This window comes from Corynebacterium massiliense DSM 45435 (assembly GCF_028609805.1).
In the GTDB taxonomy this organism is placed as follows: Bacteria; Actinomycetota; Actinomycetes; order Mycobacteriales; family Mycobacteriaceae; genus Corynebacterium; species Corynebacterium massiliense.
The window spans coordinates 1,260,583-1,375,925 of sequence record NZ_CP063189.1 but is presented as its reverse complement, the minus strand read 5'-3'; the positions used below and the strand labels follow the sequence as shown (position 1 = coordinate 1,375,925).

The window sequence follows — 115,343 nt, the reverse complement described above, 5'->3', positions numbered from 1 at the left end:
TGGAACCCTGAAAGAGCAGGGTGAGTTCGTCAAGACGGCGTCCTCCACCATCGAACCGCCGGTGGTGAAGAAGATGCGCGCCGTCTACGAGGAGAAGAACGGCGGCGCCGACGCCAACGCCGATGCAGCTGCATCCGGCAAGTCGAAGCCAGCCGCCGGCAAGAAGGACGCCAAGGCCGCCGCCCCCAAGCCGGGTGCAGCCAAGCCTGGCGCCGCGAAGTCCGGAGCAGCCAAGCCTGGCGCCCCGAAGCCTGGCGCGAAGAAGCCTGCCGCTCCGAAGCCGGGAGCTTCCAAGCCAGGCGCCCCGAAGCCGGGTGCAGAAAAGTCCGCTGCGCCGAAGCCGGGGGCTGCCAAGCCGGGCGCTCCTAAGCCGGATGCCGCAAAGCCGGGGGCGCCGAAGCCAGGTGCGCCGAAGCCGGGCGCTGCCAAGCCGGGTGCTGGCAAGCCGGGTGCAGGCGATGGCAAGGGCGGCCAGCGCCCGACCCCGGGCAACGCGATGCCGCGCCCGATGCCGAAGCCGGGCGGCACTCGCCGCGTAGCCAACAACCCGTTCTCCACCGGTGGTGGGGACCGGCCGGCGCCGCGTCCGGGCGGTACCCGCGGCAACCGCGGCCAGGGCAAGCCTGGTCCGAAGCCGGGCGCCAAGCCGGGTGCTAAGCCGGGCGCAGCTAAGCCGGGTCAGGGGAAGGACAAGGCGGCACCGAAGACCAGCGGTGGCCGTCGTCCGTCGCCGGCTATGATGCCGTCGCACCCGAACCCGGCCTCGATGCCGGCGAAGTCCGCCAACGAGGGCCGCGGACGCGGCCGTGGCCGTGGCGGCCACGGCGGCGGCCCACGTCGTGGTGGCCCGCCGGGTGGTTTCCGGGGTCGCGGCGGCCGTCGCGGCGGTACCGCCGGCGCATTCGGTCGGCCGGGCGGCCCGCCGCGCAAGTCGAAGAAGTCGAAGCGGCAGAAGCGGCACGAGTACGAGGCAATGAAGGCGCCGAACGTCGTTGGTGGCGTTCGGCTGCCGGACGGCGGCGGCAAAACTGTCCGCCTCCGTCGTGGTGCCTCCCTGTCCGACTTCGCCGAGAAGATCGGTGCGGATCCGGCAGCGCTGGTCCAGGCTCTGTTCAACCTGGGCGAGATGGTGACGGCCACCGCAACGGTCTCGGAGGAGACGCTGCAGCTCCTCGGTGCGGAGATTAACTACACCGTGGAAGTCGTCTCCCCAGAAGACGAGGACCGCGAGCTGCTCGAGCACTTCGATCTGCAGTTCGGCGAAGACGAAGGCACCGAGGAAGACCTCGCCCAGCGCCCGCCGGTCGTCACCGTCATGGGTCACGTCGACCACGGCAAGACCCGCCTTTTGGACACGATCCGCAACACCGACGATCGTGGCAAGGAGGCCGGTGGCATTACCCAGGGCATCGGCGCTTACCAGGTCGATGTCGAGGTCGAGGGTGGCCAGCGCGCCATCACCTTCCTCGATACCCCGGGCCACGAGGCGTTCACCGCCATGCGTGCCCGCGGTGCGAAGTCGACGGACTTGGCCATCCTCGTGGTGGCCGCAGACGACGGCGTTATGCCGCAGACCATTGAGGCGATTAACCACGCCAAGGCTGCGGACATTCCGATCGTCGTGGCGGTCAACAAGATCGATAAGCCGGACGCACAGCCGGACAAGATCCGTGGCCAGCTGACCGAGTACGGCCTCGTGCCGGAGGAGTACGGCGGCGACACCATGTTCGTCGATATCTCCGCCAAGCAGGGGACCAACCTCGACGACCTGCTGGAGGCTGTCATCCTGACGGCCGACGCGGCCCTCGAGCTGACCGCTAACCCGGACATGGACGCCCAGGGTGCCGCCATCGAGGCGCACCTCGACCGCGGCCGCGGTCCGGTGGCCACCGTCATCGTCCAGCGCGGTACGCTCCACGTCGGCGATTCCATCGTCGTCGGTGCGGCCCACGGCCGCGTGCGCCGCATGGTCAACGAGTACGGCGAGGATGTCCAGGATGCTGGCCCGTCCCGTCCGGTCCAGGTGCAGGGTCTCAACAGCGTCCCGGGCGCCGGCGACAACCTGCTCGTGGTGGAAGACGATCGCGTCGCCCGCCAGATTGCGGAGCAGCGTGACGCGCGCAAGCGTGCTGCCCTGCAAGCTAAGGCGAAGAAGCGCGTCTCCCTGGAGGATCTGGACAAGGTGCTGAAGGAGACTTCCACTCTCAACCTCATCCTCAAGGGCGACAACGCTGGCTCCGTCGAGGCGCTGGAAGATGCCCTGTTGGACATCAAGATCGACGACGAGGTCGAGCTCAACATCATCGACCGTGGCGTCGGTGCGGTCACGCAGACCAACGTCTCGCTGGCTGCCGCGTCGGATGCCGTCATCATCGCGTTCAACGTGCGCGCTGAGGGCAAGGCAACTGAGATGGCCAACAACGAGGGCGTTGATGTCCGTTACTACACGGTCATCTACCGCGCCATCGAAGAGGTCGAGCAGGCGCTCAAGGGCATGCTCAAGCCGATCTACGAGGAGCGCGACACCGGCGCGGCCGAGATCCGTCAGCTCTTCAAGTCCTCGGCTGCCGGCATCATCGCCGGCTGTATGGTCACCGAGGGCGCCATCAGCCGCAACTCCAAGATCCGCCTGGTCCGAGACAACAAGGTCATCGCGGACAGCGCGTCCGTCGAGTCCCTGCGTCACGAAAAGGACGACGTCAACGAGATCAAGGCCGGTTACGAGTGCGGCATGGTGCTGTCCTACCCGGACATCCAGGTCGGCGACGTCATCCAGGCCTACGAAGAGGTCGAGGTGCCGCGCGACTAGTCGCCCGGTTTGCTTCGGCTAGCTCATCCCCGCCCTTATTTCTCCCGTCGCTTCGGCGGCGTGGGGAAGGGGCGGGGATGTGTCGTATCTAGCGGGGGTTCGCCCGCGCTGTGGGTACTGGACTAGACTTGCCACGATCTTGCATCCCGACAACGTAAGGAAAGAGGCGGTTGAAGCATGGCTGGTAACCCACGCGCGGGCCGGTTGGCCAAGCGGATCCAAGAGATCGTGGCTAACGCCCTGGAATACGAAGTTAAAGACCGCCGCCTAGAGCTCGTCACCATCACCGACACTCGCCTGACCGGCGATCTGCATGATGCGACCGTGTACTACACCGTGCGTGGGCGCACCATCGACGAGGAGCCGGACATCGACCAGGCTGCTGAGGCCCTCAAGCGGGCCAAGGGGCAGCTGCGCAAGACCGTGGGCGACAAGCTCTCCGTGCGTTTTACCCCGACGCTCACCTTCGAACACGACACCATGCCGGAATCCTCGTCCCACATGGAGGATCTGCTGGCCAAGGCCCGTGCCCGCGATGCGGAGCTGGCCAAGATGAAAGAAGGCGCGCAGCCGGCGGGAGAGGCCAACCCCTACAAGGAGTCCGGAGAGGGTGAAAAGTAGGAGTGCTCACCCAGGATTACGAGCGCGTTGCTGAGTGCCTGGGCCAAGCGCGCCGCGTGTGCGTGATCACGCACCTGCGCCCGGATGCGGACGCCATCGGTTCCGCGACCTCACTGGCCGCTGCCTTACGCCAGCTGGGCGCGCACGTGGACATGGTCATCGGCCAGCGCCGCGAGATCTCCGGGAACTTGCTATCCATCCCGCTCGCGGACGAGGTCCAGCTTGTCGGTGCCCTGCCAGCCGGCTACGACGTGTACGTCACCGTGGACTGCGGCTCCCTCGACCGCACCGGGACGCTCGCATCCGACCTGGGCGCGCTGGTGGACCGTGAGCGGGGAGACGATTCTCCGACGGTGGTGTGCATCGACCACCACTCGTCCAACGAGGGTTTCGGCCACGTCAATCTGGTAGACGTCGCGGCGGAATCCACCACGGTGGCGATCTACACCCTGCTTAAACAGTTGGAGGTACAGGTAGGCAGCGATATCGCTTACAGCCTCTACGCGGGCCTGGTCACCGACACGGGTAGTTTCCGGTGGGGCCGGCCGTCGATGCACGACTTGGCAGCCGAGCTCATGCGCCACGGGCTGGATACCAAGCAGATCGCGCTGGAGCTCATGGATTCCACGACCCCGGAGGATCTGAAGATGCTCGGCCGCGTGCTGGCGGACATCCGCCTTTTGACCATGGGGGAGTACACCGTGGCGGTATTGCTGGGGCGCTACGACCACATTTACGGCCACCCGGATAGTGCGGTGGAAAACCTGGTGGATCACGTGCGAGCCATCAAGGGCACCGACATTGCCGCGGTGTTCAAGGAGGAAGCGCCGCGCCGGTGGTCGGTGTCGCTGCGCTCTTCGGTCATCGACTGCTCCGCCGTGGCCATGCGCCTGGGCGGCGGCGGCCACGTACCCGCCGCTGGTTACAGCACCGACGGCACCGACGAGGAGATCATCGCGCAACTTCGCGCTGTATTGGAGGACTAAGTGCCACAGACCAGTGACGTCAGCGCCCGCTCAATTTTCCGGCTCGCGTTCCCGGCACTGGGCGTGCTGTCCGCGACCCCGCTGTACCTCCTGCTCGATACCGCGGTTGTGGGCCAGCTGGGCGCCGCACAGCAGGCGGCACTGGGTGCCGCCGCGTCCATCCAGTCCGTGGTCACCACCCAGTTGACGTTCCTGTCCTACGGCACGACGGCACGGGCAGCACGCCACTACGGCGCGGGCCGCCGGGACGCCGCGGTGGCAGAAGGCGTGCAGGCAACCTGGGTCGCCGTGGGTGTGGGGGCGGTGCTCGCCGCGCTTATCTGGCTATTCGGCGGGCCTATCGCTCGCGCGCTGTCGGGTGACGCGGCCACCGGCGATCTGGCTGCCTCGTGGCTGCATATCTCCGCCCTGGCCATCCCGATGACGCTCATCGTCATGGCGGGCAACGGCTGGATGCGCGGGCTGCAAGACACGACGCGCCCGTTCTACTTCACCCTTGCCGGAATGATCCCCGGCGCCATCTGCGTGCCCATCTTCGTTCACCTATGGGGCCTGCGGGGCTCGGCCATCGCGAACGTGGTGGGCATGACCATCGTCGCGCTGTGCTTCCTTATGAAGTTGCGTCGCGAACACACGGGTAGCTGGGCGGTGAAACCCCGGGTCATCGTCAAGCAGCTCGTGCTCGGCCGGGATCTCATCCTGCGCTCGTTGAGCTTCCAGGTCGCCTTCCTGTCTGCGCTGGCCGTGGCTGCGCGCTTTGGCACCCTGGCGCTGGCTGCCCACCAGATCCTGCTGCAGCTGTGGAACTTCCTCACCCTCATTCTTGACTCGCTCGCCATCGCCGCGCAGTCGCTCATCGGCGCCGCGCTGGGTGCCGGTTCGAAGAAGCACGCGCGGGTGGCAGGGCAGAAGATCATGGTGTACTCCACCGTCTTTTCCGTCGTCCTCGCCGCGGTACTCGGTTTGGGCAGCGGACTCATCCCGCGCCTGTTCACCCCGGACAGCGGAGTGCTCGAGGTAATTTCCGGCCCGTGGTGGCTCATGGTCGCCATGGTCGTGCTCGGCAGCGTGCTCTTCGCTTTCGATGGCGTCCTCCTGGGCGCGGGCGATGCGGCGTACCTGCGCACCATCACCATCGGTTCCGTCCTCTTCGGCTTTTTGCCGGGAGTGTGGATCGCCTACGCCGTCGACGGCGGCCTGTTTGGCGTGTGGTGCGGCCTCTTCGCCTTCATCGCGTTGCGTACTATCGCGGTCGTGGTCCGATTCCGCTCCATGAAGTGGGCGAAAACCGAGGCCGAGTAAACCGATTCCGACTCGGGTCAGGCAATTGAGGGCGTAGGTAGAAGGCGTGGAAGACAACCAGCGGGCAACCCTGTGGGCCGTTTCAGACTTGCACGTTAGCGCGCCGGCGAACCGCCCGCGGCTCGCAGACATCGTGCCCGCCCACCCCGGGGACTGGCTGATCGTCGCCGGCGACGTGGCCGAGCGCACCGAGGTCGTCATCGACACGCTTCGTCAGTTACGCGAGCGATTCGCCGAGGTCATCTGGGTGCCGGGAAATCACGAATTGTTTTCCACCGCGCACGAGACCCATCACGGCCGGGCGAAATATCAGCACCTCGTGGCGCACTGCCGCGCCATCGGCGTGCATACTCCGGAAGACGAATTTCCCGTCTTCGACGGTGTGACCGTCGCGCCGCTGTTCACGCTCTACGACTACAGCTTCCGCCCACCCGGACTGACGGTGCGCGAGGCACTCGACCGCGCCGCGGCCAACGGGATTGTCATGACCGATGAGATTGCGATTGCGCCCTACGCGGACATTCCCGCGTGGTGCTGGGATCGCCTGACGTATTCGGTCCGGCGCCTTTCCCGAGTGATGGGGCCTACCATCCTGGTCAACCACTGGCCGCTGGTGCAGGAGCCGACCCATTTCATGCAGTGGGCCGACGTGGCCTTGTGGACCGGCACGCGGCACACCCGGTCCTGGCCGCAGCGTTTTCACGCCATCGCCGCGGTCTACGGTCACCTGCACATGCCGGGGACCATCAATGTCGAGGGCGTGCCGCACATCGAGGTATCGCTCGGTTACCCGCGGCAGTGGCAGGCCCGACGCGGCGACGGCGGCCAGCCCGGCGCCCATGCCGCAGCGGCGCAACCGTGGCCGTACCCGGTGCTCCGGGAAGGCGAGTGCAACCGTGACTGGGGGAGGGGAGAACATGCGTGACGATGCCCTCTTTCCAGCCCGGTCCCAGGCCCGTTTGTGCTACGTGCGCACGGCTGTGTATGGAGCAGAACCGGACCTATTCAACTACCACAACCTGCACCCGTTGGAGAAAAGCCTGGCTAGCCAGGCGGTTAACGCCCGCAAAGCCGAGCTTGGCGATGCCCGCTGGTGTGCCCACCAAGCGCTGGGGGAGGTAGGTGCACCGGCCGGCGAGCCGATCTTGCGCGGCGAGCGCGGCATGCCGCTGTGGCCGGAAGGTTTCACTGGCTCGATGACGCATACGGAGGGCCTGCGCGCGGCGGTGGCCGCGCCGCTGACCACGGTGCGTTCTCTGGGGCTGGACGCTGAGCCGAACGAGGAGCTTCCCGCGGAAGTGTTGCCGATGATTGCGCGTTCCGGCGAACTCCTTCAGCTCGCGGAGCTGCGCCCGCAGGTGTCCGCGCCGGACCGCCTGCTTTTCTGCGCCAAGGAGGCGACGTACAAAGCGTGGTTCCCGCTTACGCATCGCTGGCTGGGTTTCGAGGACGCGGAGATAAGCCTGCGTTCCGATGGCACGCTCATCGCGTACCTGCTCGTGCGCCCTACCCCCGTCCCGTTTATCGCTGGGCGCTGGGTCGAGCGCGACGGCTATTTCATCGTCGCAATGACGGTTCCGCGTTAAGGGTGGTGGGCTGTTTGTACTGCGGATCAGCGTTCTTGGTGGCCGCGAACGAAGAGCTGAGCAAGGAAAAGAACCCCGCCGAGCAGTATCACACCGGGGACCCATAGGTTTAGGCCGTCAGGTCCGGAAAACGCAGAAGTAACACCCCCGACGACAACCAAAATTCCGCCGACAAAGGCGAGGATCCCATTCTTTCCTTCCTTAGCCAAAGCAACGATGGATGTGGCAAGGGATACAGCAAAAGTTAACCAGATGAGAACTGGCCCCAGATTATCTGGAATCCGGTCCCAAACGGCGGTAACAGCGGTCAGAACAATGAGAATTACACTCACTACACTGCCAAGTTTCGCGAGATTCATCTAATTGACCTCCACAAACAAACGTGTTTAAAAATTAATCTTGTTGTCGCTATTGCAATGTGCTCGGGCGCGCGACAAACACGGTGTGAAGGCGGTGTTTCGACTCCTTCACCAACGCGACGGCGCGCCCGTCGTCTGCGACCGCGGCGTGTACACCTTTCAGCCCGCAGGGTTCCAGCCACTTTCCCATGGCCAGCATGTCGGCCTCCTCGTTGCGGATACGTACAACGGGGTAGCAGCGGGCAAGCGCCTCGTCCAGACTGAGCGAGAGATCTGGGCCGTGCGCGGAATCCTGGGCGTTGGCGAGATCATCAAGCTGCTGGGCATCGGCAAGCGTGAACGGACCGACGGCTGTGCGCCGCAGCGCGGTGAGGTGGCCGCCGACTCCCAGGGCCTCGCCCAGATCGCGTGCGAGAGCGCGGATGTAGGTGCCGGAGGAACAATCCACCTCGACGTTGAGGTCCACGAAACCGTCGGCGCGGTGGCTGCCACCGCGCCGACGGTCGACGACGTCGAAACGGGAGACCGTGACCGGGCGCGCAGGGATATCGATGTCCTCGCCAGCGCGGACGCGTTCGTGGGCGCGCTTGCCATTGATCTTGATGGCAGATACCGCGGTGGGGCGCTGCATGATGTCCCCGGTGAGATCAGCTACGGCGCGGTCGATGGAGGCATCGTCAAGCGCGGTGATGACCTCGGGATCGGCGGTGAAGGTCACCTCGCCTTCGCGGTCGTCGGTTGTGGTGGCGGCCCCCAGGCGAATGGTCGCCTTATAGGACTTCGTGCTGGCGGTTATGTGCGCCAGAAACTTGGTGCCGCGCTCGATACCGGCGACCAGGACGCCCGTGGCCATTGGGTCGAGAGTGCCCGCGTGCCCCACCTTGCGGGTGCCGTAGATGCGCCGCAGCTTCGCCACCACGTCGTGGGAAGTCATGCCCGCAGGCTTGTCCACGATGGCAAGGCCGGAGTCGGCGAGGGGATCGCGGGGAGAATCGCGGTGGGTGTCGCGGTGTCGATCGCTGTGGTGAGCACTCATGGACAGTCAGTTTAAGTCCGCGCGGGATGCTCTAGCATTGTGGCCGTGGAAATCTTTTACGGAACGAAAGAGATACCCGCCGACTTCGGCCCGAGCGTGGTGACCATCGGCGTCTTCGATGGCGTGCATCGCGGGCACCGCTTGCTTATCGATACCGCGGTGAAGACCGCCCGGGACACTGACACCAAGGCGGTGCTGGTGACCTTCGATCCGCACCCGGTCACCGTCTTTTTGCCGGAACGTGCCCCGCTCGCGGTGACCACGCTGGACAACCGGTTGAAACTCGCCGAGGAGGCGGGGATAGACGCCGTGGTGGTCATCGACTTCACCCGTGAGCTGCAGGGCCTGGGGCCGAAGGACTACATCCAGGAGCTGTTGCTCGACGGCCTGCGTACGGTCCGCGTCGTTGTGGGGGAGAACTTCACCTTTGGCGCCGGGGCCGCGGGCACCGCGCAGACGATGGAGGAGCTCAGCGGTGAGATGGGCTTTTCCACCACCATCGTGCCGTTGCTTAACGAGGACGGGGTGCGCATGTCGTCCACCACGGTCAGGGATTTCTTGAGCGACGGCGACGTGGAGCGCGCGAACTGGGTATTAGGCCGCCACTTCTCCGTCAGCGGTCCTGTCGTGCGCGGCAATGGCCGCGGTGGCAAAGAGCTGGGATATCCGACCGCGAACCAGTACTTTCCGGAATCCATCGCCATTCCCGCTGATGGGGTTTACGCCGGCTGGTTCACCTTGGATAGCGCGCAGGCGCCGGTGACCGGCAATATCGAGCCAGGCAAGCGCTACGCCGCGGCCATTTCGGTGGGCACCAACCCGACCTTCGGCGACAGCGAGCGCTCCGTGGAATCTTTTGTGCTGGACCGAGACGCGGATCTCTACGGTCACGACGCAACCGTCGAGTTCGTCTCCCGGCTGCGCGGCATGGTGAAGTTCGATTCAATCGATGAGCTGTTGGACGCCATGCGCAACGACGTGCGCGGCGCCCGCGCTGTGCTGGCCGATGACGCTGCCCGCCACGCGTGGGCCAGCGCATACTTTTTCCTACGCACCGACGCGCCAAGCGACGCTTCCTAGGGAGCCCCTAAAAGGAGTGAATTTCCGCCATGACCCGCAAGCTGATTTTGGACCTCGATACCGGCATTGACGATGCCCTGGCGCTCGCGTACGCGCTTGCCTCCCCGGAATTGGAGCTCATTGGTGTCACCGCTACCTACGGAAACGTCACGGTCGAGCAGGGCGCGCGTAACTCGTTGAGTCTGTTGGAGCTGTTCGGGCGCAGTGACATCCCGGTGTACCTGGGGCCGGGGCACGCCGGGGATAAAAACGTGTTCGCGGTGCAGGAGATCTCCGCGTTCATCCACGGCAAGAACGGGATCGGCGAGGTAGAGCTGCCGGAGCCGGCCGCGTCCGCGCACCCCGGTGCTGTGGACTTCCTCATCGAGTCTGTGGCGCGCTACGGCGACGACCTCGTCATCGTGCCTACCGGCCCGCACACCACCATCGCGGCGGCGATGGACAAGGACCCGGAATTCGCGCAGCGCGCGCACCTGGTGTTCATGGGCGGGGCGCTCACGCTGCCCGGTAATGTCACCCGCTTTGCGGAGGCGAATATCTCCCAGGACCCGCAGGCAGCAGACACCGTCCTGCGCCGCAGTCAGGACGCCACCATGGTGGGCTTGGACGTCACGCTGCGCACCCTGCTCACCCGCGCTGAAACCGCGAAGTGGCGCGCAGTGGGTACGCCGGCGGCCGAGGCGTACGCGGACATGGTCGACTACTACATCGGCGCCTACGCCACCACGTCGCCGCACCTGGGCGGCTGCGGGCTGCACGATCCGCTGGCGGTCGCCGTGGCGGAAGATCCCAGCTTGGTCAACGTCGTGGATCTCGCCATGAAGGTGGAAACCGACGGCGCCTCGCGCGGGCGGACCATCGGTGACGAAACCCGGCTGGGTGAAAAACCGAACACCCGCGTCGCGGTCGGGGTGGATACCGAGCGCTTCGTGTCGTCGTTAGTGGAGCGCCTTCACGATCTTTTTGGGCGTGCGCAGGCTGAGAGTGTAAGGTAATCGAGACGGTCCGGCTACTGCGGTCTGCAGCAGTTTCCGGGCTTCGCGGAGAAACAGTGCACCGCCGCGGTTTCCCGCACTACTTTTCTGTGGACTGAAATAAAATAAGGAGATTACTCATGGCTTTGAGCACTGAGAAGAAGGCTGAGATCCTCAAGGACTTCGGCCTGCACGAGACCGACACCGGCTCCCCGGAGGCACAGGTTGCCCTGCTGACCTCCCGCATCGAGACCCTGACCGAGCACCTGAAGTTCCATAAGCACGACCACCACTCCCGTCGTGGTCTGCTGCTGATGGTTGGTCGCCGTCGCGGTCTGCTGAAGTACCTCGCGGAAAAGGACATCAACCGCTACCGCGAGCTGATCTCCCGCCTGGGCCTGCGCCGCTAAGTTTCTGCGTCGCCTGCCTCACGGCATAAGCAGCCTCCGTCGCATCCGTTGCGCGGAGGCTGCTCTTTTTATGTCTATAACTCCTGCTAGACTCGCACCTGCTAGAAATCATCCAACTTGGGCGACAGCGACGATCGCCGCACTACTTATAAGGAGTAGCTAGTTCATGAGTGCGCAGCACAGCGTTAATTTCTTCACCGACGACGATTATGGCACCACCGAGGCCACGGTTGAGCTCGACAACGGTGACTTCGGTTCCCGCACTATCCGTTTCGAAACCGGCCAGCTGGCGCGGCAGGCGGACGGCTCCGTGACCACCTACCTGGACGACGACACGATGCTGTTGTCTACCACCACCGCTTCCAACCAGCCGCGGGAGAACTTCGACTTCTTCCCGCTGACGGTGGACGTGGAAGAGCGCATGTACGCCGCGGGCCGCATCCCGGGTTCGTTCTTCCGCCGCGAGGGCCGCCCGTCGTCTGAGGCCATTCTGGCTTGCCGTCTCATTGACCGCCCGCTGCGCCCGACCTTTGTGAAGGGCCTGCGCAACGAGGTCCAGGTCGTCATCACCGTCTTGTCGCAGGCGCCGCAGGAGTACTACGACGTCGTGGCCATCAACGGCGCGTCTGCGTCCACCCAGCTGTCCGGCCTGCCGGTATCCGGCGCGGTGGGTGGCGTGCGCATCGCATTGCTGGCCGATGACCGCCATCCGCAGGGGCAGTGGGTTGCCTTCCCGAACGCGGAGCAGCACGAGCGTGCGCTGTTCGAGATGGTCGTGGCCGGCCGCAAGGTCACCCGGAAGAATGGCCGCAAGAAGCGTGACGATGTCGCCATCATGATGGTCGAGGCCGGCGCCGGCGTGAACGTGGCCGAGCGCATCGCCGAGGGCGCTCCGGCCCCGACCGAAGAGACCGTGGCCGAGGGCTTGGAGGCCGCCAAGCCGTTCATCAAGGCGCTGTGTGACGCCCAAGAGGGTCTTGCGGAGCGTGCCGCTAAGGACGCGCAGGACTTCCCGCTGTTCCCGGCCTACGACGAGGACGTCTTCCAGGCCGTCGAGCGTAAGGCATCCAAGAAGCTGGCCAAGCTTCTGACCATCCCGGGCAAGCAGGACCGCGATGCCGCTACCAACGAGCACATGGCGCAGGTCGAAGAAGAGCTGGCTCCGCGGTTTGCGGATGCTGAGTCGGACGCGGATGCCGGCAAGCAGATCCGCGCGGCCTACAACGACCTGATGAAGCAGATCGTGCGCGAGAAGATCCTCACCGAGGGCTACCGCATCGACGGGCGCGCCACCGACGCCATCCGTGATCTCGCCGTTGAGGTCGAGCTCGTCCCGCGCGCACACGGCTCCTCGCTCTTCGAGCGCGGTGAGACGCAGATTCTCGGCGTGACCACGCTGGACATGCTCAAGATGGAGCAGCAGATTGATTCGCTGACGCCCATCGAGTCCAAGCGCTACATGCACCACTACAACTTCCCGCCGTTCAGCACCGGTGAAACCGGCCGCGTCGGTTCGCCGAAGCGCCGCGAGATCGGCCACGGCGCCCTCGCGGAGCGCGCCCTGCTGCCGGTCATCCCGTCGCGCGAAGACTTCCCATACGCCATCCGTCAGGTCTCCGAGGCCTTGGGCTCCAACGGCTCCACCTCGATGGGTTCTGTCTGCGCGTCGACTCTGTCGCTGTACAACGCCGGTGTGCCGCTGAAGGCGCCGGTGGCCGGCATCGCCATGGGCCTGGTCTCCGGTGAGGTCGATGGCGAGGAGCAGTACGTCGCGCTGACCGACATCCTGGGCGCGGAAGACGCTTTCGGCGACATGGACTTCAAGGTCGCCGGCACTGCTGACTACATCACCGCGCTGCAGCTGGACACGAAGCTGGACGGCATCCCGTCGGACGTGCTGGCGGAGGCTTTGACGCAGGCGCGTGAAGCCCGCCAGACCATCCTGTCGACCATGGCGGAAATCATCGACGAGCCGGACGAGATGTCTCAGCTCGCACCGAAGATCACCTCCGTGAGCATCCCGGTCAACAAGATCGGTGAGCTGATCGGCCCGAAAGGCAAGACGATTAACACCATCACCGAGGAGACCGGCGCGGAAATCACCATCGAGGACGACGGCAAGGTCTACGTCTCGGCGACCAGCGGTGAGGCAGCCGATGCCGCGCTGGAGAAGATCAACGCGATTGCGAACCCGCAGCTGCCCAAGGTGGGCGAGCGTTACCTGGGCACCGTGGTCAAGACCGTTGCCTTCGGCGCGTTCGTCTCCCTCACGCCGAACCGCGACGGCCTCATCCACATCTCGAATCTTGGTGGCGACGAGCGCATCGAGAAGGTCGAAGACGTGGTCAACGTTGGCGACAAGATCGAGGTGGAGATCGCGGACATCGACAACCGCGGCAAGATTTCGTTGGTCCCGGTCGACGAAGACTAACCACCTCACCTCCGGCTGAGTCGCTGGGGCGAGGTCACTATCATGGCGGGGAGTAGAAATTCTCCCCGCCATTTTCTTTTGTCACGTGAAAGGTGTGTGATCGGCGCTTATGGCTATCAATGTCGGTGTTTTGGGAGCGCAGGGACGAGTCGGCCAGGCCATCGTGGAAGGCGTTAAGGCCGCGGACGACCTCGAGTTGGTCGCGGCTTTGGGCCGTGAGGACGACCTGCAGACGTTGGTGAACAACCACGCGGAGGTCATCGTCGATTTCACCCAGCCAGACTCGGTGATGGCGAACCTCGAGTTCTGCATTGGCAACGGCATCCACTGCGTGGTGGGCACCAGTGGCTTTGACGAAGAGCGCCTCAACCAGGTGGAGAAATGGTGCGAAAAGGACGGCGCGGGCAACGTGCTCATCGCGCCGAACTTCGCTATCTCCGCCGTGGTCATGATGGCGCTGGCCAACCAGGCGGCGCGTCACTTTGAGACCGCCGAGGTCGTCGAGTTCCACCACCCGACCAAGCTCGATGCGCCGTCCGGCACTGCCATCCACACAGCGCAGGGCATCGCCAAGGCACGCCGGGACGCCGAGCTGGGGGAGATGCCGGACGCGACCGAAAAGGCCATGGACGGCGCGCGCGGCGCCGACGTTGATGGCATCCCGGTGCACGCTGTACGTACCCGCGGCATGGTGGCGCACCAGGAGGTCATCTTCGGCGCGCAGGGGCAGTCGCTGACCATCCGCCAGGATTCCTACGACCGCGACTCGTTCACCCCGGGTGTGCTGCTCGGTGTGCGCGAGATCGCCGGCCACCCGGGGCTCGTGGTGGGCCTGGACAAGTACATGGACCTGTAGCCAATGGGCGAGGCAACCACCCCGGCTCCCAGCGTCCACCTGCTGGCCACTCCCTCTTTCCACACGCCGCCGGGCGTGCCGTGGGAAACCACTGAGGGCGCGACCGATGCGGAGCTTGTCACCGAGTTTGCCGGCCGCGCGAGTTTCCGCACCTTTGACAGGCCCAATCCGCTCACCGCGGACAACGCCTCGTTCATGCGGCACATCCTGGAAATTGGCTCGGCAGATTTCCTCGCCCACGCCACCGTGACGGTCTACATCGCCGGTATTAGCTGCACGGCCTGTAACGACGTCACCAGCTGCGGGCGCCTGACGGTCACTGCGACCACCGCCCACCGGGCTCAGAACCGCCCGGCGGAGGGCGTGGTGCCTGCGGCCATCGCCGACGATGAGCAACTTTCGCGCCTCGTCCGCGAGTCCTTTCGGGACATGCAATTCGTCTACGACGAGCTGGTCGCGGCGGTAGAGGAGTCACTGAGCGAGGAGCCGAACCCGCTCATCCGCGCCCAGCGGGCCCGGCAGGTAGCACGCGTGGTGTTGCCGGACGGCACAACCTCGTCGGTCGTGGTCACTGGCAGCGTGCGGGATTGGCGGGACTTCATCGCCCAGCGCGGGCGTGCCCACTCCGATCCGGAAATCCGGACCATCGCCGTGGAGTGCCTGCGGGAAATCGCGCCGGTGGCGCCGGTGCTTTTCGATGACTTGCACATCGTCGCCGCGCCGGACGGCGGTGAGATGGTCGAGGCGCCCCCGAGCTAGGCCGCCAAGCACGCCGGAGACTCGCCGGTGAACCTCCCTGATGCCCACGTGCGGTACGTCAGCGGGTAGTCTGTACACCCATGAGCACAGGTATGACAGCACAGACAGGGATCGATTCTTTCGGCCGCATCGGTGTCGCTATGGTCACTCCGTTCACGGAGGACGGCGCCATCGACATTGAGGCCGGTCGTCGTCTTGCTACCCACCTCGTGGACGAGGGGGTCGATGCTCTCATCCTCGCCGGCACGACGGGGGAGTCCCCCACGACGTCGGTGGAGGAAAAGCTTGAGTTCATGAAGGAAATTAAGGACGAGGTCGGCGACCGGGCGGCCATCGTCGCGGGCGCTGGTACCAACAACACCGCGACCACGGTCGACTTGGTTCAAAAGACCGCCGATGCTGGCGCGGATTCGCTGCTGGTGGTCACGCCGTACTACTCCAAGCCGAGCCAGGAGGGTGTGCGCGCTCACTTCACTGCGGTAGCGGAGGCGACCGACCTGCCGATTTGCCTGTATGACATTCCTGGACGCTCGGGCATTCCGATTGAAACTGACACCATTCGTCGGCTCGCGGAACTGCCGAACATCACCGCCGTCAAGGACGCAAAGGGCGACCTCCCGACGGCCTCATACCTCATGCGGGAGACCGGTCTTGCGTGGTACTCCGGTGACGATCCGCTGAACCTGCCGTGGCTGTCCGTCGGCGCGTCCGGCTTCATTTCGGTCATCGGCCACGCAGCGCCGCGCGCTCTCGCTGAGCTCTACACTTCCTTCGACGAAGGTGACCTTGCTCGCGCAAGGGACATCAACGCGAATGTTCTTTTGCCGCTTACCCATGCGCAGGGGCGCCTGGGCGGCACTACTTTTGCAAAGGCAGCTCTGCGCCTGCAGGGCTTTGAGGTAGGAGAGCCCCGCCTGCCGGTGGTCGGTGCGACCGACGCCCAGGTGGAGGAGCTCCGCCGCGATATGGAGAAAGCTGGAGTCCTCTAAATATGAACGAACCCCGTAATCGCGCCCGGAAGGTCACCCGCAAGGCGGGTCCACCGACCGAGGCGGATACGCAAAGCACCGCCTCGAACGAGGCGGCTTCGCCCGTTTTTCAGGCCCCGGCCAAGGCCGACCAGAATGGCGCCAACCAGGGCAGCCATGACGGCGGCGAGGGCAATGGCCGCGGCAACGGCAAAAACAACGGCAACGGCGGAAACGACCACGGCAAGGGCGGCAACGGTAACGGCGGCAACGGCAATGGCAATGGCCGCCGAGGCGGCCGCTCCCGTGGCTCCCGCGGGGGCCGTGGACGCGGCCGCGGAAACGGTAACGGCAACGGCGGCAATGGTGGCAATGGCCACGGCGGCAAGAACCGCGGCGGCCGCGGCGGCCGGGGCCACCGCAACGTGCCTAAGTCGATGCAAGGCGCGGATCTGACCAAGCGCCTGCCGGAGCCGCCGAAGCAGCCGAAGAACGCCCTGCGCATTTACGCGCTGGGCGGCATCTCGGAGATCGGCCGCAACATGACCGTCTTCGAGTACGACGGCCGCCTGCTCATCATCGACTGTGGCGTGCTGTTCCCGACCTCCGACGAACCGGGCGTGGACCTCATCTTGCCGGACTTCGGCCCCATCGAGGACAAGCTCGATCGGGTGGAGGCCCTCATCGTCACGCACGCGCACGAGGACCACATCGGCGCGATCCCGTGGCTGCTCAAGCTGCGCTCCGATATCCCGATTGTCGCGTCGCGCTTTACCATCGCGCTTATCGCGGCGAAGTGTAAGGAGCACCGTCAGCGCCCGAAGTTCATCGAGGTCAACGAACAGTCCGATGTGACCTACGGCCCGTTCCGCGCCCGCTTCTGGGCAGTGAACCACTCGATTCCGGACGCGCTCGGCATCATGCTGGGCACCCCGGCCGGCAACATCATCCACACCGGCGACATCAAGCTGGATCAGACCCCGCTGGATGGCCGCCCGACGGATCTGCCGGCGCTGTCGCGCTACGGCGACGAGGGCGTCGACCTCATGCTTTGTGACTCGACCAACGCGACCGTGCCGGGCGTGTCCAACTCCGAGGCCGGGATCCCGTCCACCTTCAAGCGCCTGGTGGCCAACGCGAAGCAGCGCGTTATCATCGCCTCCTTCGCGTCGAACGTCTACCGCGTGCAGGCGGCTATCGATGCCGCGGTTGCCTCCGGCCGCAAGGTGGCCTTCAACGGCCGTTCCATGATGCGCAACATGGAGATCGCCGAGAAGATGGGCTTCCTCAAGGTTCCGCGCGGCACCGTCGTGCCGATCGACGAGGCGGCGAAGATGGCACCGCACAAGACGCTGCTCATCACCACGGGCACCCAGGGCGAACCGATGGCGGCGCTGTCGCGCATGGCCCGCCGTGAGCACCGTCAGATCACCGTGCGCGATGGCGACCTCATCGTCTTTTCCTCCTCGCTCATTCCGGGCAACGAGGAGGCTGTCTTCGGCGTCATCAACATGTTGTCGCAGATCGGCGCCGAGGTTGTCACCAGCAAGGAAGCCAACGTCCACGCCTCCGGCCACGGCTACTCCGGCGAGCTGCTCTTCCTGTACAACGCAGCCCGCCCGCGCAACGCCATGCCGGTCCACGGCGAGTGGCGTCACCTGCGTGCGAACAAGGAGCTGGCCATCTCCACCGGCGTGGCTCGGGACCGCGTGGTCCTCGCGCAAAACGGCGTGGTTGTTGATCTGCACAATGGCCGCGCCAAGGTCGTCGGCCAGAAGCAGGTCGGCCACCTGTACGTCGACGGCATCACGATGGGCGATGTGGACGCCGACATCCTGGCTGACCGCACCAATCTGGGTAGCGGCGGTGTCGTGTCCATTACCTGTGTGACCGACAACCGCACCTCCCGGTTGCTCGAGCACCCAGCGGTCTCCACTACCGGTGTCTCGGAGGACGATCGCAAGATCATCCCGCAGGTCGCCGAACTGGTAGAAAACACCATGAACGACCTGGCTGCCGAGGGCGAAAACGACACCTACCGCATGGTGCAGAAGCTGCGCCGGAAGGTGTCTAAGCACTTGGAGACCAAGTGGAAGCGCGAGCCGGTCATTCTGCCGACCATCGTCCCGACCTCCGGGGACACCCTGGACATCGAGGACGACGAGGTGGATAACTCCCGCGAGTCGTTGTAAACACACCGCGGCCCGCTCCGCCTCCCAAGCCTGAACTTGGGAGGCGTCTGGCCCTCACCTTTTCCCGTGAACAGGGATAGGGTGGGGGCCATGTCTTTTTCTTCTCGGGAACGCGAACGCCTCGCTGAACTGCTTCATTCCGTAGGCCCCGACGCGCCGACGCTGTGCGAAGGGTGGACCACCCGCGACATGGCCGCGCACCTGTGGCTGCGCGAGAACCGACCCGATGCCGCGGCGGGAATGTTCATTTCTCCGCTAAGCGGCCACCTCGATGAGGTCACCGCGCAGGTCAAAGAGCGCGATTACGACGAGCTTGTCGATGCGTGGGCAAGCGGCCCCGGGAAGCTGAATCCCTGGCGCCTTCTAGATAGCGGTGCCAACTTTGCTGAGCATTTCGTCCACCACGAAGACGTGCGACGCGGCGACGGCACGGCCCGCCCGCGCGAGTTCTCAGCCGCGGTGAACGACCAGTTTGTGAAATCCCTTTCCGCGGCCGGCAAGGTCTTCCTCCGCGGCTCCACCAAGCCGGTGGTCCTGCAGCCGACCGACCACAAGCCGATTGTGGCGGCGGACAAGCGCGGGGTAGCCGAGCGTGGCGATGACATCGTGCGCGTTGCCGGCGAACCCGGCGAGCTCTTGCTGTGGGCCTTCGGACGCGACGCCGTCGAGGTTACCATCGACGGCGACGAGAGTGCGGTGCGTCGCTCCGCTCTCTAGGTGCATAGGCCTGGGTGGCTTCGTGGCCGCGCGGGCCTGGCAGTCTCCCGGCCACACGGTCGTAGTTCCGCCATAACGAAAAAGTTACTGAGGCATGTGTGGTGAATGTGAATGTAAGGGCATTGAGGGGATAGAGTTACACGCATGTCTGTCCGCAATGCCCCGTCCAGCCGGCGCCGGGAGACCTCGTCTGCACACGCAGCGAGCCGTTCCCGCCCGGCCGGACGCGCTCCCAGTGAACTGACCGTCACGTCGTCGCACCGCGCTGCCGCGTACTCTAACGAGCGAACCGGCAGCGCTTTTCGTGCTGTGGGGCGCGGCATCGGCGGGGCTTTTTCTGGCCTCGGCCGCGGGGTGGGCAATGCGCTACAGAGCCTCAAACCCAGTGACGAATCGGTGTACGACGAGTCTCCAGACTTGACTCGTGATCAGACTGACGCAGCAGAGGAGACGCAGAAGATTTCGGAGACCGCCCCGCACACCCCGCGCCGCAAGCGCGCCTCGAAGATCACCAAGGCAAGCGCCGTGAAAGCGAGCGCGAATGAGGACGCGAACGCGGCAGCACTGGACGCCGAGGCGGACACCGATTACCCGGCCGCTGGTGAGGATTCGGCGGGCGCGCCTGCTAACCCGTTTGGGGAAGGCGACGGCGACGACCCGAGCGACTCCGCTGCCGGTACTCGCCAGTCCATTAGCCCGGACGCCCTGGGACTTATCCTGCTCGCGCTCGCCGCGATTATCGGCGCGTCGGTGTGGTTCGGCGTTGCCGGGCCTATCGGCGGCGCGATCGCCCGCGCGGTCCACGTGGTGATCGGCGCCGGTGCGCTCATTCTGCCCGTCGGGCTGGTTCTCGTCGCACTGGCGTTCATGCTCGACTGGGGTGGCAATGGCGGCCGGGTGACTCCGCGCGTGGCTATCGGCACGACGGTCATCGTCGTGGCGATGCTCGGGTTGATTCACGTCTTTGCCGGAAACCCCGCGGACTGGGCGGGCCGTGAATCCGCCGGCGGCGCCGTGGGAGCTTGGACCGGCGGGCTTCTAGCGGCTGGGTTCTCCAGTTTTGTCGCAGTTCCGCTTCTCATCCTCGTCATCGTCTACGGAGCTCTCCAGGTCACCGGGGTGACCACCCGTGAGGCGATCGACTACCTGCGCGACGAGATCGCGGGCCGACGCGGAACGTGCGATGCCGACGCCGGCGACGCAGATGCGGCGGGTGCGGTTGACCCGAACGACCAGTACGGACACGTCGCGGACGACATCGACTCGATCGCCGCTGGCCGCCGCAGGGAAGACCGCTCCTCCCACCGTGGTGTCGCGCAACGTCAGCCCGGCACCGGTCGGGAAACGTCCACCGGCCGGGAGACGTCCGCCCGCCGCAGCTCCGGCCTTGCCGGTCTGGGAAAGAACCTCTTCTCGCGCGGCGCGGGCGCCGGCACGGGGGCGAGCGCAGCGGGCGCAGCAGGCGCTGCCGGTGCAGCGGGTGCAGCAGGCGCTGGCGAGCCGGCGCAAGGCGGCCTGTTCGGCGGTCACCGTTCCTCGGACCACGACGACAGTGCGGACACGCGCGTGATCGATGCGCCAGCTACACCCGCGTCGCGATCGACTGCGGAACAGCCTGCGGCAGGAACGCAGCCCGCGGAGGGGACGCAGTCCACGGCGGCTGCCCGCCCGTCCGCGGCCGATACGGAACAGTTCCCGGCCGTGCACAATTCTGGCCAAAATGCCGGTGCCGGTGCCGGTGCCGGCGCCGCCGCAACACCGGCCCGTTCGTCGGCGCAGCACAAGCCAGCGCAACAGAAGCCGGCGCAGCGACAGGCGGCAGCGCCGTCGACTGAATCAACCCAGGTCCTACCGGCTGCGGGCACCCAAGCGGCGTCGAATAGTGCGGAGGCACCCGACGCGGTGGCCAACTCCCGCGAGGCGATGCGGCAGGCCATCATTGCCCGTTCCGGGATGGACCCGGCCACCGGCACCGCCGCCGACGCGCAGGCGAAAGCGGACGCTGAGGACGGGACATCGGCAAGCGCGGCAGGTACGGCCTCTGCGTCTGGTGCGGGTGCGCTCGAGACGCTGGACTACACGGCACCGAGCGCCGACCTGCTGGTGGCGGGCACGCCGGCGAAGCAGCGCACCGAGGTCAACGACCGCATCATCGATGCACTCACGGCTGTCTTCGACGAGTTCAAGGTCAACGCCAGCGTGACCGGCTTCAGCCGTGGCCCGACGGTTACCCGCTACGAGGTGGAGCTGGGGCCGGGCGTCAAGGTCTCGAAGATCACCAACCTGCAGTCCAACATCGCTTATGCGGTGGCGAACGAAAACGTCCGCCTGCTCACTCCGATCCCGGGCAAGTCCGCCGTGGGCATCGAGGTGCCGAACCCGGACCGCGAGATGGTGCGACTGCGCGAGGTGCTCGAGTCGCCGTCGAATACCGGCGATCCGGACCCGATGCTCATCGGACTGGGCAAGGACATCGAGGGCGAGCTGGTCTCCGCTTCGGTGCAGAAGATGCCGCACCTGCTGGTTGCCGGTGCCACCGGTTCCGGTAAGTCCGCCTTCGTGAACTCGCTGTTGGTGTCGCTGTTGACGCGGGCAACGCCTGACGATGTCCGCCTCATCCTCGTTGACCCGAAGATGGTGGAGCTCACCCCGTACGAGGGCATCCCGCACCTCATCACGCCGATCATCACGCAGCCGAAGAAGGCCGCGGCGGCGCTGCAGTGGCTCGTGGAGGAAATGGAGCAGCGCTACCTGGACATGAAGTCCGCGCGCGTGCGCCACATCAAGGATTTCAACCGCAAGGTGCGCTCCGGCGAGATCCAAGCGCCCCCGGGCTCCGAGCGGGAGATGCGCCCGTACCCGTTCATCGTGTGCGTGGTGGACGAGCTCGCCGACTTGATGATGACCGCCCCGAAGGAGATCGAGGACTCCATCGTGCGCATCACCCAGAAGGCGCGTGCCGCCGGCATCCACTTGGTGCTGGCGACGCAGCGTCCGTCCGTGGACGTGGTCACCGGCCTGATCAAGACCAACGTTCCGTCACGGCTGGCATTCGCCACCTCCTCGCTGACGGACTCGCGCGTCATCCTGGACCAGGCGGGCGCGGAAAAGCTCATCGGCATGGGCGATGCGCTCTTCATCCCGCAGGGCGGCAAACCCATCCGTGTGCAAGGCGCATTCGTTTCCGATGACGAGATCATGGCCGTGGTGGGCGCCTCCAAGGCGCAGGCGGAGCCGAACTACACCGAGGGCGTGACCGAGGAAAAGAAGTCGGATGCGAAAAAGGACATCGACGACGACATCGGCAAGGACATGGACGATCTGCTCGAGGCAGTTGACCTCGTGGTCACCTCGCAGCTCGGCTCCACATCGATGCTCCAGCGCAAGCTCCGCATTGGCTTTGCCAAGGCGGGCCGCCTGATGGACCTGATGGAAACCCGCGGCGTGGTGGGCCCGTCCGAGGGGTCCAAGGCGCGCGAGGTCTTGGTCAAGCCCGAGGAGCTCGACACGATCATCTGGATGATCAAGGGCGGCGACCCAGCGGATGCGCCGAAGGAAGACGACGATGGTGCTGCGGCGCCCGAGGCGTCTGCCGGAGAGGCAGGAAACGCCGGGGCCGACGGGGCATCGCCCAGAGCTGGCTCAGACGGGCATAACTCCACCCGCGTCGTTCAAGCCACCCGAAACCGCTCGGCGGGTGCGTTCTAGCCAGCACCCCGCAGTTGGGTACTATGAGTTGTTCTAGAGGGGAGTACCCCACAAAGCGGCGCGGATCGTCAGCACGGTGCCCAGGCTCACCGTTCAAGTGAGTCGTGCGCACCCGGTCCCGCCGACCCGAACTGGCCTATGCAGGCCGGTTTGGGTGGGGGAGACCTCTGGTCGCCATCGTCACAGACCAGACCGGAGGTATATCACCCCATGAGTGTCCCTGTATGGATCTGGGCCGTCACCGGCGCAGTGATCTTGGGCCTTTTCATCTTCGATTTCTACTCCCATGTGCGCACCCCACACGAGCCGACGCTGAAAGAGGCGGCCACGTGGACCGCCGTGTACGTCAGCCTCGCGGTGGTTTTCGGCCTCGTCATCTGGGGCCTGTGGAACCACGAGCACGCGATGCAGTTCTACACCGGCTACGTCACGGAGCTGGCCCTTTCGGTAGACAACCTCTTCGTCTTCGCGCTGATCATGGGTGCGTTCAAGATACCGCGCCAGTACCAGCAGAAGGTGCTGCTCATCGGCATCATCGTCGCGCTGCTGTGCCGACTCGTGTTCATCCTTTTGGGCGCGGCGGTGATCCAGGCGTGGTCGGACGTTTTCTACCTCTTCGCGCTCTTCTTGCTATACACCGCAGTCAAGCTGATTATCGATGAAGTCCGCGACGCCCCGGAGACCAGCCCGGACGACATGACCATCATCAAGGTGTTGCGCCGCGTCATTCCCGTCACGCACCGCTACTACGGCGAGCGGCTCACGCACCGCGACGACAAGCGCGGCAAATTCATGCTCACCCCGCTGGCGGTCGCCTTGGTGTCCATCGGCCTTATCGATGTCATGTTCGCGTTCGACTCCATCCCGGCCATTTACGGCGTGACCAACGAGGCTTTCCTCGTCTTCACCACGAACGCGTTCGCGCTGATGGGCTTGCGCCAGATGTATTTCCTTTTAGACGGCCTGCTCGACCGGCTGGTGTACCTGCCGTACGGGCTCGCCATCATCCTGGGCTTTATCGGCGTCAAGCTCATGCTGCACGCGCTGCACGAAAACAACCTGCCGTTCATCAACGGCGGTGAGTCCGTCGCCGTGCCAGAGGTGTCCACCTTTGTCTCGCTCGCGGTCATCGTCGGCGTCCTCGCAATCACCGTCATCGCGTCCGTCATCCGCGACAAACGCGACGAATCCCAGGGCGGCGTCAACGTCTCGAATACCGGCACGCACTACGACTGGGACGATTTCGGCAACAAGATTGTGCGCACCAAGGCCGGCGACTACGTCGGGCGTGCCGACGAGCTGACGGCGGCTGACCTGCCGGACGCTTAAGCGTGCGGGTGAGATCTGGGATTACAGCCGCGCCGGCTCCCAGCGGCGAACACAGCGCTGCGTCACAACTCCGGCCTTGATCAGTGGGTCATCGGCTAGCAGCTCCAGCACGCCGGCGGGCGTGTCTGCGGCGGAGGTATCGGCCGGCAGCTTGACGATGATGAGTGTGCCGCCCGCCGAATCAGTCAGCGGGCCCGCGGCCACGATGCGCCCAGCGGACGCTAGCTCGCGCACGTAGGCGTCGTGCTGGGAAAGAAGGGCATCGAGGCGAGGATTGTCGGCTCGGTAGGAATAGGAAACCACGAAGTACGTCACGGTGAACGAGCCTACTGGGGGTGGAAGGTAGAGTGTTCGGTGTGACTAATTCGGGACGAGACAGGGAAGACGTGACAGCCGCGGCACCGACGAGTGCTGCCCGCCGCCCCTCCGCCGGGGAAGAGGTCTCGAACTGGAACGTGCCCAACGTGCTGACCAGTCTGCGCATCCTTTTCATCCCGGTCTTCGCGTGGTTGGTGCTCACCGGGCACGACTGGTGGGGTTTCGCCGTCTTTGTCCTGCTTATGGCCACCGACAAGCTTGACGGCGATATCGCGCGTGCGAAGAATCTGGTGACCAACTTTGGCAAGATCGCCGATCCCATCGCCGACAAGGCGCTGATGGCCACCGCGCTCATCTGTCTCAACATCGTCTCCGCGCTCCCGGTGTGGGTGACCGTGGTGATCCTGCTGCGCGAATTCGGCATCACGGTGTGGCGGATGGTGCTGTTGCGCCACGGGAAGGTGGTCCCGGCATCCCGCGGCGGCAAGTTGAAGACGACCCTGCAGGCACTCGCCGTCGCGCTGTATCTGTGCCCGCTGCCGGCGTGGATGGACGTCCCGTCGTTCATCGTCATGCTGTTGGCCGTCTTGGTCACGGTGGTGACCGGTGTGCAGTACTTGGTCGATTCGAAAAAGGAGAACTAACCCTCAATGGCTGCTGACGTATCCGATCCCGAGGAGCTAGCCCGAGACGTTGTCAGTGCGCTCCGGGAGCGCGGCGAGACCGTGGCGTTGTGCGAATCGCTAACCGCCGGCTTGGCCTCTGCCACTCTGGCCACCGTGCCGGGGGCGTCACAGGTACTGCGCGGCGGGCTTATCACCTACGCGACCGATCTGAAGCATTCTCTGGCCGGGGTGGATGAAAAGCAGTTGGAGAACGACGGTCCGGTGGCCGCGTCCACCGCGCGTGCCATGGCCACCGGTGCGCAGGACTCGTGCGGCGCGACGTGGGGCGTATCCCTGACCGGGGTTGCCGGGCCCGACTCGCAGGACGGGCACCCAGTCGGCGAGGTATTTATCGGGATCGCCGCACCGGACGGAGTCACGGCCCACCGCGCGGAGGCGAGCGGCAACTTGGGCAAATTCGCCCTGTCCGATGCGACCGCGACACCGGTTCGCGTCCTCGCCGGGGATCGTGCCACCATCCGCCGCGCCGCTGTGCGATGCGCATTCGAGGCTCTCCTCGCCGCAGTGGAGGGGGAGCCGGGACCTGCCGCGGTACGCTAGAAACCAGGCACACAGCCAGTCGCACCGTGCGAACCTCACACGCTGTGAGAACCACACTCTGGGAACAAATTCTGACAAGGATTCGTTACTAAAACTGATGAGCAATTCGACTGTAGTTCTAGATCGTCCAAGCATCGACCACGCGTCCGTTGCCGGCTCGCACGCGTCAGCTGACGCAGTTGCGGAGCCGTTGCTGCGCGAGGCGCTCGGGCTTACGCTGCGCGCCTTCCGCGCGGATCGGGGCGTCACGCTGCGCGAACTTGCAGGCGAAGCCAGCGTGTCCCCGGGTTATCTCTCTGAGTTGGAGCGCGGCCGCAAGGAGGTCTCTTCCGAGCTTCTCGCTGCAGTCTGCCACGGCCTGAACGTCGCGGTGTCCGACGTGCTCATTGAAGCTGCCGGCTACATGGCCCTTCCCTCCGTCGACGAGGAACTGGCGCACACCACCCCGGCCGCGGCGGAGTTTTAGTCTCCGTTCATTCGGCGGCACTTTGTTGCCCGCGTGCGGCACGCGGTGTAGTGCAGTCCGCTAGCATGAATATGCATTTTTAAACTTTCTGTTCAACTGACCTAGGAAGGCGCACCGACCACTATGGCTAACCCCTTTTCGAAACTGTGGAACTACCTCATGGCGGCCTTCGATAACAAGATCGAAGAAAACGCTGACCCGAAGGTACAGATTGAGCAGGCTATCGACGAGGCGCAGCGGCAGCACCAGGAGCTGTCCCAGCAGGCAGCGGCCGTCATCGGCAATCAGCGCCAGCTAGAGATGCAGCTCAACCGCCGCCTGGGCGAGGTGGAAAAGCTGCAGGGGAATACCCGGCAGGCGTTGCAGCTTGCGGACAAGGCACGCGCCGAGGGCGACGAGGCGAAGGCCACCGAATACGAAAACGCGGCGGAGGCATTCGCAGCACAGCTGGTCACCGCAGAGGAATCTGTGGAAGACACCAAGAAGATGCACGACCAGGCGCTGCAGCAGGCCGAGCAGGCCAAGCAGGCCGTGGAGCGCAACGCAGCGGCCCTGCGCGAGAAGGTCAACGAGCGCTCCAAGCTGCTCAGCCAGCTCGAGCAGGCAAAGATGCAGGAGAAGGTCTCTGACTCGCTGTCGAGCATGAACGAGCTGACCAACGGCTCGACGCCGTCGCTGGACAACGTGCGCGAGAAGATCGAGCGCCGCTACTCCCGCGCCCTGGGGCAGGCAGAGCTGGCAGAGGATTCCGTCGAGGGTCGCATGTACGAGGTCCAGCAGGCCGGCATCCAGATGGCCGGCCACTCCCGCCTGGAGCAGATCCGTGCGGAAATGAACCAGGGCAACAGCGCGTCCGCGCGTCAGGTCGGCGCCGGCCAGGCCGGCAACTCGAACAACGCTATCGAGGCTGGCCAGTCCGGTTCCGCGCACCAGGCTGCCCAGCCGGGTAACGCGGCCGCTAACGATGCGGTGCAGGCCCGCCTGCGGGAGCTGCGCGGCGAGTAACGCGCACAGTTAGTCGCCCACGCCGCGTGCCTGCAGGGCTTCCGCCATCGCCCGCGCGCGGCGAATAGAGCGCACGATAATCGGCGTGCCAAAAGCGCGCAGAGAAAAGCCCGCCCCGCGGGCTTTTCGTGCATCCAGGACCTCATTGACCGTGCCGAGCATGAGGGGAATGAGGCGGATGGTCATGGACATGGTCAAGCTGATCAGGTCGGTGCGCACCCCGATGCGGCTCAGGGGCGACAGCGCGCGCTCGAGTGCCTCCATCATTGCGGCGACCTGAGTGGTGAGCGTGACCAGGGTGGCGGCAATGAGCCCCGCGTAAATGGTCAGGAACATTACGAGGGCGCGCTCGCCGCTCAGCTGCCACCACTGGAACGCGGTGAGCGGGACGAGGAAGATGAGCGGCGGCCAGAGCTGTTGCCACGCGATGCGCCACGGAATACGCGCTATGAGATAGCCCAGGCACGGTGCAGCGAACGTGGTTACCGCCCATGGCACGGTGTGCACGGCAATGGTTGCACCGAGGACAAAGACGAAGAGGGCGAGCATTTTCATACCCGCCGGCGCCCGGTGAATGGGGGTGTCGTTGTCCACGTAGACGCCGAGCGGGACCGAGTGAACGCGCACGATCTTCTCCTTCCTACTGGGGTGGCTGTCCCTTCCGGGGCTAGTTCCCGCCCGTTCGCATGAGGTCGACGTAGAAATCGATGACGTCACTGGGCGTACCGTCGGCGGCGATCCGGTGATTGTCGATGCAGATGACGCGATCGAAATCGCGGAGGAATTCTAAGTCGTGGGTGACCACGATGAGCTGCTGGTCGAGGCGGGCAAACTCTTTGTGGATCCGGTCGCGGTTGCGCAGGTCAAGCAGCGTGGTGGGCTCGTCCGCAATGAGGATGTCCGGTTCCATCACTAAAACAGCGGCGAGAGCGAGGAGCTGCTTTTGCCCGCCGGACAAAGTGTGCGGAGATTGGGTGGCGTGGTCGGCTAAGCCGAAGCGCTCCAGGGCGGCATCGACACGCGCGGCGCGTTCCTGCTTGCTTAAGTCTTTTCGCTGCCGCAGCGAGAAGGCGACATCGTCACGCACGTTCGGCATGACAATCTGGTTTTCCGCATCCGAAAACACGAAGCCGACGCGCTGGCGGACCTTCTTGCCGTGGGTACTGACTTCGAGCCCGTCGACGGTAACCGATCCGGAGGTCGGCTCACCCAGGCCGTTGATGAGCCGGGTGAGGGTCGATTTTCCGCCGCCGTTCGCGCCGATGATGCCGATGCGGTGCTCGGAAAGGGTGAGGGTGATGTCGCGCAGAATCTCAGCGTCGTCGAAGTGGACATCGACGTGGGAAAACTTGATGGTCGGCACGGCTACTTCGTGACCCGGAGCGCCGCGTCTTTGTGCGCGCGTTGGTTGGGGCGCGGGCGCAGGTCGGGGAAAGCGGTGTGGACGGCAGCGGCGATCAAGGAGATGGCCACCATCTTTACGGAGTCGGGGATAAGGAACGGCACTTGCGCGGCCGCGGCTGCGCCCAAGGACAGATCCGAGCGAACCATCAACCCGGCGGCGCCCAGGACATACTGGATTGCCAGACCGGCGAAAGCGGCGAGCAATAAGACGGCCGTCATGCCGCCCTTGTTGCGGCGGGGTGCGCGGTACGCGATGAGGCCGGCGATGGCGGGGGAGACGATGTAGCCGACGAGGTAGCCGATGGTCGGCCCAGGCCACTTCGCCAACACGGAGCTTCCGCCGGCAAGAACGGGTAGGCCGATGAGACCGAGGGCGATAAAGAGAAGGCCGACGTACAGGCCACGCTTGCCGCCGAGTACCAGGCCGGCGAGGATGACGGCGGCATTCTGCAACACGATGGGCACGCCGGCAGAACCGACGGGAATGGTAAAGAACGCGAGGACAATGACAAGCGCGGTGAAGACGGCGACGTAGGCGATGTCTGCCGCGACGGAACGATTTCGCATGGTGGGAAACAGTAGCACAAAGTACAAGAAACCCCAGCTTCGACGTCATTTTGAACGTCGTTCAACGATGGGTCGATTGGACGGGCCTAGTAGGATGCGGGCCATGCGTTTAGCGGAGTATCGCCAGTTGGTTGCAGATGAATTCGGCGACCGTCAAGGGTCGTGGATCTCGCACTCGCACGTTCTGGCTGATCTGGGAGGAACCCCGGACGAACTGATCGAGCGGGGAGTGGACCCGCGCCAGATCTGGTGGGGTTTGTGCGAGGATTTCGACGTGCCGCCGGAGCGGCGCCTAGGGGTCGACTACCCGGGAAAATAGGCGTGCGGCGGGTGTCGCACGGTTATCGAACAGGTGTACGTGTATAGTTGTCGCGGTGATGTCCGACGGTGGCTTTATGGTTCTCGGTGGAACCAAGCGCCGGGCTCGGGAGTCTAAGTAGGCAACGGGTTTATTCACCGGCAGAACCTGCACAATTAACGGGAGAATGTATGGCAACGAAGAAAAAGTCGCAGTCCAAGAACGCGGGCGACGATAAGAAGAAGGCGCTCGATGCCGCGATGGCCATGATCGAAAAGGATTATGGCAAAGGCGCGGTCATGCGCTTAGGCGATGACAACCGCCCGCCGATTAAGGCTATTTCCTCCGGTAATACCGCCATCGACGTCGCGCTGGGCATCGGCGGTTTTCCGCGCGGACGCGTGGTGGAGATTTACGGACCGGAGTCGTCCGGTAAGACCACCGTGGCCCTGCACGCCATCGCGGAGGCCCAGAAGGAGGGTGGCATCGCCGCGTTTGTCGATGCCGAGCACGCCCTCGATCCCGAGTATGCCCGGCTGCTGGGCGTGGACACCGACAACCTCCTGGTGTCCCAGCCGGACACTGGTGAGCAGGCGCTGGAAATCGCCGACATGCTCGTGCGCTCCGGCGCCATCGACATCATCGTTGTGGACTCGGTAGCGGCACTGACCCCGAAGGCGGAAATCGAAGGCGAGATGGGTGACAGCCACGTCGGCCTCCAGGCCCGCCTGATGTCGCAGGCCTTGCGCAAGATGACCGGTGCTCTGTACCAGGCCGGTACTACCGCGATCTTTATTAACCAGCTGCGCGAGAAGATCGGCGTCATGTTCGGCTCCCCGGAGACCACCACCGGCGGTAAGGCGCTGAAGTTCTACGCCTCCGTGCGGTGCGATATCCGTCGTATCCAGACCCTGAAGGACGGGCAGGATGCGATCGGTAACCGCACCAAGATGAAGATCGTGAAGAACAAGGTCTCCCCGCCGTTCAAGATCGCCGAGTTCGACATCATGTACGGCGAAGGTATCTCGCGCGAGTCGTCCATCATTGACTTGGGCGTGGAAAACGGGTTTGTGAAGAAGTCAGGCTCGTGGTTTACCTACGACGGTGATCAGCTCGGCCAGGGCAAGGAGAAGGCCCGTCAGTTCCTCAAGGACAACCCGGATGTGGCCAACGAGATCGAGCAGAAGATCTTCGAAAAGCTGGGCATCGGGGTGCAGAAGAACTCCGAAAGCGGCGACGGCAACGGTGCCGACGTGCCGGGCGTGTCCGATAAGGCCGGCAACGACGAGCTGTCCGACGAGTCCGTCGACCTGGTGCCCAACGTCGACTTCGACGACGAGGACTAACTCGACCTAGATGGCACAACCCGATCCGGAAAAGATTGAGCGCCTGCGTCAGGCGTTGGCGGATTATGCGGCCGGGGAGGCCGGTGAGCCGCTGGTGGACCGCGAGGAAGAGAAGGCGAAATCCAAGGTCCGCGAACGGGCCCTGCGCCTTCTCGACCAGCGGGATCGTTCCCGCCACGAGCTCCACCAACGTCTTGTGGATGCAGAGTTCCCCGAGGCGACCGTGGTCGCCGTCTTGGATGATCTGGTCAACGCGGGGCTTATCGATGACGCTCGTTTTGCCACCGAATGGGTCCGCCAACGCCACGCCCGGCGCGGCAAGTCTGCGAGAGTTTTGGATATGGAGCTGCAGCGCAAAGGCGTTGCCGACGTGGACCGCCAGGAGGCCCTAGAGCAGATCGATGAGTCCGACGAGGAAACCATTGCGCGCCAACTTGCCGCGAAAAAGGCTCGGAGCGTCAAGTCCGTGCCGGAGCGCGGCCCGGAGAGGGATAAGGCGCTTCGGCGCATCGTCGGGGTGCTCGCGCGCCGTGGGTTCCCAGAGGGGATGGCGCTGCGCATCGCGATCGATGCTCTGGATTCGCGCTGCGCAGAACTGGCCGGAGACGCAGCGGAATAGGGTGGGCGGGCCCGCCTGTTGCGTACCGGCCGAGTTTTAGGAGTTGGCGGGAGGCATCGTTAAAATGCACCCCGTGACAACTCAGACGACCCAGCCGCGCACCTACGAAGTTCGTACCTTCGGGTGCCAGATGAACGTGCACGATTCCGAGCGCATCTCGGGGCTTTTGGAAAGCGCCGGATATACCGCGGCCGGCGATCAAGAGCCCGACCTTATCGTCTTCAACACCTGCGCCGTGAGGGAAAACGCCGACAAGCGCCTGTATGGCACCCTCGGCCAGCTGAAGAAGACCAAGGCGCGCCACCCCGGCATGCAGATCGCCGTGGGCGGATGCCTCGCCCAGAAGGACAAAGACACGGTGCTCGACAATGCCCCGTGGGTCGACGCGGTCTTTGGCACCCACAACATGTCGGCGCTGCCGGTACTTTTGGAACGCGCCCGCCACAATGACGAGGCGCAAGTAGAGATCGTCGACGCGCTCGAGGATTTCCCTTCGGTGCTTCCCGCCAAGCGCGAGTCGGCGTACTCCGGTTGGGTGTCCATCTCGGTCGGCTGTAACAACACCTGCACGTTCTGCATCGTGCCGTCGCTGCGCGGCAAAGAGCAGGATCGGCGCCCCGGCGACATCCTCGCGGAGGTGCAGGCCTTGGTCGACCAGGGTGTTTCCGAAGTGACCTTGCTGGGGCAGAACGTGAACTCCTACGGCGTTCACTTCGCCGATCCGGAGCTTCCGCGCGACCGGTTCGCTTTCTCTAAACTCCTGCGCGCCTGCGGCAACATCGAGGGACTGGAGCGCCTGCGCTTCACCTCGCCGCACCCGGCGGAATTTACCTCCGACGTGATTGACGCGATGGCCGAGGTGCCCGCGGTGTGCCCGCAGCTGCACATGCCGTTGCAGTCGGGATCGGACAAGGTGCTCAAAGATATGCGGCGGTCCTACCGCACGAAGAAGTTCCTGCGCATCCTCGACGAGGTGCGGGAGAAGATCCCCAACGCGTCGATTACCACCGACATCATCGTTGGCTTCCCCGGCGAAACCGAGGAGGACTTCCAGGCCACCCTTGATGTGGTGGAAAAGGCCCGGTTTACCTCCGCGTTTACCTTCCAGTACTCACCGCGGCCCGGTACGCCGGCGGCGGCAATGGAAGGCCAGATTCCGAAAGACGTGGTCCAGGATCGCTTCGAGCGGCTCGTGGCACTCCAGGACCGCATCTCGGGCGAGCTCAATGCCGAGCTCATCGGTACCGACGTCGAGCTCATCGTCCAGGCGACCGGCGGCCGCAAGAATGACGAGACCAATCGTCGCAGCGGCCGGGCCCGCGACGGGCGTCTCGTCCACTTCGCTCCGGTCGACGGCTCCGGGCGCGACATCAGCGCCGAGCTGCGGCCGGGTGACGTCGTCCACACGAAGGTGACCGACGCGGGTTCCTTCTTTCTCATCGCGGACGGCGGGATCACCGAGCACCGCCGGACCAAGGCGGGAGACATGTCCGAGAGCGGACAGACGCCGACCACCGCGCCCATCGGCGTCGGGTTGGGCATGCCGTCTATTGGCGCGCCGGCGCAGGCGAGCGCGGAAACCGCAAATACCGGGTGCTGCAGCGCCGCCGGAGGGGAGTAGTCATGGTGGACTCAGCTGCACGCAGAGAGCGCGACGTTGCCCGCACGATGGAACTCGGCGGGCAAAAGGCCACCCTGTGGGTGTCCGTCGTCGCTTTCCTGGGGTTCCTCGTCTTCCCGTACGCGGGCGGGCAGCCCGGCTTCCAGGTCGTCTTCCACACCGGCGACATCGGGATCGAGCGCACCCCGTTCGACATGATCTTTTCCATCTTGCTCACCGTCGGTGTGGGCGTGCTGACCACACTTACCGTGCTCACCCGCCGCGCCACCCCGGGTCTTATCGCCTGGATGATGGTGACGGTTGCCGCCGCTAACTGCCTGTTCATTCTGTGGCTGCGCGGTTCGAGCGAGTTTAACGTCCAGATCGGGTTCGTGTGCGGCCTGGTCTCGGCGTTCCTGGCCACTTTCGCCTACAGCTTCGTTGCCTTGCGCCGCAGCCCCGCGCAGCGCGAGGCGGAGCAGCATGCGCGCGCTCAGGCCGGCCAGCTGGATGCCGTGGGCCAGCTGCAGAATTCGGCGAGTGCCGCCAAGCAGCAGGAAGATAACCCACTGCTCGTCGATGACCGGCGCGCCAAGGCCCGCGAGGCGGAGCGCCGCTCGACCGAGCGGTAGCGCAACGAAACCTAGCGGGCGCAGCCTAGCGGGGGAAGCCTAGCGGGAAAGCTGGGCGGCGCGACCGGAGACGTCTTTTTCCCACGTGCGCGCCATGCTTAAGTCCCGCGCGCCCAAGTGCCGGTCGAGGGCCCGCATCGCCGGGTCGCCGGCAGAGTGCGAGGCATACGTCCGCCGCACCCGCGGCCAATACTCTGCCATCCGCGCAAGTGCGGCAGTTTTAGCCGTGCGTGCCAGCCCTGCGTGACGATGCCCCCGTGCCGTCACCGTCAGCGTCCATTCCGCCACAGCCGGGTCTGCCGCCTCGTGGCGCGCCAACTCGGTCATGCTCACAATTTCTCCGTCGCGGATGAGGGCTGTCAGCAGGGTGTGGGCCCGCCGATCCTGTAACCGGGCGCGCGCCGCCGCGAGCCGCTCCCGCGTCCAGTTGATGGGTTCTACGGTCAAGCCGCCGAAGTCCGCATCGGTAGACACCACGGTGAGAAGCTCCAAGACTCCGGGGACGTACTCGTCTGGAATGGCGTAGTCCTGCCACGTCACACACTCCATGCCGCGGGGCAGAAGAGGTACCGGTGGGTTATCCGGCACGTTAATTTCCACCTGCACGTCGCTCAGCCGCGCCGTGTAGCCGCGCCGCTCGACGATCTGGCCCACCGGATCGGGACAGAACTCCGGGGAATCGCTGTTCGTTTCCTCCCCGGCGGCGCGCCGCTGCGTGCCGATGTGGAACAGGTGCCTACCACAGGCCAGTGCTAATTGCTCTGCGGTTATGAGGGCCGCCTCGGCGACATCTCGGCCGGCGGCATCGAAGTCTTCGCCTGGCACGGGGAGGTAACCGGCGTCGAAGACGAGGTCAATTTCGGCGGTGTCGCGTTCCTCTAAAAGCGGCAGCGCAAGGTGGATAAACGCCGCGTATTCGGGTTCAGCATAGGCCGAGCCTTCCGCGTTGTGTGGGGATCCTGCCGCAAGCTCCACCGACGGCAACAGCGGGGCACCGAATTCACCCACTTCGCCCACGGGGAGCGGGCCCGGGCAATCCGCGTCACGCACGAGCCCAAACAGCAAGACGCGCGACTCGTTTGAGCCTTTCAGCCGCGTGAGTACGCGCGACGCCGTCACGGAGGCGGCCTCATCCCCGGTCGCCTCCTGCGCCGCAAGGTTCGACATGAAAACGAACGTCCGGATGGCATCGCTTGGCTCACAGTCGGACGCGGCCCCACCCGCCCGCGCGGCCGGCGGGGACTGGGGTGGCGGGGCGAATTGCACCAAGCGGAACCCCGCAGGCGCGGGGGAGGGGCTACTGGTCATCAACTGCTGCGGCGGCGGTTTGTGCCCACTGCTCCCACTGGGCGGCCTGGTCGCGCAGTGCGGCCGCCTTCTTCTCGTTGCCCTTGGCAGCGGCCGCATCAGCTTGGGCCTGGAGGTCATTGACCTTATCGGCAAACTGCTGGACGCGGGCGTGCGCCTCCGGATCGGTGCGGCGCCACTCGGACTCTTCGGCGTTGGCGACCCGCTTTTCCACAGCGGCGATCTTTTCTTCGTATTCGCGGATCTGGCCGCGCGGGACGAAGCCGATGTCATCCCACTTTTCCTGCAGTTCGCGCAGCTTTTGCTTGGCGGTCGGCAGCGACTTCGCCGGGTCGATCTGCGAGTCGTATTCCGCAATGAGCGCGTCCTTGGCGCGCGCGTTGTTGGCGAATTCCTTATCGCGCTCGGCGTTTTCTGCGTCGCGGGCGGCGAAGAAGTGATCCTGGGCGGCGCGGAAACGCTCCCAGAGCTTCTGATCCACCTCGCGCGGGGCGCGGCCGGCCTTCTTCCACTCCTGCATCAAATCGCGGTAGGCGCGGGCGGTGGCACCCCAGTCGGTGCTGTCCTGGATCGCCTCGGCGCGCGTGATGAGCTCTTCCTTCTTCTCGCGCGCTGCCGCGCGGTTGCGGTCAAGCTCCGCGAAGTGCGCGCCGCGCCGGCGCTTGAACGAATCCCGGGCGCGGGAGTAGCGCTTCCACAAGGCGTTGTCGGTGGTGCGGTCGATGCCCTTGATCTGCTTCCATTCGTCCAGGATGGCGCGGATCCGGTCGCCGGCCGCCTTCCACTCGGTGGAGTTTTCCGCGATGTCCTCGGCCTCAGCAGCGAGCTTTTCCTTCTGGGCGATAGCCTGCTCGCGGCGCTCCGCGCGGTCGGCCTGGACCTGTTCGCGGGTTTCTTCCGAATGGTCGATGATGGTCTGCAGGCGGCGGTCCAAGGCTGCGATGTCACCGATGACCGCGGCGGTGGGAAGTTCGTCGCGCAGCTGCGCGGCCGCGGACTTGATCCGCTCCGAGTCCTGGGGGTTGGCGCGCAGGCGCGCTTCCAGCAGCTCGATTTCCGTCGAGAGGTTGTCGTACTTCGCACCGAAGTGGCGCAGGCCCTCCTCCGGGGTACCCGCCTGCCAGTTGCCGATGGAACGCTCGCCCTCCGCGGTCTTGACGTAGACAGTGCCATCGTCTGCGATTCGGCCCCACTTGCCCGGGTCGTTAGCGGGGATGTCGCCCACCGTCACCGGTGTACGCGCCGGCGCGGCTTTGGGAGCCACTGCGCTGGGTTTAGGCACTCCTGGCTTAGGAACCCCTGGCTTAGGACCCCCGGGCTTGGGAGCCCCAGGCTTCGGCGCCTTGTGGGCCTGGTCGTTGGAGTTGGGAGACGAGGTCATGGCGAAAACCACCCTTCCACGTTGTGCCGCGCGACACGGCTGCCGAGAACGCAGTGCTCCTGCGCTTTTTGTCTGCCCACATACTGTACCGCGCACCGCCCGCTACCGTGCGCGAAACCGTGGCGATGAGCTGCGTGCCTAGGGGAGCGTATGTCGGCACCGCCTGGGCGGCGGTTACGATAAGTCGCAGTGAGTACGCAGATAGTTATCGTCCCGGCGAGCCCGGCCTTGGTCCGTGAGCTCGCACCCGCGCATGCACCGTCGCACGAGCTAGCCGCTGCCGCGGTGGGGGAAGTGCGGCGGGCGTGCGCTCATGCGTCGGGTATCTACCTCGTCGGTTCCCGCGTCGCCCGCTGGCGTACCGCGCACACAGGGTCTTTTCGGGCGTGGGGAGCGCCAGACGTGACGGTCGGTAGCGGCAACTTTCTGCCCGAGCTCGTCCAGCGCTATCTGCTGCAGCGCGCGGGCGTGACCTGCCCGGTGCGGGAAACCTGCGCCACCCTGAGCGAGGTGTGCGGGGATGGTCAGCTACCCAAGGATGCCGTCGTGGTGGTGGCGGCCGACGGAAGCGCGGGCATCGGCAAGAAAGCCCCTCTCGCCGCGGTCCCCGGGGCCGAGGAGGCCGACAAGTGGTGCCAGGCGCTTCTGGCAGGTGCCTCGTCCCTCCCGCCCAGCGACGGGGCAGGCCCCGGCGGGGATGCGTGCCCCACCGGGGAAGGGTGTCCCGGCGAGGCGTCCCAGACCGCGGACTGGCTCCGCGCCCGCGGCGTGGACGAGGCCGGTGTGTGGGAAGAGCTGCGCCAGGTGATGGCAGATACCTCGCCACGCGCGGAGCTGGTGCGGGCGGATAGCTCTCTCGGCGTGGCGCGCTACGTGGCGCGCTGGGAAATTCTCGGTTTGGAGGTGAATTAATGCACGAGGCACCTACCCCGATTGCGGTGGTCGGGCCCACTGCGTCCGGCAAGTCCGCGCTCGGCTTGGAGCTGGCGCACCGTTTCGACGGAGAAGTGGTCAACGTCGATTCCATGCAGCTCTACCGCGGTATGGACATCGGCACGGCCAAACTCACCCCCGACGAGAGGGAGGGGATCCCGCACCACCAGCTCGACGTGTGGGACGTGACCGACACCGCCTCGGTCGCGCGTTACCAGCGCGATGCGGTCGCCGACGTGGACGACATCCGCCGCCGCGGCAAGACCCCGATCCTGGTCGGCGGGTCCATGATGTACGTGCAGGCGCTTGTCGATGACTGGCAGTTCCCACCCACCGACCCCGCGGTGCGCGCCAAGTACGCGCGCCTGCAAGACGAGATAGGCCCGCAGGCCCTGCACGCGCAGCTCGCCGAGGTGGACCCGCGGGCCGCGGCGGTTATCGAGGACAACGACCCGCGCCGGACCGTGCGCGCCCTCGAGGTCATCGAGCTCACCGGGAAGCCGTTTCAGGCCAGTCAACCGCCCAAAAATGCCGCCCCGCGGTGGGGGACTGTGCTCCTCGGCCTCCAGACGGAGCCGGGCTGGATCCACCCGCGCATCGAGAAGCGCACGCACTTGATGTTCAACGCCGGACTGGTGGAGGAGACCGCGCGCCTTCAGCGTGCGGGCCTGCGCGCAGATTCCACGGCCGGACGTGCCATCGGCTACGCCCAAACGCTGCAGCTTCTGGCGGGTGAGCTCAGCGAGGCCGAGGCTGTGGAACAGACCATCATCGGCACTCGGCGCTACGTGCGCCGCCAGCGTTCCTGGTTCCGCAGGGACAAGCGCATCCACTGGCTGGACGCGGCGAGCGAGCACGGGCCGCTGCCGGAGGCGCTCGAGGTGCTCCGGCGTGTCGGGTGGAACACCTAAGATAGCGACCATGGATTTTGCGAAAGGGCACGGAACCCACAACGACTTCGTCATCATCCCCGATGAGAACGCGCAGCTGGATCTGACCGCCGAGGTCGTCTCCACTCTGTGCGACCGGCGCGGCGGCATCGGCGGCGACGGTGTGCTGCGCGTTGCGCGCACCGGCGCGCTGGTTGATGCCGGTGAGTTAGACGCCGCTGGCCTCGGCGCGGGCATCGAGCGCGACACGTGGTTTATGGATTACCGCAACGCGGACGGTTCGCTTGCGGAGATGTGCGGCAATGGCGCGCGCGTCTTCGCCCACTGGGTGCGCTCCCGCGGGCTGGAAGAAGCCGACACGTTCGTCATCGGCACGCGCGCCGGTGCCCGTAAGGTCACTGTTAGCGAGTTCGACGACGCCCGCGCACAGGTCACCGTGGAAATGGGGGAGCCAAAAATGCTCGGCATCTCCCAGGCACGTATGGCCGGCCGGGCATTCGCGGGTCTCGGCGTGGACGTGGGAAACCCGCACCTCGCGGCGGTCATCCCGGGCCTTACGCCGGATGAGCTCGACAGCTGGGAGTTGGTCCAGCCCGAATTCGACGCGGACTTTTTCCCCACCGGCGTGAACGTGGAGATTGTCACCCCGCTGCGCGACGGCGCGGTGTCGATGCGCGTGTACGAGCGCGGGTCGGGCGAGACCATGTCGTGCGGCACCGGGACCATCGCGGCGGCCGCGGCCGCGCTTGCCGATGCAGAACAGGGCACCGGTGAAGTCCGCGTCACCGTCCCCGGCGGCGAGGTTGCCGTGGAGATTCTCGAGGACGGCTCGCGGTTGACGGGACCTTCCGCAATCGTGGCGACTGGGAAGACGCTAGGAGTAGTCGCTTCCTAGCTGGTAGGCCGCGCGGCGCGCCAGGATCCACGCGTCCGTTAGCTTGCTGGCGCGCTGGTCGGTCACCGCCAGCAGATTTTCCAGCTCCGCGGTCTCAAGATCTTTGGCCAGGCGCGCGTCGAGCCGGTTCAAAAAGCGCTGCGCGGCCGAACACTGGTAGAAAAACCCGCTGATGTCGGGGTGGGTGCAATCCTTGTCCGCAAGAGCCGGGCGGTTCAGGGTGCGATCCGCCAGCGCCTCGGCATCGGACGAGGTGAGGAAGTGCTTGTACTCGTTGAGCACGTCCGAAATGTCTTCGGCCGACAGTTGGATCGAGGAGCGCAGCGCGGTGTGCTCGGAGGCGTTCGGGCGGGAGCGGACCATCGACAAGATGGCGACGGTCAGCGCGGTGGCGAGCAGGAAGCCGGGCAGCTTGAGCAGCCAGATCAATACGACGGCAGCCACGCACACGAAAGCGATGCCGAGCGTGAGACGGCCGCGGGCCGAATCGGGCCATGGGCGGGGCATTGCTAACCTCCTCGTGCGCCGGTCTGATGGTCTGTGTGGTGTGGGTGTGGGGCCGTGTCAGGATTCGAGCGGTGGGATAGCTAGTGCCCGCCGCAGCCACAGCTTCCGCAGCCGCAACCACCGCCGCCGCTTCCGCAACCGCCGCCAGGGGCGACGATGGAGGCGGTCAGCAGGGCGCGCCCAGTCAATACGGTGCCCTGTGCCGGCAGGGCACCGAAAGACTCCGGCAGGCACAGGTCGAAAGGAACCTTGCCGTCCACCATAACGTGCATGAAACGCTGGCCAGTCAGGGCATTGTCCTGCCACTCGGCCTCCATGACGCGGCCGGAAAATTCCACGGCCGGCGTTGGCGTCTGCGCGCCGGATCCTGCCGCGACGATCTCCGCGCCGGCGGAACGGAAGAGGTCAGGCTCGCTCTCTGCGGTGTTGGGGTCGGCCTCCGCAACCTCGAGTCCAAGCGCGGTAAGCCCCACCTGCTGCCACTGCTGCGTGTCTTCATCGACAAGGAGCGGGCCCTGCGCCAGGTTGGCGGTGGCGGAGGTGACCGTCTCGCCGTAGGGGTCGACGATGTCGATGAGCGCGAGGACATCGTTGAGCATCGTGACGTGGCCGAAGGCGGATGTTTGGGCGGCAAAGCCGACAAACGTCGCGTAGGGCTCGACGGCCAGGATGTTCAGCTGCGCGCCGGACGGGTCGCTGTACTGAATCAGTTGGCCGCCGCGTACCTCGCCGGTGACTGCCAAGCGTTGCGTGCCGATGGCGGCTTCCACCGCGTCTTGCCAGCGTGGGAAGGCCATACCCAGGGCGGCAAGTTCCTGATTTTCGCGAACGTTGGATTCGCTGCCCGTCGAAGAGGTGGTCATGGCCCACAATCCTATAACCTGCTGCCGGGTGTGCCGAATTGTTACCAAAGGCCATACCTGAAAAACAATTGGGATCCGCCGTGGCGGCGTGGAAGAATAAGGCGCAATATGGCCAAAGATTTTGATACCGACGCCGCAGCGCGCGACAAGCTTTTGGCGGAGGCGTTTCGCCACAACGAACCGCAGCCGGAACCGACTGACGCGGATCTGACGTCCGCGCCCACGCGCGGTGAGCTCGACCTGGAAGAGCGCGACTCCTTCCGGCGCGTCAACACCACGATGCGCGCCCAAGACACCACGGACGTGTACGAGGTGGAGTACCGCAAGCTGCGCCTCGAGCAGATCGTCTTGGTCGGCGTGTGGACCGAAGGCACCGCCGCGGAAATCGAAGCGGCGATGGCGGAGCTCGCCGCGCTGGCGGAGACCGCTGGTGCCGATGTGGTGGAGATGATTTACCAAAAGCGCGATCGGCCAGACCCAGGCACGTACATCGGCTCCGGCAAGGTCGACGAGCTGCGCACGATCGTCGCCGCCACCGGTGCGGATACGGTCGTCTGCGACGGCGAGCTCAACCCCGGCCAGCTCACCGCGCTGGAGCGGGCGCTGAACATCAAGGTCATCGACCGCACAATGCTCATTTTGGATATCTTCGCCCAGCACGCGAAGTCCAAGGAGGGCAAGGCGCAGGTGAGCCTCGCGCAGCTGGAATACCTCTATACCCACACGCGCGGTTGGGGTGACACGCTGTCGCGTCAGGCCGGCGGCCGTGCCGGCTCGAACGGCGGCGTGGGCCTGCGTGGCCCGGGTGAGACGAAGATCGAGTCCGACCGCCGCCACATCCGCTCCGAAATGGCACGCCTGCGCGCGCAGCTGCGCGGGATGAAAACGGCCCGTGAGGTCAAGCGTTCCCGCCGCCAGAACTCTGTCACGCCCCAGATCGCTATCGCGGGCTACACGAATGCGGGCAAATCCTCGCTGCTCAACGCGATCACTGACGCCGGCGTGCTCGTTGAGGACGCGCTGTTTGCCACCCTGGACCCGACGACGCGACGCGCGGCGTTGTCCGACGGCCGCGAGGTCGTCTTCACGGACACGGTCGGGTTCGTACGACATCTTCCCACCCAGCTGGTCGAGGCTTTTAAGTCGACGCTCGAAGAGGTCCTCGGCGCCGATCTCGTCCTGCATGTGGTGGATGGCTCCGACCCGTTCCCGCTCAAGCAGATCAAGGCGGTAAACAAGGTCATCTCGGACATCGCTGAAGAAAACGGCGCAAACGTCCCGCCGGAGATTTTGGTGATCAATAAGCTCGACCAGGCGGACGATCTCGTCATCGCCGAACTGCGCCATGCTTTGGGCAGCGACAACGCGGTGTTCGTCTCGGCGAAAACGGGGGAGGCCATTGATGAGCTGTCGAGCCGGATCGAGTACTTCCTCAATTCCTTAGACGAGCACGTTCACCTCCTCATCCCATACACCCGGGGTGACGCGGTCTCCCGCGTCCATACTCACGGGACGGTGCTGGCGGAGGAGTACCGCACCGACGGCACGTACCTAGATGCCCGGGTGCCGTCGCTGGTAGCGCGCGAATTGGCGGAATTTTCCGTCGCCGACTAAAAGCCGCTCCCTAAGGCGCTCTGCCAGCGTGACGGCCGCTTACTGCCCGCCCGTCCCGTCACGATCGAATCGGGAGTCCGGGGCCGTGGGCGTTATAGTAAAGGTTCGTGAGTAACACGAAATCGCGAACTCTTGGTTGGTCCCTCCACGGCAACGGACGAGATATTTCCCCGGGCGCGGTCGTTGCGCCGGAGGAGCGTTTGTCGTGGCCACGCACAATCGGTATCGGCATGCAGCACGTGGTCGCCATGTTCGGCGCGACGCTGCTCGTCCCCACGCTGACCGGTTTTCCCGTCAACACCACGCTGTTGTTTTCCGGCGTGGGCACGATGCTCTTCCTGCTCATTACGCGCAACAAGCTGCCGTCTTACCTGGGGTCTTCCTTCGCGTTCATCGCGCCGTTGACCGCCAGCCAGCAGTACGGCATCGGCGCCCAGGCGGGATCCGTGCTGGTGACCGGCGTGGCGCTCGCGCTGTTGGGCTTGGTGGTAAAGGCCGCGGGCCGGCGCGTTATCGACGCCGTGATGCCGCCGGCGGTGACCGGCGCAATCGTCGCCCTCATCGGGCTGAACCTAGCGCCCAGCGCCACTGAGAACTTCAAGTCGCAGCCACTTGTCGCGACCGTCACCTTGGCCGGGATTTTGCTGGCTACCATCGGCGGGCGCGGGATGGTCTCCCGATTGGGCATCCTCATCGGGGTGGTGATCGGCTGGATTTTCGCCGCGCTGACCGGGAACCTCGCGCCGGACGCGGGGGAGACCATCCGGGAGGCGGCGTGGATCGGCCTTCCGCAGTTCCATGCGCCGGAGTTCCACGCCTCCGCTATCGCCGTGGCCCTGCCGGTCCTCGTCGTCCTCGTGGCCGAAAATATCGGGCACGTCAAGGCTGTCTCCGAGATGACCGGCCGCAACCTCGACGATGAGGCGGGCAACGCCCTGCTTGCCGATGGCCTGTCTACCACCCTTGCCGGCGGCTTCGGTGGCTCCGCGACGACCACCTATGCCGAAAACATCGGCGTGATGGCGGCGACCCGCGTGTACTCGACCGCGGCGTATTGGGTGGCTGCGCTGACCGCTATTGTGCTCGCCTTCATTCCGAAGTTTGGCGCGCTTATCTTCACCATTCCCACCGGCGTGCTGGGTGGTGCGACCATCGTGCTCTACGGCCTTATCGGCATGCTCGGCGTGCGCATCTGGATGGACGGGAAGGTCAACTTCAACCACCCGGTCAATCTGACGTGCGCCGCGGTCGCGCTCATCGCGGGCATCGGCAACCTCACCCTCACCGTCTTCGGCATTGAGCTCGAAGGAATTGCGTGGGGTTCGGTCGGCATCATTGTGCTCTACCCGCTGATGACGTGGCTCTACAACACAATGGGAGAGGGCCAAGCAGCAAAGTAGATCGCTGCCCGGCCCTTCGTACAGGACAACCGCCCCGCGCAGGCAAACCTCGCGGGGCGGTTGGCGGATTTTACGCGTCGAGATCCTGCTCGATAAGCCCGGCGATCTTCTCCACGGCCTCGGCGTTGTCGGAGGTGACGGTCACCTCGTCGCCCTGCTCGGCGCCCAGAGCCATGATCATCAGCGAGGAGGCCGCATCGGTTTCGTCGTCGTCTTCTTCGCCGACCAGGTTAAGGAAAATGTCATCATCGTACTCGGCGGCGGCGTCGGCGATGATGGAAGCCGGGCGAGCGTGCAGGCCCACAGAGGAACCAACCTTGACGGTCTTCGAAGCCATAACCACATTCCTTTCGTACAAAGGGTCTGTTCGGATTTAACTGCCTCCCTAGTGTACGGCCTTCTGTTTCCCAGCTGTGCCCGGGAGAGGCAGGCGTGGTTTTACAGCTCGCGCACCTGCGTGCCGGCGATATCGACATCGCCGGGCGCGGGGAGCTCCGAACCGGGGAGAGTGACCGCAGCGCTTCCGTATGCAACGGCCTGACGGAGCGCCTCGGCGGGCGAAGCCCCGGCGCTTTCGGCCAGGATGAACCCGGCCAGCGTGACATCGCCAGCCCCCACGGTGGAGGCCACCTTATCGATGGGCGGCGGGGTAGCGGACCACGCGGCATCGTCAGTCACCAGTACCGCGCCGGCACTGCCCAAGGTGACCAGGAGGCGACCGACCCCACGGGCGGTCAGGACGCGGGCTGCGCTGATAATTCCGGAGCAATCGCCCTGCGCGGCCTGAGCCTCGAGCTCGTCGCCCGTGGCATTCGCGGAGCTACCGGTGCGGAATTCGGACGGAATCTGCGCGAGTTCGTGCGCGTTCGGCTTCACCAAATCGGGAGCACTCGCCGGCAGATCGCGCACGATTTCACACAGCGGATCTTCCGAGGTGTCCACCGCGATCTGGGCGGTGGGATTGGCGGCGCGTGCGACCTGCACCAGACGGCAATACCAGTCGACCGGCACGCCGCCGGGCAGGGAGCCGCCGAGCACGATCCAGTCGGCCGCGGGGGCACGCTGTGCAAGTTCGTCTTCGATAGCCTGCTTTTCTTCCGCGCTCAACGCGGGCCCGGGGCCGTTGAGCTTCGTCGTCTTCCCACCTGGTTCGTTGACGGTGGTGTTCACGCGGCACAGCGGGGTGATGGGGACCCGGTGGCAGGCGATGCCGGTGCGGGAGGCGAGGCGGATAAACGGGTCATCGTCACGCGCGGGCACGATGGCCGCCGTCGGATGCTCCGCGAGCTGCGCTGCGAGGCTCACGTTCAATCCCTTGCCACCGGCCACCTGCGTCACGTGCGCGGCGCGATTGACGGCACCGTGAAGTAGGCGCTCGTTGAGCGCGATGGTCGCGTCGATACTGGGATTCGGCGTGAGGGTAAGAATTAAACCAGGCATTTGCCCCGATTGTTTCCCGGTTGTGCCTAATTGTCAAAGGCCTTTAATCTAGATGCATTCTTTGTGGTTATCCATGCGCTCAACAACCTACTTTTCGCGCCGTTCCTAGGCACAGGAAGGCGGCTAGAGGTGGCGATTGAGCGCCCAGCGAAGGGATAGTGCTGAGTATGAGCGAAGAAAAGGACGCGGCAGAACTAATCAAAGGAACGGGCGTTGTCGCCGGTGTTGCGTACGCCGACGCGGTGTGGGTGCGCCCCCGGCCCGAGCTGCCGCAGGCGGGCGAGACGATTGCCGATGATGCAAAAGACGTAGAATTCGAACGCTTCGTTGCCGCCGCCGAAGTGGTGGCTCAGCGCTTAAGCGAGCGCGCGGATTCCGTTGACGGAAACACCGCGGAAGTGCTGACTGCCACGGCGAAGATGGTCAAAGATCGCGGCTGGCACAAGGCAGTGCGCCGCAACATTAAATCCGGCCACCCAGCCGAATACGCCGTTGTGGCCGCCACGGAGAAGTTCGTAACCATGTTTAACGCCGCGGGCGGGGTCATGGCCGAGCGCACCACGGACTTAAAAGACGTGCGCGATAGAACCATCGCGGAGTTGCGTGGGGAGGAAGAACCCGGCCTTCCGTACGTCGCCGGTGAAGCGGTTTTGTGCGCCGACGATCTCGCGCCGGCGGATACCGCAACGCTCGATACCGCGCACATCAAGGCTTTGGTCACCGAGCTGGGTGGCCCGACAAGCCACACGGCCATCATCGCCCGCCAGCTGGGTATCCCGTGCGTGGTAGCCACCGGCGCGGTGCTGCGCGAGATCCCGACCGGCGAGCGCCTCTTCGTTGACGGCTCTACCGGGGCGGTCGACCGTGCAGCGGAGCCGGACCAGGCCGCGGCCGCCGTTGCGGAGTACCAGGAACGCGCCGAGCGTATCGCGCGATGGGAAGGCCCTGCACACACCGCGGACGGGCACCGCGTGCAGCTCCTGGCGAATGTTGCGGACGGCAACGCCGCCCGGATTGCTGCGCAGTCCCAGGCGGAAGGCATCGGTCTGTACCGCACCGAGCTGTCGTTCCTGTCTGCGAGCGAAGAACCGTCCGTCGAGGAACAGGCGGCGGTCTACGCCAAGGTCTTCGAGGCGCTCGGCGATCAGAAGGTAGTCGTGCGCACCTTGGACGCGGGCTCGGACAAGCCGATCAGCTACGCCACCCTCGACGCGGAGGAAAACCCTGCCCTTGGCGTGCGCGGCCTGCGCGTGGCCCGCAATAATGAGTCGCTGCTCACCCGTCAGCTGGATGCCATTGCGGTGGCCGCGGCGGAGCGTGGGGAAGACGCGCCCACCTGGGTCATGGCGCCGATGGTCGCAACGGCGGGCGAGGCGAAGTGGTTCGCGGGCCTGTGCCGCGAGCGGGGGCTCATCCCGGGCGCGATGATCGAGGTCCCCGCCGCCGCGCTCATGGCGGATACCATCATGCCGCACTTGGACTTCGTCTCCATCGGCACGAACGATCTCACGCAGTACACGATGGCCGCGGATCGCCTGTCGCCGCAGCTGGCGTATCTCACTGATCCGTGGCAGCCGGCCGTTCTTCGCCTCATTGAGCACACCTGCACGATGGGGCAGAAAAACTCCATCGCGGTGGGCGTGTGCGGTGAGGCGGCAGCCGATCCGCTGCTTGCCTGCGTTCTGACGGGGCTTGGCGTGAACTCGCTGTCCGCGGCATCGTCGGCGGTGGCCAGCGTCGGAGCCCAGCTTGCCGATGTCACCCTGGAGCAATGCCGCGACATGGCCGCCGCGGCCATTCACGCCGATGATCCGCAGGCAGCCCGCGCGGCTGTGCGGACGATCCTCGGCGAAGCCTAAGCTCCCGACGTCTCAGCTCCCGGTGCCTCGCCGTCCGGTTGCGCGACAACGACGGTGACGTCCCGCTCGCGCAATTGGTTGAGGTAGTGGGCGGGAGCGTCTGCATCGGTGACGACGACGTCGATGTCCGAGATGGAGCCGAAACTAACCAGATAGTCGTTGCCCAGCTTCGACGAGTCGCACAAGACGACGACCTTGTTCGAGTTGGTGATAAACGTCGACTTGATAGCGGCCTCTTTGGCGTCCGCCGTCGATAGGCCGTGATCGATGGTCAGGGCATTAGTACCGACGAAGGCGACATCGGCTCGCATCAGGGCGAGGGTGCGCAGGGCTGTGCTTCCCACAACGGCTTGGGTGATAGCACGCACCCGGCCGCCCAGCAGCTGCACGTTTTTTACGTCGTGCCGCGCGAGCGCCAGACAGATGGGCAAGCTGTTGGAGACGATGGATAGATCGTCGGGCTCCCGCCGCTGGGCGATGAGGTCGGCGAGCGCGTTGGTGGTCGTACCCGCGTCAAGAAAGACGCTGCCGCCGCGACTGGGGAGAAAATCCGCGGCGGCACGCGCGATGGCGGACTTAGCTCCCGGCGCCGAGCGCAAACGCGCGTCGAGGGAAAGCTCCGTGGTCTGAAATGTTTGAGCCGCCACGGCGCCGCCGTGAACGCGGTTGACCAAGCCCTCGCGGTCCAATACCGCCAGGTCTCGCCGGATCGTCTCCGCGGTGACCGCGAAGTGGTAGGCGAGCTCGGTGACGTTGACGCGCTCTTCGACGGCGGTCATCGAGGCAATCTGTCTGCGTCGCTCTTCGGCGTACATGCGCTACAGCTTGCGGAAGACAGAGACGACCTTGCCCATAATCTGGGCATCGTCGCCCTGAATGGGCGCGTACGCGTCGTTGTGGGGGAGCAACCACACCCCGCTGGAATCCCGGTGGAATTCCTTGACCGTAGCCTCGTCGTCCAACAGCGCGGCGACGAATTCGCCCTCTTCGGCCACCGACTGCGAGCGGACGATGACCCAGTCGCCGTTAAGAATGCCGGCGTCCCGCATGGAGTCGCCGACGACCTGGAGCATGTATAGATCGCCGTTGCCCACCAACTCGTCCGGCATCGGGTAGTAGGAATCGATATTTTCTTCCGCCGTAATCGGTGTGCCGGCCGCAATGCGCCCGACGACGGGGATGTAGTTGACCTTGCCGGCGTCTTCAGGGATTACCGACTCCGCGGCGTCGGTGGTGGAGGCATCCTTCGCCTTGGACTTCTTCCCGCCACCCCGCGTTGAGGATTCAGATTCGAAGTGACGCACATCGACCGCGCGTGGCTTGTTCGGGTCGCGGCGCAAAAAGCCTTTCTCCTGCAGCTGGTTGAGCTGGTAGGCGACGGAAGAAGTGGACTGCAGTCCCGCAGCATCACCGATCTCGCGAATGCTTGGCGGGTAACCGCGCAGCAACACGGCGTCATTGATGACTTCCAAAATCCGTCGCTGGCGGGCGGACAGAGAAGAGATATCGGGTTTGCCCCCGGCTGGTTTACGGCCCATGAGTCGTGAGTCCTTTGCTGTCGGTGCGTTCTGTGCTTCTAGTTGTAGCACGGACTAGACACATGTTCGACAAATGTGGGCGTGTTTCTAGACAGTGTGTGACCGGCGTGCTATAAATCGAACACGTCAGCTAAATCGAACACTTCATCGACGCTCCCGGTGCTGTGTCCACTGCGCTTTCTACGGTGAGGCTGTCGAACGAAAGGAATGAACATGGTCTTCGCAGTAAAAAATCCCGCTACCTCTCGCTACTCCTCGTCCTTCCAGGCCACTACAGTGCCTGCGGCCGCGGTGTGGGATCCCGGGGCCGAAGTAGGAAGGCGCAACGGGCACCCCGAAAACTTTTACGCGGGGCATAACATGCGCACTTTAGGCCCTTCTCGCTTAGGCACCGAAGCGCGCCCCGCGGTGTCCCAATCGAACGCATCGCCGGAAAATGCTGCCCGGGAAGAGGGCGGGCGCGGCCGCAACGTAGCGCTCGGTGCTGTGTTCGGTACCGCAGTGTTTATCGGCACTCTTATCGCCGGCTTTACCGGCACTGACACGGTCTCGGATGCCGCGGTCGGTGGGTCTTACGGGGCTGCGGCTAGTGCTACCACCGCGTCCGTTCAGCCGGCGTCGGTGCAGGTCGCTAGGTAGTAGACCGCAGTGTTGAACAAATAGAACGAAGCCACGTTCGGGCAGTACACTACGCGGTAGTCCTGTCGTCTCAATCGGAAGGAACGACCCCGCGGTGTACTGTCCCTTTTGCCACAATGCGCAGTCGCGCGTCATCGATTCGCGAGTTGTCGAACAGGGAACTTCTATCCGCCGTCGCCGCGAATGCTCGGCCTGTAGCGGCCGTTTTACCACCGTCGAAAAGGCAGTCCTCTTGGTAGTCAAGCGCAATGGCCTGGCGGAGCCGTTCAGCCGCGACAAGCTCATCCGCGGCGTACGGCGCGCTTGCCAGGGTCGAGATGTCAGCGATGACGCTCTCAAGCGACTGGCCCAAGAAGTAGAAGAAACGGTACGCGGCCACGGCAGCTCCCAGGTGGCGGCCAACGAAATCGGTCTAGCGGTCCTCGAACCACTCCGCCACCTCGACGAGGTGGCCTACCTGCGCTTCGCCTCCGTCTACAAGTCCTTTGAAAGTGCCGACGACTTCGAGTCGGAGATCCGCCTCATGCGGCGCCGCGACCGCGACGACTACTAGCCGCTACCACCGCTTTACTGGCGGTTCGACCGTCCCAACTTGGCCGCGGCTTTTTGGATGCGGCGCAGCGAAGCCGGGCGGGCTGTGCCCAAGCGCTGGGCGAAGAGGGATACCCGCATCTCCTGGATCATCCAGTACAGGTCCTTAACCGCCTTGGAGTTGCGGGCACCGCTCGGCAGCGAGCGCAGCTTGTGGTTGATAACGGCTTTGGCCTCATCAATTTCTGCCTGCCGGTCCGCGTCCTTGTCCGGATCAATATCCATCTCCTCGAGGCGGACGCGCATGGCCTGCACATACCGCGGCAGGTGCTTCAGATTTCCGATGCCGTGCACCGTCACCGCGTTCGCGGGCAAGAGGAACGCCAACTGACGCTGCATATCCTCGATGGCCGGACCGTCCCAGGACTTTAGCTCTTCGGCGACCTTGCCGTATTCGACCAGACCCGGTGCCAGCGCGACCACGTATTGCCGCACCCGGCCGGCAACCTTTGGCGTGATCTTGTCACGCAGGGCAGCGAACTCCTTCGGCGAACGCACCGGCCCGCCTTCTTCCACCAACAGATCCCGGGTGGCCGCCACCTGACAGTCGTTGACCAGTCCCTGGGCGCCGCCGTGCGGATAGTTATCTACTGCCACCCGTTGTTGGAGCGGAAGCCCCTTGACCATCTGTTGAGGTTTCACGTTTGTCGCCTTGAGCAGCAACTTTAAGGTGGCGCCGAACATGCCGGTATCGGCAGCTGCCTTTGTGGGGTGGTACTTCACTCGCACCCCATGCGGCGTCGCCTCGAGCGCCGGGTACGCGGTCATGTCTTGGCCGTCCACGGTGGTCTGGACTTCGGCGGGGATATCGCCGATAGTCTCCGCGGTCCATTCCGTCGCCTCGTGACCTGTGCCCGCGGCACCATCACCAGCGTCACCCTTGTTACCGGCGCCGGTCTTCCCGCGGCCGGCGGGCGCGCTGCCCCGGCCGTGCGCCGCAGCCGACTTTTCTGCAGCCTTGCGCACCGAGGTGGAAATCTGGCCGGCCTGCCGCTGGCGAAGCGCGTCGAGATCGCGGTCGGAATCGACGATCTTCCCGCGCTTGTTCACGGCCGCGTAGTTAATACGCAGGTGCGCCGGCAGCTTCTCTGGATGGAAGTCGGACGCGTTGATTCCGTGGCCACCGAGTTCGCGCAGGACATCGGCAAGCTGCTGCGTCAAAGGCCCCTCATACGGCAGCAACTTGGGAAGGGCGCGCTCCGCGAAGGTGGGCGCGGGCACAACCGTGCGGCGCAGGCCCTTCGGCAGCGAACGGATAAGTTCGGTCACCAGCTCGAGGCGCAATCCGGGCACCAGCCAGTCGAAACCTTCGGTATCCGCGCCTGCCAACAGCGGGATGGGGATAAGAACGCTGACGCCATCGTGGGGATCGCCGGGCTCAAAACGGTAGCTCAACTCGTATTCGACGGAGCCCTTCCGCCACGTTGCCGGGAATTGCTCCTCCGTTCCCTCATCCGACGTAGTCAGCAGCTTGGCGGGGTCGAAATCGAGCAACTCAGGGTTTTGTCGCCGCTCCTTCTTCCACCACGAGTCGAAGTGCTTGCCCGTGGTCACAGTCGCCGGAATGCGCTCGTCGTAAAAGTCGAAGAGCATGTCCTCGTCGGCGACAAGCCCGCGCTGGCGGAGTTTTTCCTCCAGCTGGGTGGCATCTTCGATCTTCTGCTTGTTTGCGTGGAAGAACTCATGGTGCGTCGACCAATCACCGGCAATGAGCGCCTCGCGGATAAACATGTCGCGCGCGGCGGCGGGATCGACGCGGTGGTAGGGGACCATGCGGTCCGCCACGATGGTGACGCCGTACAGGGTGGACTTTTGGTGTGCCACGGCGGCAGCGCGCTTGCGCGACCACGTCGGCTCCGAATAGCTGTGCTTGACTAGGTCGCCGGCGAGTTTCTCCACCCATGCGGGGTCGATCTTGGCCACGTCGCGGGCGAATAGGCGGGAAGTTTCCACCAGCTCGGCTGCCATGAGAAACTCCGGCGGCTTCTTCGCCAGCGACGAGCCGGGGAAAATGACGAACTTCGTGTTGCGGGCGCCGTAGTATTCCTTGCTGTTTCCATCGCGGGCACCGATGTTGGACAACAGGCCGGACAATAGCGACTGGTGGATGGCGTTGACGTCGCGCTTATTCGCGGTGTGCGTGCGGTCCGACCAGCCCAATTCACGGGCGACGTCGCGCAGCTGGCGCACGAGGTCGAACCACTCGCGGATGCGCATGTAGTGCAGGAACTCCGCCTTCATGCGCTTGCGGAACTGGTTGCCGGACAACTCGTCGCGGGACTCTTGGGTGTAGTCCCACAGCTTGAGCAGCGACAGAAAGTCGGAAGACTTGTCCTTGAACCGCGCGTGCGCTTGGTCGGCCTGGGCTTGGTATTCGAGTGGGCGTTCGCGCACGTCCTGAATGGTCATGGCGGCGACGATGACTAGGACATCGTCAAGGCTGCCCAGGCGGTGGCCCTCCACCAGCATGCGCGCCATCCGGGGGTCGACCGGAATGCGGGCCAGATACTTTCCGGTCTGGGTGAGGACGGGGAGCCCGTCCTTTTCCTTGTTGGTCACCGCGCCAAGTTCGCGCAGCAGCTGCAGGCCGTCGCGGACGGCTTTATCGGCCGGGGGCTCCACGAAGGGGAACCGCGCAATGTCGCCGAGACGCAGCGAAATCATCTGCAGGATGACGCTCGCCAGGTTGGTGCGCAGGATTTCCGGATCGGTGAACTCCGGGCGCGATTCGAAGTCCTCCTCGGAGTAAAGCCGGATGGCGATGCCGTCGGCGACACGTCCACAGCGGCCCGCGCGCTGGTTCGCGCTGGCTTGGGAGACGGGCTCGATGGGCAGCCGCTGCACCTTCGTGCGCGTCGAGTAGCGCGAGATGCGCGCCGTGCCCGTGTCCACCACGTAGTGGATGCCTGGCACAGTCAGGGAGGTTTCGGCGATGTTGGTGGCCAAAACGATCCGGCGGCCCGAGTGCGGGCTGAACACGCGGTGTTGTTCCTGGTTGGAGAGGCGGCCGAACAGTGGGGCGACCTCGACGCCTTTCCACTTCTTCGCCTCGATGGCCTCCATGGCGTCGCGGATGTCGCGTTCACCGGGGAAGAAACACAAAATGTCCCCGCTGCCCTCAGCCATGAGCTCCTCTAGAGCATCGCACAGCCCATCCAGCGGATCCTGAGCAACGAGTTTCCCATCCACTTCTTCCTCGAGTGGGCGGTAGCGCACCTCGACCGGGTAGGTGCGGCCGGAGACCTCGATGATGGGGGCGGGCTCGCCGTCCTCGTCGGCGAAGTGCGCGGCGAAGCGCTCCGGGTCAATCGTCGCGGAGGTGATGATGACCTTGAGATCGGGGCGCTTCGGCAGCAGCCGCTTAAGATATCCCAAGAGAAAGTCGATGTTGAGGCTGCGCTCGTGGGCCTCGTCGATGATGATCGTGTCGTACGCGTTAAGGAAGCGGTCGCGCTGCATTTCTGCCAGCAGAATGCCGTCGGTCATGAGCTTGACCGCGGTGGTGGGCGTGACGCGATCGTCGAAGCGGATGGCGTAGCCGACCGACTCGCCAATCTTTTGGCCCAGCTCCGTGGCTATACGCTCCGCCACCGTGCGCGCCGCGATTCGGCGCGGCTGGGTGTGGCCGATAAGCCCGCGCCGCCCGCGGCCGAGCTCCAGACAAATTTTCGGAATCTGGGTGGTCTTACCGGAACCGGTCTCGCCAGCGATGATGACGACCTGATTGTTGTCGATGGCCTCCGCAATATCGTCGCGGCGACCCGAAACAGGCAGCGTATCCGGGTAGGAGATCTCCGGTACCGCGTCTGCGACCTTCTGCACCCGTTGTTGCGCCTTGGCGATGTCCGCGGCAATCGCCGCTCGCGCGTGCGGCGCCCTCGCCTTGCGCAGCCGACGCCGAAACGAGCGCGCCTCCGCAAGGGAGACACTGTCGAGTGCCGCGTAGAGCTCCTCGCGCGACGGTGCCGAGGTCTGGTTGGGGTTCGAAGCGTTGGTATCAGTCATGGTCAACGCGCAAGTTTACCTGTTTTCGCTGCTGATTTAAGAACGGGGCCGGTGCGCCCACCGGGGCAATTTCCTCCCTAGGGATGAGGGGACGGCTTGCTGCTCGTACTTAGGCTCGACACTGTGTTGCGGGGCAACCAGAAGACACCTAGGCACCCCGCGAGTAGAACGCCGACAGAGAGGACTCATGCAATGACGCGAACGGATTCGCCCTACGGTTCCGAGGGCCACGTGAACCAGGGCCGTGCGAAGTTTGGCAAGGCCCGCATCTTTCCAGCGATGGGGTGGGCTCTGAAGCGGCCGTTTACCAACCAGGGCACGTGGATTGGCGGCGAGCTTCTGACATTTCTCCTCTACCTGGCCCTCAGCCTCATTGGCGCTGTAGTTCTGGGGATGGCTATCGACAATCCACTTACCTCCGGGGCCCCGAATGACGCGATGGCGTGGAAGGACAGCTTGAACGAGGGCTTGAGCTTCATCGATGACCATCCTGTGCCCGCGTTAATCGGCTACCTCATCCAGCTGTTCTTCTTCGTTGCGCTCGTCCACCTGGCCCTGAGGGACCGCGACACCGAGGCGGCCAGGTTGCGCGACTTTGGTCGCGGGGTCCATTGGGGAACAACGGCAGTGGCTGTCGTTGTCAGCCAAGCGGTGCTTTTCGGCTTTGCTTACGCCGCGGGTGCCCTAGAGGACTGGCTGCCGTCCGTGATGGACGACGGGCTAGCAAGCCTCGTCGCTCTAGCCGTGCAGATTCTGGGCTGGGTGCTCATTCCGTTCTTCTGGTTCGTCGAGTGGTTCGCCGCCGATGGCGCCTCCCTGACCGACTCGTTCCGTCTCAGCCTCCAGGCGGGCAAGGAAAATTGGCTGCGGCTGTTCTTCCTGCCGCTGCTTATCTCCCTGTTCGGAGCCCTGTTCATAATGGTGACACTCGGGTTCGGCATCCTTCTCGTCTTCCCCGCGTATTTCCTGTTCAACGCGTACCTCTACCGTGACGTGACCGGCCCCGCGGCCGGTAGTGCGGCGGCAGCACGCCACGACTCGGTTGCGCCCAAGCTTGAGGCTTAAGACCACATGAGCGCACTGGAATTAACGACGGGGTCCGCTGAGAGCACGCAACCGGGTGCTCCGTTGGGAGTGGCACCTGGGGACTTTGGTCCCGCGGAACCGGTGCGGTCGCCGCTGGTAACGCACAGGCCGCGGATGAAATTCTGGCCCGCTTTCGGGTTTAGTTTCAGCCGGGCGGTCAGCAACGCCGGGACGTGGATCGGCGGGTTCCTTCTCACCGTGGTGGTGCTGGGCACCGTTGGGTCCTTCGTGGCCTTCGTGGCTGGGGCCTTGACCCACAACCCGTTTCGAGATGGCGGGGATTACTGGGAGAGTATGACCGCCGCGTTGGGTGCGGGAATGGACTGGCTGGGCGACCAGGGGTGGTTCAGTCTCCTCGTCATCGCCGTGGACCTTGCGCTTCCCGTCGCGCTCATGCATCTGGCGCTGCGGGAGGTCGATAGCGGCCGGGCACGATTGCGCGACTTCGGAACCGGAGTGCCCTGGATTCGCGGGATCATTGCGTACGTTGCAGTGATCTTTATCTGCTATACGATGCTGCCGAGCGTTGCGAGCGCGTTCTACGACATCATGTGGGATTCGTGGGGGCATTTGCCGGCGAAGATGTTCGCCACCGTGTGCTTTCTGGTCGGCGGCGCTCTGTTTCCGTTCACAGTTTTTATCCCTTGGTATGCCGTGGCGGGCGAGACACTGAAAGACTCGGTGCGCCTAGGAATTCAAGCGGGCAAACGCCACTGGCTCAAACTATTCTTCCTGCCGCTACTGGTCATCCCACTTTTTGCCGTGCTTGCTTTTGGCACGTTGTTTCTCGCGCTCATCGTGGAGCTGCCGGCCATCTTCCTTCTCGGGGCCTTTCTCTTCCGCGGCGTGACCGAAGAGGAATAAATTCTTGCCCGCGGCGCACCGTTACCGTCACCTTGCTACGGTCTAAGTGATTCCTATCCACCATAAGAAGGGAAACACGCATGACTGAGCCACGGGATGGCCAATTCAACGGCGGGACCGGTGACGGCCTACCGCGTTACCAGCCGACCAACCACCCGGAAGATCGGCCCAACTTCGGCCACGCGCAGGAAGGTAACGCGGGTTACAGCAACGCCGGCTACGGTAACGCTGGTTACGGAAACGGCGGCTACGGCGACCCCGCCGGGGTTGGCTACCAGGGCGCCAACGAGGGCGCTTACGGGGCCGGCAAAGGCAACGCCTTGACCCGCCCGAGCGACGGCCGAATCAACATCGGCGACGCTATCGGCTGGGGTTTTAAGGCAGCGTTTTCCAATTGGAAGCTGTGGATCCTGGGCGCGCTGGCCTTCGGAGTTGTCATTGGGCTGATCAGCGTCATTGCTGGCGCGATCGCTGGCAGCACCGGCAACTACGACCCGCAAAACCCCTTCGGTGCAGGCCAAATCATCCCGCAAATCCTCTCGGGCATTCTGGGATTTGTCATTTCGCTTATCATCTACCGATTGGCGTTGCGGCAAATTGATGAGGCCAACGCGGGCTGGGGCGACATCGGCAAGGACGTGCGCTGGGGGCCAACCCTCGCGGTCATGCTGATTATCGGCGTGGTGAGCTCGATCATCTGCGTGATTGTCGCCTCCGTACTGGGCGTGTGGGCTGCAAACACTAACCCGGTGACCGATGCCCAGCTTGCTGCCGCTGTGGGCAAGATGCTTGGCGGCCTCGCTCTGTTAATGCTGGCTAGCCTCCTGCTGAGCCCGCTGTACTACCTGATGGCCTGGTACGCCGCGGACGGGCGCGCCGGGGTCGGCGGTTCGATCCGGGAAGGTTTCCGAGCCGGTAAGCGCAACTACTCGCCGCTTCTGGGCCTTTCGCTTCTCACCGGTCTCATTTCGTTTATCACCTTGCCGGTCGGCTTCTTGACGTACCCGGCGATTCTGCTGGCCATGGCCCACGGTTACCGCCAGGCGGCTGGCGGCCCAGTCCCGGTCGAAGGCCGCAAGGGTTAACCAGGGCTAGTCGTCAGCATCTGAGGTCTGCGGCGATTGGACCGCAGGCATCGCCGACCGGGAGCGCTGCAGGGCGCTTTCGTAAGCGTCCGTGACTAGGTTGCCGAAGGCGCGGAAGTCATCCGCCCGGGCGGTCGAGTTGCGGTACACAATGCCGATCTGACGGTCGGCACTGACATCGGGGGAGAAGGTGGCGACGGACAAACCGGGGCGGTTCGCCTCGGTTTCGATCGCCGATTCGGGGATGAGGGTAGCGCCCAGCTTGCCGATGATGAGCTGCATCACCGTGGTCAGCGACGACGCGCGCGTCACGGAGTTCGTCGCGTTCGTCGGGCTCACCTGCGCGCGCCGGCACAGATCGATGATCTGATCGCGCAAGCAGTGGCCATCGTCAAGCAACAGCAAATCCAGGTCCTCCAAGTCTCCGAGCGCCAAATCGGTGCGTCCGGCGAACGGGTGATCGTCGGGCACCACGACATCGAAACGCTCGCGGTAGAGCGGCTCTTCCGTAAGCCCCGGTGTATCGGTGGGGAGGGCGAGAATTGCCATGTCCAGCTGGCCGTCGCGCAGCTTCTGGACCAGGTGATTGGTTTGCTCCTCGACAATGCGGGGCTCGAGTTCGGGGTAGTTTTCCCGAATAGACACCAAAAGCTCCGGCAGGATATACGGAGCGATGGTCGGGATAATGCCGATGGCGAGCGGACCGGTCAGCGTCCCAGTAGCGCCGCGCGAATTGGCTAAGAACGCCTCGGCAGCGTCCAACGTGGCCTTGGCGTAGGGGAGGAGACGCTCACCGGCGGCGGTGACGATGACCTTCCGGGTAGAGCGCTCGATGAGCTGCAGCCCCAGGCCTTGCTCCAGTGCGACGAGTGCCTGGGAGAGGGACGGTTGGGAGATTTGCAGTTTCTGCGCGGCTGCGCCGAAGTGCTTGTTTTCGGCGACGGTGACGAATGTGCGCAGCTGAGCCAGTGTGGGACGGTACTCTTTGGTATGCATGGGTCAGACTATATCACCGATAAATAAGAAGATCTATTGACATCCGGGATTTTGATAGGCATGATTGTGGACGTGCCGGCGAGACAGCTGGCACGGACTGTGTGACCAGTTATTTTCCTCGACGCATCTGATAAGGAGATGTAAGACAGTGTCTATCTTGACCGTTGGTGAAAAGTTCCCCGAGTTCAAGCTCACCGCTCTCAAGGGCGGCGACCTCCACGACGTCAACGCTAACCAGCCGGAGGATTACTTCGAAGAGGTTTCGCTGGACAAGTACGAGGGTAAGTGGAAGGTCGTCTTCTTCTACCCGAAGGACTTTACTTTCGTGTGCCCGACCGAGATCGCTGCCTTCGGCAAGTTGGACGAGGAGTTCCAGGACCGCGACACCCAGATCCTTGGCGGCTCCATCGACAACGAGTTCGCTCACTTCAACTGGCGTGCCACCCACGAGGATCTCAAGGAGATCCCGTTCCCGATGTTCTCCGACGTCCGCCACGACCTGGTGCGCGCTCTCGGTGTAGAAAACGCTGACGGCGTTGCTGACCGCGCCACCTTCATCGTCGACCCGGATAACGTCATCCAGTTCGTGTCCGTCACTCCGGACGCTGTCGGCCGTAACGTCGATGAGGTCCTGCGCGTCCTCGACGCCCTGCAGTCCGAAGAGGTCTGCGCCTGCAACTGGGAGAAGAACGACCCGACCAAGAACATCGATCGCCTCGGTGTTGTTCAGGATTCCCTGCAGTAAATCCTTCCCGCACAGGAGGTAAAGACATGTCGATTGAGAACCTGAAGAAGTCGCTGCCGGAGTACGCCAAGGATCAGAAGCTGAACCTCGGCACCCTCACCCGCACGACCGAGCTCAACGAGCAGCAGCTGTGGGGTTCCATGCTGGCCGCGGCGGCTGCAACCCGCAACGAGAAGGTCATCGCTGAGATCGCCGAAGAGGCTAAGGAGCACCTGAGCGATGAGGCGGTGGAGGCCGCCTACGGCGCCGCCACCGTTATGGCAATGAACAACGTTGCCTACCGCGCCAAGGGCTGGCTGGGTGATGACTACGCACAGGTCAAGTTTGGCCTGCGTATGAACATCATCTCCAAGCCGGGCGTGGAGAAGGCCGACTTCGAGTTGTGGAACACCGTCGTTTCCGCCATCAACGGCTGCGAGCACTGCCTGGGTGCCCACGCCAAGACGCTGACTGAAGAGGGTCTGACCAAGGAGCAGATCTGGGAGGCCATCAAGGTCGGCGCCGTCGTCCAGGCGGTCGCCCAGACCGTTCATATTGAGGCGGCACGCTAAACGCGGCTCGCACTTTCATTCATAACCCCTGGTCACTGTGACCAGGGGTTTTCTCGTTTTCCACTTCTTTCTGCGGATTTTGACCATCACCGTTAAAGAAAACCTGCCGAAAACCCTCGCGCGCAATGTGAAGCAGGTAATATTCCTGCAAAGCTTCGGAGTGAGTTAGGTCATAAATTATGGGTCTGGCGCTGTGGCTCACCCGAAGCTGATGTCTATACCCGCACTCCAAGCGGAACAGAACAGGAATGAGCGATGGTCAAATACGTCATCAAGAAGACCGCCAGCTGGCTGCTGGTCATCTTCCTTGCCACGAACATCGCGTATCTGTTGGCGGCAGTCTTCTTAGATCCGCGATCCAACTACCGGGGCAGACGGCCGGCGCTGTCTGAAGAACAGATCTCGCAGATACTGGAACCCCACAACCTCAACCCCGACACACCGCTGCTCAGTCGCTGGTGGACCTGGTTTCAGGGCGTCTTCTTGCACGGCGACTGGGGGCGTTCGCCGCTCGGCGAGTCCGTCGCCCAAGAGGTCACCCACCGCGCCTTGGTGTCCGCGCAGCTGTTGCTTTTGGTAACGATCCTGTCGGTAATCATCGGTGTCGGCCTTGGTGTCTACACCGCCGCGCGACAGTACAAGTTTGCGGATCGCTTCTGGCAGGGCGTGTCCATCATCACGATGAACACCCACGTCGTCGTCGCATCCATCGTGGTGGTCTCGGCCGGGTTGTTCCTCAACAAGGTGTCAGGAAAGCGGCTGTTTTACGTCACCGGGGCAGCGAACCTGGACGTCCACGGATTTTTCCCGAAGCTCGTTGATTTCGGCCAGCACCTCATATTGCCCACCATCTCGCTGGTCATCATCAGCTACGCGGGCTACCACATGATGCAGCGCACCTTGCTGCTGGACAACCTGTCCGCGGACTACGTGCGCACCGCCCGGGCAAAGGGCCTGACGCGTTCGCAGGCGATTCGCAAACACGCGCTGCGTACCTCCATTATTCCGGTCGCCACGTCGGTGGCTTTCTCCGTTCCCGGCATTTTCACCGGCGCGATCATGACCGAGAAGATCTTTGCCTGGAACGGAATGGGGCAGTACTTCGTGGAAACCATTAGCCGCAACGACGTGCACGGGGCCACCGCGGTGGCCGCGTTCGGCGCCGTGATGATTGCCATTTCCGCCGTGCTTGCCGATGTCGTCGTTGTCGCTCTTGACCCAAGGGTTCGGGTGAGTTAGATGCCAGATAAGAAACGAGCAACCACTCCGCGGTCGACCGCCCGGAAATTCGAGCGGCACCGGCGCGACGATCTCGCCATCGACACCGCGGCCGATAACCTGGGTATCCGCCCGCACACCTCCACCGCCGACTTCAGCATGGCCACCGAGCCCAGTGCCATCACCGCCCTGGGCTCAGGCGTGGACGCCGACGACGCGCAGCGCAAGTCGTATACACCGGCCATTGACTCCGGTGAGGGAGATGCCGGGGATAGCGGTCGCGCGCCGGGGGAGACCCGGCGGACCGCGTTTACCGGATCCAGCAAGTTCACGCTGTACCGGCGGCGCTTTTTCCGCAACAAGATGGCCGTGGTCGGCACCGCCATCTTCGTCGTCCTCGTGTTGGCGTCCCTGTTCGGTAAATACCTCACCCAGTGGGGATTCGACGACCCGGACTTTCTCAACCTCTCGGCGCCGCCGTCGGCCGAACACTGGTTTGGCACCAACGATGCCGGCAACGACCTCTTCGCCCAGACCGTGCACGGCCTGGGGCGCTCGCTCATCATCGCATTGACCGTGGCGATTGGCACCTCGGTGCTGTCTGCCCTCATCGGTGCCGCGGCAGCGATGTTTTCCGGGGCGGTGGAAAAGGTCATCCTGGCAGTCATCCACTTTTTGCTGGCCATCCCGACCTTCCTGCTGATCGCGCTCGTCGTTGCCGATTCCGGCGGCGACTGGAAACTGCTCATCGTGGTCCTCATCGCGTTCGGATGGATGTACCCGGCGCGTGTCATTTGGTCGATGGCGCTGAGTGTGCGGGAAAACGACTACGTTCGCGCCGCGGAGTACATGGGCGTGTCCAAGTCCCGGACGATCGTCCGTCACATCATCCCCAATATCGGCTCGCTGCTCATCATCCAGCTGGTGCTGGGCGTGGTGTCCACCGTCGTGTCCGAGACGGCCCTGTCCTTCCTGGGCCTGGGTGTGAAACTGCCGGACGTGTCCTTGGGCACGCTGCTGGCAGTGGGCACCAACGCGGTGGAGTCGTCCCCGTGGCAGTTCTACTTCCCAGCGCTTACCTTGACGCTGCTCACCGTGTCCATGGCGTTTATTGCCGATGGCCTGCGTGACGCTATCGACCCCAACTCAAATTCCGGAGGCCGAGCATGAACCGACAGTTGACAAACACCTCTACCGCGCCCCTGTTGTCGGTGCGCGATCTGACCGTGACCTTCCCGTCGGAGGCTGGCAATGTGCGCGCGGTCCGCGGGGTGGACTTCGATGCGCACCCCGGAAAGACGTTGTGCATCGTCGGCGAGTCCGGTTCGGGCAAGTCGGTGACCTCCATGGCCGTGATGGGCCTGTTGCCGGACTACGCCAAGGTCACCGGATCGGTGACGCTGAACGGCGAGGAGCTGCTGGGCAAAAGCGACCGCGAAATGTCTTCGCTGCGCGGCAAGGAATTGTCCATGATCTTCCAGGACCCGCTCACCGCTCTCACCCCGGTCTTTTCCATCGGCGATCAGCTGGTGGAGGCCATCCAGGCACACCGCTCGCTGTCCCGGAAGAAGGCAGAAGACGAGGCCGCGCACCTGTTGGACTTGGTGGGCATCCCAGAGCCGAAGAAGCGGCTGCGTTCCTTCCCGCACGAATTTTCCGGCGGCATGCGCCAGCGCGTGGTCATCGCCATCGCCATCGCGAACAACCCGCGGGTCATCATCGCCGACGAGCCGACCACCGCCTTGGACGTGACCATCCAGGCACAAATCTTGGATGTGCTGCGAGTGGCCCAGCGCGAGACTGGTGCGGCCACCATCCTCATCACCCACGACATGGGCGTGGTCGCGGAAACGGCCGACGACGTGATGGTGATGTACGCCGGCCGCCCGGTGGAATACGGCGATGTGCGTACCGTCTTCCGCCAGCCCCGGATGCCGTACACCGTGGGCCTGCTCGGGGCGACCCCGCGGGTGGATCAGCCCACGGATAAACCGCTCGTGCCCATCCCCGGAACTCCGCCGCGGCTCATCGAGGCCTCCGCCGAATGCCCGTTTGTGAGCAGGTGCCCGGTGGCCATCGATAAGTGCCGCAGCCTCGAGCCGCCCCTGGAAGAGCTGCCTGACGATGCCGGACACTTCGCCAGCTGCGTGCGCGCGGGCGAGATCCGTGACCGCCGTATCGCAGGCCGTGACCTGTATCCGCTGCCCGAGATAGCGGACGACGTGCTGGCCGGAACTCCCATGGACCAACGCGACATCTCGCTCAAGGTGGACAACCTGGTCAAAGATTTCCCGCTGGTGAAAGGGGCCATCCTCAAGCGCCGCGTGGGCACCGTCCATGCGGTGAAAGGCGTGAGCTTCGCGGTCCGCCAGGGCGAGTGTTTCGCCATTGTTGGCGAATCGGGCTCCGGCAAGACGACGACCCTGCTGGAGGTCATGAACCTCGACCCGCCGGAGGGCAGCACCGTCGTTGTTACCGGCACCGATACCTCCTCGCTGACAAACGCGGAACGCCGCGCGCTGCGTCGCAACATCCAGATGGTCTTCCAGGACCCGATGAGCTCGCTCGATCCGCGCATGACCATCCGCGAAATCATCGCGGAACCGTTGAATGCGCTCGGGCACGAAGGCGACATCGACAAGCGCATCGCCGAACTCATGCAGCTGGTGGGCCTGGAATCCCATCACATCGACCGGTTCCCGGGACACTTCTCGGGAGGGCAGCGGCAGCGCATCGGCCTCGCCCGCGCGCTGGCGACCAACCCGTCGGTGATCATCCTCGACGAGCCGGTTTCGGCCCTGGACGTATCCATCCAGGCCGGCATCATCAATCTGCTCCACGACCTCAAACGCCGCCTAGGCATCAGCTTCGTGTTCGTGGCGCACGACCTGTCGGTGGTTCGCCATCTCTCGGACCGCGTCGCAGTGATGTACAAGGGCGAGTTCGTGGAAGCAGGCGACGTCGACAGCATCTTCGACAACCCACAGCACCCGTACACCCGTGAGCTACTTTCCGCCATCCCCGTCCCTGACCCCCAGAAAGGACACTAACAATATGAATATCCAGCGCAAGACCATCTACAAGGCCGCCACCGCGTTCGCGGCCGCCGCCTCCCTCGCCCTGTCCGGCTGCAGCTCGGGCCAAGACGCCGCCGAAGAACAGGTGGAGGTCTCGCTCAACGGCGCCTACAACCCGCAGGACCGGGAGAACCTGCAACAGGGCGGCGAGCTGCGCCTCGCCCTGGGCGAATTGTCCGAACAGCAGAACCCGTTCCAGGCTGACGGCACTGCGTACACCAACACCATCTGGCGCTACTACAACCCGCAGATTGGGCTTTTCGACGGCGAGGGCAACTTCTCCGCCAACGACGCCTACATCTCTGACATCAAGGATGAGGAGCAGGGCGGCAAGCGCAAAGTCACCTACACGATCCGCGACGAGGCACAGTACAACGACGGCACCCCCATTGACTGGACGTCGTTCGAGCACACCTGGAAGTTCAACAACGGCGAAAACAAGGAGCTCAATGTCAGCTCCACCGATGGTTACGAGCTCATCGAGTCGGTCACCCGGGGTGAGAACGAAAAGCAGGCCGTGGTGACGTTCGAGAACGAATACCCCTGGTGGCAGGGCCTGTTTAACTTCCTGCTGCCGCCCCAGGTGGACTCGGCGGAGAAGTTCAACGAGGCGTACGTGAATAAGCTCCACCCCGAGTGGGGCGCGGGCCCGTACAAGGTCGACAACGCTGACTTCCAGTCGGGCACCGTCACCTTCGTGCCCAACGAGAAGTGGTGGGGCGACAAGCCCGTGCTGGACAAGGTCACCTACCGCTACATGGATTCCCAGGCGTCCATCAACGCCTTCAAGGCCGGAGAAATTGACGCCACCGGCGTCGCGTCGAAGGATCGGTTGGCGTCCGTCAAGGACATGCCGGGCATCGAGGTGCGTACGGCTATCCGCCCGTCCAACGCGCTTATCACGCTGAATTCCGAATCGCCTAACCTGGAGGACAAGGCGGTGCGTGAGGCGATCATGCGCGGCATCGATCGCTCCCAGCTGGCCGAGATCCGTTTTAACGGCATCGGTTACTCGGAGGATCTGCCTGGCTCGCTGAACCTGGTGCAGACCCAGGACGGCTACGAGGACAACTTCGGTGCCGTCGTGCAGTTCGAACCGGACAAGGCGAAGCAGTTGCTTGACGATGCCGGGTGGACAGCCGGCGACGACGGCATCCGGGAAAAGGACGGCGAAAAACTCTCCCTGCGCTACGTCCTGCTGGGCGATGATCCCACCAGCAAGGCCGAAGCTGGGGCCACCCAGAAGATGCTGCGCGATATCGGCGTGGACTTGCGGATCGAGGAACGGCCGGCCTCGGACTTCTCCAAGATCGCCTCGGAGCGAGACTTCGACGTCTTCCCGATGGGCTTTTCCATGGGCGACCCGTACGGCGTGGCGTACTTCGGCCAGATCTACCGGTCTAACTCGGAGCTCAACAAGTCGGGCACCGGAACCGCCGAGCTGGACAAGAAGATCGATGAACTTCAGCAGATCGGCGACAAGGACGAGCAGATCAAGCGCTCCAACGAGCTGGAGAAGGAGGCCTTCAAGGAATACGGCCTCATGCCGTTTGCCAATGGCCCCGACATGTCCGCGGTGAAGGAAGGCCTGGCCAACCTGGGCGGCTACTCGTTTGCGGTCGTGCCCGTCGAGGACATCGGCTGGGAGAAAGGCTCCGAGCAGAAGTAACTGCGAAGCCTAGCGGCGCGGTGTCCTGAGCGTGAAAACTAGCGGCGCGGTGTCCTGAGTGTGAAACCTAGCGGCGCGGTGTTAACCGCGCCGCTAGTAGCGCACCTCGAGATCGCGTAGCCGGACCTCGCCCGCCGCATCGGAGGCGTCCAGGTCCACGTGCGCGACGAGTTGATAGCCGCGCTCATCTTCCGGATCTTTTAACACCTGCCGGACGGTCCAGAGCCGGCCAGAAGAGTCATCCACGAGGAAGTATTCGGGACCGCGGGCGTCGGGGCCGGTATCGATGTCGTCGAACTCGTCGAAGTAATCGTCCAGCGCCGCACCGAAGTCGGGCACATCTTCCAGGTAGTCGAGCATCTCGGCCAGCTCGTCTTCGCGTTCGTCGCCGAAAAGTTGGGCGATGCGGAACATGTAGTTGCGCACCATGATGCGGAACGCGCGCTGGTTGGCGGTCAGCGCCGTGGGATCCTCCACGCCGAAGGCGCGTTCGCGGTCCACCGTCTCCTGGCTGACCGGCTGATCCTCGCCCGCCATGTGCGCCCACTCGTCCACCAGGGAGGAGTCCACCTGACGGATGAGCTCGCCGAGCCAGACCACGACATCGTCAAGCTCCGGCGTCATGTACTCCCGTGGGATCGAGTGCTGGAGGGTGCGCCACGCGTCGGTGAGGTAGCGCAAGACCACACCCTCGGAGCGGGCGAGGGAATAGGTGGAGATGAGATCGCTGAACGTCATCGACTTTTCCAGCATGTCCCGGACCACCGATTTCGGCGAGATGTCGAACTCGCGCGCCCACGGCGCCCCCTGCCGGAACGTCTCGAAGGCGTCCTCCAGCAGATCGTTGAGCGGCTTGGGATAGGTGATGTCCTCCACGATGGACATCCGCTCGGTGTAGTCCACACCTTCGGCCTTGAGCGCCGCGATTTCCTCGCCGCGCACCGCGCTTTCCTGAGCTTTGAGGATCTGGCGCGGGTCGTCGAGGATCGCCTCGAAGACGCTGATGACATCCAGGGTGTAGGTGTCCGACTCCTTGTCCAGCAGGGTGAGCGCCGCGAGCGCGAAGGGGGAGAGGGGGTGGTTTAAGGCGAAGTCGCGCTGTAGCTCCCGCACCAAGTGGTACGGGCGGCCGTAGATGTCGCGGCCCTTCGTCGATTTTTGCACGATATCCGCGTTGAGCAGGCCCTGGAACAGGTCGAGGGCCTGCAGGATGTGCCCGTTTTGTTTCGCGCGGGTCTCGTGGTTGTCGCGCAGCAGATGCCGAAAGTGCTCGTAGGTGTCACCGTGGCGCGCAAGGACGTTGATGAGCATCGAATTGGACACACGGAACTGCGAAACTAGTTGTTCGGGTTCGGCCTCGGTCAGGCGGTTGAACGTCTTTTCCGACCAGGACACTTCGCCATCGCGCGGCGACTTCTTCCGGATCTTCTTCAACTGCTTCGGGTCGTCGCCGGCCTTGCGCCGCAGCTTGGCGTTTTCGATTTCGTGCTCCGGCGCCTCCACCACGACGGTGCCCTCGGTGTCGTAGCCGGCGCGGCCTGCGCGGCCCGCGATTTGGTGGAACTCACGGGATTTCAGCACGCGCTGGCGCGTGCCATCGAACTTGGCCAGGCCCGTCATGAGCACCGTGCGGATGGGCACGTTGATGCCCACGCCCAGAGTGTCGGTGCCACAAATGACCTTGAGCAGCCCGGTCTGCGAGAGGCGCTCGACCAGCCGGCGGTACTTCGGCAGCATGCCGGCGTGGTGGATGCCGATGCCGCGGCGCACCAGCTTGGACAGTGTCTTACCAAAGGCAGTGGTGAAGCGGAAAGAGCCGATCTCTTCAGCGATCTGCTCTTTTTCTTCCTTGGTGATGATGGAACCGAGGGAGGTGAGCGCCTGGGCACGTTCGGCCGCCTCGCGTTGGCTGAAGTGCACCACGTAGGTCGGCGCTTTGCCGTCGGCGAGAAGCTCTTCGATGGTTTCGTGCACTGCGGAAAAGGTGTAGGTGAAATCGAGGGGGACCGGTCGCTGCGAGCCACCGACGTAGTTCGTCGCGCGCCCAGTGCGGCGGGAAAGGTCCTCTTCGAGCCAGTCGGTGTCGCCCAAGGTGGCCGACATGAGCAGGAACTGCGCCTTGGGCAGTTCCAACAGCGGGACCTGCCAGGCCCAGCCGCGATCCGGCTCGGAGTAGTAGTGGAACTCGTCCATCACCACTTGGTCGATGTTCGCGTCCGCTCCGTCGCGCAGGGCGATGTTGGCCACGATCTCGGCGGTCGCCGCGATGATGGGCGCGTTGCCGTTGACCGTCGCATCGCCGGTCATCATCCCGACGTGTTCGGGGCCAAAGATCTCGCAGAGCGCGAAGAATTTCTCGCTGACCAAGGCCTTGATGGGGGCGGTGTAGAAGCTGCGCTGCCCGCGCGCGAGGGCGATGAAATGCGCCGCGTTCGCCACCATGGACTTGCCGGAGCCGGTGGGCGTGGCCAGGATGACGTTGTCGCCCGCGAGGATGCCCAGCGACGCTTCTTCCTGAGCGGGGTAGAGGGAAATTCCCCGCTCAGTTGTCCACGAGGTAAACGAGTCCCAGATCGCTTCATCGATGAGGGACTCGGGAACTTCGGCGAGGTCGGGGAGCATCTGCGATAAAGTCACGCTCCCTACTGTAGGCGACGCTGCTTCCGGCGCCGGTGGCAGTTAGCCCTCGTCGCGGACGTGGCCCTGACCGTTGTCGTCGTCCCAGTGGTCGTCGTCTCGGTGAGAGTCACCCCCGCGTTCCTGACCGTCGCTGCCGCCGAGGAAGTTGATTCCGCTATCCCCGGTGTTCCCGACGTCCCCGGCTTTTCCGGCGTCCAGCGCGGCGAGGAAGCGCTGGAACTCTTCGCCGATTTCCTCACCGGACGGCATGTTTTCCTCGCCCGGCATGACAGCCTGGGGGTGGCGCTGCCGGTACTGCTCCATGAACGCGTCGTACTGCTCTTCCAACTGGCCTACGACCTGGTACACCTCGTCGGACTCGGTGACCTGCTCCGCGAGCTGTTCGTTGACCCGCTCCATGTCGCGTTCCAAGCTGCCCAAGGGAAACTCGAGTCCGGCGGCGGCCTTCACGGATTCCAGCAGATGGAACGTGGCGTGCGGGTAGGGCGACGACGCGAGGTAGTGCGGGACGTGCGCGGTAAAGCCGGCCACGTTGCGGCCGCGGTCCGCCAATTCCCGCTCGATGTACAGTGAGGCAGAACCAGGAACGATCATGGTGCTGTCCATAGTCACCATGCGCTTGGTCAGCTCGCTGGAGCCGTGGCCGGTCACGACCATCGGGCGGGTATGCGGGGTCGGCATCGGAGCGGCGTACAAGCAGATGGTGTTGCGCACCCCGAATTTCTCGGCCAAGTCCGCCACGGCATCGGTAAACGCATCCCACCGCATGTCTGGCTCCGGCCCGGACAACAGCAGAAAGGACTGGCCGGCATTGTCCCGCAGCACCTGGATACCCAGGCGCGGGTCATCGATACTGACCGGCTGATCCGTGTTGATCGTCGCGGCAGGGCGGCGCGAGCGGTAGTCGATGAGCTCGTCCGCGTTGAAAGACACCAGTTGACGGGCGTCGAGCGCCGCCTGCAGGTGGTCAGCGCTGGTTTCTACCGCCATGCCGGCGTCTGCGTAGCCATGCATAGCGATGACGAGGGTGGGACCACTGGCATCGTCAGCGTTCGAACGCACCGCAGGCGCAGGGTACGCGACCTCGTACATGTGCTGCTCGTCATCGTGCATTGTCTAGCAACCTCCTTGCTTCCACACACTGCACACAACACTAACTGCGGCAGCGGTATTCCAGACCAGTCTGGCGTAGTGGGGCAACAATACTACTGCCTGCGCGCCGATTGTGCCCGCGCAACTAGCCAAGTTGTGGATAACTCCGGGTTTTGGGCCCATTTTCGTATTTCGAGATCGAGCTTTCCGTCTACTTGTGGATAACTTCGCCGCGCCGGGTGCGCGGCAGCCCAACGGCCGCGACAGTAAGAGCCATGACAACTTCTACTGAGAACTTCATCGTTCAATCGCCCGGACAACTCATCGCCAATATCCCCGGAGCCCTCGGCTTCTATCCCACCGAATCCCTCGTCCTGATGGGATTCAACAAGACCCTTGGCCGCTACACCCTCGGACCGACGGTTCGTATGGACATCGACAAGATCCCCGAGACCATGAACGAGGTCACCGACACCCTCCACCAGATGGGCTGCGAGATGCTCATGGGCTTTCTCATCACCACCCGGCCGGAGGAACTCATCGACGCGGTCGTTACCGACCTCTACTACCTCCGCTGCCTGCGCTCCGACCTGGAAATCGTGGCGTGCTGGCACGTCCCGCAGGTGCGCACCGGCGAGGAATACGCGATTTGGTTTGGGCCCGAGGCCTACAGCACCACGGACAACCCGCACTGGCGGGATTGGGAGACCGGACGGGTCTCGTCCATCACCGATTCCGCAACCATGACCGACTTCGTGCGCGAAGGCCGGCTTCCGGACATCAATCGCGAGGAGTCGCTCGCCCCGCTGCGCGACATCAACCCGCACTTCACCGTCAATGAATTGATGGCCCTCGAACGCACCGCGATGGATGCTGCCAGCGACTTGCACAGCGGGCGGGGAATCCAGTCCGGGCGCGGTGGGGACGAGCGGGCCTACGCGCTTGCCGATGTGCCTGTCGATGTCGACTTGTTGCTAAAGGAATGCGCCGCGAAAAGCTTCGCGGACATCTCCGCTGACTGGGAGATACTCACGACCGTCGCGATGTGGATGTCTACCACGTGTACGCGGGACATCGTAATGGGTGCGTGCATTGTCCACGCGGAGGCGGCGGAGAAGGTACTGCTCGCCGTAGCGCAGAGCATGCACCACACTGCGCGGCACAACGCACTGTGCATCTACGGCGCCGTTCTTATCGCGCGCAAATTCTCCATGCGCACCGGCGCGGTACTCGCCACCGTGCTCGAGGAGGACCCGGACCACAGCCTCGCCGGCCTCATGGTGCAGGCCTACCGCTCCGGGCTGCACGAATGGCTCGTGGACTCGCTGGTGGAGGGCAGCAACATCGCCTGTGAAAAGCTGACCTGTCGAGCCAGTAACCCCGTTCCGCTAGAGCTTTAGCCTTTGCGCTTGGCGGAGTGGGCCTTGTCGCCCAAAGCGCGGGTGAAATCCCACGCGTCTTCCACGATGGTTCGCAGATCGGTGCGCGTGGGATTCCAGCCGAGCTCTTCACGGATCTTCGCCGAAGACGCAATGAGCGTCGCCGGATCACCCGCGCGGCGGGGAGCGTCTTCCGCCGGAATGGGGTGGCCGGTGACTGCGCGGCAAGTGTCGATGACCTGGCGTACGGAGTAGCCATCCCCAGAACCCAAGTTGAAGATGCGGTGCTCGCCCGGAGTGTTGGATTCCAACGCGAGGACGTGCGCGTCGGCCAAGTCACGAACGTGGATGTAGTCGCGGACGGCGGTCCCGTCCGGGGTTTCCCAATCGTCGCCAAAGATGAAGATCTTGTCGCGGTGGCCGAGTGCGACCTGCAAGACGATCGGGATGAGGTGGGTTTCTACTTCCCGGTTTTCGCCGACAGCGCCGTACGCACCGGCCACGTTGAAGTAACGCAGGGAGGTCGCGGCGAGACCGTAGGCCTGCGCAAAGGAGGTGATCATGTAGTCGATCGCCAGCTTCGTCGCGCCGTACGGGTTGGTGGGCTGGGTCGGCATGTCCTCAGTAATGGGGACCGTTTCCGGCTCACCATAGGTGGCCGCGGTGGACGAGAAGACTAGGTTGTTCACGCCGTTGTCGCGCATGGCGTTCAACAGCTTCAGCGTCGTTGCCACGTTGTGCTGCCAGTACTCGGCGGGCTTCTCGACGGATTCGCCCACGAGCGAGCGCGCCGCGAAGTGCAATACCCCGTCGAACTCGTCTTCCGCCAAGACCTTGTCGGCTACGTCGGCGACATCGCCCTCGACGAGGCGGGCGCCTTCCGGCACCGCCGAGCGGTTACCGGTGGAGAAGTTATCGATGATGGTGACGTCGTGGCCCTGTTCGAGCAGAACGGTCGCGCACACGCTACCTACGTATCCCGCGCCCCCGGTGACGAGTAGATTCATCGCGGCTTCACGTCTCCTTCGCCGGTTAGTTCTTCGGCACGACGCGGATTGCGTGCGCCAGCTCTTCGGGGAGCTCTACCGTCTCGTCCGAGGCGGTGGTGACCTTCACTGCGTCCCGGGTGACGAGGACGGTGACGTCCTGATTGACACCAATCCCGGCGTCCTCCAGCTCGCGGAACTGCCCGCCGTCTGCCTGGAGGATCTCGTTGATCTGGGTGATCTTTGCCGGAATCTCCGTATCGCGCGGCAGATCGGTGATGCGCGTCGCGAACTCCGCGGCGGGTTCCTTCACGCCGAGCTGGTCTAGACCCGGAATGGGATTGCCAAAGGGGGAGCGGGACGGGTCGTCCAAAACGGAGACCATGCAGCGTTCGACCTCTTCGCTCATCACGTGTTCCCACCGGCAGGCTTCATCGTGCACGCGGTGGATATCGAGGCCGAGCACGTCGGTAAGCAGGCGCTCTGCCAAGCGGTGCTTGCGCATCACGGCGGTGGCCAGCTTGCGGCCCTCAGCGGTCAGCTCGAGGCTGCGATCCGGGCGGACGTGCAATAGACCGTCGCGCTCCATGCGAGCGACGGTTTGCGAGACGGTTGGTCCAGATTGGTCGAGGCGCTCGGCGATGCGAGCGCGCAGCGGCACGATTCCTTCCTCTTCGAGTTCGAAAATCGTGCGGAGGTACATCTCCGTGGTGTCGACCAAATCCTTCACGTGGCGAACCCTTTCTCAGAGCTTCGTGTTACTCAAATTCCGCAACTTAGGCGTGCCTACCTACGTTAGCTTATTTTCCGCGTCCGAGGCCATGGCGGGCGGCGGTGAAATTAAAACTACTGCGCGTACTCGCGCAGCCGGTCAGCACGGTTGCCGTCGCGCAGCTTGGCCATGACCTCGCGCTCTATCTGGCGCACGCGCTCGCGCGACAAGCCGAACTTGCGGCCAATCTGGTCGAGGGTGCGCGGCACGCCATCGTCAAGCCCGTACCGCAGCCGGATGACATCCTGTTCGCGCTGCTCGAGCGAGCCGATGACGTCCTTGATATCCGAGTGGCGCATTGAGGCGACGACGGCGGTTTCCGCATCCGTGGCCTCGGCGTCCTCGATGAAGTCACCCAACGGTGCCTCCTCGTCCGCGCCGACCGGCATGTCGAGCGAGACCGGGTCGCGGGACTGGCGTAACAGCATTTCGATCTTCGACTCTTCGATGCCCGACTCGTCAGACAGTTCCTCGTTCGTCGCCTCGCGGCCGAGGGACTGGTACATCTCCCGCTTGATGCGAGAGAGCTTGTTGACCTGCTCCACCAAATGGACGGGGAGGCGGATGGTGCGCGACTGGTCAGCCATACCGCGCGTGATTGCCTGCCGGATCCACCAGGTGGCGTAGGTGGAGAACTTAAAGCCCTTGGCGTAGTCGAATTTCTCCATGGCGCGAATAAGACCCAGGTTGCCTTCCTGGATGAGATCCAGAAGCGGCATTCCGCGGCCGGTGTAGCGCTTGGCCAGCGAGACCACCAAGCGCAGGTTCGCCTCGAGGAGGTGCGAGCGGGCCTTCTTGCCTTCCTTCGCCAGAATCTTCAGGTCGCGCTTTTCGGCGCGGGTGACCTTCTCGGCGTGGTTGAGCTTGTACTGCGCGTACAAGCCCACCTCGATGCGCTGTGCGAGTTCGACCTCTTCGTCCGCGGACAGTAAGGCGGTGCGGCCAATACCGTTGAGGTAGACGCGTACCAGGTCAGCGGACGGGTTATCGTTCGTCTGGTTGCGCCGGGAACCGCGATCGACTTCCTGGCCGTCTTCCGGTGAGATGTTGTCGGCGTGCTGGGACGATGAATCCTTTTCGGGTGAAGTACTCATCCTAGCCTCCTAAAAAGTCGCCATTTACACTCATACAACGGCATCGCGGGCGGTTTAGTTCCCGTTTGTCGCGGCACCGTCTCCTATTTCCCCAACTCACCCTAGAGTGTGGGGGAATAGTGCTCCATCTCACGGCCAAGGGGGCGGCAAGGCCGGAAAGACTTCGTTTGTCCACTATACGCGAATTTTTTCACAGATGGCGAAATATTTATTCGCGCACTTGTACGAGGTACCGGTAAATGGTCGGTTCCGAGACCCCAAGTCGTTCCGCGGCCGCGTTGATACCTCCCTTCAACAGGAAGAACCCCGCTTCTTCGAGCAGGCGAACGACCTCCACGCGGTCATCGCGACGCATGTGGTCGATGTCGACGTCGTGCTTGGATAAAGCCGTATCGAGCATGGAACCAAGAAGGTTCTGCACGTTCGACCGGAGACTTTCAGTCACGACCTCAGAGTCGCCGTGCGGGTGGTCGGCCGGGGCGTCCGCTGCCGTGCGCGTATCCGGCGCCGTTGCCGTCGCCGCTGCCGGTGCCGTGCTTGACGATGTGTGGGTGGCGAAGTGGGCGAGCGACTTGTCGGGGGCGCGGTCCGTGCCATCGATAAGAAGGCTCGCGGCATCGCGGATGGATACCAGGTCGGTGATGTCGACGTTGATGCACAACATCCCGCGCATATCGCGGTCCTCGTCGCGGATGAAATAGCTCGAGGAACGGCAGATACGTCCTTCCGCGTTGACCGCGCGGTACCCGGTCATCATGGGCACCTTCGAGGCGTCGCCTTGTTTCATAAACCAGAGCGCGAAATCGGTGACGGGGCCGCCGACCTGGCGGCCGGAGATGTGGCCGTTGGCGATGGCGATGATCGACTTGTCGGGGACATCGAGGTCGTGCAGGACAATCTCGGCATTGGGGCCCATTGCTTGGCCGAGGAACTCGACGAGGGGGATGTACTGCTCTACGCCGTTGGAATCGTACGTTAAAGAATCTGCATCACTATTGATGAGCTGGAGCATGGAAAGACTCCGAAATCTTCGAGATGGGGAGGTGGGGGTAAAAGAACCCGCGGGGACACGAGAGGGCGCCAACCGAGTACTCGGCGGCGCCCTTCGCATCAGCTGGGAGGGAGGCCAATTCGGCTCCGTGCCCTGAACTTAACCGCAGACCGGGATGTTGGGCTGCACAATCTTGGCCAGCCCGCCTTGGGACGTCTCGCGGTACTTGGCGTTCATGTCCTTACCGGTCTTGTACATCGTCCAGATGACGTTGTCCAAGGAGACGACCGGCTCGCTTTCGCGTTCCAGCGCCATCGATGCGCTGTTGATGGCGTCCACGGACGCCACCGCGTTGCGCTCAATGCACGGAACCTGGACCTGGCCGAGGACGGGGTCGCAGGTGAGGCCGAGCTTGTGTTCCATGGCGATCTCCGCAGCGCTGCACACCTGCTTCGAAGTAGCGCCCATGAGCTGCGCCAGGCCGCCGGCGGCCATGGAACAGGCAACGCCGACCTCGCCCTGGCAGCCGACCTCGGCGCCAGAGATGGACGCATTCATCTTGTACAGTGCGGCGACCTGGTTGCAGGCGAAGATGTAGTCCGAGAACATCTCGTCAGTGACCGGCTCGACGAACTTGTCGTAGTAGGCGATGACCGCGGGCACGACGCCGCAGGCGCCGTTCGTCGGAGCGGTAACCACGCGGCCGCACGAGGCGTTTTCTTCCGAGATGGACAGCGCGAACATGTTGACCCAGCTCAATGTGTTGAGCGTGTCGGCCTTATCCGTCGCCTCGAGGCGCTTGCGCAGGGCCGCTGCGCGGCGCGGTACCAAAAGTGCACCCGGCAGCGGGCCGTCGGTGTGCGAGCCGCGCTCGATGCCAGTGAACATGACATCGCGAACCTTGCGCAGGTGTTCGTGCACTTCTTCCTCGCTGCGCAGAGCAAGCTCGTTGGCCATGGCCATCTGCGGCAGGGAGATGTCGTGCTCATCGCACAGCGCGAGCATCTCCTCGGCGCTGGCGAAGGCGTAGGGGACGGTGACGTCTTCCTCGGTCTTCTTGGCGAAGTTTTCCTGGTCGACGATGAAGCCGCCGCCGATGGAGTAGTACGTCTTGTGGAGGATGTCCTTATCGCCGTCGAAGGCGATGAGGCACATGCCGTTTTCGTGCATCGGCAGGTACTCGTCGTGGAAGAAGAACCCGCCTTCCTTCGGGAAGTCGACCTCCCGGGTGCGGCCGAGCATGAGCTTCTCCGTGTCTTTCACCTTGGCCATGAAAGCGCCGATGCCGTCGATGTCTACGGTTTCGGGTTCTTCGCCTGCCAAGCCGAGCAGGATGGCCTTGTCGGTGGAGTGGCCGATGCCGGTCAGAGACAGCGAGCCGTAAACGTTGGCCTGGACACGGGTGACCTGGTCGAAAAGGCCCTTTTCTTTGAGGAGGTCGACAAACTGCTTGCCAGCCTTCATCGGCCCCAGAGTGTGGGAGCTGGACGGCCCGATGCCGATTTTGAACATGTCGAAGATGCTGATGAACATCTTGGTACTCCTAGAAAGCCTGAACGATGGAGAAGATGATGGTGGCGACTGCGAGCAGGCCCATGATGAACACGAAGTAGTTGGAGGCCTTGCCGCGGTACTTCTTCAGTGCCGGAACAGTGTGGATGGCCCACATCGGCATGAGGAACAGCAGGATGGCGACGATTGGTCCGCACAGGGTCTCAATCATGCCCAGGATGGACGGGTTGGCCCAGGCGACGAGCCACGAGGTGAGGAGCATGAACAGGAGGGTGAAGGTGGCCAGGCGCCGGTTGCGGTACACGCTGTTGTTACCGGTGGCGTTGGCGGCCTTGACCACCATGCCCTCGAAGCCCTCGGCAGCGCCCAGGTAGTGGCCGAGGAAGGACTTCGTCACGGCGACGATGGCGACAATCGGGGCGACCCAGCGAATGAAGGCGACATCGTAGTGGTTGGCCAGGTAGCCGAGGATGGTGATGTTCTGGTGCTTCGCCTCAGCCATGTCCTGCGGGGACAGGCTCAGTGCGCAGGAGAACACGAAGAACATGACCACGATGACCATGAGAAGTTCTGCGCGGAACAGAATCTGGCTGGTCTTCTTATCGGCCCATTTGCCGTACTCCTGGTGGCGGTCCACCGCGAAGGAGGAAATGATGGGCGAGTGGTTGAAGGAGAAGACGATGACCGGGATGAGCAGCAGAATCGAGGTGACGATGCCGTGGCCGGACGCCTCGCGGGCGACGTTTAGGTCAAAGGAGTCGAACAGGGCGGTGTTCCACTTCGGAACCAGGTACAGCGAGAGGATGAGGAGCACCGCAATAAACGGGTACACCAGCGTGGACATCACGCGGACGATAACGTCTTGGCCCATGCGGACAATCAGGATGATGCCGCCGACCAGCAGGAGGGACAGTAGCCACCGCGGCGGGGGCGTGACACCCAGGCGGTTCTCCAGGAAGTTGGTGACCTCGTTGGTCAGCGTCACCGCGTAGACCAAGAGGATGGGGTAGACCGCCAGGAAGTACAGAACGGTCATGAACATGCCGGCCTTGGGACCGAAGTGCTCCTCCGCGGTCTGGGTGAGATCCGCGTCGGCTTTCTTGCCCGACAGGACGAAGCGGGTGAGCCCGCGGTGCGAGAAGAAGGCCATGGGCAGGGCGATGACCGTCATGAGAAGCAGCGGGATGATGCCGCCGATGCCCGCGTTAATGGGCAGGAACAGCACGCCGGCGCCGATGGCGGTGCCGAAGAGGGACAGCGTCCAGAGGGTGTCGCTCTTTTGCCATGCCGGGGGCTTTCCAGACGCAGTGGTGGAAGCTCCAGCGTTGGCGGAGGAAGGGGTGTCCGGGTGGCTGGGCGCGGCGGCCGAGTCACGCTGGGGACGGGCAGTTGATTGAGACATTTTCTCCCCTTGCGTCAATCGAAGTGGTCCGAAGTGGGACGGGCTATCAGCTCGATTGGCGCTTGAGAATTAAACTGCAGTGCCATCTCGCACCCGCTTGGACCAGTGCTGGCCAGTGCGGGTTTAGCCCTTATCTCCGGCTGTGATTCCTATGGTAGTCCGCTGCCCGGGGTGACCGATAATAATTTATCGCTGAAATGGCACGTAAATTATCACACCGCGTCAATTTGCTTTTTGGCCATCAACGTGTTCGCTATGCCACACGCGCCCGTGTTGCGTAATATAACGCACATACTGGATGCTCTGCCCAGCTCAAACGATATTTCGCGGAGGAAGGCGCGCCGCGTTGGGTGCGCCACGTGCACTCGTTAGATGCGAAGAGACCGCACACTCTGCCTCCCCGAGGCGGCCTCTGTGGGCCGGGGCGAGGTGCAGCGTGTGCGGCCAGTGGGGTGTGTGTGTGGACCGGTTTGGGGCCAGTGGGGTCTTAGCCGCAGACCGGGATGCGCGGCTGGACGATCTTGGCTAGGCCGCCTTGGGACGTCTCGCGGTATTTCGCGTTGATGTCCTTGCCGGTTTGGTACATCGTCCAAATGACGTTGTCGAGAGTGACTACCGGCTCGCTTTCGCGTTCCAGGGCCATCGACGCGCTGTTGATGGCATCGACGGAGGCCACCGCGTTTCGTTCGATGCACGGGATCTGCACCTCGCCGAGAACCGGGTCGCAGGTGAGGCCGAGCTTGTGTTCCATGGCGATTTCCGCGGCGCTGCACACCTGCTTCGGGGTGCCGCCCATGAGCTGCGCTAGGCCGCCGGCGGCCATGGAGCAGGCCACACCGACCTCGCCCTGGCAGCCGACCTCGGCGCCAGAGATGGACGCGTTCATCTTGTACAGCGCGCCAATCTGGTTGCAGGCCATGACGTAGTCCGCGAACATGTCCTCAGTCACCGGCTCGACGAACTTGTCGTAGTAGGCGATGACCGCGGGCAGCACGCCACACGCGCCGTTGGTGGGAGCCGTGACCACGCGGCCGCATACAGAGTTTTCTTCCGAGACCGCGATGGCGAACATATTCACCCAGTTCAGTGTGTTGAGTGCGTCCGACTTCTCGGACGCTTCGAGGCGTTTGCGCAGCGCCCCGGCGCGCCGGGGAACCAGAAGGGCTCCGGGGAGGATGCCGGTTTTCGACGAGCCGCGCTCGATGCCGGTGAACATGACATCGCGGACCTTGCGCAGGTGCTCCATGATCTCTTCCTTGGAGCGCAGTGCCAATTCATTGGCCATCGCCAGTTCAGGCAGCGTCAGGTCGTTGTCATCGCACAGCGCGAGCATCTCTTCGGCGCTGGCGAAAGCGTAGGGGACAGAGACGGTGTCCTCGGTCTTTTTCGCGAAGTTTTCCTGGTCGACGATGAAGCCGCCACCGGTCGAGTAGTACGTCTTGTGGAGGATGTCCTCGTCGCCGTCGAATGCCACGAGGCACATGCCGTTTTCGTGCATCGGCAAGAACTCGTTGTGGAAGAACAGACCGCCTTCCTTCGGGAAGTCGACCTTCCGGGTGCCGCCGAGCATGAGTTTTTCGGTCTCCCGGACGTTCTTCATGAACTCACCGATGCCGTCGATGTCCACGGTTTCCGGGTGCTCGCCGGAAAGACCCAGGACGATGGCCTTGTCGGTGGAGTGACCGATGCCGGTCAGGGACAGCGAACCGTAGACATTGGCCTGCACGCGGGTGACGCGGTCGAAGAGGCCCTTTTCCTTGAGTAGCTCGACGAACTGGAGGCCGGCCTTCATTGGCCCCAGAGTGTGGGAACTGGACGGCCCGATGCCGATTTTGAACATGTCGAAAAGGCTGATGAACATGATTCCTCCTTAGAGGTTCGTGATGATGGAGAAGATGATGGTTCCGACTGCGAGCAGGCCCATGATGAATACGAAGTAGTTGGAGGCCTTGCCGCGGTACTTTTCGAGGGCTGGGGCCTTGTGGATTGCCCACATCGGCACGAGCAGCAGGATGATGGCGATCGTTGGGCCGCAGAGGGTCTCAATCATGCCCAGGATGGACGGGTTGGCCCACGCGACGAGCCAGGCGCTCAGCAGCATGAAGATGAGCGTGAACATGGTCAACCGCTTGCTGCGGTACACGCTGTTTTTGCCACCAGCGTTGGCGGCCTTGACCACGAGGCCTTCGAATCCTTCGGCGGCGCCGAGGTAGTGGCCGAGGAAGGACTTCATGATGGAGACGATGGCGACAATCGGGGCGACCCAGCGAATGAACGCGACGTCGTAGTGGTTGGCCAAGTATCCGAGGATGGTGATGTTTTGCGCCTTCGCATCTGCCATATCTTGCGGGGACAGGCTCAGTGCGCAGGAGAACACGAAGAACATCACGACGACCACCATGAGGGTCTCCGCCCGGAACAGGATTTGGCTAGTCCGCTTATCTGCCCACTTGCCGTATTCCTGGCGCCGGTCCATGGCGAAGGAGGAGATAATCGGCGAGTGGTTGAAAGAGAAGACGATGACCGGGATGAGCAGGAGAATCGAGGTGACGATGCCGTGGCCGGAGGCCTCGCGGGCAACGTTGACATCGAACGTGTCGAACAGGGCGGTGTTCCACTTCGGTACGAGGTAGAGCGAGAGAACGATGAGCACCGCGATGAACGGGTATACGAGGACCGACATCACGCGCACGATGATGTCCTGCCCCATGCGCACGACGAGGATGAGACCGCCGACGAGCAGCAGTGACAGTAGCCAGCGTGCGGGCGGGGTCATGCCGAGGCGGTTGATGATGAAGTTGTTCGCCTCGTTAGTCAGCGTCGTCGCGTAGACCGGCAAAATGGGGTAGACGGCCAGGAAGTAGAGGATCGTGACGATCATTCCGCCCTTGGGGCCGAAGTGTTCTTCTGCCGCCTGCGTGAGATCCTCGTCTGCGTTCTTCGCGGAAAGGACTACTCGCGCGAGCCCTCGGTGGGCGAAGAACGCCAGCGGCAGCGCCAGCACGCTCATGATGAGCAGCGGGATGATGCCGCCGATTCCTGCATTGATGGGCAGGAACAGTACGCCGGCGCCGATAGCTGTGCCGAAAAGCGAAAGGGTCCACCGCGTGTCGCTCTTGTGCCACTTGGGCGGCGTGGTGCTGCCGGCGTGCGGCGCCGCCTTCCCGCCGTTCATGGCGACCGCGGGAGCGGTGGAAGCGGGAGCGGTAGGAGCGGGGGCGCCGGATCCATTGTCGGCACCTGGTCCAGTGTCGGTACCCGCCATTTCCGGGTGGGAGGTGAATGTCGGGAGGTCGTTTTCCGGATGTCCCGCGTGGAGTGGTGGGGATTTCCGGGGATGAGAGATGGATTGGGTCATGTGCTTTACCTGTCAATCGAGACGGTCCGAAGCGTTCGGGCTCTGGCTCGATCGGCGTGGCTGATAAATTCCATGCACCGCCAACTCGCGCTCGTCCTGGATGCTGTGTACCCAGGTCTTTAGCCCTTTTCTTCGGCTGCACGTCTCATGCTAGACAGGCGAACCCACTTCGCGATAAAGAATTATCGCATTGATGGCACGATTATTATCACACCACCAAAACTTGTGTTTTCTACGCTTTGGTGTTTAACTCGTCACCATTACGGGATGTTTGTTATATAACGCACAGTCTATTTCTTTCATCGCAGGGTGAAGGCATAAAAGTATCCCCGTCCTGTGACAGCGGTGGACGGGGAGCGGGAAGAGTGGCGGAGAAGCTCAGGCTTCCACTAGCACCGTAAAGGGGCCCTCGTTGACAGAGCTGACCTTCATCATTGCGCCGAATCGGCCGGTTTCTACCGCGATGCCCCGGGAACGAAGGTCATCGATAATGCCCTGGATGAGCGGCTCGGCCACGTCGCCCGGTGCCGCATCCGACCAAGACGGGCGGCGGCCTTTGGCGGTCCGCCCGTAGAGGGTGAACTGGCTGACCACCAGCACGGGTGCCGCGGCCTCAGAGACGCTGCGTTCGCCGTCCAGGATGCGCAGTTCCGCGATCTTGCGCGCCATCTTGGCCACTTTTTCGGCGGTATCCTTCTCCGACGCTGCAGGAGCGACATCCTCGCGGGACACGCCGACAAGAGCGAGGATGCCGCCAGTCTCCGGTGCGGACAATGAACCAACGACCTCGTCGTCGACCGTGACGCTGGCGGAAGAAACGCGGGTCAGGGCAGCTTTCATGGCAAAAATCCTCTCGGTTACAACAGATCGGTGGGGATAAGGAAGCCGTGGCGGATGAGGTCAACTGCAGCAGAAACGGCCGAATCGACGAGCTCCTCCGCGTCGAGCCCCTGGGCGAAGGCATAGAGCTCGGCGGTCTCACCCAGCCCGAGACCCTGCGGGTTTAAGCCCGCGAGCAGGCTGGCCAAGTGCTTGTCGATGTCGTGGGACCACCGTGGCCCGTCCGTGCGGGTAAGACGCCACACCGCGGGAGCAAACCCCTGGCGAGACTCCGCATCTGGCAGGGACACCTGCTCGAGGGCCGCGCTCGGGCGAACTAAAAACTGGCAGTCGCTCAGGTCGTTGCGGTCTTTCCCGCGGAGCCATTCGGCGCGGGCGAAGTACTCTTCGACCTCTGGGCCCAAAGAACCGTGGAAAGGCTGCTCCATTTCTTCGGCGAGGATATCGGACGGCTCGTCGTCCCCGATGCGCTGAATGGCGATGAACCCGAAGCCGATTCCGGTCACGTCGTTGTCTGCGAAGTACTGCAACCAGCGCGCGGTCCTTTCCTGCCCGGCCGCCGAGCGCGGATCGAGGGACTCGTCCTCGAGCCAGGTCGCGACGTAATGGGCGGGATCTGCGACATCGCGTTGCATAACCCAGGCAGTCACCCCGGTGGAAGGCAACCACGACGCGACGCGCTGGCGCCAGGATCCGCCTTCGGCAGTGTGTACCCACGCGCCCAGCAGATGGGCCGTGCCGTGTGGGGCGAGGTAGTCGACGACCTCGGAGGCCACCTTTTGGGTCGCCCCGTCTAACGCGAGCCCGGAGTCACGGTAAATGTGATCGACTTCCGGCGGGCCCACGACGAACGGCGGGTTCGCCGTCACCCGGTCGAAGGTGCGGCCCGACACCGGCTCAAACCACGGTCCGGTGAGCAACTCCACCTGCGGCCCAGGAGTGTCATCTGTGGCCCCGTCAGCTGTGGTCGCGCCAGCCACGGTCGCGCCGGCCACGGTCGCGCCAGCCACGGTCGCACGGGCGAAGTCCAGAGCTCGCGGGTGAATGTCGGTGCCGGTCACACTTGCCGCGGAACCGAGCTGCCCCAGCAACTGCACGCCGGATCCGGTGCCGAGGTCCAACAAGGACTCCACCGGGGTAGTAGGGGTCGACCGCAGAAGGGACAAGCTTGCTGCCCCAACGCCCAAGACGTGGTCGCGGCCGGGGACATGATCCACCAAGGAAGCGTCGACGTCGGAAAAGACCCAGCGGTACCGGCCGTCAATCGTGTGCGGGCGAATGTCTATGACGACGCGGACGGCGCCGGTATCCGTGGTGGTAGCCACGCGGGCATCGATAAGCACCTGCGTGAGCGACGTACCCACGGTGCGTTCGAAACAGGAACGCGGCACGGCATCGTGAAGCAAAAACGCGCGGATAAGGACGTCGATGTCTGCGGTGCCTAAAGCGTGGCGCACCGCTGCGGGCACCCCGCGGTAGAGCGCGTTCGTGGCGGCCGGCCCCAGGTGGCCGGCAAGGCCCGCGGCCGTCAACCCCTGGCGTTGGAAAAGCTCTATCAGCGCCGGCGCGCACTCGGAGACGGGGTGCTCCGGGTTCAGCGGCTGGCCGAACCCGTACTCGTTGGGGGAGGAGGTGGGCTCCATGGTGATTGCTACCTTCCTTATCTACGCGTCGCCGTGCGAAGTAGTGCTACCGCGCGGAGGGCCTTCGTGCGGAGGATCGTCGCGGTGATCGATGGTCGGAGGAGCGGAGTTTAGCTGGCCGCGCGCCGGGGAGGCGGAACTGGTCCCGAGGGAATGCGTGTCCATCTGGGCACGCTGGGCCTGGGCCCGGGCCTCACGCACCATCGCGGGCTTATAAACGTTGCGCTCGCGCTTGTCCTTTTTCTCCCGCGTTTCGTTGGCGATGACCACCGCGATCCACGGGAGGGGGATGGTTACCGCGCACACGATGGCCGCAAGAACCCACGCGTGGTGCGTGTACATCAGGTAGAACGCGGCGAGTAGTGCCGGGATGCGGAGAAATTGCAGGACGGAGTAGGTGATTTCCCGGCGGCGCCGGTTGTCGCCGGGAGCGGTCTCCGCGTCTGTGATGAGCTCCGCCGCCCCCCGCCTGCCGCGGAGGAACCGCGGGCGGGACGAGGCCCGTCGACGGGAGGCCGCATTGCCCATTTCTGGGGTGGCGCGAGTAGCGTCTGCGCGTCCGTCCTCGGTGCTATCGGCGTTCATGCGTTCCCACGATAGACCGTGACTCGCCAATCCAGACAGGGATACGGCAAGATAGTCCGCGTGAGTACTTCGACGCAGACTATCGAACGGCCGGACGTCCGGGAAGACACGTCCACCACCGATAACGACACCCCCAAGTACTTCCACTACGTGAAAAAGGACCAGATTGTGGAGTCCGCCGTGAGCGGGAAAATGGTCGTTGCGCTGTGTGGGGAGACCTTCCCGGTGACCAAACAGGCAAAGCCGGGATCGCCGGTGTGCCCGGACTGCGAGCGGATCTTTAAGGGTCTGCGTCGCAAGTGAGTCAGCGGACGTATAACACCAGCGGCCAGCTGCGTGCGTGGCAGCGCTCTGCACTGGATAAATTTCTCGCCCGAAAGCCGCGCGACTTCATGGCGGTGGCGACCCCGGGCGCGGGTAAGACCACGTTTGCCCTCCGCGTCGCCACCGAGCTTTTGACCGATCGCACGGTGGAGCGGGTCATCGTCGTCGTACCCACGGAGCACCTGAAGAACCAGTGGGCGGCCGCCGCTGCCCGCGTGGGGGTCTCCCTCGACCCAGAGTTCACCAATGCCTCTGCGGTCAACCCCGCCTACGACGGCATCGTGGTGACCTACGCCCAGGTGGGCATGCACCCGTTCAAGCACCGCGCGGTGGCCTCCAGCCGGCGGACCCTGGTCATCCTGGACGAGATCCACCACGCCGGTGACGCCAAGAGCTGGGGCGATGGCGTTAAAGAGGCCTACGACGATGTCAACCACCGCTTGGCGCTCACGGGCACGCCATTCCGTTCCGACGATTCGCCAATTCCCTTCGTGCGCTACACCGAAGACGGCGACGGTCACTTGGTGTCCCAGTCGGATCACGCCTATAACTACGGCGACGCGCTTGCCGATGGCGTCGTGCGCCCCGTGGTCTTCCTGGCGTACTCGGGGGAGGCGCGCTGGCGCACATCCGCCGGCGAGGAGTTTTCCGCCCGCCTGGGCGAGGCGCTCACCGCCGAGCAGACAGCCCGGGCGTGGAAGACGGCGCTTGACCCCAAGGGCGAGTGGATCGCCGCGGTGCTGCAGGCAGCCCACACGCGCCTCAAGCAAATCCGTCGCAACATGCCGGATGCCGGCGGGCTCGTCATCGCCACCGACACCAAGACCGCGCGTGCTTACGCGAAGATCCTGGAAAAGCTCTCGTCCACCCCGGTGTCCGTGATCTTGTCCGACGAGCCCGGCTCCTCGGAGCGCATCGAGGAGTTTTCCGCCTCCACCGACGAGTGGATGGTTGCGGTCCGCATGGTCTCGGAGGGCGTCGACGTCCCGCGGCTCGCGGTGGGTGTGTACGCCACCTCGGCGTCCACGCCGCTGTTTTTCGCCCAGGCGATCGGGCGTTTCGTCCGCTCGCGCATGCCGGGGGAGACGGCGTCGGTCTTCTTGCCCTCGGTGCCCACCCTGCTGGGGTTGGCGGAAAACATGGAAAAGTCCCGCGACCACGTGTTGGGCAAGCCCGACCGGGAAAGCGACGGCTGGGACGAAGAATCCGTGCGCCAGGCCAACAAGGAAGAAACCGAGCCCGACGACATCAAGCCGTACGAGTCGATCGGCGCCGACGCGGAGTTCTCCTCGCTCATCTACGACGGCTCCTCGTTCAACACCGCGGCCTTCGACAGCACCGATGAGGAAGCGGACTTCCTTGGCATCCCGGGACTGTTGGATGCTGACCAGGTGAAAGATCTGCTGCGCAAAAAGCAGTCGGAAGAAATGGACGCCCGCGAGGCTGCCGAGCGCGCCGAACGGGCCGAAAAGGCCGCGGCTAAAGAACGGGAGAAGCTGCACGGCCCAGAGGCTGGACGCCGCGCCGGGAGTGGAGCAAGTATCGGAAACGGTGCGGGTTCGGGAGCCGGCGCTGCGGGGGAAGCTGACGATAGCGTGGCCAGCCAACAGATCCCGGAATTGCGCAGCCAACTCAACAAGATTGTCTCCATCACCGCGCAGCGCACCGGCCGCCCGCACGGGGCTATCCACACGGAGGCGCGCAAGGCGTGCGGTGGGCCGCCCACGGCTTTGTGTAGCGCGGATCAACTACGTGACCGCATTAAGTACCTGCGAGCTTGGTAAGAGTCTTCACGTACAGTGTGGTAGAACGCTCACGCATTCAGCAGTTCACCGAACCGTGCTGAAAACTCTAGGAACGAAAGGTTGGGTTGTAGGTTTATGACTACGCCGCGTGACCCGCAGGGAAGCGATCTGCCGACGTACGGACACGACGAGGCCGCGCCCGGTGCACACGAAGCGAATCCGTACTCTTCTCCGGCGTCTGAGCCGGCTGCTGGCCAGGATTCCGCTGCGGCCGGTGGGCACTACGTAGACCACGTCAACGGCCCGGCTGCCGGAGAGCCGCCGTACGTGGGGACCGCGCAGGAACCGAGCAAGCTGGCGCTCTGGACGCTTATTCTCGGCGCCGTGTCCCTGGTCGGATTGGTCGTGCCGCTCGTGCAGCTTATCGCGTGGATCCTTGCCCCCGTAGCCATCATCATGGGCATCGTGGCGTTGGTGAAAAACCGCAAGCGCCCGAGCGAGACACGCCGCACCTGGATGTCCATCCTGGGCATCGTCCTCGGCGTCGTGTCCTTGGGTCTACTTGTTTTTGGCGCATTGGCGTTGATCGCGCTTTCCCAGGATCCTGAGGTTCAGCAGTGCATGAACCAAGACGGGCAGGAAGCAATCAAGCAGTGCCTGCAGGACGTGAAGGGCAAGTAGTAACCTTCTAGCGCACGCGCGCTGGGTTTAATAGTTTAAAGCCCCGCTGGAGCGGCCGTTGTAGGTCGGCTGTCCAGCGGGGCTTTTCGCGCTCGTGGGGGCGAGGCTAGTCCAAGTAGTCGCGCAGCACCTGCGAGCGCGACGGGTGGCGCAGCTTCGACATGGTCTTGGACTCGATCTGGCGGATGCGCTCCCGAGTCACGCCGTAGACCTGGCCGATTTCGTCTAAAGTGCGCGGCATACCGTCGGTCAGTCCGAAGCGGAGGCGCACCACGCCGGCCTCGCGCTCGGACAGGGTGGTCAGCACGTCCTGGAGCTGGTCCTGCAGCAAGGTGAAGGACACGGCATCGACGGCCACGACGGCCTCCGAGTCCTCGATAAAGTCACCGAGCTGGCTATCGCCCTCGTCACCAATGGTCTGATCCAGCGAAATCGGCTCGCGCGCGTACTGCTGGATTTCCATGACCTTTTCCTCGGTCACGTCCATTTCCTTTGCCAGCTCCAGCGGGGTGGGCTCGCGACCCAAGTCCTGCAGGAGTTCGCGCTGGATGCGGCCCAGCTTGTTGATGACCTCCACCATGTGGACTGGGATACGGATGGTGCGGGCCTGATCAGCCATCGCGCGCGTGATCGCCTGGCGGATCCACCACGTGGCGTAGGTGGAGAACTTGTAGCCCTTGGTGTAGTCGAACTTCTCCACTGCGCGGATAAGACCGAGGTTGCCTTCCTGGATGAGATCGAGGAAGGCCATGCCGCGGCCGGTGTAGCGCTTAGCCAGTGACACGACCAGTCGCAGGTTCGCCTCGAGGAGGTGGTTCTTCGCCTTGCGGCCATCGCGAGCGATGGAACGCAGGTCGCGCTTGACGGCAGGGGAGAACTTGGCGTCCTTGTCACCGCCGTCGAGAGCCTTCTTCATCTCATCCAGGCGGTGCTGCGCGTACAGGCCGGCCTCGATGCGCTTGGCCAACGACACCTCCTGCTCAGCGTTGAGCAGCGCGACCTTGCCGATCTGCTTGAGGTAGGCGCGCACCGAGTCGGCAGAAGCGGTCAGCTGCGCGTCCTTGCGAGCCTGACGCAGCGCAGCGGACTCCTCCTCGTCCCAGATGGACGAGCCTTCTTCCTCTTCTTCCTCGTCGGCATCGTCGTCCGCGGAGGCCTCTTCCTCCTCGAGCTCGGCGTCGAGATCATCGGCGTCTGGATCGTCGTCTTCCAGACGACCATCCAGATCGTCGATATCCGCCTCGGAGTCCTCGGAGCCTTCCTGGTCCTCGTCCTGCAGCTCCTCTTCGGAGGTTGCCGGAGCGGTGTCCTTTTTCGCCGCCGACTTGCGGGTCGTCTTCTTTGCCGACTTCTTCGTCGTCTTCTTAGTTGACTTCCGCGCGCTCTTCTTGGCGGTCTTCTTGGTCGACTTCTTCGCCGAGGATTTCCTCGTCGACTTGCGGGCCGACTTCTTCGCAGTCTTTTTCGCGGACTTCTTTTCCGCAGGAGCAGACTCCTTAGCGCCCTCGTCGAGTGACTTGTCTGAAGATTCAGATTCAGTGGCTGCCACGTACGCCCTTTCGCCTCGCAACTACGGATGGACAATCGCTGCCGGTCGATGGTTACGGCCGGCAACGCACAATCGAGCGCCCAGTATAGAGGATCAGCACCCGGCCCCGTGCCATTGGGGCGCGGTGTTCCTTAGCACATTTTTACCTCGCGCAAAAGGGGGTTTACGAATGCGCGGTGTCGGTGGCCGCCAGTGCGGCGCCTACGATGCCCGCCTGGTTGCGCAAACGCGCGGCTGCAACTGGAACATTGACGTCGAGGTAGCCTTCCCACTCGGCAAAGTCCGCGGAGATGCCACCGCCCAGGATGAACAGGTCGGGGCTAAACAGCTTGGCGTATTCGGCCAGCACCCGGTTGAGCTGGTGCACCCATTGCTCGTACGACCACCCCTTCTCGTTCTTCCACCGGGCGGCGGCGAGGTGCTCGGCTTCAGAGTCATCGACAAGCAAGTGCCCGAGCTCGCTGTTGGGGAAGAGGGCGCCATCGACAAGCATGGCGGACCCAATCCCCGTTCCCAGGGTGAGGAAGATGACGGCTCCGGACCGGGCTCGTTCATCGCCGAACGCTACCTCGGCTAGGCCCGCGGCATCCGCGTCGTTGAGTACGGTCACCGCCGCAGCCTCGGGAACGGCCTCGGTGAACAGCTCGCGCGCGTTGACCCCCACCCACGACGGGTCAATATTGGCGGCGGAACCCACGATGTCGCCGGAGACAACCGCGGGGAGGGTCACGCCAAGCTCGCCCCGCCAGTCCAGCGCGCGTGCTGTCTCGGCCACCGCGGCAGCGATGTCCGCCGGCCGGGTGGACGCAGGTGTGCGGGTAGTCAGCGATCCGTCGACGACTTGCCCGGTGTCCGTGTCTACTAAGCCCGCCTTGATGGCGGAACCGCCGACATCGATACCGAGGGCCACGGCGGGCTGTTCGGCAGCACCCGGCTCGGCGGCACCCGGCTCGGCGCCGGCCTGCGGTGAGTCGGGCGCACTGTCGCAGTGGCGGTCAGGGCAGGGCTCGGGGCGGCGGGAAGAGCGAAGGGATGCCGAGTTCATGGCGGACATCTTAGGCGTGTCACCGCCCCGGGTTCGCGAAGGGGTTACCCCCGGTGACCTGAATTTTTCGGTCAGTGTGACAGAGCGGGATTTCTCCTTTAGTATGCGCGACCATAAACCGCACGAACTACCTAGCGAGCAGTCAAAAGGAGCTCATTATGGCGACTGATTACGACGCACCGCGCCGCAGCGCGGAAGAAGAAGTAGAGACCGATTCCCTCGAGGGCCTCAAGGCCGCGGAAACCGAGAGCAACGGTATGGACGAAGACGGCGAGATCGTCGAGGCCTTCCAGCCGCCGCAGGTCGATCTCTCCGGTGAGGAATTAAACGTGGAGGTCGTGCCGCGCCAGAAGAACGAGTTTACGTGCGCCTCCTGCTTCCTCGTGCAATCCAACAAGCGCTTCTCCCACGAGGAAGACGGCCAGCCCATCTGCCTCGACTGCGCGTAGCGGCGCGCCTATAGCCGACGATCTGCCGGTTTTAGCCGATGCATTTTAGTTCTGCGGGCGGATACCGCGGGTGGCGGCCTCGGCCTGTTCGGGGACGAACCGCTCCAGTAGACGCCGGGGGTGGCTGGTGCACACCAGCCAGTACGGAGTGGGGTCTTCCGGATCATCGAGCACGAGCATGACGTGTTCGTCGATCCACCCGTGAGTTACCACGAACGCCGCCGGGTCGAGCTGGGGGCCGAGCGCATTGCGCTTCGCCGACTTGGGTACGGCAAGCGAGCGTGCCATTACATCGTTAGGAAGCTGCGCGCCCTTGACCTCCAGCCAGCGTGAGCCGTCCGGATCCTCGGTGACTTTCACAGTGGTCGACGACCACGCGATGAGTGACCACGCGACGATCACGGCCAGGACAACCAACGTGGCGGTGAACCAGATGGTCGGCCGGTTAAGCCCCACCGTGGCCGCCGTGATGCCCGCGACCGCAAACCCCAGGACCCAGAAGTACCACGGGACCCACTGGCGCTCGCGGTAAATGACGCGGGAAGCGGCTACTTCCTGGCTCGGGGCGCCCGGTTCGGGTTTCTCGGCCTGCGGTGCAGAGTGTTGTTGCCCAGCCACGAGGAGACCTCCATCTTGCTCGGTGTAGTGGAACTAGATCCTAACCGAGTACACGCCGATCGCCCGAAGCGGCCGTCTGAGACCTCCAGGGCGGGATCCAGGCTGGGCAGGAGAGCCGCGCGCAACCGGCCACCGGGCTGAAGTCTCCTACACCGCGCGGTAAGGTAACCCTGTGAATCGAGCAGACTACGACGACGAACGCGCATTAGAGATCTCGGTCCGCCGGCTTAGCCCAGATGCCGTGCTTCCCACGCGGGCTCATGCCACCGATGCCGGCGCTGACCTGTACTCCGTGGAAAAGGTGCACCTCGCCCCCGGTGAGCGTGCATTGGTAGGCACGGGCATCGCCTTGGCCCTGCCTGCTGGCACCGTCGGACTCATCCACCCACGGTCCGGGCTCGCCGCCAAGCAGGGGCTGTCCATCGTCAACACCCCGGGCACCATTGACGCGGATTACCGCGGCGAACTCAAGGTATGCCTGGTGAATCTGGATCCCACCACCCCAGTAGATATCGAACCGGGGATGCGCATCGCTCAACTTTTGGTGCAACGCGTGGAGTTGGCCAGCTTTACCGAGGTGGAATCCCTCGATGACACCGAACGCGGCGCAGGCGGCTACGGCTCCACCGGGGTCTAAAACCTGGCGGAGGCGCGCTGAGGTGCGAACATCACCGCGGATGTACGCCCCGCCCCGCGCCGATACAGTGGCCGAAAAGACGGCACATCTTTAGCGGAAACCAAGCTGGAAGCAGATTAGAGGAGCGATAGATGGGTATCTGGCCTTTTGGCAAGAACAAAAAAGACAACGCCGATACGGAAGACTCGCAACAAAACGCCGGGGAGCCGACGGCTGCTGAGCCCGATTCGGCATCGGCGGCCAGCGACAACGCAGCGGCCACGGGCAACGCGGCGGCTCCGGCGGCCGACGTGTCCGATACGACTGCGGACGCGGTAGCAGCGCACGACGAGACCGATGCGACGGCACCGCAGGTGGTCAGCAAGCCGCACGACAGCGTGGACGGTGCCGCGGGACCGTTCGACGGCGACAGCGTGGACATCGACTCCTTCGACTTTTCCGACTTTTCCGTCGGCGTGCTCGATCTGAGCTCGATGAAAATCAACCTGCCCGAAGACTCCCAGGTGCAGGTGGAAATGGGCGAGCAGGGGCCGAAGATGCTCCACATCGTCACGCGGTTTGGTCGCATCACCCCGGTCGCCTTCGCTGCACCGCGTTCGCAAAGCCAGTGGTCCGAGGCCGGCCAGGAGCTCATCGAAGGCATGAGCAACGATGGCCTCACCACCCGCTTGGAAGACGGCCCGTGGGGCAGCGAAGTTGTCGGCGAAAACGACAACGGCCAGATTCGCATCATCGGCATCGATGGTCCGCGTTGGATGCTGCGCTTTACGATGGCCGCCCCCAAAGGCCGCGAGGACAAGCTCGCGCAGCTGGCTCGAGAGGTGGCTGCCCGCACCTTCGTCTACCGCGGCAACGACCCCGTGCTGGCCGGCAACGCTCTCCAGGTCGTCATGCCGCCGCAACTGGTCTCGCAGCTGCAGGACGCCATGCGTCAGCGCAAGGAGCAGGCCAAGAACCCCCAGCCGGCGAACACTGCTGAGGCCGGAAAGCCGCGCACAGAAGCGGAAGAAGAAGCCCGCCAGCACCTGCGCGACCTCGGCGGGTCCGACAGCACCAGCGCGAACGGCGAGGCCGAGACAGGCAAGGAGAACTAGGTGGCAGAAACAGGTGGGCAGAAATTGCCGACCGGGCAGGATGAACCGACCCTGCTGGAACAAATGGGCGGGGTATCCGGATTGGTATCCGCCACGCTGCCGGTCCTCGTCTTGGTTCCCGTTAACAGCTGGAAAGGCCTGGGATCCGCGCTCATCGCTGCGCTCGTCGTAGCGGTGGCGATCCTCGTGTGGCGCATTGCCCGCAAGGAGAACCTGCAACCGGCCATTTCCGCGTTTATCGGCGTAGCTATCTGCGCCGGCATCGCGTGGGCAACCGGGGACGCCAAAGGCTACTTCCTCTACGGCATTTGGATGTCCCTCGTCTTCGGTGTCGCCGCGGTGCTTTCCATCCTGGTGCGCTGGCCGCTCGTCGGCGTGGTGTGGAAAGGCGTCAACGGCGACGGAATGCAGTGGCGGCAGGTTACGGGGGCGCGCCGGGCCTATGCGGTGGCCACTGCGTGCTGGGCCGTGATGTTTTTCGCCCGCTTCTTTGTCCAGCACGCCCTGTACAACCAGGCCGGGACTGCGGATTTGGGCATCGCCCGAATTCTTATGGGCTGGCCGCTGACGGCTGTTGCCGTGATTGTCACCATCTGGATGGCCAAGCGCGCTCAAGCGGCCGTTGATGCCCGCGGTGAGGAGGACAGCGTCGCTCGCTCCCGCACCAACTACTCGATACGAGAAGAAAAGAGGATGGGATAAGTGAACAACCCGTCGCAGAATACTTCCGGAGCCGTGAGCGAAGGTGACCGTCTCGAGCTCACTATTGATCGCATGGCCCACGGCGGTGAGGGCATTGCCACCGCACCGGATGGGCGCGTGGTTTTCGTTGCCGGCGCCTTCCCGGGCGATACCGTCTTGGCCGCGGTAGAAAAGGCCAAAAAGAAGTTCCTCCGCGCCCAAGCCGTCGAGGTTCGCGAGGCAGGGCAGTACCGCGTTGCCAGCGCGTGCCCGGCAGCCGACCGCGGTGCGGGGTGTTGCGATTTCGCCGCGGTCGATCCGGCCCGCGAAGCGGAATTGAAGAAGGATGTGTTGCTCGACCAGCTGCGCCGCGTGGCCCACGTGGACGTCCTGCCCGAGGTGGACACGGTTAACCTCGCGCCGGCGCGCGGGTGGCGCACCCGCGTGCGCTTGGGCGTGGATGCGGAAGGGCGTGCTGGCACCCGCGTGCGCGGTTCCCACGAGCTGGTCACCGACGTGGCATGCACCCAGCTGGTGCCGGGGCTTGTCGATGGGCTGGTTGGCCCCGACGCGCGGCGTTTTACCCCCGGTGCGGAGGTCATCGCCGTCATGGATAGCGAGGGCGAGCGCCATGTGGTGGAGTCTAAGAAGCAGGGGCGCGGCAAACGCGTGGAAACCATCCGCAGCGTCATCGAGGGCTCCGCGGACGTGGTGGAACAGGTGCACGGGTTGACCTACACCTTCCCCGCAACGGCTTTTTGGCAGGCTCACGTCGCAGCCCCCGAGGCGTATTCCACGCTGGTGGAAAAGCTGCTCACCGAACCGACTAGCACGGGCAGCGCGGACATGTCTCGGCCCACCGCCTCCCAACAGGTGGGGTGGGATCTTTACGGCGGCGTCGGTCTTTTCGTCCCCGCCATCGCCCACGCGTTGGGGACCGACAACCAGCCGGGCAAGGTCGTGTCGGTGGATTATTCTCGCGCCGCGACCAAACGGCGCCAGTCGGACCTCCGGCAGTTCGACGTCGAGGTCATCAACAAGCGCGTGGAGGAAGCCTGCGAACAGCTGGAATCTCCCTCCGCGGTCGTTCTCGATCCGCCCCGCGTGGGCGCCGGTCAAAAGGTGGTGGCATCCGTCGCCCAGGCGGAGCCGAACCGCGTGGTGCACATCGGCTGCGATCCCGCGACGTTTAGCCGCGACGTGCAGTACTGGGCGGAGCACAACTTCCACATCGAGCGGCTCACGCTCGTCAATGCCTTCCCCGGCACGCACCACTTCGAGGTGCTCGCGCTGCTCACCCCGCGCCCGCATTAATACCGCCGTGCACGCCGCGGGGACGGTGAGCTACCAACCCGGTGACCCTACCGAGTAATGTAGATGTGACACTTTCCAGTCCGCGGGGATGGGGAGCCGTCGCGTCCTTTCCCGCCTGACTAGGAAGAATTTTCTGTCCGCGAAGCGTAAGAAAAGAGGGCGCTGCCGAATGGGACTGCTAGATTCTGTCCACTCTCCCCGTGACGTAAAGGCGCTCAGCAAGAAGCAGCTGGCACAACTGGCGGACGAGATCCGCCAGCGACTCATCGACAAAGTGTCCGTCACCGGCGGCCACTTGGGCCCGAACCTCGGCGTCGTGGAGCTCACCATTGCCCTGCACCGGGTGTTCCGATCCCCCGAGGATGCGATCGTCTTCGACACCTCCCACCAGTCGTACGTGCACAAGATGCTGACGGGGCGCGCCGGCGACTTCGACAGTCTGCGGCAAAAGGGCGGACTGTCGGGCTATACGTCTCGCGAGGAATCCGAGCACGACTGGACGGAGTCCTCCCATGCGTCTGCTGCAATCTCCGTCATTGACGGCATGTCCAAGGCTTTCACCATTCAGGGGCACACTGACCGCAACGCCGTGGCCATTGTCGGCGACGGCGCGATGACCGGCGGGATGTGCTGGGAGGCCCTCAACAACATCGCGGCGGACAAGGACCGCAACGCGGTCATCGTGGTCAATGACAACGGCCGTAGCTACGCGCCGACGATCGGCGGCATCGCGGATAACCTGGGCCGCATTCGCGCGCAGCACGGCTACGACGAGCTGATGGCGCAGGGGAAAAAGACCCTGAAGTCCATGGGCTGGGTGGGCAACCGCGCCTTCGACGCGCTCCACGCAATGAAGGAGGGCGTGAAGTCTTCTGTCATGCCCACCGAGCTGTTCCCCGAGCTGGGGATGAAATACATCGGCCCCATCAACGGCCATGACTTGGACGCGTTGGTCTACGCGTTCAATTACGCCCGCGAATACTCCGGCCCGATCTTCGTGCACGTGGTCACCGAGAAGGGGCACGGCTTCGCCCCGGCGGTCAACGAGCCGAAGGATCAGATGCACTCCACCGGAGCCATCGATCCGGTCACCGGCGTGCCTAAGGGCAAGAGCCAGCCCGGCTGGACCGCGGCATTTTCGGAAGAGGTCATCGCGGCGGCGGAACAGCGCGACGACATTGTGGCCATCACGGCAGCGATGGCGGGGCCGACGGGGCTCGCGCCGTTTGCGGAGAAGTTCCCCGAGCGTTTTTTCGATGTCGGCATCGCCGAGCAGCACGCGCTGGCCTCGGCCGCGGGGCTGGCCTTGCAGGGTATGCACCCGGTGGTGGCCATTTACTCGACGTTCCTGAACCGCGGTTTCGACCAGCTGGTGATGGACGTCGCCCTCACGGGCCAGCCGGTGACCATCGTGCTGGACCGCGCCGGCGTCACGGGCTCTGACGGCGCAAGCCACAACGGCGTGTGGGACATGGCCATCACGTCGCTCGTTCCTGGCGTCCGGGTGGCTGCCCCGCGTGACGGCGCGCGCCTGCGGGAACTGTTCCGCGAGGCCATCGAGGTTGAAGACGGGCCCACTGTCGTGCGCTTCCCCAAGGGGAACCTGCTGCCCGATATGGAGGCGGTGGCAGAGCTGGGCGATGGCGTCGACGTCCTGCATTACAGCGACGTCAGCGCCGACGAGGAGGGCGTCGGCTCGGACGTCCTCATCGTGTCCATCGGCGTGATGTCCGCACGGTCCCTTGAGGCCGCCCGCACTCTCGAGGCGGAGGGCTATAACGTCACCGTCGTGGATCCGCGCTGGGTCGCCCCAGTGCCGCAGTCACTGATTGCCTTGGCCGACGACCACGATGTGGTCGTCACCGTCGAAGACGGAATCGTTCGCGGCGGGATTGGGTCGATGATCGAAGAGGCGCTGTCGGCCGCAGAGGTAGACACCCCGCTGCGACGCCTCGGCTTCCCCCGCGTGTTCCCGAAGCACGCCTCCCGCGGCGAGCTGCTTGCCGATGTCGGACTCTCCCCAGAGGGCATCGCTAATTCGGTGCGCGAGTGGGCGGATAACCTGCGCACCGGCGACGCTACCGAGTAGACGTTCCCGCGTCCCCAAACAACCGGCGGGCGATGACGGGTGTGACCAGCTCGATCTGCCAGGGCCGCGCACCCTCCGCCGCGAGGACGTCGGGGATCCCGTCGACCTGCCGGACGGTTCCGCCGATGGAGGGACTTGCGGAGCCCGCGCCATGCGGTGGCGTGCCCACCACCGCCCAGACAGCTGCGCGCAGGGCCGCAGGCCGGATGACGGTATCTTTGGCGATGTCCAGCTCGCGGGCTAGTTCCTCCACGTCCGCCCGGACGTCCTGATACGCCAGCCACTCGTCGGGGTGGTCTTTCGCCCACGTCGTCTTCGAAGGAACGCGGGCGGCGGCGCGTTGCGGACGCGGCCACTCGTCGCGCGGTAGGGCGCGCGCTTCGCGGATGACCTGGAACCACGCCGCCGCGGCGCCGGGGCGGCGTCGCGGAAACCCCTTGATGCCCTCCAGCTCCCGGCGGGTGGCGGGCAGGCGCCGCGCGATATCAATGAGCACCTTATTGGGAAGTACCTTCCCGGGGGCGCGGTCACAGCCGCGGCTGTACTTGTCGCGCGCGGTCCACAGTGCGCGGGCCACCGCGAGTTGTTCCGCTCGCCGGAGGGTCTTGATGCCTTTCGTGTCTCGCCAGGACGGGGTCTGCAGGCCGGTGGAGTCGGCGTGCGCGCGCGCGATGGCTGCGAATTCCTGCTGGGCCCAGTCGTACTTATCACGCTCGGCGAGGATGTCGCGCAGGATCTCGGCGAGCTCGATGAGAAGCTCCACGTCCAAGGCGGCGTAGGCCAGCCATTCGCGGGGGAGAGGGCGGGTGGACCAGTCCGCGTCCCCGTAACCTTTTTCCAGCTGCACACCGAGGAGCTCTTCCACCATCGCGCCGAGATTCGGATGGCTGAAACCGGCCATGCGAGCCGCGAGCTCGGTATCGAATAACCGGCCGGGGTAGAGGCCGACCCCGGCCAGTGACGGGAGATCGGAAGGGGCGGCGTGGAGTACCCAATCTGCGCCGTTGACCACTGGACCGATGAGGTTGCGGACGTCGTCACGGCGCCCTTCGGGGTCGATGAGCACAGTGCCCGAGCCTGCGCGCCGCAATTGCAGGAGAAAAGCGCGGTCGTCGTAGCGGTAAGCGGACGCGCGCTCGGTGTCGATGGCTATGGGCCCGTGGCCGGCCGCAAGAGTGCGGGCCGCGGTGTGAAGGCCGTCGCGGGTATCGAAGACGGCGGGGATGCCGTCCAAAGGTTCAGTGCGCAGCTCGGTCATGCCCTAAACCGTAGCCGCCGCACAAGTTCGCGTCCGCGTGGGCTGCACAGTCCAAGTATGGCCCGGAGATTCTACCTGGACCCGAGTTCGGTGACGCCCTCCGGGGGCAGGCCCGCGACGTGGGCGACCACAGCCGCAAAAGCTTCCACGTGAGGAGCTAAGTCGATGCCGTCGGCAGTCCAGGAGGCCCGCATTTCCAGCTGGTGGTTGCGCGGCGGGCCGCCGATCTCGCCGTAGCGCACCGAGGCGGTGGACGTAACCGTGCCGCCCAAGTTGGTGTGCGTGGCGGACGTGGCGGCGAGCTCCTCGGTGAGCCACTCCCACGCGACATCGGGAAGCAGTGGATCGCTCGCCACGGAATCGTCCATATCGGCCTGGATGTAGGCCACCAGGCGCATTGCGCCGTCCCAGGATTCTTCCGCCCGTGGATCATGCAAAAGGATGAGCCGGCCGAAGGCGTCGCCTTCGGTATCGGTGGGCACGATGTCGCCGGGATCGTTGTCTCCGACCTCGATGCCAATGGCGTGGGAATAGGGGGCGAGGCGCTGCGGGGGGCGGATTGTGCCGAGCGTTAACTCGTCACGCAAGCGCGCGGAGTGCATCGACTCGACGGCCTGCGTGAACTCCGCGGGCGTAGGGGCCTCCTGCGCGGCGTCGTCGGCCTGGTCGGACACCTGCGAATTGATCTCGGAAATGCTCACGCGCTTCAAGCTATAAGTTCCGTCGCCCCGTGCGGGGGAGGCACGCCGGGGTGCGTACAATCAGTGCTCGGTGCGGTATCCAACTAATGGTTGATAGCGGGCTAGGGTTGGTGCCGCAAAGTGTGTGTAGCAAACGATGTGATGCAAAGGAGCGTGGTTCGCCGTGGCGAAACTCGACTTTGAAAAGCTCAACAAGATGCAGCGGTACTCCCAGCACGCAGTCTTTAAGGTGGTTCCCGGGGCTCTGGGGGCCGAGCGGGGCGAGATCGTGGAAGAAACACGCCGCTTCTTCGCCGGCTTGGAAGAAGCCGGGAAGGTTGTCGTCCGCGGCATCTACGATTTGTCCGGTATGCGTGATTCCGCCGATTTCATGATTTGGTGGCACGCCGAACAGTTTGAGGATCTGCAGCGCGCCTTCGCGGACTTCCGCCGCGAGACCGCGCTCGGCCAGGCCAGTGAAGTCACGTGGGTAGGAAACGCCCTCCACCGCCCGGCGGAGTTCAATAAATCCCACCTGCCGTCGTTCATCATGGGGGAGGAACCGGGTGAATGGATTTCGGTGTACCCGTTCGTGCGCTCCTACGACTGGTACGTCATGGACGAAAAGAAGCGCCGCCGCATCCTGGCCGAGCACGGGATGGCCGCGCACGACTACGCGGACGTGCGCGCCAACACGGTGCCGGCATTCGCGCTGGGTGACTACGAGTGGATCCTCGCCTTTGAGGCGCCGAGTCTCGATCGCATCGTCGACTTGATGTACGTCATGCGCTACACCGAGGCACGCATGCACGTGCGTGAAGAGATCCCGTTCCACACGGGCCGGCGCGTCAAGGACGTGGAAGAACTCATCCAGATCCTGCCTTAGGCGTTCGCATCTCCCGCCGGCTTTTCCTCCAGCTTTAACGCGATGGAGTTAATGCAGTAGCGCAGGTCGGTGGGAGTGTCGTAGCCCTCGCCGGCGAAGACGTGCCCCAAGTGCGAGCCGCAGCGCGCGCACAGCACCTCGGTGCGCACCATGCCGAGCGAGCGATCCTCCCGCTCGATGACGGTGTCGAGGTCTTTCGGGGAGTAAAACGACGGCCAGCCGCACGAGCTGGCGAATTTTTCCTGCGAGCGGAATAGCTCCGCCCCGCAGGCCTTGCAGTGGTACACGCCTTCCGTGGTGGTGTTGGTGTATTCGCCAACATGCGGTGGTTCGGTGCCTGCCTCCCGCAGCACGTGGTACTCGTCGGCGGTGAGCCGGTCCTTCCACTCGGAATCGGCGATGAGGTTGAAGTCGTATCCGTTGGTGTCTTTATCAGTCATGCTCGCGATTCTACGGCCGGCTTCTGCGATCTCTCAGCGGCGAACCAGCCCAGCGCGGCACCGCTTATCGCGCACAGCAAGAGTGCCCAGCCGACGGTCCCTATGAACGTGCCGGCCCAGCGGCCCCACAGGGGAGCCAGCGACGTCGCCCACCCAGCAGGGAACAGGCACAGTGCCGTGCCTATCAACGCGCCAGTAGAAACCATGACCGTCCGGGGCAGGAAAGCCGTGAAAAGAAGCGGGAAGAGCCATTGCGAGTAGTACTGCTGGCCCAGCGAGGACAAAAACATCACCGTCAGTAAGATGAGGCTTGCCGATGTCAGTGCCCACGACACCACGTCCGTGTGGCGGCGCCGCAGCAAGAAGACGAACCCGACGACTGCCAGGAGCGCGAACACCGCCCATAGGCTTGCCGTCAGCCAGTTGGGCCAGCCGAAATAGGCCGCCACACCCGGAAGGGACGAGTTGGCAAAGTCACGCGTTTGGGACAAATACGGCAGGAGTTTGCCAGTGAAATTGTCCGGATCCGTCACCAGCGGCCACGCAACGGCGTTGAGGGCCACCGGGATACCCACCGCGGGGAGAACAGGCCGCCAGTGCAACAAGCAGATAGGAAGAACGACGAGCGGGGCGAACTGCGGCTTGACGGTAATAGCCAGCCCTAGGACCGCTCCGGCGACCCACCCCAGCCACGGCCGGGACGCCGCTGCATGAGCCCGATCATTGTGAGCGCGAACCAGAGCCCACAAAAAGACCGTGAGGGCCAAAAGCAACACGCCGTTGATATTGCCGAACGAGACGGTGTTGGTCACCGCCTCGGTGGCCAGAGCGAGCGCGATCGCTACGGGAAAGACCGGGCCGGACAGGCGACGCCCTGTGAGCCGGCACAGGAGCGCGAGTGCAAGGCACACCGCGCCGATATTCGCCGCTACGAACAACAAGCGCGCAAGGCCTGCATGCCCAATCGCGCCGAGCGGGGACAGCAACAGCGTTGCGCCGGGGTTATACAGGTAGTGCGGCACGACCAGGGAATAGTCCTGGTCGTAGATCGGCTCGCCCGCGAGGAAAGCGCGCAGAGAACGGTACACGGGAGAAAAGTCATCCGTGGTGCGATGCGCAGGAAAAGCCACCACAACTAAGCGGTGGATGATGAGCAGGATGGCTATCGGCCACGCGGCCTTGACCCAGCGGCTAGCGGTACGACGGGAGCCCGTATGACGAACGCCGCTGGGGAGCGGCGAGTCGCTGGGGCGCGGGGAATCGCTCGCCTGCGCGGAGCCACAAGCGGGCTCCGCCCCGACAGCTGGCGAAGGAGCAGTCCAAACCGTATCTAAAAAACCTGCTTTCACGGCCGTTTACCTTAATTCAACGGCGGCGCACGTAGTGCAGGAACACGACCGAATCCGGGCATGGGTGCACGCCGGTTAGGTCGAATGCTTCGTTGGGCACTGCGCTCGCGGAGGCGCCACCGGAGCGTGCATCCGAATTGGCATCGGGGTCTTTCACCAACGGGGTGGGCACCGCCGCAGTCACGGTGGGATCCATCGTGAGGTAGAACTCATCGACCAGCCCTGCGGCCACAAACTGCGAATACAAACTGGGCCCGCCTTCCAGGCTAAGCTTTCGCATCCCGCGGGACTGCAGGGCATTGACGATGCCCGCCGGTCCCGGCTCGGCGGTAAGGACGACGGCCCCGGCATCGCCAAGCGCCTGCGCCTTGTCCCGCAACTTGGGCTCGCTCACATCCGCGCCGGGGCAAACAACCAACGTGGGGGTCGTCGCATCGCTGATGGCCGGGCAGTCAGGGCTGATGTCCAGGCTGCGCGTCACAATTGCCAGCGCTGGCGGATTGGGGCGGGTGTCGGTGGGCTCGACCGGGCCGTAGCCTTCCTGCGTCACGGTCGCGGCGGTGACGACGACAGCGTCCGACCATGCCCGCACGGCGAGCAGGAGCTCGGAATCCACATCGTTTCCCAGCGAACCCGACGTGCCGTCGACCGTTGCAGATCCGGTTGCTGTCATCGCGGCGATCATGCGCACCCAGGGGGTATCGGTGGTGCTTTCATGTGCCGCCAGGTCTGGTCCGAGAAGATCCTGGGCGGTAGGCCAAGTGTCGAAGGGGGAGTCAGTCATAGGCGCCCAGGGTAGAGAAAACGCGAAACTCCCCGCCGCGCAGGGGTTCGCCCACAGTGCTTGTGCGAACCCCTGCGCGGCGGGGAGCCGGCAAATAAAAGTGGTGGTCCCAGCTGGGATCGAACCAGCGACCTTTCCGGTGTGAACGGAACGCTCTTCCACTGAGCCATGGGACCGTAACGGAGAATTAACCTAGCATGTCCCGAGCGGCATCGACGAATCGGCGGGTCAGCGGCCGTTTTCGGCGACTGTGAAGAGTGGGACGGTGGGTGCCGGGTAGCCGAGATGTCACGGCTGTAATTCCGTAGGTGTTTTACCGCATTGCCTCAGCGTCAGGAATGCCGGTTGAGCGGGGGATTTGGTGTCTTATGGCATGACGGGATAATGTTTCTACTCGCACCGCGACAAGCGATGAAGCAGCACATGCTTCCGCGTAGCGCAGTGCGATGCGGATGTAGCGCAGTTGGTAGCGCATCACCTTGCCAAGGTGAGGGTCGCGAGTTCGAGTCTCGTCATCCGCTCGGTGTTTCCCTTTATGTGGAAAACACTTTTGGGCGCGATTAGCTCAGTGGGAGAGCGCTTCCCTGACACGGAAGAGGTCACTGGTTCAATCCCAGTATCGCGCACAGAGTTCTTGGGTTCCTCAAGGGCTCATGCCCGACACAGTAGTGGTTGGGCGATGCGGATGTAGCGCAGTTGGTAGCGCATCACCTTGCCAAGGTGAGGGTCGCGAGTTCGAGTCTCGTCATCCGCTCTGGTACTTTGTGCCTGAGGCGGTATCGCCACGGTGGAATGGCCGAGTGGTGAGGCAACGGTCTGCAAAACCGTGCACACGGGTTCGATTCCCGTTTCCACCTCAAAACTAGAGTCGACGAGTCGACTTAGGCGCGATTAGCTCAGTGGGAGAGCGCTTCCCTGACACGGAAGAGGTCACTGGTTCAATCCCAGTATCGCGCACGAGGTTCTCATTTTGAGGACTGAGGCCTAGATGTTAAACATATAGGCAGTGCGGATGTAGCGCAGTTGGTAGCGCATCACCTTGCCAAGGTGAGGGTCGCGAGTTCGAGTCTCGTCATCCGCTCCACTTACCCGTCGTGCGAATCGCACGGCGGGTTTCTTCGTGTCTGCACCTGAAAGTCCTATATGGTGTCGCTGTACGGCCGTTAAGAAGCGGCATGATGCAACCGTAGGGAGAAATACGTGCACGTCTTTACCGCTCGGCGTAAGTGGGCGCCGCTTATCTGTGTTCTCGCGAGCGCGCCAGGCGCGCTTTTCGCGCAGTCAGCGGCCGCCGCGACCCCAGAAGTAGGAGACGTCGATTCCGTGCCTGATCGCACCAGCATTTCCTTCCACAACTCCGCCACCGGCTTCCACGCGGGCACTGCCAATGAGCACGAGTCCCGGCCAGGCTTGTCCATCGTCAAGCTTTACATCGCGGACTACGTCCTGGCCCATGGCAACGAGGAGGAAAAACTCAAGGCGCTGCACATGCTCCGCGTTTCGGACGATGGGATCGCAGACGAGCTGTATGCGGCACACCCGGAATCCATTACCGCGACCGCACAGGCCTACGGCCTCGCCGATACGCACGATGACGGCAACTACTGGGGGACTGCCGCGACCTCAACGTACGACGCCGCCCGGTTTCTAGAGGAGCGGAAGAACGCGCACGGCGTCGGGGATCCCCTTCTGCAGGCGTTGGCCACCGCCGCGCCGGTGGCCGCGGATGGCTACGGGCAAGATTTCGGTACGTCCGAGCTGCCCGGCGTTATCGGTACGAAGTGGGGCTGGTCCAACGACCACAGCCTGCATGCCAGCGCGTCCTTCGGCCAAGATTTCACGGTTGCCGCCCACACCAATGGCGGGAAGGAGCAGCTGACTGACGATGTTCGGGCAGCTTTTAACGGGGGCGCGGACGATGGCGCGACCGGACAGATCGACGGGATTGACGGCATCGAGGGGCTGGCGGATGCCCTCCGCGGCTCGCTGTAGTTAGCCACATCACGCGATTACTGCGTCGGTGCCGGGAACTATATATTCATCCTTTGCGACTAGTAACCCGAAGCCCGCAGTTAACGTAATTTCCACCTATCGTTCACTTTTCGTAGACGAAGGGGCGTTCGGCGCGGGATACTTGCAATGTCTCGAATTTCTCGATCTGTCTCGAAAGGGAGCAACAGATGGCTTTAACTCGGAACCGTTTCCGGCGCTCAGTAGCCGCCACCGCCTGCGCTTTTCTCGGCGCTCTGGGCACGGCAAGCGTGGCCGCCCCGCTGGCCAGCGCGCACGACGTGGTCGTGGGCGGCAGCGTCGAGGAGGGTAAGACCTACGACGAGTTCCCGGACACCATCACTCTCGAGTTTTCCGCCATCCCGCGCGATGGCTTCAACACTTTCGCGGTCCAGGACAAGGGCAGCGGCGAGACGCTTTTCGATGCCGAGCCGACTATCGATGGCCGCAACCTGACCATCGATACCCCGGATGACGTCCACCCAGGCGACGGTGAATACCAGGTCGGCTACCAGATCACCTCCTCTGACGGCCACGCCACCCGCGGCGGCGTGTCATTCGCGGTGGAAGGCTCCGGCGAAGGTGATACGGCCGATGGTTCTGCCACGGCTGATAGGAGCGCCGGCGAAAACAGTGCGGCGGATGCCAACGAGGACGCGGATGCCGCGGAGTCCACGAACTCCGCCCTGCCGTGGATCGTGGGCGTCGGCGCGATCCTGGCCGCCGGCGCCGTCGTCGTGCTGCTTCTGGGTAAGCAGCGGGCGGCTCGCGACGTGCACTCGGAGCGCCCGGAGCGTCCGGCGCACCCAGAAGACCGCGCATAAGCCCGGAAAAATTTACCCACCCTCATCTGAACACAGAAGAAGACTGCACTTTCATGACTCGTTCATCCCGTTTCTTCCCGAAGACCTCCTTGCACCGCCGCGTTGTCGCCGGTGGCCTCACCGGTGTCCTGCTGTGCGCGGGGCTGACCGCCTGCACGCCGCCTAACGAAAACGCGTCAGACGACAAGGTCGATACCGCCTCTGAGGTGGCAACTGATGGTTCCGTGTCTTTTGATAACGCCGTGGTTCGTGCCACGGAAGGAGACGACGACATGGCGTCCATCTTCGGCACGCTGGTGAATCACTCGGACAAAGACGTGGAGGTGACTGGCTTTTCCTCCTCGGCGGATGCCCAGATGAACCAGATTCACGAGGTCGTCGACGGCACCATGCGCGAAATGGATGAACCGCTGGTCGTTCCCGCCCACGGGGAGACCACCCTGGAGCCGGGTGGGACCCACTTCATGCTCATGGAGCTCGGGCATGCGCTGGAACCGGGGGAGGACGTCGATGTCACCCTTGAGACCTCCGCTGGTGAGGTAAAGCTTGACCCCATCCCGGTGCGCACGATGGGCGCAGGTGCCGAAGGCTACGACGACCTCGAGGACAGCGGTCAACCCGGCCACTCGGACCACTCGGAGCACTCGGATCATGCGGATCACGCGGGACGCGAGGGCGACACCGCGGAGTCCGGGTCCGGACACGCCCACAGCCACCACTAGGTGCGGGAGGACAACGCGGCTATGACTGACTTTTCGCGGCGCGGGTTTCTCACCGGTGTGGCGGGCGCGTCCGCCGCTGGCTGGGCAGCGGGATTGACGTCGCCACAGCGCGCGGGGGCGTCAATGGTGGCATCGCCAAGCTCCAGCGACGCCAAAGGAAATGACGGGGCCGATGCCGGCCAGGACGCCGGCCGTCAGGAGTCGGACACGTCCGCCCCGCTTGCGGACCAGATAGAACCTTTCGACGGCGAGCACCAGGCCGGCGTTTCCACCCCGGTCCAATCCTCGCTGAACCTCGTTGCCTTCGACCTCAACGACGACGTCAGCCCCCGGCAGTTCGTCAACCTCATGCGCCTGTGGACGACCGATGCGCGGGCGTTGTGCACGGGCGAAAGCCCGCGCGGCAGCCTAGAGCCGGAGCTTGCCGATGCCCCGGCGAACCTCACCATTTCCTGCGGTTTCGGTGAACCGCTGTTTGCCAAACTCGGCCTGGAAAAAGAAAAGCCGGACTGGCTGCGGGACATCAAGCACTTCGACCGCGATAAGTTGGACCCGCAGTGGGGGCAGACGGACCTCGTGCTGCAGATCTGTTGCGACGACAAGCTGACCGCTGCTCACGCGCTGCGCCACATGGTGCGTTCGGGCAGCCGCTATGCGCACGTGGTGTGGCTTCAGCAGGGGTTCCAGAACACGCCCGGTCTGCGGGCGGAAAAACAGACGCCCCGCAACCTGTTTGGGCAAAAGGACGGCACGGTCAATCCGCGCACCTCCGAAGATTTTGCGCAGCAGGTGTGGATTGATGACGGCCCGCAGTGGCAACGCGGGGGAACCGCGCTGGTGGCGCGCCGCATCCGCATGAACATGGAGACCTGGGAGGAGGCCGACCGCCCTACGCGCGAAACCGCCATCGGGCGAGATCTTCCCGAGGGCGCGCCGCTCAGCGGTGGCGACGAGTTCACCCCGGTCGACTTTGACAAACGCGACAAATACGGGCTCCCGGCAGTAGACCGCAACAGCCACATTGCCCGGGCGCAGCCGCCCAAGGATCATCCAGAGCAGCGCATCCTGCGCCGCGCGTACAACTATGACTTGCCGCCGGATCCGCACACGCCGGATCAGTTGTCCAATTCCGGGCTCATCTTTTTGGCGTATCAGAAAGACCCCACCAAGCAGTTCGAACCTATCCAGTCGCGTCTGGACGAGGCGGACTTCCTCAACGAGTGGATCACCCATATCGGCTCGGCGGTCTACGTGCTGCCACCCGGTACGCAGGCCGCGAAGGACGGCGGGAAACGGGACACCTTCTGGGCTGAATCGTTGATCGGGGCGCTAAGATGACGGGCGGTAAAAAGTAACCCGCGGGTGCGGCCAGGTATGCCGCAGCCGCACGAGCGCAAAGGAGCGCACACGTCATGGCGGAAGCTATCCCGGCAGTACCTGTTAACTACCAGTCGTTCACCGTCCCGGCGGGCACGCCCGTGGGCAAGGCTCTCAAAGAGCTGGACCTTCCGAGCAAGGGCCCGGAGGCAGTGGTCGTCGTCCGCGACGCTGCGGGGGAGCTGAAGGACCTCTCCCACGTCCCGGCCGAGGATGTGACCTTCACCCCGGTCGCCGCGTGCGAGGAGGACGGCCGGGCGGTCATCCGCCACTCGTGCGCGCACGTTCTCGCGCAGGCCGTGCAGCGCGAATTCCCCGGCACCAAGCTGGGCATCGGCCCGGCGATTGATAACGGCTTCTACTACGACTTCCAGACGGAAGAGCCGTTCACGCCGGAGGCGCTCAAGGCCATCGAAAAGCGCATGAAGAAGATCATCAAACAGGGCCAGCGCTTCGAGCGCGGCGTCTATGACTCTCCCGAAAGCGCGCGCGAAGCCCTGGGGCACGAGCCGTTCAAGCTCGAGCTTATCGATGACAAGGGCAACGTCGATCCGGACTCGGACGAGGCCACCGAGGTGGGCGCCGGCGATCTGACGCACTACGACAACGTGAACCCGCGCACCGGCGACGTCGAATGGTTCGATCTCTGCCGCGGCCCGCACGTGCCGACCACGAAGTTCATCCCGGCATTCTCGCTGACCCGCGCGTCCGCCGCGTACTGGCGCGGCGACCAGTCCAAGGCTGACCTGCAGCGCGTGTACGGCACCGCCTGGGAGTCCAAGGACGCGCTCGCGGCCTACGACAAGATGATTGAGGAGGCCGAAAAGCGCGACCACCGCCGCCTCGGTGCGGAGCTCGACTTGTTCAGCTTCCCCGATGAAATCGGCTCGGGCTTCCCGGTATTCCACCCGGACGGAGCCATGGTGCGCCTGGAGATGGAAGAGCACTCCCGCCGCCGGCACGTCGCGGCCGGGTACTCCTTCGTCAACACCCCGCACATCACCAAGGGCGACCTGTTCCAGAAGTCGGGTCACCTCGACTTCTACGCCGACGGCATGTTCCCGCCGATGCAGCTGGATGGTGAGACCGACGCCGAGGGCAATGTGACCAAGCCGGCGCAGGATTACTACGCCAAGCCGATGAACTGCCCGATGCACAACCTCATCTTCGCCTCCCGGGGGCGCTCCTACCGCGAGCTGCCGCTGCGCCTGTTCGAGTTCGGTACCGTCTACCGCTACGAGAAGTCCGGCGTGGTGCACGGCTTGACCCGCGCGCGTGGTTTCACTCAGGACGACGCTCACATCTACTGCACCGAGGACCAGCTGGAAGAGGAGCTGACCAGCGTCCTCAACTTCATCATCTCGCTGCTGCAGGACTACGGCCTCGACGACTTCTACCTGGAGCTGTCCACCCGTGACCCGAACAAGTACGTCGGCTCGGACGCGATCTGGGAGCGCTCTACGTCCATCCTGGAGCGCGTGGCCCACAAGTCGGGCCTGAAATTGGTACCGGATCCGGAAGGTGCGGCTTTCTACGGCCCGAAGATTTCCGTGCAGGCACGCGACGCCATTGGGCGCACGTGGCAGATGTCGACCGTGCAGCTCGACTTCAACCTGCCGGAGCGCTTCGAGCTTGAGTACACCGCTCCCGACGGCTCGAAGCAGCGCCCCATCATGATCCACCGCGCGCTGTTTGGGTCCATCGAGCGCTTCTTCGGCGTGCTCTTGGAGCACTACGCCGGCGCCTTCCCGGCGTGGCTGGCGCCGCACCAGGTGGTGGGCATCCCGGTTGCCGATGACTGCATCCCGCACCTAAAGGAGGTCACGGCGAAGCTGCGCGAGCGCGGCGTGCGCGCCGAGGTCGACACCTCGGACGACCGCATGCAGAAGAAGATCCGCAACCACACCCGCCGCAAGGCACCGTTCATGCTCCTTGCCGGTGCTCGAGACGTGGAGGCGGGCGCGGTGTCCTTCCGCTTCCTCGACGGGACGCAGGCCAACGGCATCCCGGTGGACAAGGCCGTGGACGTCATCGCCCAGTGGGTGGAAGAGCGTCATAACGAGCAGCCGAACGAGGACAACATTGGCCAGCGAGTCTAGCGAGCCGCGCGACGGTTCCTACGAGGAATGGGGAGCAGGCGAGCCCGACCGCCTCACGCGGCTATGGGCTCCCTACCGGATGGCGTATATCCAAAAGTCATCCGCGGATCCGTTCCTCGAGGCGCCGCGCAAAAGCGACGCGGAAGGGCTCATCATTGCCCGCGGGGAGCGGGTATACGCCCTGCTCAACCTGTTTCCGTACAACGCCGGCCACCTCATGGTCGTGCCGTACCGCAAGATTGCCAATCTCGAGGAACTTACTCCCGACGAATCCCGCGAGATGATGGAGTTTGCCCAGCATGCGGTCAAGACCTTGAAGAAGGTGTCGCGGCCGGAGGCCATCAACGTCGGTTTCAACTTGGGCAAGGCCTCGGGCGGTTCAGTGGGAGACCATCTGCACATGCACGTGGTGCCGCGCTGGGCCGGAGATAGTAACTTCATGACCGTGCTGGGGGAGACCAAGGTTCTGCCGCAGTTGCTGGAGGAAACTCGTAGGCTGTTGGCACAAGGCTGGCAGGAAGTCACCGAGACCGAGGAGGCAGAGGGTGCTTAGCGTCCATGGAAGGAAACCCGCACGGCGTTTTGTCGAACCGGTTGCCTCGTCCTTCCTCCGCATGGGGTTGTCGCCCAATGCGGTCACGCTCATCGGTACGGCCTGCACCATCGCCATCGCGGTGATCCTTATCCCCACCGGGCACCTGGCCGCGGCGGCTATCTTGTCCGGTGTCTTCGCCGCCTTCGACATGATCGATGGCACGATGGCACGCCTCTCCGGCGGCGGCACGCGCTTCGGCGCGACGTTGGACGCCTCGTGCGACCGCGTCACCGACGGTGCGCTGTTCGCCGCGATCGTGTGGTACCTGGTCTACCGGGTTGACGCGCACCCGTCGACGGTGGCCGCCGCGCTCATCGTGCTGGTGACCTCGCAGGTCATTTCCTACGTCAAGGCGCGCGGGGAGGCCTCTGGCTTCACGATGGTCGGCGGGCTCATTGAGCGTCCCGAGCGGCTCATCATCGGCCTCGTCGGGGTGGGACTCGAAGGCTTCGGGGTGCCGAATATCCTCGCGGTGTCGTTGTGGATCCTGGCTGTCGGATCCATCTTCACGGTGGGCCAGCGGCTCTTGAAAGCCGCCGCGCAGGACACCGGTCAGCGCGTCGTAGCAAACTCCGCGGGCGCTGTAGTCCCGGCCCAGGGCACGGCCTCGGCCCAGTCAGCTGCGGGGCGCGCGTCACGATGAACGCGGAGGAACTCTCGGCGCTGGGCTACCGCGCTGGATGGCAGCTAGTTCATCGGCTCCCGCCACGGGTTGCGCATAGCTTCTTTCGCTGCGTCGCGGATCGCGCCAGTGCCGATGGCCGCGGCCCAGAACAGCTGCGCCGGAACCTCACCCGCGTCGTCGGGGCGGAAAACGTCACCCGCGCGCTGGTGCGTGACAGCATGCGCTCCTACATGCGCTACTGGTGCGAGGCCTTTCGGCTTCCCGCCATTCACCGCGATCCACAGCTCATCGCACAGTTGGAGGCGAACCTGGAAGGCCGCGAGCACCTGGAGCGCTCCCTCGCCGCCGGGCGGGGAGTAGTGCTCGCGTTGCCGCACACCGGGAACTGGGACATGGCCGGCGTGCTTTTGGTGCATTTGGCAGGCGGATTCACCACGGTGGCCGAAAGACTGCGGCCGGAAAGCCTTTTCGACGACTTCGTGGCCTTCCGCGAAAGCCTCGGCTTCGACGTCATCCCCCACACGGGAGGGGCGACCCGGCCGTTCGCCCACCTGAAAGACACGGTGCAGCGCGGGGGAGCGGTCGCGTTGCTCGCCGAGCGGGATCTCACCCGCACCGGTGTTCCCGTCACGTTTTTCGGCGAGCCGGCCACGATGGCGGCCGGTCCGGCGCAGCTGGCCATCGAAACCGGCGCCGCGCTGCACGTCGTGCACCTCTGGTATCCCGGCTCTGATTCCTGGGGCACCAGCGTCTCCCCGGCGCTGAAGGTGGACACGCTTGCCCGCACCACGCAGCGCATGGCCGACCACTTCGCCGCCAACATCGCCCGGCATCCGGCAGACTGGCACATGTTGCAGCCATTGTGGACTGCCGACGTCGACCAGCGACGCCGGAGGCACCACCAACTCAGCGACAATTAGCGGGCAAGGGTAAACAGGGCCGCAGCGGGATTTGCCCACATCGGCAAGCACAACGCACACACGACTGATACATGGAGGCACAGGTATGCGGATCGGGCTGGTGTGCCCCTACTCCTTCGACGAACCAGGCGGGGTTCAAGCGCACATCCTGGACTTAGCCAGCATTTTCCTCGATCAGGGGCATGTTGTGCGGGTGCTCGGGCCGGCTGGCCCGGAGACCGAGCTTCCCGATTTCGTGGTCCGCGGCGGAAAATCGATCCCGATTAGCTACAACGGTTCCGTCGCCCGGCTGGCGGTGGGCCCGCACGTTGCGCGCGCGGTGCGTTCTTTCATCCGCGACGGCCAGTTTGACGTGCTGCATATCCATGAGCCGAATTCGCCGAGCTTTTCGATGTCCGCCCTCCGCCAAGCCCACGGCCCGCTGGTGGCGACGTACCACGCCTCCGCCTCGAATTCGCTCGCACTCACCCTGGCTAAGCCGATCCTCACGCCGTTTCTGGAAAAAATCCGGGGAGGGATCGCGGTTTCGGAGCTGGCGCGGCGCTGGCAGGTCGAACAGCTTGGCGGCGACCCGATCCTGATTCCGAACGGCGTGGACACCTCCGTGTATGCGCAGGCACGCCGGGTACACCAGGCGGATACTTGTGTGCACGGGGACGAGCCGGAACGCACCCCGGTCCGCATCGTTTTCCTCGGGCGCTTGGACGAGCCGCGCAAGGGCCTCGATGTGCTCATGCGCGCGCTCGATCTGATGGATTCGCAGGTGGGGCGTGACGTAGAGGTGACGGTCATTGGCGGCGGTCGGGCCCGCGCCATCCCGGGGGTGCGCTTTGCCGGGCGAGTAAGTGACGCGGACAAGGCCCGTCTTTTGGCCGAAGCGGATATCTACGTCGCGCCGAACACGGGTGGAGAAAGCTTTGGCATCGTTCTCGTCGAGGCGATGGCCGCAGGCTGCGCGGTGGTGGCCAGCGATCTGGAGGCGTTCGCGGCGGTCTGTGACGTGGAGGCCGACAACCCCGCGGGCCGCCTGTTCCGCAACGGGGATTCAGCGGAGCTCGCGCGCGTGCTCGACGGGCTGATCGCCTCGCCGCAGCAGCGAGAGGAGCTGGCCCAAGCCGGGATCGCCCGCGCGAAGGCGTTCGACTGGCAGCACGTTGCCGCGGAGGTCATGCGGGTCTACGAAACGGTTCAAGACGGCACGAAGGTTCGGGTGAAAGCGTGATGATGACGTGGGTTGCGGTAGTTGCGGCAGTCGCTGTCACGTGTCTTGCGTTGTGGGCCTATTTCACCGCGCAGCGGCTCAACAGCCTGCACATCCGCACCGACGCGGCGCGCGCGTCGCTGCAAGCTGTGCTCGACCGACGCGCGGCGGTGGTCGCGGCGTTGCTGCCCGGCGATCCGAACGCGCAACGAGTCGCCTCCGCTGCGGAGGCGACCGCGTTGGATCCGGCCGACTTCAGCGCCCGAGCTGAGCGCGAAAGCGCGGTCACCGAGGTGACTCGTTGCCACCTCGAACCGCCGCCGGCCCAGCTTGTCGATGCCGAGGTCCGCCTCCAGCTCGCCCAGCGCTTCTACAACGAGGCGGTGGCGGACACCCGGGCTTTGCGCCTGCGACCGCTGGTGCGCATGTTCCGTCTCGGCGGCACTGCTCGTTTGCCGCAATTTTTCGATTACACGGTGATCCCGCCGCGCCCGGGTGGGCTGGCAGGCGGGACAGGGGCCACCGCGGACTAGCTGTCTTCTGGCCGGGGCACCCGGCTCACACCCATCGCGTGGGCGGGGGCGGCGGCGTGGCCGTGCGCCGAAGCGCTGGAAGCATGCCGGGCGTTTCGCCGCGGGCGCGTGGCAAAAGCTGAGGTAAACAGCGCGATGAGGCTGAGGATCGTCATGATGACGATGAGCCCGTTGCGGGTAGCCAGAGCAAAAAGAGGTGCGGCCTTCTGCCCGAGGTCGACGTGGAGGAAGTCGTAATTGAACGGGTACACGTAGGTGCCCAGCCCAGCCGCGATGACGGCCAGAATGGCGACGGTGACGATGAGCCAATACGTCGCCGCGCTGCCGGCGGGTGTTTCGTCTGCGGGAGACGCCGATCGCGCGAAATGCGGCGGCGCGAAGCGCGGCTGAGCTAAGTGCGGCTGCGCGAAGCGCGGGTGTGGGTACTCGCGCAAGATGACGGCAATAAGTGGGCCGATCCACACGATGTACTGCGGGGAAAAGACTTTGTTGCAGGCGATCAACAAAAGAGCCGCGACGAGGAAGAACACCATCGTTGTCGGGGCGTTCCACCCGCCGGCGAAGAAGTGGAACACCGCCCAGGCGAGCGCGAAGACGATGGTGGCCACCATGAGCCATGACGAGATTTCAATCGCGGTGTCGGTGCCTGGACCGGCGATTTCAAAACTCTTCGAGGGCGCGTAACCGACCTGATACGCCTCCGGATGGATAAAGGCCCGCAGCATCGCCCGAGTCGCCGGAATCGACTCGATCTGCAGCCCCCGCACGTCCTGGTACGACAAGGGACTCAGCAGACGATCGATGCCCGAGGTCAGCGCGGTAACGGCACATAGGGCGATGCCCGCGACACCGAACGCCACGAGACGGATCCACGTCCGCGACGAGGTGATACGGCCCACCAGCCCCGCGGCGAGGACTCCCGGCCACAGCTTCATCGTGGTGGCAAAGGACAGCAAGGCCGCCGAGACCGCCGGTCGGGTCGCGAGCAAAGCGACTGCGCCTGCGACCGCGAGGGAAGGGTAGAGGTCTAAGCGCATCACCAGGATCTGTCCGGCCGCCGTGCCGAAGAAGACCCAGAACCATGCGCCGTTGAAGGCCTGCGGTCGGTCGCGGTGGCCTCGTAGGAGGAGGGCGAGGAACAGGGCATCGCAAAGCAAACATGCCACCACGAAGGCGATGTAGAACGCATCTGGGCGGAAGCCGGTGATAGCCACGAGAATGTGCAAGGGCCAGATCCCGGCGTGTGGGTACTCGGTCAGATCCGCTGGGTTGCCGGTGTGCCCGGTCATTGCCGCCACGTAGTAGAGCATGTCGTTGCGCGCCGACCAGTCGCGCAAGATCAGCAGGGCGAGGATGATCCGAGCCACAACCCAGCCGGTCCATACCGCCGGGAGGCTTACTTCAAGCCGAGAAAGTGTACGCACCTTGTATGGCCTGCGCATTCTAAGAGTTAAGTGGGCGAGCAGTTGCGAGGTATGACGTGCGACACACAGCACGCACTATCTCCTTTAGACTAGTTGTATTTCCCAGCCCCATCGGTGCTTGCGACGGGGCGTGTTTCGTTTTCTGCCTGGACTACGTGTGTCCTACGTCCGAAAGCCCGCGAGAAGGAGATCGAGATGGCCACGACCCACGAGCTGTTTGCCCTTACTCCGCTGTCCGCCGAAGAGACTCGGTCAGCAGAAGGCAAGGGGGAGGAAAAGGCCGTTGCGGCCGGGGCATCTGGAGGCCTCGCGGGGTTTGTTTTGCCGGCAGTGGACTCGCAACTGGAGCGTACGTTCGGCGGCCAGGTGGTCGGCCAAGCGTTGGCCGCGGCGACCGCGACGGTGGACAAGAGCCGGCTTGTGCTCTCGCTCCACGGGTATTTCATCGGCCCCGGTGATTCCACCAAGCCCTTGCGTGCTGACGTGGAAGACTTGCGCGACAGTGGAACCTTCAGCTCGCGTCGCGTTGTAGTAACCCAAGATGGGCGGGTGGTCTTTGTGCTGACCGCCAACTTCACCGCGGACGGTCAAACCGGCCCAGAGCACGCCGATCCCATGCCGGCGGTGGCAGATCCGCAGGACCTAGAGCCGGTCAACGGGCCGTTCACGCAGGGCGTATTGCTGTCCGATTGGGAAGAGTGGGACATCCGGCCGCTGCCGGAAGACTCGTTCTCTGGGGCGCGCCGCGGGGTGTGGTTCCGCAATCAGGCAGCGGGTGGGCAGGTGCTCGACGGCACGGGGGTGACGGGCACTCCGCAATATCTGCAGCGGCAACTGCTGGCGTATATGTCGGACATGACGCTGCCGTATGTGGCGCTCAAGCCGCATTCGGACAACATGAACGACGGATTGACCCGCCAGATCGCGAGCCTGGATCACGGGATGTGGTTCTATGGCGATATCGACGTGGGGGAGTGGTTGCTGTATATGCAGCATTCGCCCGTGGCAGGCGGCGGTAGCGGTTTGAACATCGGCAGCGTCTATACCCGCAGCGGTGAACTCGTCGCGGTGGTGACCCAGCACACGATGATGCGCGACCGGTGCTAGTCCGCCCGCGATCGCGACGTGGGCGTGCGATTAAGCTCTCGGGAGCTGGTGCGTATAATTGCTCCGACAACCGACAGCGATTTGGAGGGTGTGTACGGATATGTCTGGACACTCAAAATGGGCGACCACCAAGCACAAAAAAGCTGCGAATGACGCGAAGCGCGGCAAGGAATTTGCCAAGCTCGTAAAGAACATCGAGGTCGCGGCCCGTACCGGCGGCGGTGATCCGGCGGCGAACGCGACGCTGGATGACATGATCCGCAAGGCCAAGAAGGCGTCGGTGCCCAACGACAACATCGAGCGCGCCGTCAAGCGCGGTTCCGGTGAGTTGGCCGGCGGCGCCAACTACGAGCCGGTGATGTACGAGGGCTATGGTCCGAACGGTGTGGCCATGCTCATTGAGTGCCTGACGGATAACCGCAACCGCGCCGCGACCGAAGTGCGCACCGCGATGACCAAGCACGGCGGCAACCTCGGCGAATCCGGTTCGGTCAACTACATGTTCTCCCGTGTCGGCTACGTCGCTTTGCAGAAGGGCGATCTCAGCGAGGACGACGTGCTTATGGCTGTGCTGGATGCCGGTGCCGAGGAAGTCACCGCCCTCGACGAAGTATTCGAGGTGACCTGCCAGCCGCAGGACGTGCGCGCTGTCCGTGACGCCGCCGAAGAAGCCGGCATTGAGGTCGAGGACTCCGGGCAGGATTTCCGTGCCTCGGTCAAGAGCGACCTGGATGCCGATAACGCACGGAAAATCCTCAAGCTCATCGATGCGCTCGAGGAATCCGATGACGTGCAGGAAGTCTTCACCAACATGGAGCTTTCTCCGGAGGTGCAGGCGGAGCTCGCCGAATAGGTTGTACGAGGCGAGGGCATACCTCACCCCAGCGGTGCTGGGTACGCCCCGCCTCATTTTTCTACCGCGTGTGATAGAACATGTGTGTGGAAAGGTACCGGGAGGTAGACGATGGATATTAGCGGGCTGCGCGTCATGGGGATCGACCCCGGGCTCACGCGCTGCGGTTTATCCGTTGTCCAGGCCGGCCGCGGCAGATCAATTCTCCCAGTATCGGTGGGGGTCGTTCGCACGCCGAGCGGCGCCGAGCTGACCGACCGCCTCAAACGGTTGAACGTGGCGGTGCGCGAATGGATGGCCGACTACTCCCCGGACGTGGTGGCCATTGAGCGCCTGTTCGAGCGCGGCAACGTTTCCACCGTGATGCACACTGCCCAC

At 64.2% G+C, this 115,343-nt stretch carries 105 protein-coding genes and 7 tRNA genes (2 of these 112 only partly in view); 73 read left to right on the top strand and 39 right to left on the bottom strand.

Annotated features, from left to right (window positions below; genetic code table 11):
• From infB to CMASS_RS06460, 6 genes are all read left to right on the top strand, one after another.
• Positions 1-2,809 carry the 3' portion of a translation initiation factor IF-2 gene (gene infB / locus CMASS_RS06485; protein ID WP_022862200.1) on the top strand. Its footprint begins 65 nt before the window's first position, so 2,809 of the gene's 2,874 nt are visible here — the last part of the coding sequence; its start codon lies beyond the left edge, outside the window; it ends in the stop codon at positions 2,807-2,809.
• Positions 2,810-2,986: 177 nt separating this feature from the next.
• Entirely contained in the window at positions 2,987-3,430 is a 444-nt protein-coding gene (gene rbfA, locus CMASS_RS06480) for a 30S ribosome-binding factor RbfA (RefSeq protein WP_022862199.1), read from the top strand.
• A gap of 2 nt (positions 3,431-3,432) precedes the next feature.
• The gene (locus tag CMASS_RS06475; protein ID WP_022862198.1) at positions 3,433-4,416 is read left to right on the top strand and encodes a DHH family phosphoesterase; all 984 of its coding nucleotides are present in this window, start codon (positions 3,433-3,435) and stop codon (positions 4,414-4,416) included.
• A complete protein-coding gene (locus CMASS_RS06470; RefSeq protein WP_022862197.1) occupies positions 4,417-5,718 on the top strand; it encodes an MATE family efflux transporter in 1,302 nt (433 codons plus the stop codon).
• Positions 5,719-5,764: 46 nt separating this feature from the next.
• The gene (locus tag CMASS_RS06465) at positions 5,765-6,643 is read left to right on the top strand and encodes a metallophosphoesterase family protein (protein WP_022862196.1); all 879 of its coding nucleotides are present in this window, start codon (positions 5,765-5,767) and stop codon (positions 6,641-6,643) included.
• Positions 6,636-7,304, top strand: a complete 669-nt coding sequence (locus CMASS_RS06460) for a 4'-phosphopantetheinyl transferase family protein (protein WP_022862195.1) — start codon at positions 6,636-6,638, stop codon at positions 7,302-7,304. Before CMASS_RS06465 ends, CMASS_RS06460 begins: the two co-directional genes overlap by 8 nt.
• A gap of 26 nt (positions 7,305-7,330) precedes the next feature.
• Here the strand turns inward: CMASS_RS06460 and CMASS_RS06455 are convergent, their stop codons facing one another.
• A complete protein-coding gene (locus CMASS_RS06455) occupies positions 7,331-7,663 on the bottom strand; it encodes a hypothetical protein (protein WP_156831747.1) in 333 nt (110 codons plus the stop codon).
• A gap of 49 nt (positions 7,664-7,712) precedes the next feature.
• Positions 7,713-8,699, bottom strand: a complete 987-nt coding sequence (gene truB, locus CMASS_RS06450; RefSeq protein ID WP_022862194.1) for a tRNA pseudouridine(55) synthase TruB — start codon at positions 8,697-8,699, stop codon at positions 7,713-7,715.
• Positions 8,700-8,735: 36 nt separating this feature from the next.
• Here truB and CMASS_RS06445 point away from each other — a divergent pair, with 36 nt between their 5' ends.
• The 11 genes from CMASS_RS06445 to CMASS_RS06395 all read left to right on the top strand — a co-directional run bounded on the left by CMASS_RS06445 (position 8,736) and on the right by CMASS_RS06395 (position 24,123).
• Positions 8,736-9,779: a bifunctional riboflavin kinase/FAD synthetase gene (locus CMASS_RS06445; RefSeq protein WP_027018484.1), complete on the top strand. Its 1,044-nt coding sequence runs from the start codon at positions 8,736-8,738 to the stop codon at positions 9,777-9,779.
• A 29-nt stretch (positions 9,780-9,808) separates the two neighbouring features.
• Positions 9,809-10,774, top strand: coding sequence for a nucleoside hydrolase (locus CMASS_RS06440; protein ID WP_022862192.1), 966 nt, complete (start codon positions 9,809-9,811; stop codon positions 10,772-10,774).
• Positions 10,775-10,893: 119 nt separating this feature from the next.
• The gene (rpsO, locus tag CMASS_RS06435) at positions 10,894-11,163 is read left to right on the top strand and encodes a 30S ribosomal protein S15 (RefSeq protein ID WP_022862191.1); all 270 of its coding nucleotides are present in this window, start codon (positions 10,894-10,896) and stop codon (positions 11,161-11,163) included.
• A 166-nt stretch (positions 11,164-11,329) separates the two neighbouring features.
• Positions 11,330-13,594 carry a polyribonucleotide nucleotidyltransferase gene (locus CMASS_RS06430; protein WP_022862190.1) on the top strand — a complete coding sequence of 755 codons (2,265 nt, stop codon included), beginning with the start codon at positions 11,330-11,332 and terminating at the stop codon, positions 13,592-13,594.
• A gap of 109 nt (positions 13,595-13,703) precedes the next feature.
• Entirely contained in the window at positions 13,704-14,450 is a 747-nt protein-coding gene (dapB, locus tag CMASS_RS06425) for a 4-hydroxy-tetrahydrodipicolinate reductase (RefSeq protein ID WP_022862189.1), read from the top strand.
• A 3-nt stretch (positions 14,451-14,453) separates the two neighbouring features.
• A complete protein-coding gene (locus CMASS_RS06420; protein ID WP_022862188.1) occupies positions 14,454-15,209 on the top strand; it encodes an FAD-dependent thymidylate synthase in 756 nt (251 codons plus the stop codon).
• Between the two features lie 80 nt (positions 15,210-15,289).
• Positions 15,290-16,198 carry a 4-hydroxy-tetrahydrodipicolinate synthase gene (gene dapA / locus CMASS_RS06415; protein ID WP_027018483.1) on the top strand — a complete coding sequence of 303 codons (909 nt, stop codon included), beginning with the start codon at positions 15,290-15,292 and terminating at the stop codon, positions 16,196-16,198.
• A 2-nt stretch (positions 16,199-16,200) separates the two neighbouring features.
• Positions 16,201-18,369: a ribonuclease J gene (locus CMASS_RS06410; RefSeq protein ID WP_022862186.1), complete on the top strand. Its 2,169-nt coding sequence runs from the start codon at positions 16,201-16,203 to the stop codon at positions 18,367-18,369.
• A 90-nt stretch (positions 18,370-18,459) separates the two neighbouring features.
• Positions 18,460-19,086, top strand: a complete 627-nt coding sequence (locus CMASS_RS06405; protein WP_022862185.1) for a TIGR03085 family metal-binding protein — start codon at positions 18,460-18,462, stop codon at positions 19,084-19,086.
• Between the two features lie 144 nt (positions 19,087-19,230).
• Positions 19,231-22,794, top strand: a complete 3,564-nt coding sequence (locus CMASS_RS06400) for a DNA translocase FtsK (protein WP_027018482.1) — start codon at positions 19,231-19,233, stop codon at positions 22,792-22,794.
• 210 nt (positions 22,795-23,004) lie between these two features.
• Positions 23,005-24,123: a TerC family protein gene (locus CMASS_RS06395; protein ID WP_022862183.1), complete on the top strand. Its 1,119-nt coding sequence runs from the start codon at positions 23,005-23,007 to the stop codon at positions 24,121-24,123.
• 21 nt (positions 24,124-24,144) lie between these two features.
• On the opposite strand, the gene CMASS_RS06390 is transcribed toward CMASS_RS06395, so the two are convergent.
• Complete coding sequence (locus tag CMASS_RS06390; protein WP_022862182.1) at positions 24,145-24,438, bottom strand: YciI family protein; 294 nt, start codon at positions 24,436-24,438, stop codon at positions 24,145-24,147.
• Between the two features lie 71 nt (positions 24,439-24,509).
• Between CMASS_RS06390 and pgsA (CMASS_RS06385) the strand changes: the two genes are divergently transcribed.
• The 4 genes from pgsA (CMASS_RS06385) (at position 24,510) to CMASS_RS06370 (ending at position 27,138) form a co-directional block, all read left to right on the top strand.
• Positions 24,510-25,085 (top strand): CDP-diacylglycerol--glycerol-3-phosphate 3-phosphatidyltransferase, encoded by a 576-nt coding sequence (pgsA, locus tag CMASS_RS06385; protein ID WP_022862181.1) that lies wholly within the window; start codon positions 24,510-24,512, stop codon positions 25,083-25,085.
• Between the two features lie 6 nt (positions 25,086-25,091).
• A complete protein-coding gene (locus CMASS_RS06380; protein WP_022862180.1) occupies positions 25,092-25,667 on the top strand; it encodes a CinA family protein in 576 nt (191 codons plus the stop codon).
• A gap of 97 nt (positions 25,668-25,764) precedes the next feature.
• Positions 25,765-26,133, top strand: coding sequence for a helix-turn-helix domain-containing protein (locus CMASS_RS06375; RefSeq protein WP_022862179.1), 369 nt, complete (start codon positions 25,765-25,767; stop codon positions 26,131-26,133).
• A gap of 123 nt (positions 26,134-26,256) precedes the next feature.
• Positions 26,257-27,138 carry a PspA/IM30 family protein gene (locus CMASS_RS06370; RefSeq protein WP_022862178.1) on the top strand — a complete coding sequence of 294 codons (882 nt, stop codon included), beginning with the start codon at positions 26,257-26,259 and terminating at the stop codon, positions 27,136-27,138.
• Between the two features lie 9 nt (positions 27,139-27,147).
• Here the strand turns inward: CMASS_RS06370 and CMASS_RS06365 are convergent, their stop codons facing one another.
• The 3 genes from CMASS_RS06365 to CMASS_RS06355 are packed head-to-tail and all read right to left on the bottom strand — an operon-like array spanning position 27,148 to position 29,109.
• Positions 27,148-27,768, bottom strand: a complete 621-nt coding sequence (locus CMASS_RS06365; protein WP_027018480.1) for an energy-coupling factor transporter transmembrane component T family protein — start codon at positions 27,766-27,768, stop codon at positions 27,148-27,150.
• Positions 27,769-27,805: 37 nt separating this feature from the next.
• Positions 27,806-28,501 carry an energy-coupling factor ABC transporter ATP-binding protein gene (locus tag CMASS_RS06360; protein WP_022862176.1) on the bottom strand — a complete coding sequence of 232 codons (696 nt, stop codon included), beginning with the start codon at positions 28,499-28,501 and terminating at the stop codon, positions 27,806-27,808.
• Between the two features lie 2 nt (positions 28,502-28,503).
• On the bottom strand, positions 28,504-29,109 hold the full coding sequence (locus CMASS_RS06355; protein WP_027018479.1) for a biotin transporter BioY: 606 nt from the start codon (positions 29,107-29,109) through the stop codon (positions 28,504-28,506).
• A gap of 103 nt (positions 29,110-29,212) precedes the next feature.
• Between CMASS_RS06355 and CMASS_RS06350 the strand changes: the two genes are divergently transcribed.
• From CMASS_RS06350 to CMASS_RS06330, 5 genes are all read left to right on the top strand, one after another.
• Complete coding sequence (locus CMASS_RS06350; protein WP_022862174.1) at positions 29,213-29,428, top strand: DUF3046 domain-containing protein; 216 nt, start codon at positions 29,213-29,215, stop codon at positions 29,426-29,428.
• 170 nt (positions 29,429-29,598) lie between these two features.
• Complete coding sequence (gene recA, locus CMASS_RS06345) at positions 29,599-30,753, top strand: recombinase RecA (protein WP_022862173.1); 1,155 nt, start codon at positions 29,599-29,601, stop codon at positions 30,751-30,753.
• Between the two features lie 10 nt (positions 30,754-30,763).
• Positions 30,764-31,372, top strand: a complete 609-nt coding sequence (gene recX / locus CMASS_RS06340) for a recombination regulator RecX (RefSeq protein ID WP_022862172.1) — start codon at positions 30,764-30,766, stop codon at positions 31,370-31,372.
• A gap of 64 nt (positions 31,373-31,436) precedes the next feature.
• Positions 31,437-32,993: a tRNA (N6-isopentenyl adenosine(37)-C2)-methylthiotransferase MiaB gene (gene miaB / locus CMASS_RS06335; protein WP_084684307.1), complete on the top strand. Its 1,557-nt coding sequence runs from the start codon at positions 31,437-31,439 to the stop codon at positions 32,991-32,993.
• Between the two features lie 2 nt (positions 32,994-32,995).
• Positions 32,996-33,604: an Rv2732c family membrane protein gene (locus CMASS_RS06330; RefSeq protein ID WP_033399377.1), complete on the top strand. Its 609-nt coding sequence runs from the start codon at positions 32,996-32,998 to the stop codon at positions 33,602-33,604.
• A gap of 39 nt (positions 33,605-33,643) precedes the next feature.
• On the opposite strand, the gene CMASS_RS06325 is transcribed toward CMASS_RS06330, so the two are convergent.
• Positions 33,644-34,771 (bottom strand): GNAT family acetyltransferase, encoded by a 1,128-nt coding sequence (locus CMASS_RS06325; RefSeq protein WP_156831746.1) that lies wholly within the window; start codon positions 34,769-34,771, stop codon positions 33,644-33,646.
• A 130-nt stretch (positions 34,772-34,901) separates the two neighbouring features.
• Complete coding sequence (locus CMASS_RS06320) at positions 34,902-36,293, bottom strand: DUF349 domain-containing protein (protein ID WP_084684305.1); 1,392 nt, start codon at positions 36,291-36,293, stop codon at positions 34,902-34,904.
• Between the two features lie 189 nt (positions 36,294-36,482).
• On the opposite strand from CMASS_RS06320, the gene CMASS_RS06315 reads away from it, so the two are divergent.
• The 3 genes from CMASS_RS06315 to dapF are packed head-to-tail and all read left to right on the top strand — an operon-like array spanning position 36,483 to position 39,011.
• Positions 36,483-37,205 (top strand): hypothetical protein, encoded by a 723-nt coding sequence (locus CMASS_RS06315; RefSeq protein WP_022862167.1) that lies wholly within the window; start codon positions 36,483-36,485, stop codon positions 37,203-37,205.
• A complete protein-coding gene (gene miaA / locus CMASS_RS06310) occupies positions 37,205-38,137 on the top strand; it encodes a tRNA (adenosine(37)-N6)-dimethylallyltransferase MiaA (RefSeq protein ID WP_022862166.1) in 933 nt (310 codons plus the stop codon). The genes CMASS_RS06315 and miaA overlap by 1 nt, the downstream gene beginning before the upstream one ends.
• A gap of 10 nt (positions 38,138-38,147) precedes the next feature.
• A complete protein-coding gene (gene dapF / locus CMASS_RS06305) occupies positions 38,148-39,011 on the top strand; it encodes a diaminopimelate epimerase (RefSeq protein WP_022862165.1) in 864 nt (287 codons plus the stop codon).
• Here dapF and CMASS_RS06300 read toward each other — a convergent pair.
• Complete coding sequence (locus tag CMASS_RS06300; protein ID WP_022862164.1) at positions 38,991-39,518, bottom strand: hypothetical protein; 528 nt, start codon at positions 39,516-39,518, stop codon at positions 38,991-38,993. The genes dapF and CMASS_RS06300 overlap by 21 nt on opposite strands.
• 80 nt (positions 39,519-39,598) lie before the next feature.
• On the bottom strand, positions 39,599-40,381 hold the full coding sequence (locus CMASS_RS06295) for a hypothetical protein (RefSeq protein WP_022862163.1): 783 nt from the start codon (positions 40,379-40,381) through the stop codon (positions 39,599-39,601).
• Between the two features lie 108 nt (positions 40,382-40,489).
• Between CMASS_RS06295 and hflX the strand changes: the two genes are divergently transcribed.
• Positions 40,490-41,995 carry a GTPase HflX gene (gene hflX, locus CMASS_RS06290; RefSeq protein WP_022862162.1) on the top strand — a complete coding sequence of 502 codons (1,506 nt, stop codon included), beginning with the start codon at positions 40,490-40,492 and terminating at the stop codon, positions 41,993-41,995.
• A gap of 107 nt (positions 41,996-42,102) precedes the next feature.
• Positions 42,103-43,395 (top strand): uracil-xanthine permease family protein, encoded by a 1,293-nt coding sequence (locus CMASS_RS06285; RefSeq protein WP_027018477.1) that lies wholly within the window; start codon positions 42,103-42,105, stop codon positions 43,393-43,395.
• 70 nt (positions 43,396-43,465) lie between these two features.
• Here CMASS_RS06285 and CMASS_RS06280 read toward each other — a convergent pair whose 3' ends face one another.
• Positions 43,466-43,732 carry an HPr family phosphocarrier protein gene (locus CMASS_RS06280; RefSeq protein WP_022862160.1) on the bottom strand — a complete coding sequence of 89 codons (267 nt, stop codon included), beginning with the start codon at positions 43,730-43,732 and terminating at the stop codon, positions 43,466-43,468.
• A 101-nt stretch (positions 43,733-43,833) separates the two neighbouring features.
• Positions 43,834-44,835 carry a 1-phosphofructokinase family hexose kinase gene (locus CMASS_RS06275; RefSeq protein ID WP_022862159.1) on the bottom strand — a complete coding sequence of 334 codons (1,002 nt, stop codon included), beginning with the start codon at positions 44,833-44,835 and terminating at the stop codon, positions 43,834-43,836.
• A gap of 167 nt (positions 44,836-45,002) precedes the next feature.
• On the opposite strand from CMASS_RS06275, the gene ptsP reads away from it, so the two are divergent.
• Positions 45,003-46,694, top strand: coding sequence for a phosphoenolpyruvate--protein phosphotransferase (gene ptsP, locus CMASS_RS06270; RefSeq protein ID WP_022862158.1), 1,692 nt, complete (start codon positions 45,003-45,005; stop codon positions 46,692-46,694).
• Here ptsP and CMASS_RS06265 read toward each other — a convergent pair.
• Both CMASS_RS06265 and lexA read right to left on the bottom strand, forming a co-directional pair.
• Positions 46,691-47,509 (bottom strand): DeoR/GlpR family DNA-binding transcription regulator, encoded by an 819-nt coding sequence (locus tag CMASS_RS06265; protein WP_022862157.1) that lies wholly within the window; start codon positions 47,507-47,509, stop codon positions 46,691-46,693. The genes ptsP and CMASS_RS06265 overlap by 4 nt on opposite strands.
• Before the next feature lie 3 nt (positions 47,510-47,512).
• Positions 47,513-48,232, bottom strand: a complete 720-nt coding sequence (lexA, locus tag CMASS_RS06260) for a transcriptional repressor LexA (RefSeq protein WP_027018476.1) — start codon at positions 48,230-48,232, stop codon at positions 47,513-47,515.
• A 408-nt stretch (positions 48,233-48,640) separates the two neighbouring features.
• Here lexA and CMASS_RS06255 point away from each other — a divergent pair, with 408 nt between their 5' ends.
• Positions 48,641-48,871 (top strand): hypothetical protein, encoded by a 231-nt coding sequence (locus CMASS_RS06255; RefSeq protein WP_022862155.1) that lies wholly within the window; start codon positions 48,641-48,643, stop codon positions 48,869-48,871.
• 94 nt (positions 48,872-48,965) lie between these two features.
• Positions 48,966-49,424: a transcriptional regulator NrdR gene (gene nrdR / locus CMASS_RS06250; RefSeq protein WP_022862154.1), complete on the top strand. Its 459-nt coding sequence runs from the start codon at positions 48,966-48,968 to the stop codon at positions 49,422-49,424.
• A 14-nt stretch (positions 49,425-49,438) separates the two neighbouring features.
• Here nrdR and hrpA read toward each other — a convergent pair whose 3' ends face one another.
• On the bottom strand, positions 49,439-53,467 hold the full coding sequence (gene hrpA, locus CMASS_RS06245; RefSeq protein WP_022862153.1) for an ATP-dependent RNA helicase HrpA: 4,029 nt from the start codon (positions 53,465-53,467) through the stop codon (positions 49,439-49,441).
• 192 nt (positions 53,468-53,659) lie between these two features.
• On the opposite strand from hrpA, the gene CMASS_RS06240 reads away from it, so the two are divergent.
• From CMASS_RS06240 to CMASS_RS06230, 3 genes are all read left to right on the top strand, one after another.
• Positions 53,660-54,532: a hypothetical protein gene (locus CMASS_RS06240; protein ID WP_022862152.1), complete on the top strand. Its 873-nt coding sequence runs from the start codon at positions 53,660-53,662 to the stop codon at positions 54,530-54,532.
• Positions 54,533-54,667: 135 nt separating this feature from the next.
• Positions 54,668-55,417 (top strand): hypothetical protein, encoded by a 750-nt coding sequence (locus tag CMASS_RS06235; RefSeq protein ID WP_022862151.1) that lies wholly within the window; start codon positions 54,668-54,670, stop codon positions 55,415-55,417.
• A gap of 80 nt (positions 55,418-55,497) precedes the next feature.
• Positions 55,498-56,502, top strand: coding sequence for a hypothetical protein (locus tag CMASS_RS06230; RefSeq protein WP_022862150.1), 1,005 nt, complete (start codon positions 55,498-55,500; stop codon positions 56,500-56,502).
• 6 nt (positions 56,503-56,508) lie between these two features.
• On the opposite strand, the gene CMASS_RS06225 is transcribed toward CMASS_RS06230, so the two are convergent.
• A complete protein-coding gene (locus tag CMASS_RS06225; RefSeq protein WP_022862149.1) occupies positions 56,509-57,498 on the bottom strand; it encodes a hydrogen peroxide-inducible genes activator in 990 nt (329 codons plus the stop codon).
• 148 nt (positions 57,499-57,646) lie between these two features.
• Between CMASS_RS06225 and CMASS_RS06220 the strand changes: the two genes are divergently transcribed.
• From CMASS_RS06220 to CMASS_RS06195, 6 genes are all read left to right on the top strand, one after another.
• A complete protein-coding gene (locus CMASS_RS06220) occupies positions 57,647-58,243 on the top strand; it encodes a peroxiredoxin (protein WP_022862148.1) in 597 nt (198 codons plus the stop codon).
• A 26-nt stretch (positions 58,244-58,269) separates the two neighbouring features.
• The gene (gene ahpD / locus CMASS_RS06215; RefSeq protein WP_022862147.1) at positions 58,270-58,794 is read left to right on the top strand and encodes an alkylhydroperoxidase, AhpD family; all 525 of its coding nucleotides are present in this window, start codon (positions 58,270-58,272) and stop codon (positions 58,792-58,794) included.
• 255 nt (positions 58,795-59,049) lie between these two features.
• Positions 59,050-60,033, top strand: coding sequence for an ABC transporter permease (locus CMASS_RS06210; RefSeq protein WP_022862146.1), 984 nt, complete (start codon positions 59,050-59,052; stop codon positions 60,031-60,033).
• Positions 60,034-61,182, top strand: a complete 1,149-nt coding sequence (locus tag CMASS_RS06205) for an ABC transporter permease (RefSeq protein ID WP_022862145.1) — start codon at positions 60,034-60,036, stop codon at positions 61,180-61,182. It abuts the gene before it with no gap.
• Positions 61,179-63,062, top strand: a complete 1,884-nt coding sequence (locus tag CMASS_RS06200) for a dipeptide ABC transporter ATP-binding protein (protein WP_022862144.1) — start codon at positions 61,179-61,181, stop codon at positions 63,060-63,062. The genes CMASS_RS06205 and CMASS_RS06200 overlap by 4 nt, the downstream gene beginning before the upstream one ends.
• A 4-nt stretch (positions 63,063-63,066) precedes the next feature.
• On the top strand, positions 63,067-64,758 hold the full coding sequence (locus tag CMASS_RS06195) for an ABC transporter family substrate-binding protein (RefSeq protein ID WP_022862143.1): 1,692 nt from the start codon (positions 63,067-63,069) through the stop codon (positions 64,756-64,758).
• Between the two features lie 93 nt (positions 64,759-64,851).
• On the opposite strand, the gene CMASS_RS06190 is transcribed toward CMASS_RS06195, so the two are convergent.
• Both CMASS_RS06190 and CMASS_RS06185 read right to left on the bottom strand, forming a co-directional pair.
• Positions 64,852-67,380: a DEAD/DEAH box helicase gene (locus CMASS_RS06190; protein WP_033399376.1), complete on the bottom strand. Its 2,529-nt coding sequence runs from the start codon at positions 67,378-67,380 to the stop codon at positions 64,852-64,854.
• A 57-nt stretch (positions 67,381-67,437) separates the two neighbouring features.
• Positions 67,438-68,511: a PAC2 family protein gene (locus CMASS_RS06185; RefSeq protein WP_022862141.1), complete on the bottom strand. Its 1,074-nt coding sequence runs from the start codon at positions 68,509-68,511 to the stop codon at positions 67,438-67,440.
• A 254-nt stretch (positions 68,512-68,765) separates the two neighbouring features.
• Here CMASS_RS06185 and CMASS_RS06180 point away from each other — a divergent pair, with 254 nt between their 5' ends.
• Positions 68,766-69,890 (top strand): DUF4192 domain-containing protein, encoded by a 1,125-nt coding sequence (locus CMASS_RS06180; RefSeq protein ID WP_027018472.1) that lies wholly within the window; start codon positions 68,766-68,768, stop codon positions 69,888-69,890.
• Here CMASS_RS06180 and galE read toward each other — a convergent pair.
• From galE to CMASS_RS06125, 11 genes are all read right to left on the bottom strand, one after another.
• Complete coding sequence (gene galE, locus CMASS_RS06175; RefSeq protein WP_022862139.1) at positions 69,887-70,876, bottom strand: UDP-glucose 4-epimerase GalE; 990 nt, start codon at positions 70,874-70,876, stop codon at positions 69,887-69,889. The genes CMASS_RS06180 and galE overlap by 4 nt on opposite strands.
• Before the next feature lie 25 nt (positions 70,877-70,901).
• Entirely contained in the window at positions 70,902-71,585 is a 684-nt protein-coding gene (locus tag CMASS_RS06170; protein WP_022862138.1) for an iron-dependent transcriptional repressor DtxR, read from the bottom strand.
• A gap of 116 nt (positions 71,586-71,701) precedes the next feature.
• Positions 71,702-72,721, bottom strand: coding sequence for a sigma-70 family RNA polymerase sigma factor (locus tag CMASS_RS06165; RefSeq protein WP_022862137.1), 1,020 nt, complete (start codon positions 72,719-72,721; stop codon positions 71,702-71,704).
• Between the two features lie 208 nt (positions 72,722-72,929).
• A complete protein-coding gene (locus tag CMASS_RS06160) occupies positions 72,930-73,733 on the bottom strand; it encodes a helix-turn-helix transcriptional regulator (protein WP_022862136.1) in 804 nt (267 codons plus the stop codon).
• Between the two features lie 138 nt (positions 73,734-73,871).
• Positions 73,872-75,245, bottom strand: a complete 1,374-nt coding sequence (locus CMASS_RS06155) for an L-serine ammonia-lyase (RefSeq protein WP_022862135.1) — start codon at positions 75,243-75,245, stop codon at positions 73,872-73,874.
• A gap of 10 nt (positions 75,246-75,255) precedes the next feature.
• Positions 75,256-76,626 carry an SLC5/6 family protein gene (locus CMASS_RS06150; protein ID WP_022862134.1) on the bottom strand — a complete coding sequence of 457 codons (1,371 nt, stop codon included), beginning with the start codon at positions 76,624-76,626 and terminating at the stop codon, positions 75,256-75,258.
• A gap of 487 nt (positions 76,627-77,113) precedes the next feature.
• Complete coding sequence (locus CMASS_RS06145) at positions 77,114-78,487, bottom strand: L-serine ammonia-lyase (RefSeq protein WP_022862133.1); 1,374 nt, start codon at positions 78,485-78,487, stop codon at positions 77,114-77,116.
• Between the two features lie 9 nt (positions 78,488-78,496).
• Positions 78,497-79,801, bottom strand: a complete 1,305-nt coding sequence (locus tag CMASS_RS06140; protein ID WP_022862132.1) for an SLC5/6 family protein — start codon at positions 79,799-79,801, stop codon at positions 78,497-78,499.
• A 561-nt stretch (positions 79,802-80,362) separates the two neighbouring features.
• A complete protein-coding gene (dtd, locus tag CMASS_RS06135) occupies positions 80,363-80,824 on the bottom strand; it encodes a D-aminoacyl-tRNA deacylase (RefSeq protein WP_022862131.1) in 462 nt (153 codons plus the stop codon).
• Positions 80,825-80,841: 17 nt separating this feature from the next.
• Complete coding sequence (locus CMASS_RS06130; RefSeq protein WP_022862130.1) at positions 80,842-82,467, bottom strand: DUF7782 domain-containing protein; 1,626 nt, start codon at positions 82,465-82,467, stop codon at positions 80,842-80,844.
• Between the two features lie 21 nt (positions 82,468-82,488).
• Positions 82,489-83,052 carry a DUF3099 domain-containing protein gene (locus CMASS_RS06125; RefSeq protein WP_022862129.1) on the bottom strand — a complete coding sequence of 188 codons (564 nt, stop codon included), beginning with the start codon at positions 83,050-83,052 and terminating at the stop codon, positions 82,489-82,491.
• Positions 83,053-83,112: 60 nt separating this feature from the next.
• Here CMASS_RS06125 and CMASS_RS06120 point away from each other — a divergent pair, with 60 nt between their 5' ends.
• The 3 genes from CMASS_RS06120 (at position 83,113) to CMASS_RS06110 (ending at position 85,802) form a co-directional block, all read left to right on the top strand.
• Complete coding sequence (locus tag CMASS_RS06120) at positions 83,113-83,355, top strand: DUF3039 domain-containing protein (protein WP_022862128.1); 243 nt, start codon at positions 83,113-83,115, stop codon at positions 83,353-83,355.
• Positions 83,352-85,160, top strand: a complete 1,809-nt coding sequence (locus CMASS_RS06115) for a DEAD/DEAH box helicase (protein WP_022862127.1) — start codon at positions 83,352-83,354, stop codon at positions 85,158-85,160. Before CMASS_RS06120 ends, CMASS_RS06115 begins: the two co-directional genes overlap by 4 nt.
• 96 nt (positions 85,161-85,256) lie before the next feature.
• Positions 85,257-85,802: a DUF4190 domain-containing protein gene (locus CMASS_RS06110; protein WP_022862126.1), complete on the top strand. Its 546-nt coding sequence runs from the start codon at positions 85,257-85,259 to the stop codon at positions 85,800-85,802.
• 106 nt (positions 85,803-85,908) lie between these two features.
• On the opposite strand, the gene CMASS_RS06105 is transcribed toward CMASS_RS06110, so the two are convergent.
• Entirely contained in the window at positions 85,909-87,351 is a 1,443-nt protein-coding gene (locus CMASS_RS06105) for an RNA polymerase sigma factor (protein ID WP_022862125.1), read from the bottom strand.
• 163 nt (positions 87,352-87,514) lie between these two features.
• On the bottom strand, positions 87,515-88,396 hold the full coding sequence (gene ppgK / locus CMASS_RS06100; protein WP_022862124.1) for a polyphosphate--glucose phosphotransferase: 882 nt from the start codon (positions 88,394-88,396) through the stop codon (positions 87,515-87,517).
• Positions 88,397-88,554: 158 nt separating this feature from the next.
• On the opposite strand from ppgK, the gene CMASS_RS06095 reads away from it, so the two are divergent.
• Positions 88,555-88,845, top strand: a complete 291-nt coding sequence (locus CMASS_RS06095) for a DUF4193 domain-containing protein (RefSeq protein ID WP_022862123.1) — start codon at positions 88,555-88,557, stop codon at positions 88,843-88,845.
• A gap of 45 nt (positions 88,846-88,890) precedes the next feature.
• Here CMASS_RS06095 and CMASS_RS06090 read toward each other — a convergent pair whose 3' ends face one another.
• A complete protein-coding gene (locus CMASS_RS06090) occupies positions 88,891-89,463 on the bottom strand; it encodes a DUF3093 domain-containing protein (RefSeq protein ID WP_022862122.1) in 573 nt (190 codons plus the stop codon).
• A 172-nt stretch (positions 89,464-89,635) separates the two neighbouring features.
• Between CMASS_RS06090 and dut the strand changes: the two genes are divergently transcribed.
• From dut to dxs, 5 genes are all read left to right on the top strand, one after another.
• Positions 89,636-90,100 carry a dUTP diphosphatase gene (gene dut, locus CMASS_RS06085; protein ID WP_022862121.1) on the top strand — a complete coding sequence of 155 codons (465 nt, stop codon included), beginning with the start codon at positions 89,636-89,638 and terminating at the stop codon, positions 90,098-90,100.
• Positions 90,101-90,231: 131 nt separating this feature from the next.
• Positions 90,232-91,194 carry a DUF3710 domain-containing protein gene (locus tag CMASS_RS06080; RefSeq protein ID WP_022862120.1) on the top strand — a complete coding sequence of 321 codons (963 nt, stop codon included), beginning with the start codon at positions 90,232-90,234 and terminating at the stop codon, positions 91,192-91,194.
• A gap of 63 nt (positions 91,195-91,257) precedes the next feature.
• Positions 91,258-91,896 carry a DUF3159 domain-containing protein gene (locus CMASS_RS06075; protein WP_156831758.1) on the top strand — a complete coding sequence of 213 codons (639 nt, stop codon included), beginning with the start codon at positions 91,258-91,260 and terminating at the stop codon, positions 91,894-91,896.
• Positions 91,897-93,189 carry a class I SAM-dependent RNA methyltransferase gene (locus CMASS_RS06070; protein ID WP_022862118.1) on the top strand — a complete coding sequence of 431 codons (1,293 nt, stop codon included), beginning with the start codon at positions 91,897-91,899 and terminating at the stop codon, positions 93,187-93,189.
• A gap of 169 nt (positions 93,190-93,358) precedes the next feature.
• Positions 93,359-95,278 carry a 1-deoxy-D-xylulose-5-phosphate synthase gene (gene dxs, locus CMASS_RS06065; RefSeq protein WP_022862117.1) on the top strand — a complete coding sequence of 640 codons (1,920 nt, stop codon included), beginning with the start codon at positions 93,359-93,361 and terminating at the stop codon, positions 95,276-95,278.
• On the opposite strand, the gene CMASS_RS06060 is transcribed toward dxs, so the two are convergent.
• Both CMASS_RS06060 and CMASS_RS06055 read right to left on the bottom strand, forming a co-directional pair.
• Complete coding sequence (locus CMASS_RS06060) at positions 95,268-96,536, bottom strand: HRDC domain-containing protein (protein WP_022862116.1); 1,269 nt, start codon at positions 96,534-96,536, stop codon at positions 95,268-95,270. The genes dxs and CMASS_RS06060 overlap by 11 nt on opposite strands.
• A gap of 71 nt (positions 96,537-96,607) precedes the next feature.
• Positions 96,608-97,231, bottom strand: a complete 624-nt coding sequence (locus tag CMASS_RS06055) for a DUF3000 domain-containing protein (RefSeq protein ID WP_051126791.1) — start codon at positions 97,229-97,231, stop codon at positions 96,608-96,610.
• Positions 97,232-97,400: 169 nt separating this feature from the next.
• Here CMASS_RS06055 and hemQ point away from each other — a divergent pair, with 169 nt between their 5' ends.
• Positions 97,401-98,102: a hydrogen peroxide-dependent heme synthase gene (hemQ, locus tag CMASS_RS06050; RefSeq protein ID WP_022862114.1), complete on the top strand. Its 702-nt coding sequence runs from the start codon at positions 97,401-97,403 to the stop codon at positions 98,100-98,102.
• On the opposite strand, the gene msrB is transcribed toward hemQ, so the two are convergent.
• From msrB to CMASS_RS06030, 4 genes are all read right to left on the bottom strand, one after another.
• The gene (gene msrB / locus CMASS_RS06045) at positions 98,099-98,542 is read right to left on the bottom strand and encodes a peptide-methionine (R)-S-oxide reductase MsrB (RefSeq protein ID WP_022862113.1); all 444 of its coding nucleotides are present in this window, start codon (positions 98,540-98,542) and stop codon (positions 98,099-98,101) included. The genes hemQ and msrB overlap by 4 nt on opposite strands.
• The gene (locus CMASS_RS06040) at positions 98,539-99,630 is read right to left on the bottom strand and encodes a glycosyltransferase family 87 protein (RefSeq protein ID WP_240482733.1); all 1,092 of its coding nucleotides are present in this window, start codon (positions 99,628-99,630) and stop codon (positions 98,539-98,541) included. The genes msrB and CMASS_RS06040 overlap by 4 nt, the downstream gene beginning before the upstream one ends.
• A gap of 277 nt (positions 99,631-99,907) precedes the next feature.
• Complete coding sequence (locus CMASS_RS06035) at positions 99,908-100,675, bottom strand: dihydrofolate reductase family protein (protein ID WP_022862111.1); 768 nt, start codon at positions 100,673-100,675, stop codon at positions 99,908-99,910.
• Positions 100,676-100,776: 101 nt separating this feature from the next.
• Positions 100,777-100,851 (bottom strand) — tRNA-Val (locus CMASS_RS06030).
• Positions 100,852-101,123: 272 nt separating this feature from the next.
• Here CMASS_RS06030 and CMASS_RS06025 point away from each other — a divergent pair.
• The 16 genes from CMASS_RS06025 (at position 101,124) to CMASS_RS05950 (ending at position 111,581) form a co-directional block, all read left to right on the top strand.
• Positions 101,124-101,196: transfer RNA gene (locus CMASS_RS06025), tRNA-Gly, on the top strand.
• A 33-nt stretch (positions 101,197-101,229) separates the two neighbouring features.
• Positions 101,230-101,301, top strand: a tRNA-Val gene (locus CMASS_RS06020).
• Between the two features lie 55 nt (positions 101,302-101,356).
• Positions 101,357-101,429: transfer RNA gene (locus CMASS_RS06015), tRNA-Gly, on the top strand.
• A 32-nt stretch (positions 101,430-101,461) separates the two neighbouring features.
• Positions 101,462-101,532 (top strand) — tRNA-Cys (locus CMASS_RS06010).
• 28 nt (positions 101,533-101,560) lie between these two features.
• Positions 101,561-101,632 (top strand) — tRNA-Val (locus CMASS_RS06005).
• Positions 101,633-101,683: 51 nt separating this feature from the next.
• Positions 101,684-101,759 (top strand) — tRNA-Gly (locus CMASS_RS06000).
• A gap of 239 nt (positions 101,760-101,998) precedes the next feature.
• Positions 101,999-102,667 carry a hypothetical protein gene (locus CMASS_RS05995; RefSeq protein ID WP_051126772.1) on the top strand — a complete coding sequence of 223 codons (669 nt, stop codon included), beginning with the start codon at positions 101,999-102,001 and terminating at the stop codon, positions 102,665-102,667.
• 188 nt (positions 102,668-102,855) lie between these two features.
• Positions 102,856-103,509, top strand: a complete 654-nt coding sequence (locus tag CMASS_RS05990; RefSeq protein ID WP_022862109.1) for a copper resistance CopC family protein — start codon at positions 102,856-102,858, stop codon at positions 103,507-103,509.
• Positions 103,510-103,562: 53 nt separating this feature from the next.
• Positions 103,563-104,231 (top strand): copper chaperone PCu(A)C, encoded by a 669-nt coding sequence (locus CMASS_RS05985; RefSeq protein ID WP_022862108.1) that lies wholly within the window; start codon positions 103,563-103,565, stop codon positions 104,229-104,231.
• A 21-nt stretch (positions 104,232-104,252) separates the two neighbouring features.
• Positions 104,253-105,569, top strand: a complete 1,317-nt coding sequence (locus CMASS_RS05980) for a Dyp-type peroxidase (RefSeq protein ID WP_027018467.1) — start codon at positions 104,253-104,255, stop codon at positions 105,567-105,569.
• 74 nt (positions 105,570-105,643) lie between these two features.
• Positions 105,644-107,707 carry a threonine--tRNA ligase gene (gene thrS / locus CMASS_RS05975; protein ID WP_022862106.1) on the top strand — a complete coding sequence of 688 codons (2,064 nt, stop codon included), beginning with the start codon at positions 105,644-105,646 and terminating at the stop codon, positions 107,705-107,707.
• Positions 107,691-108,260, top strand: a complete 570-nt coding sequence (locus tag CMASS_RS05970) for an HIT family protein (protein ID WP_022862105.1) — start codon at positions 107,691-107,693, stop codon at positions 108,258-108,260. Before thrS ends, CMASS_RS05970 begins: the two co-directional genes overlap by 17 nt.
• On the top strand, positions 108,253-108,945 hold the full coding sequence (gene pgsA, locus CMASS_RS05965; RefSeq protein ID WP_022862104.1) for a phosphatidylinositol phosphate synthase: 693 nt from the start codon (positions 108,253-108,255) through the stop codon (positions 108,943-108,945). Before CMASS_RS05970 ends, pgsA (CMASS_RS05965) begins: the two co-directional genes overlap by 8 nt.
• On the top strand, positions 108,942-109,847 hold the full coding sequence (locus tag CMASS_RS05960; protein WP_022862103.1) for a phosphatidylinositol mannoside acyltransferase: 906 nt from the start codon (positions 108,942-108,944) through the stop codon (positions 109,845-109,847). The genes pgsA (CMASS_RS05965) and CMASS_RS05960 overlap by 4 nt, the downstream gene beginning before the upstream one ends.
• 85 nt (positions 109,848-109,932) lie before the next feature.
• Positions 109,933-111,069: a glycosyltransferase family 4 protein gene (locus tag CMASS_RS05955; protein WP_022862102.1), complete on the top strand. Its 1,137-nt coding sequence runs from the start codon at positions 109,933-109,935 to the stop codon at positions 111,067-111,069.
• Between the two features lie 2 nt (positions 111,070-111,071).
• Positions 111,072-111,581 (top strand): hypothetical protein, encoded by a 510-nt coding sequence (locus CMASS_RS05950; protein WP_051126790.1) that lies wholly within the window; start codon positions 111,072-111,074, stop codon positions 111,579-111,581.
• Here CMASS_RS05950 and CMASS_RS05945 read toward each other — a convergent pair.
• Positions 111,578-112,948 (bottom strand): hypothetical protein, encoded by a 1,371-nt coding sequence (locus CMASS_RS05945; protein ID WP_051126771.1) that lies wholly within the window; start codon positions 112,946-112,948, stop codon positions 111,578-111,580. The genes CMASS_RS05950 and CMASS_RS05945 overlap by 4 nt on opposite strands.
• Before the next feature lie 252 nt (positions 112,949-113,200).
• On the opposite strand from CMASS_RS05945, the gene CMASS_RS05940 reads away from it, so the two are divergent.
• The 3 genes from CMASS_RS05940 to ruvC form a co-directional block, all read left to right on the top strand.
• Positions 113,201-114,112, top strand: a complete 912-nt coding sequence (locus CMASS_RS05940; protein WP_022862099.1) for an acyl-CoA thioesterase — start codon at positions 113,201-113,203, stop codon at positions 114,110-114,112.
• Between the two features lie 100 nt (positions 114,113-114,212).
• Complete coding sequence (locus tag CMASS_RS05935) at positions 114,213-114,965, top strand: YebC/PmpR family DNA-binding transcriptional regulator (protein WP_022862098.1); 753 nt, start codon at positions 114,213-114,215, stop codon at positions 114,963-114,965.
• Positions 114,966-115,076: 111 nt separating this feature from the next.
• On the top strand, positions 115,077-115,343 hold the start of the coding sequence (gene ruvC / locus CMASS_RS05930; protein WP_022862097.1) for a crossover junction endodeoxyribonuclease RuvC. 309 nt of this gene lie beyond the right edge of the window; only the first 267 of its 576 coding nucleotides appear in the window; its start codon is at positions 115,077-115,079; its stop codon lies beyond the right edge, outside the window.

Bases quoted from the DNA above. Each gene is read 5' to 3' on its own strand.
- rbfA (WP_022862199.1), top strand. From the start codon at position 2,987: ATGGCTGGTAACCCACGCGCGGGCCGGTTGGCCAAGCGGATCCAAGAG.
- CMASS_RS06460 (WP_022862195.1), top strand. From the start codon at position 6,636: ATGCGTGACGATGCCCTCTTTCCAGCCCGGTCCCAGGCCCGTTTGTGC.
- CMASS_RS06455 (WP_156831747.1), bottom strand. From the start codon at position 7,663: ATGAATCTCGCGAAACTTGGCAGTGTAGTGAGTGTAATTCTCATTGTT.
- truB (WP_022862194.1), bottom strand. From the start codon at position 8,699: ATGAGTGCTCACCACAGCGATCGACACCGCGACACCCACCGCGATTCT.
- CMASS_RS06440 (WP_022862192.1), top strand. From the start codon at position 9,809: ATGACCCGCAAGCTGATTTTGGACCTCGATACCGGCATTGACGATGCC.
- rpsO (WP_022862191.1), top strand. From the start codon at position 10,894: ATGGCTTTGAGCACTGAGAAGAAGGCTGAGATCCTCAAGGACTTCGGC.
- CMASS_RS06430 (WP_022862190.1), top strand. From the start codon at position 11,330: ATGAGTGCGCAGCACAGCGTTAATTTCTTCACCGACGACGATTATGGC.
- dapB (WP_022862189.1), top strand. From the start codon at position 13,704: ATGGCTATCAATGTCGGTGTTTTGGGAGCGCAGGGACGAGTCGGCCAG.
- CMASS_RS06420 (WP_022862188.1), top strand. From the start codon at position 14,454: ATGGGCGAGGCAACCACCCCGGCTCCCAGCGTCCACCTGCTGGCCACT.
- dapA (WP_027018483.1), top strand. From the start codon at position 15,290: ATGAGCACAGGTATGACAGCACAGACAGGGATCGATTCTTTCGGCCGC.
- CMASS_RS06410 (WP_022862186.1), top strand. From the start codon at position 16,201: ATGAACGAACCCCGTAATCGCGCCCGGAAGGTCACCCGCAAGGCGGGT.
- CMASS_RS06405 (WP_022862185.1), top strand. From the start codon at position 18,460: ATGTCTTTTTCTTCTCGGGAACGCGAACGCCTCGCTGAACTGCTTCAT.
- CMASS_RS06400 (WP_027018482.1), top strand. From the start codon at position 19,231: ATGTCTGTCCGCAATGCCCCGTCCAGCCGGCGCCGGGAGACCTCGTCT.
- CMASS_RS06395 (WP_022862183.1), top strand. From the start codon at position 23,005: ATGAGTGTCCCTGTATGGATCTGGGCCGTCACCGGCGCAGTGATCTTG.
- CMASS_RS06380 (WP_022862180.1), top strand. From the start codon at position 25,092: ATGGCTGCTGACGTATCCGATCCCGAGGAGCTAGCCCGAGACGTTGTC.
- CMASS_RS06375 (WP_022862179.1), top strand. From the start codon at position 25,765: ATGAGCAATTCGACTGTAGTTCTAGATCGTCCAAGCATCGACCACGCG.
- CMASS_RS06370 (WP_022862178.1), top strand. From the start codon at position 26,257: ATGGCTAACCCCTTTTCGAAACTGTGGAACTACCTCATGGCGGCCTTC.
- CMASS_RS06355 (WP_027018479.1), bottom strand. From the start codon at position 29,109: ATGCGAAATCGTTCCGTCGCGGCAGACATCGCCTACGTCGCCGTCTTC.
- CMASS_RS06350 (WP_022862174.1), top strand. From the start codon at position 29,213: ATGCGTTTAGCGGAGTATCGCCAGTTGGTTGCAGATGAATTCGGCGAC.
- recA (WP_022862173.1), top strand. From the start codon at position 29,599: ATGGCAACGAAGAAAAAGTCGCAGTCCAAGAACGCGGGCGACGATAAG.
- recX (WP_022862172.1), top strand. From the start codon at position 30,764: ATGGCACAACCCGATCCGGAAAAGATTGAGCGCCTGCGTCAGGCGTTG.
- miaB (WP_084684307.1), top strand. From the start codon at position 31,437: ATGCACCCCGTGACAACTCAGACGACCCAGCCGCGCACCTACGAAGTT.
- CMASS_RS06330 (WP_033399377.1), top strand. From the start codon at position 32,996: ATGGTGGACTCAGCTGCACGCAGAGAGCGCGACGTTGCCCGCACGATG.
- CMASS_RS06325 (WP_156831746.1), bottom strand. From the start codon at position 34,771: ATGTCGAACCTTGCGGCGCAGGAGGCGACCGGGGATGAGGCCGCCTCC.
- CMASS_RS06320 (WP_084684305.1), bottom strand. From the start codon at position 36,293: ATGACCTCGTCTCCCAACTCCAACGACCAGGCCCACAAGGCGCCGAAG.
- miaA (WP_022862166.1), top strand. From the start codon at position 37,205: ATGCACGAGGCACCTACCCCGATTGCGGTGGTCGGGCCCACTGCGTCC.
- dapF (WP_022862165.1), top strand. From the start codon at position 38,148: ATGGATTTTGCGAAAGGGCACGGAACCCACAACGACTTCGTCATCATC.
- CMASS_RS06300 (WP_022862164.1), bottom strand. From the start codon at position 39,518: ATGCCCCGCCCATGGCCCGATTCGGCCCGCGGCCGTCTCACGCTCGGC.
- CMASS_RS06295 (WP_022862163.1), bottom strand. From the start codon at position 40,381: ATGACCACCTCTTCGACGGGCAGCGAATCCAACGTTCGCGAAAATCAG.
- hflX (WP_022862162.1), top strand. From the start codon at position 40,490: ATGGCCAAAGATTTTGATACCGACGCCGCAGCGCGCGACAAGCTTTTG.
- CMASS_RS06280 (WP_022862160.1), bottom strand. From the start codon at position 43,732: ATGGCTTCGAAGACCGTCAAGGTTGGTTCCTCTGTGGGCCTGCACGCT.
- CMASS_RS06275 (WP_022862159.1), bottom strand. From the start codon at position 44,835: ATGCCTGGTTTAATTCTTACCCTCACGCCGAATCCCAGTATCGACGCG.
- ptsP (WP_022862158.1), top strand. From the start codon at position 45,003: ATGAGCGAAGAAAAGGACGCGGCAGAACTAATCAAAGGAACGGGCGTT.
- CMASS_RS06265 (WP_022862157.1), bottom strand. From the start codon at position 47,509: ATGTACGCCGAAGAGCGACGCAGACAGATTGCCTCGATGACCGCCGTC.
- lexA (WP_027018476.1), bottom strand. From the start codon at position 48,232: ATGGGCCGTAAACCAGCCGGGGGCAAACCCGATATCTCTTCTCTGTCC.
- hrpA (WP_022862153.1), bottom strand. From the start codon at position 53,467: ATGACTGATACCAACGCTTCGAACCCCAACCAGACCTCGGCACCGTCG.
- CMASS_RS06240 (WP_022862152.1), top strand. From the start codon at position 53,660: ATGACGCGAACGGATTCGCCCTACGGTTCCGAGGGCCACGTGAACCAG.
- CMASS_RS06235 (WP_022862151.1), top strand. From the start codon at position 54,668: ATGAAATTCTGGCCCGCTTTCGGGTTTAGTTTCAGCCGGGCGGTCAGC.
- CMASS_RS06230 (WP_022862150.1), top strand. From the start codon at position 55,498: ATGACTGAGCCACGGGATGGCCAATTCAACGGCGGGACCGGTGACGGC.
- CMASS_RS06225 (WP_022862149.1), bottom strand. From the start codon at position 57,498: ATGCATACCAAAGAGTACCGTCCCACACTGGCTCAGCTGCGCACATTC.
- ahpD (WP_022862147.1), top strand. From the start codon at position 58,270: ATGTCGATTGAGAACCTGAAGAAGTCGCTGCCGGAGTACGCCAAGGAT.
- CMASS_RS06210 (WP_022862146.1), top strand. From the start codon at position 59,050: ATGGTCAAATACGTCATCAAGAAGACCGCCAGCTGGCTGCTGGTCATC.
- CMASS_RS06205 (WP_022862145.1), top strand. From the start codon at position 60,034: ATGCCAGATAAGAAACGAGCAACCACTCCGCGGTCGACCGCCCGGAAA.
- CMASS_RS06200 (WP_022862144.1), top strand. From the start codon at position 61,179: ATGAACCGACAGTTGACAAACACCTCTACCGCGCCCCTGTTGTCGGTG.
- CMASS_RS06195 (WP_022862143.1), top strand. From the start codon at position 63,067: ATGAATATCCAGCGCAAGACCATCTACAAGGCCGCCACCGCGTTCGCG.
- CMASS_RS06190 (WP_033399376.1), bottom strand. From the start codon at position 67,380: ATGCTCCCCGACCTCGCCGAAGTTCCCGAGTCCCTCATCGATGAAGCG.
- CMASS_RS06185 (WP_022862141.1), bottom strand. From the start codon at position 68,511: ATGCACGATGACGAGCAGCACATGTACGAGGTCGCGTACCCTGCGCCT.
- CMASS_RS06180 (WP_027018472.1), top strand. From the start codon at position 68,766: ATGACAACTTCTACTGAGAACTTCATCGTTCAATCGCCCGGACAACTC.
- galE (WP_022862139.1), bottom strand. From the start codon at position 70,876: ATGAATCTACTCGTCACCGGGGGCGCGGGATACGTAGGTAGCGTGTGC.
- CMASS_RS06165 (WP_022862137.1), bottom strand. From the start codon at position 72,721: ATGAGTACTTCACCCGAAAAGGATTCATCGTCCCAGCACGCCGACAAC.
- CMASS_RS06160 (WP_022862136.1), bottom strand. From the start codon at position 73,733: ATGCTCCAGCTCATCAATAGTGATGCAGATTCTTTAACGTACGATTCC.
- CMASS_RS06155 (WP_022862135.1), bottom strand. From the start codon at position 75,245: ATGTTCATCAGCATCTTCGACATGTTCAAAATCGGCATCGGGCCGTCC.
- CMASS_RS06150 (WP_022862134.1), bottom strand. From the start codon at position 76,626: ATGTCTCAATCAACTGCCCGTCCCCAGCGTGACTCGGCCGCCGCGCCC.
- CMASS_RS06145 (WP_022862133.1), bottom strand. From the start codon at position 78,487: ATGTTCATCAGCCTTTTCGACATGTTCAAAATCGGCATCGGGCCGTCC.
- CMASS_RS06140 (WP_022862132.1), bottom strand. From the start codon at position 79,801: ATGAACGGCGGGAAGGCGGCGCCGCACGCCGGCAGCACCACGCCGCCC.
- dtd (WP_022862131.1), bottom strand. From the start codon at position 80,824: ATGAAAGCTGCCCTGACCCGCGTTTCTTCCGCCAGCGTCACGGTCGAC.
- CMASS_RS06130 (WP_022862130.1), bottom strand. From the start codon at position 82,467: ATGGAGCCCACCTCCTCCCCCAACGAGTACGGGTTCGGCCAGCCGCTG.
- CMASS_RS06125 (WP_022862129.1), bottom strand. From the start codon at position 83,052: ATGAACGCCGATAGCACCGAGGACGGACGCGCAGACGCTACTCGCGCC.
- CMASS_RS06110 (WP_022862126.1), top strand. From the start codon at position 85,257: ATGACTACGCCGCGTGACCCGCAGGGAAGCGATCTGCCGACGTACGGA.
- ppgK (WP_022862124.1), bottom strand. From the start codon at position 88,396: ATGAACTCGGCATCCCTTCGCTCTTCCCGCCGCCCCGAGCCCTGCCCT.
- CMASS_RS06095 (WP_022862123.1), top strand. From the start codon at position 88,555: ATGGCGACTGATTACGACGCACCGCGCCGCAGCGCGGAAGAAGAAGTA.
- CMASS_RS06080 (WP_022862120.1), top strand. From the start codon at position 90,232: ATGGGTATCTGGCCTTTTGGCAAGAACAAAAAAGACAACGCCGATACG.
- CMASS_RS06075 (WP_156831758.1), top strand. From the start codon at position 91,258: ATGGGCGGGGTATCCGGATTGGTATCCGCCACGCTGCCGGTCCTCGTC.
- dxs (WP_022862117.1), top strand. From the start codon at position 93,359: ATGGGACTGCTAGATTCTGTCCACTCTCCCCGTGACGTAAAGGCGCTC.
- CMASS_RS06060 (WP_022862116.1), bottom strand. From the start codon at position 96,536: ATGACCGAGCTGCGCACTGAACCTTTGGACGGCATCCCCGCCGTCTTC.
- msrB (WP_022862113.1), bottom strand. From the start codon at position 98,542: ATGACTGATAAAGACACCAACGGATACGACTTCAACCTCATCGCCGAT.
- CMASS_RS06035 (WP_022862111.1), bottom strand. From the start codon at position 100,675: ATGACTGACTCCCCCTTCGACACTTGGCCTACCGCCCAGGATCTTCTC.
- CMASS_RS05990 (WP_022862109.1), top strand. From the start codon at position 102,856: ATGGCTTTAACTCGGAACCGTTTCCGGCGCTCAGTAGCCGCCACCGCC.
- CMASS_RS05985 (WP_022862108.1), top strand. From the start codon at position 103,563: ATGACTCGTTCATCCCGTTTCTTCCCGAAGACCTCCTTGCACCGCCGC.
- CMASS_RS05980 (WP_027018467.1), top strand. From the start codon at position 104,253: ATGACTGACTTTTCGCGGCGCGGGTTTCTCACCGGTGTGGCGGGCGCG.
- thrS (WP_022862106.1), top strand. From the start codon at position 105,644: ATGGCGGAAGCTATCCCGGCAGTACCTGTTAACTACCAGTCGTTCACC.
- CMASS_RS05960 (WP_022862103.1), top strand. From the start codon at position 108,942: ATGAACGCGGAGGAACTCTCGGCGCTGGGCTACCGCGCTGGATGGCAG.
- CMASS_RS05955 (WP_022862102.1), top strand. From the start codon at position 109,933: ATGCGGATCGGGCTGGTGTGCCCCTACTCCTTCGACGAACCAGGCGGG.
- CMASS_RS05950 (WP_051126790.1), top strand. From the start codon at position 111,072: ATGACGTGGGTTGCGGTAGTTGCGGCAGTCGCTGTCACGTGTCTTGCG.
- CMASS_RS05940 (WP_022862099.1), top strand. From the start codon at position 113,201: ATGGCCACGACCCACGAGCTGTTTGCCCTTACTCCGCTGTCCGCCGAA.
- CMASS_RS05935 (WP_022862098.1), top strand. From the start codon at position 114,213: ATGTCTGGACACTCAAAATGGGCGACCACCAAGCACAAAAAAGCTGCG.